Raw genomic sequence first — 113,501 nt, forward strand, 5'->3', positions numbered from 1 at the left:
GCACCGACATCCACCGGGATCGACACCGGCGAAGGCGCCATCCACGGCACCGACATCCACCGGGATCGACACCGGCGAAGACGCCATCCACGGCATCGACATCCACCAGGGTCGACACCGGCGAAGACGCCATCGACGGCACCAACATCCATCGGGATCGACACCGGCGAAGACACCGTCCACGGCACCGACATCGATCAGCCAGCAACACCGACGCCGAACCGCTCGCGCAGGTCCAGCGCTCTCAACTTCACATTCCCGGGCCCATGCCACAGCTCCAACCCTTCGCGAAGTTCAGCGCCAACCAGCTCCTGCATGTACGTGTTAATCAAGGCTGGGCGCGTATGGTTCAACAGCCGCTCAGCCGCATCTTCTCCAATGCCCAGCTTCTGCCAACAACCCCGCGCCAGTTTGCGCAGGTCATGGCTTGACCACGCACCGCCCGACAACTCAACAAACCACGCATTGGCGGCAGCGGCACTGACTTCACGCCCGGGTTCGCCAGGGAACAGGAACACACTTGGCTTGCCCTTTTGCGTCTCCCGGTGGCGTTGCAACAACTCCAGGAACGGACCCGTTAGCGGCAACACATGCTGCTGTTTGGTCTTGGTCTTGGCTGCAGGAATAATCAACACGGCCTCAGCCTCATGGAAATCCGTCCAGCGCAGGCGCCGTGTTTCACCTACCCGGGTACCGTGCATCAACATCGTCAAGGCCAGCATGCAGGCAGGCGGGTTGCGCGGGTAATGCTCCACCAGTCGCGACACCACGTCGCTCAGTTGGAAAGCATGCAAGCGGGTTTCCTTGACTTTCATCTTGCCCAGGCCGAAGAAAGTAAACCGTGCGCCCAGCAGTGGATTGACCGGCAACAACTCCAGCTCCACTGCACGGCGCAGCGCGGTATTCAGCACCCAATACACTTGCCGGATGTAAGCCGCCGAACACGTCTCACCCATCGGCGTGACCAGGAGCCGACTCAACAGCGGCAAACTCAACTCAGCCAGGGGAACGTCACGCAGGCACGGCAGCAACCGCGTTTTGATAATCGACTTGATTCCGGCCTTGCGTTCGGGCGACAGCTCACCCTTGCGTAACTGGTGATCCCGGTACCACTGCAACAGCTCGCCCGTCGTGACCAGGACGCCCGCCGACATCACCGGATGACTGCCCGCGTTCAGTTGCTCACGCAGTCGCGGATAGCGCTTCAACATGGCCGCACAATTCAGCACCGGGTAATTGCCGAACTTCTGCCACTTCCCGTTATCCTGGAACACGTCCCAGGCGCCGCGTGTGCGGTCGTGCAAATACCTCAAGCGCAAACCCTTGTGTTGATCGTCACGCAGGCAGCCAACCCCTTTATCCGCGGCCCACTTCTTGACGTTTTCGTCTGTAAACCGTGTGTACTCACGACGCCCCATAGTCCAGCCCTCGCAACAGATGGAAGACACGCGCACTAATCAACGCGCAAGCGAAGCGCGCAGGGCGAAGTCAATGGCGTGAAGCGACTGGAGCGCCATCGAACACAGCATGAGTTACCCACCCCTACGGCGCTGCGCACCTTCAGGCGTGGATAACTGCACCGAGCCAAGCAGGCTCAACCCCGCAAGCGGGGACCCCTTTCGCCCAAAGCCAAAGCAGGTCATTTCTGCCCTTAACAAAAGCAATAGCTAAAGCAATTGCGGGGGCTACGCCTTGGTATATCTAAGAAGGAGTACAGTTTCTGTACCAAGTGAACCCTTCCCATGCGTACAGTTTCTGTACCGATGGAGCCTGAAAAGAAGGCCGCCTAGACCGTCATCGGTACAGTTTCTGTACGCTGTGAGTACTGTTTCTGTACCGGGTTTTCTGCTCTTTTGAGGCTGAATTTTCGTGGTGGAGTGATGGTGGTCGAAACCTCCAGCTTGTCGCCGCATTCGTCTATTGCAAGCCAAGTGACTGCATACAGCGCACAGCAGCCACCGGGCTTGAGAAAACGCCCCTCACGAGTGCAGATGATCATGTCGCGTTCTTGCAGCTCTTTTAGGGCTTTCGATAGGGTCGATTTGCTACCGATTCCCCAAGTGTTGGCGTGGTTGAACGAGGCTGACAGGTCACCGTTGTTTCTGCCGTTGAACTGCCTAAGCAAGCACAACAAGAGTTTCATGGCGCTGCCTGAGAGTGACTTGTAGTCGTCACTATCCATCACTGCATGAGGGAGCGCGACGAATCTGCCAGTCTCCTTTCTTCCCTTCGCCTTGAGGCGACTTTGCGCCATGCCTATTCCTTGTCCGAATCGGATCGAGGTGAGGTAGCTAGGCTGGGGACATGCCAAACACCAGAACCGTTAGGGTATAGCGAACCCCAACAGCCATGGCCGTCTGGAAAGAGCAAATACCACCCGCTGTCTTGGATTGGCCGGTCGCCGTAGGCGTGGAATGGGTAAAGATTGCCATCAGGCACAGGCTCCCAATCAAGCTTCCCATGTTGAGCCTGTATAGCTTCTTTGAAGTCCATAAGGATTTGCCCTCGATCATTGTCGAAGGCCGGGAAAGGCGCGACACTCAGCGTGCTTACCACCACTTTGCGGGGGTGATTGGCACAGCCGGACGCGTCCACGTCCGGCTTTTTTATGCGTTGGCGGTTTTGCCCCGGCTCTTGTCGATTTGCTCTTGCACCCAGGCATTAACCTCATGCTCTAACCATCCAACTGCGCCACCACGGCCAAGCTGCACTTGTTGCGGGAATGTTTGGTTCAGTGCGTATTTGTAGATCGAGGCGCGGGCCAGTCCTGTCCGGTTCATAACGTCATCGATACGCATAACCCGCAGATTGTCAGTCATTGACCTGGCCTCCTGCATGGCTTCCCTTCAGACGGCGCTTGCGTGGGGTAGGATTGGGTTGGCGGGACATGAGCCGTGCCCTGAGCCATGCGTCAACCTCTTGGTCAAGCCAGGCCACAGAAACACTGTCACCGAGCCTAATGGGTTTCGGGAAAGTGCCCCTTTGCACGGATTGATAAATTGCGCTTGAGCGCAGTCCGACACGATCCATAACGTCGCGAAGTCGCAGTAAACAAATAGGGTGGCTGTCGGGGGATGTGGAATCCATGTTCGCTCCTCGCGAATTAAGAGCGCCTGATTCAGTGGGCGCCATGGATTCCAATACTATTGCTCGTTTTGAGGTTCGTGTTGCGCGTAATTATCGACCAAGTATTTACGCGCAAATGCGCCGGGCTCATCAGTAATCTCGCCCGATGTAATCATTAGGTCCCGGTGGTCACGGAACATTCGAAGCATGCTTCGTTCGAATTCGTCCAGGCGAGTGGATTCATCCCTCAAGCGCCGGGCGCCATTCGAGTGAGTAACCTTTGACTTCCATGGTTCCATGGAGGCCAAACGCTCGCACGCCCGCGTAATCGAAAACCCCTGCACTTGGAGTTCTTCGATACTCAGCGCCAACAAAGTACGAGTGCCCTGATCCCAGAGTTTATCCCTGCCACGGCACTCGGAACCGGCCAACTGGAAGCCCGGCAGGTCTAGTGCGAGTCTCCAAGACAGCGGGCAGATGTCATGAGGCTTAACACCGTGCTCATCCATTAGCAGACCCACTCGTCGCACTAGCTCGGCTATAGGCGCCTTACTCCATGTCTCATATTGCGCGGATGTATACAGCAGCGGCAGCGGCTCCAACCTGATTGGTTTGGCCAAGTCACCACTGTATTTGCGGATCATGCTTCTGCCCGCCCAAATACGCCGTGAACAACATTCACCGCTGGCGGCGTGGTAGCGAACTTTGCCCAGGCTTGCATCAGCTCGCGGCGTTTCTCCAAAAGGTTGCTGCGACTATAAGCGGCTTCGATTTTGTCGCGCTCATCATGGGCAAGCGCCAGTTCACAGACTTCACGCGGATAGTGCGTGCACTCGCTCGCCCAGGTGCGAAAGGTGGCCCGGAACCCGTGTGTTGTTATGTCTGGCAGCTCCATCGCCCGCAGTAGTGACAAGAACGCAACACGGCCCATCACGCCTGACTTTCCAGTGCCGGGAAACAGATAGGGGCTGCCAACAGTGCGCGGGATTACTCGTAGCAGTTCAACGGCTTGCTGTGGCAATGGGATGGCGAACGCCTGCCGGGTTTTCATGCGCTCGGCTGGAAGATTCCAGGTGGCAGACTCTAAATCGAATTCGTCCCACGTCGCCAAGCGAACCATGCCAGCCCGTGCGGCGGTCAGGATCACCAGTTGTAGCGCTTGAGAATCACGGTCATTGGCTGCGGCCAGCCTGCTCATGAATGCTGGAAGGTCACGCCAGAGCATTGCTGGATGATTGGTCGATTGCGTAGCCCGTTTCTTGTCTGCCCGACTTAGCAGGTTGTCCAGATGGCCGCGCCAGCGTGCAGGGTTCTCGCCAGATCGAAGGCTCAGCGCTTTGGCGGAGTCCAACACGCTTTCTATCTGGCTCCTAACCTCGCTCGCTGTCCGGGGCTTCTCGCTCCAGATCGGCTGCAAAACACGCAACACATGCTCGGTTTGAACCTGTCCGGGCGGCAATTCACCCATGACTGGATAGACGTAACGCTCCAGCTTGGAAAGCCAGCCTTTGCGCCAGCCATCGGTCACATGCAGGCAGTGGGACCGGTGGTAATCCAACGCCAGCGATTTGAACGTGACGGACTTTATTTTATCCGCCAGCCGTTGGTCTTTCTGCCGCTGCTGTTCTGCCTTGCGCTCGTCCAGTGGGTCACGGCCTTGCATGATCAGCGACCGCGCCTCCGTGGCGGCCAGTCTTGCTGCTTTAAGCTTTACGGTGGGAAATGGTCCCAAGCCCATGTCACGTCGTTTGCCGCTGAGCTGATAACGCAGCAGCCAGGACTTGCTACCGGTAGTGCTGATTACAAGGTAAAGCCCGTCGTTGTCCAGATACCGGCCTGGCTCGCTCAAATGCTCGACTTGCTTGGGGTTCAATCGGCTCATGCTATTTCCTCGTCGACTGATCCAACCCCACACGCAGCCCCACACATTTTCGTGGGATCAGGTAGATGTGGGTGGGATGCTGTAGACAAGATAATACCCGGTAAGCCCAGGAATCACTAGGTGCTGTGGAATGCTGTGGACAGTTGCGGAATATAAAAAGCCCGCCGTCGCTGCGGGCTTTTTCATGGGCGGTGCAAAACGCTTGAGCTCGACACGATCCCCTGTAGAAGTGAGCCTGCTCGCGATTGCGGTGTGTCAGGCAACATAAATGCTGAATGTCACACCGCAATCGCGAGCAGGCTCACTTCTACAAGGGAAAATCGGTGGTCTCAGGATGGGTGTCGGGAATTCCACAGGGCCAGCAACGCTGGCAGTTCGGTCAAACTGCGAATCTCGGCATCCGGAGCCTTCGGCGCTTCCCACGCTTTACCTTGCGGGTTAAACCAGATCGCCCGCAGCCCTGCCTGCTGCGCACCGGCAATGTCATCGCCTGGATGATCGCCAATGTGCACAGCCGTTTCAGGCGTTGCCTCACCACGTTGCAACGCCTCATGAAACAAGCGCGCATCCGGTTTGGCGATGCCGATGTCTTCGGCGCACAAGGCAAACTTGAAGTAGTCCGCCAGCCCTAACCGACGCACATCGGCGTTGCCATTGGTGACCACGCCGAGGGCGTAGTGTTTGGCCAGGGTTTCCAGGGTCGGCTCGACTTCCGGGAACACCTCGATCTGATGCCGCGCATGCAAAAACACTTCAAAGCTTTGGTCGGCGAGATCGTTTGCCTGGTGATCGTCGTAACCGGCTTCTTCCAGGGCGTGGAACAACACTCGACGACGCAACGCGCTGATGCGGTGCTTGAGCCCCGGTTCACTACTGAGGATCCGCTCACGAATCGCCCACAAATGCTCTACCGGTACGCCCCCAAGGTTCGGCGCATGCTCGGTCAGCCATTCACGCAGTACGGCCTCGGCGCTGATGATCACCGGGGCGGTGTCCCAGAGGGTGTCGTCGAGGTCGAAGGTGATCAATTGGATGGTCATGAGTCATCGCCTTTAATGCGTTTGGCCCGTGGATGGGCGCTGTCGTAAACCGTGGCCAGGTGCTGGAAATCCAGGTGGGTGTAGATCTGGGTGGTCTTGATGTCCGAGTGGCCGAGCAGTTCCTGCACCGCGCGCAAGTCCTGCGAGGACTCAAGCAAGTGGCTGGCAAAGGAGTGCCGCAGCATGTGCGGGTGCAGGTTTTGCCCCAGCTCCCGCTCGCCGGCCGCCTTGACTCGCACCTGAATCGCTCGTGGCCCGAGGCGTCGGCCTTGCTGGCTGACGAATACGGCGTCGTCGGCCGGGTTGGTCATCGCGCGCAGGGGCAACCACAGCTCCAGCGCTTCGCGCGCTTTCTTGCCGACCGGCAACAGACGGGTTTTGCTACCCTTGCCCAGCACTTGAACCATGCCGTCGGCCAGATCCAGCTGATCCAGATTGAGCCCGGTCAGCTCTGAAAGACGTAATCCCGAGGAATAGAACAACTCCAGAATCGCCTGATCCCGCCGCGCCAGGAAATCATCCTCCACCGCGCCCTCCAGCAGTTGCAGCGCGCGGTCGGTGTCGAGGGTTTTCGGCAGGCGGCGTTCGCCTTTGGGCGGCGCCAGGCCATTGGCCGGGTCGTGGTCGCACAGGCCTTCGCGATTCAGATAGTGATAGAGCCCGCGAACCGCTGATAACAGTCTCGCGAGGCTGCGGGACGATTGGCCCTGTGAATGCAGGCGCGCGATCAGGCTGCGCAGACGCTGAATGTCCAGCGCGGCCCAGCTGCCGATGTTCTGTTTGACGCAGAAGCCCAGCACCTTATCGAGGTCGCGACGGTAGGCGTACAGCGTATGAGGCGACACCTGCCGCTCACTGCGCAGGTGTTCGCAGTAAGCGTCCAGTTGCCGTTCCATGCTCAGCGGACCGAGCGCAGGGAGCTGTTGACCCGTGGCAGCACGCGGCCCATGACTTCGGCGATGTAGCTCAGGAACAGGGTGCCGACCGAGCTTTTGTAGTGTTGCGGATCACGGCTGGCGATGGCCAGAATACCGTGAATGCCTTGATGGCTGATCGCGACGACGGCGGTGGAGCCGATTTGCTTGCGCTGTTCTTCGCCGAACAGGAAGTCCAGTTCGTGTTCGCGCAGGCTGCCGCTGACGCTTTTATCTTCCGAGAGCAAGCCGCCGATGGTCGTTTGCGCCTCGGCGTGAGTCACCCAGCGGCCCACCGGCATCGGGTTGTCGCCCAGCAGGATCAGGCTGACAAAAGGCACCTGGAAATCCTGGCGCAAGCTGTCTTCGACGCTGATCACCACGTCTTCCAGGCTGGTGGCGTCCATCAGCGCGAGAATCAGGCGGCGGGTCTTGTCAAAGAGACGGTCGTTGTCGCGGGCCACGTCCATCAAGTGCGACAGGCGATGCCGCAGCTCGATGTTGCGGTCGCGCAGGATGGTCATCTGGCGTTCGACCAGCGAAATGGTGTCGCCGCGACGGTGCGGAATGCGCATGGCCGGGAGCAGTTCTTCGTGCTCGATGAAGAAATCCGGATGAGCCTCCAGGTACGCGGCAATCGCCGCCGCCTCAAGGCTTTCGGAAGGGGATTCGTCGGGCTGCAGGGCGGGAACCTGGGGCTTGTCGGTCATGGATTTCGCTCACTCAAAGACGCACTTGTCCTTCGTATACGCGGACTGCCGGGCCGGTCATCATGACCGGTTGGCCAGGGCCTGCCCACTCAATGGACAAGCGCCCGCCAGGCAGGTCGATCAATAGCGGCGAATCCATCCACCCCTGGCTGATCGCGGCCACTGCAGCTGCGCAGGCACCGGTGCCGCAGGCCTGGGTTTCCCCGGCGCCACGTTCCCAGACGCGCAACTGCGCACGGTTCCGGTCGATGACCTGGAGAAAACCGACGTTGACCCGCGCCGGGAAGCGCGGGTGGTGTTCGATTTTCGGCCCCAGTTCATGCACCGGTGCGTTATTGATGTCGCTGACCCGCAGCACGGCATGGGGGTTGCCCATGGACACGGCGGCCAGTTCGACGGTCGTACCCTCGACATCGAGCTTATAACTCAAGGCCTGTTCTGGCGCGTCGAATGGAATCTCGGTCGGTACCAGGCGCGGTGCGCCCATGTTGACACCAATCTGGCCGTCGCTGCGGATATCCAGTTCGATGATGCCGCTTTTGGTCTCGACGCGAATCTGCCGTTTTGCGGTCAGGCGCTTGTCGAGCACGAAGCGGGCGAAACAACGCGCACCGTTGCCGCACTGTTCCACTTCGGAGCCGTCGGAGTTGAAGATCCGATAACGGAAATCCACGTCCGGATTGCTCGGCGCCTCGACGATCAGCAACTGGTCGAAACCGATGCCGGTGTGCCGATCGCCCCATTGTTTGGCGTGCTTGGGCAGAATGTGCGCGTGCTGGCTGACCAGGTCGAGGACCATGAAGTCATTGCCCAGGCCGTGCATCTTGGTAAAACGCAGCAGCATGGGGTTACTCCGGCAGCAGGCTTTCGCCAGCAAACAACTCGGCTACCGTCTCACGGCGACGCACTTCAATTGCCTGATCACCGTCCACCAACACTTCAGCGGCGCGGCCGCGGGTGTTGTAGTTGGAACTCATGACAAACCCGTAGGCGCCAGCCGAATGTACGGCCAGCAGGTCGCCTTCTTCCAGGGCCAGCTGACGATCCTTGGCCAGGAAGTCGCCGGTTTCGCAGATCGGGCCGACGATGTCGTAGGCACGCGCCGCGGTGTCACGCGGGCGCACGGCGGTGACGTCCATCCAGGCCTGATACAGCGCCGGGCGGATCAAGTCGTTCATGGCCGCATCGACGATGGCGAAGTCTTTATGTTCGGTGTGCTTGAGGTACTCGACCTGGGTCAGCAGCACGCCGGCGTTGGCCACGATGAAGCGGCCCGGTTCGAATACCAGTGCCAGGTCACGCCCGTCGAGACGCTCGCGCACAGCCTTGATGTAGTCGCCAGCCAACGGTGGCTCTTCGTCGCGGTAACGCACGCCCAAACCACCACCGAGATCGATGTGGCGCAGGTAGATGCCGCAATCGCCGAGGCGATCGACCAGGCCCAGCAGGCGGTCGAGGGCATCGATGAAGGGTGGCAGGGTGGTCAGCTGCGAACCGATGTGGCAATCGACGCCGACAATTTCCAGGTTTTGCAGTTGCGCGGCGCGGATGTACACGTCTTCGGCGTCGGCAATGGCGATGCCGAACTTGTTCTCTTTGAGACCGGTGGAAATGTACGGGTGCGTGCCCGCATCAACGTCCGGGTTCACACGCAGCGAGATCGGTGCGCGAACGCCCAGCTCGGCGGCGACCACTTGCAGGCGTTCCAGCTCATCGGTGGATTCGACGTTGAAGCAATGCACGCCGACTTCGAGGGCGCGACGCATGTCGTCACGGGTCTTGCCGACACCGGAGAACACGATCTTGTCAGCGCTGCCGCCAGCGGCCAGCACACGTTCCAGCTCGCCACGGGAGACGATGTCAAAACCGGCGCCCAGACGCGCCAAGACATTCAGTACACCCAGGTTGGAGTTGGCCTTGACGGCAAAGCAGACCAGGTGCGGCATACCGGCCAGTGCATCGGCGTATGCCAGGTATTGGGCCTCGATGTGCGCGCGGGAGTAGACGTAGGTCGGTGTGCCGAAACGTTCGGCGATGGCCGACAGGGCCACACCTTCGGCAAACAGCTCCCCGCCACGGTAGTTAAAAGCGTCCATGGCGTTCCCTTATTGGTAGACGTCGTGCTTGTGTGCTTTGGAGACAGGCTGTTTTTGCGAGGACTTGGCCTGTTCGACAGGGTCCTGGTCTTCGTCTGGCAGATACAGCGGGCCTTTTTGACCACAGGCCGACACAAGGCAGGCAACCGCGACGAGCGCAGCAAGGGAAGAGATCAGGCGCTTCATGGCGAAATCCTTGAAAATGCGTTAATTGCGCCGGAGTATACCGGCCACCCGTCAGCTTGCCTATGCGACGGGGCTCCCGTCCGGCGGGGCTTGGCACGATGCCGGTCAGCCGGGCGCAATCCCTGTGGGAGCGAGCCGGCTCGCGAAGGCGTAGTGTCAGTCAACATTGATGTTGAATATGATGGGCCCTTCTCGAGCAGGCTCGGTCCAACAGGTTTAGTGATCACCTTGGGTCGTTATCCTTTGCAATCACCGGGGCTCGCCCGTATCTTGCGGCGCTTGAGCGTGAACAGACACTTTTTGAGGTTGCCGCAATGAGTTTGACCGAAGCCCGTTTCCACGATCTGGTCGATGCCACCCAGCAGACGCTGGAGGATATTTTTGACGAGTGTGACCTGGATATCGATCTGGAGAGTTCGGCCGGTGTGCTCACCGTCAAGTTCGAAAACGGCAGCCAGTTGATCTTCAGTCGTCAGGAACCGCTGCGTCAGCTGTGGCTGGCGGCGGTCTCCGGTGGTTTCCACTTTGACTACGACGAAGAGAGCGAGCGCTGGATGTGCGACAAGAGCGAAGAGCAGCTGGGCGAAATGCTCGAGCGCATCGTCAAGCTGCAAGCGGACGTCGAACTCGATTTCGAAGGTCTGTGAGATTGTGACCGAGCCAGCCGTCGTTCGCCCACCGAAGCCGCTCTACAGCAATGTCAGCCCGGCGGTCCCTTCGCCGTGCAGTGGTGTGTGCCGGCTGGATGAACAAAAGGTGTGCCTGGGGTGTTTTCGCCATGTCGAAGACATCCGCGAATGGCGTTCGGCCGACGATGATCGCCGCCGGGTTATCTGCGCCCAGGCGCACCAGCGCAAAACTTCCGCCTGACCCAAAACCTGTAGATACTCTGTTCACGGTCTAGCATTCAGCTTTGATGTTGTCTGACACGCCGCTATCGCGAGCAGGGTCTCCTTTGGCTCAGCTCGAAATACCCATATCGGGGCTTGGTCGCCCCTCACTTGTATATTTATTGAGCTGTGATAGTGTCCAGAAACGCCTCAACCCATCGAGGCTCGTGAAAACCCCGCCTTTTTCTGGCGGGGTTTTGCTTTTTCTGTGCAGAAGAAAGGAGTCTGCCTTAATCATGACCGCACCTTCCATCACCCTTACTCGTCTGGACGTGCAACGTCTGGAGCGCCTGATCGACAGCCTGGATGACACGCTGCCGGGCGTTATTGCGCTGCAAACCGAGCTGGACCGCGCCGATACGCTGGTCGGTCACGAAGACGTGCCTGCCGATGTCGTAACGATGAATTCCCGTGTGCATTGCCGTGAAGAAGGCAGCGGCAAGGACTATCACCTGACGCTGGTTTACCCAAAAGACGCCAATGCCGACGAAGGCAAGATTTCCATACTGGCGCCCGTCGGCAGCGCACTGCTCGGTCTCAAGGTTGGTCAACACATCGACTGGCCGGCACCCGGCGGCAAGACCCTCAAGCTGACGTTGCTGGAAGTCGAATCACAGCCGGCCAATGGCGGCGACTTCCCGGAGTAACGCTCCTCAGACCTGTTCGAGCGCCTCGTTCAACGAGCGCTCCAGGTCAGCCTTGTAACGCAGATACAGATTGCTTGAACTCTGACCGTCACCGAGCAGGCCCGAGAGGTCGAGGTCGGTGATGTAACAGCGATAGCGCTCGGTCTCGCGGCGTTGCTCGACGATCTCTTGCGCGACCACGCTGAACAGTTGGTCGCCATGTTCCAGCTCTGAAAACTCTCGCTGATTGCAATACAGCGTCACCTGTACCTCGCCCGGCGCGGCTTTGCCGATGATGGCCTGCACGTCGTAGAACGGTTTGTTGACTGGCGTTTGCGGCGCTGGCCGCGTTTCTACCCGGCGCGCGCGCCCGGAGCCGGACGGCAGCAGTTGGTAGTACAACGTGTCCAGGGTCAACGGCTGCGCGGTATCCATCGGCAACAAGGCATCGCGCCGGTACTGGATCGATTGCAGGAAGCGTTGCAACGGCACCAACAGGCTTTGTTCGTCGTGATAGGGCAGGCGTTGTTGCCACAGCGCATTGAGCTCATCCAGCACGTAGAGATCAGCCTGATCCTCATTGATTCTGTAGAACACCTGAATGCACTCGGGCTGGCCCATCGGCAGGATCAGCGCGAGGTCGTGGTCTTCCAGCGCCATCGGGTCCAGGTGCAGCGGGCTGTAGCCTGTCAGTTCCTCACCCAGGTAATCAATCAGCGCCGGCAAGGTGGCGATGGCGACGTGGTTGACCTGGCCCGGCACCAGTTCCAGCACGTGATAGTGCTGCTGGACCTGGATCAGGTAACGGTGATTGAGGTTGCTTAACAGCAGGTTCTGCGCGGAGTCGATCACCTCTTCTACCCGGCGGGCAATGAATTGCGCACGGTTATGGCAGAAGCACCGAACCCGCAGCTTGGGCTGCTGTGGCCCGCTCGGCAGGTTGTTGAGGTAGGCGCGCAGGCAGTCGAGCAGGGCATGGGGGCCGTCGTAGCGGCTGACCAGCACTTCGTTCCAGCTGTTGAGCGTGACCTGGTCCAGCGTCAGCACCAGGTTCTCGCGAACCCCGGCATAGCTCAGCGAGTCGGTGCGCTCGGTGGTCATCAGGATGTTTAAATCGCGATGGTGCTTGAGCGGGTCGACGCCAACGTTCACGAGGATCAGCACCTCGCTCGGTACGCTGGCGCGCAGCAAGGGTTCTTCCGCGACGGTGGTCAGGGGCAGGGCAATGCTCTGTTGCAGGCTGCCGAGCAGGTTGAACAGTTCGAACTCGCTCAAATCGCTGGTGCCTGGGTGCAAGGCCAGCCGCGTGCTGCTGTCGATCACGCCATTACGGTGGCACCAGGTCAGGAGTTCCAGCAATTGGCGGCTGCGCTTGATCGGCGCGAAATGTTCCCACTCGTGGGCTGCCAGGCTGCCGTTGTACAAGCCCCACTGGGTTTGCCCGGGTTCTTTCTTGTTGGGCGCCTGCACCAGCGTCAGCGTGTCTTCGGCCAGGTCCGGGGCGATGCCCGGGTTGATGAATTCGACCTTGTCAGCCTTGCGCTCGAAGGCCGCGTACAACCGGCGACCCAGCACGTTGAGGTCGCGCTTGTTGATCAGGCTGACGGTGTCTTCGGTGCGGGCGAACTGGGTCAGGAAGCGGTAGCTGTAGTTCAACTCGTTGACCAAGGCGCGACGTTCGGCGCTGACCTGGCGGACTTTCCACTGGCTGCGGCTATCGAGCAGCGCCAGTTGCCGCTGATCCCAGCCCCATTCCTGGGCCAGTCGCTCAAGCAATGAACGCTGCCAGCTCTGGGTGCGGGTGTTGCCGGTCAGTTTGCGATTGACCTTCAGGTACAGCGCGCGGCGCACCAATTCCAGCCGTTCCGGCTCGCCCCGGGCCTTGAGGTATTCCTCGATGCGCCGGTAGACCACGATGTACGGGTCCAACTCGTCGAGGTCCAGTTGATTGGCGAAAACGGCTTGCTTGAAGCGCAGGCTCAGGCAATGAACCTTGGGGTGCTCGCTGGCGTAGACCTCGGTCAGCAGCAGCTTGAGTACGGACTTGTAGGGCGACTCGATGCCCTTGAACAATTGCCAGAGCCCGGCGCCGATGAACTCCCCCGGCGGTATGAATGCCAGATGCCCCAGGTCCAGGCTTTCGTCGGCACGGATGAAGCGTTTGGACAGCAGCGTGTGGGTGTAGCGGTCGTAGGCGGACTCTTCATAGACTGGCACCAGCCACCAGATCGGCGTGCGGCCGGCCAGCCAGATGGCGGTGCGGTAGAACTCGTCCAGCAGCAGGTAGTGCTGGGTGGTGCCGCAGTCTTCGGAGCTCAACTGGGTGTCGCGCTCACCGAGCACGAAGCGCGTCGGGTCGATCAGGAAGAAATGCGCCTCGGCGCCTTGGCTTGCGGCCCAGACCTCCAGCAGCTGGCACTTTTTACGCAGCTCCGCGAGCTCGCTTTCGCCGAGGTCCGGCGCGTGGCAGACCCAAACGTCCATGTCGCTTTGATCGGCTTGAGCCAGCGTACCCAGGCTGCCCATTAGGAACAGGCCGTGGATCGGTCGCGGCGGATTGCTGCCATGGCGCGGCTTGTAAGAGAACGAGCGGGTCAGGCGCTGGGCTTCAGCGAGGGCATTGGCGTCCGGCTCGAAGTTCGACAGCCCGGCCGGCGTAGCGCCGGAAACATACCCGGGCAATAACGGATGATTGACGTGGAAAAACAGCGGTAGCAGCGTCAGCACCGTTTGCTGGCGGGTCGACAACCCTTCCATGGCCCGGGCCATGCGGCCTTCATTGAGTTTTAGAAAGCGTGCGCGCAGTTGGCTGAGAACCTTGCGGTCGATTCCCTCGTCCAGATCGGGGCGGATTTCATGGGTGCGGGTCATGTCAGCTCAAACCGGCTCGCGAGGCTCGGACGTGGGGGCGGCGGATGAGGGGCAGTTTAGCGCCTCGGGCCCGCCACCTTTAAGCTGAATTTGTATTTTTGACGTCAGATTTTTATCGCGAGGCGACAGCAGGCCGCCGGGTTTGCCCGCGGAAATCCCGTGGCAGGGGTTTCCGTGGGCGAAGCGGTGATCTCAGGCAGTTTCTCGGACGTTCAGAATGGTCAGCAGCGTTTGCACGTTTTGCGCGGCGTCACGCCCCAGGCTGGTCAGGTAACCGCCATCGGGCTGGTCGATCAGTTCCTTTTCAAACAGGCGTTGGGCGGCGGCAATGGCTTTCGGGGCAGCGGTCTGATGAATTTTCAAACCTTCCTGGGAACTGTCCAGGTTGAAGAGTGCGAGGATTTCCAGTTCGGCAACCAACTCAGGGGTAAGCGACATAAGGACTCCAGACTTTCTAGGAATTGGACGACAGCGCCCCTAAGGTGAGCCCACTCGTGCGGCATGTCCAGTGCCTGCATCAGGGTTTTTTCACCTCGGGAAGCATTCCCCGGCGGCTGGTGCGGCAGCGGGGTGCGTACCAGTGTAGTCAGGGCATGGGGGAAGGCAGGATGGATGGGTGACAATTTGTGTAGGAGCGGATTGCCCGCTCCCGCATGGTGTTCGCTTACTTCTTTTCCGGCGGCAATTCCGGCAGCGCACGCAGCGCTGTTTCGTACCATTCGGTGTTGAACGCGCGGTCTTCTTCCAGGATCGCGTCGATTTCTACCGCTAACACGTGAGCCATCATGTTGAGGATTTCTTCACGTTCGTAACCCACCAGGGTCAGCTTGTTGAAGGTGGCCTTGGCCGCTGGCGGGTTGTCGCTTTCGATCTGGTTTTCGATGGCTTCGATCAGGGTGGTTTCGGTAAATTCTTCTTCGTCGCTATCGATGTCGATTGGCTCGCTCATGGCAGGCTCCTCAAGTTAAGGCGGCCAGTTTACCTGCATTCAGCGCTGTGATGCTGCTGGCAAGAATCGCTTCGGCGTTCTATAAAACAGGACTGCCAACCCCGCACGGCCTGGAGGCTTTGTGATGCTCAAGCTTTATGGATTTTCCGTCAGCAACTACTACAACATGGTGAAACTGGCGCTGCTGGAGAAGGGACTGCCGTTCGAAGAAGTGCTGTTTTACCCTGGCCCGAGCCCGGAAGCGCTGACCATCAGTCCGCGCGGCAAGGTGCCAGTGCTGGGCGTCGAACAGGGTTTCGTTAATGAAACCGCCATCATTCTCGAATACATCGAACAAAGCCAGAAAGGCACTCCTCTGTTGCCAAGCGATCCTTTCGAGCGCGCCCAGGTGCTGGCGCTGGCCAAGGAAATCGAGCTGTACATCGAGTTGCCGGGGCGCATGTGCTACGGCGAGGCGTTTTTTGGCTCGCCAGTGCCAGAGGCAATCAAGGACAGGACCAGGTCCGAGTTGCTGCTGGGGTTCGCCTCGCTGGCGCGACACGGCAAGTTCGCCCCTTATGTGGCGGGTGACAGCCTGAGCGTTGCCGATCTGTATTTCCTGTATAGCGTGCCATTGGCCGCTGCGGTGGGGCAGAAGTTGTTTGGCCTGGATTTGTTGGCCGAGATGCCAGAAGCCAAGGCGCTGCTGGAGCGTCTGGAGGCGAATCCGAATGTGCAGAGGATTGCTGCGGACAAGGAAGCGGCGATGCCAGCGTTTATGGCGATGATCGCGTCCAAGAAATGAAATTTGTAGCGTTCTGAAGTCAGTCATCGTCGGAGCGCCGCCCGGAGCAAGCTCGCTCCCACAGTGGAAAGTGCTGAACACACCGGGCCACTGTGGATGCGAGCCGGCTCCGGGCGGCGTTCCGACGAAGCTTTTAGCGGCTGGCGAGCAACGCCTGGCCGCGAACCACTGCCTGCTTGACCTGTGCTGGCGCAGTGCCGCCGATATGGTCACGGGCATTCACCGAGCCTTCCAGGGTCAGCACGGCAAACACGTCCTGATCGATCTGGTCGCTGAATTTACGCAGCTCTTCCAGGCTCATTTCCGCCAGGTCCTTGCCGTTTTCCACACCGTACTTCACCGCATGGCCAACAATTTCGTGGCAGTCACGGAACGGCAGGCCACGGCGCACCAGGTAGTCGGCCAGGTCGGTGGCAGTGGAGAAACCGCGCAGCGCCGCTTCGCGCATCATCGCGTGCTTGGGTTTGATCGCCGGGATCATGTCGGCAAAGGCTCGCAACGAGTCGCGCAGGGTATCGGCGGCGTCGAACAGCGGCTCTTTGTCTTCCTGATTGTCCTTGTTGTAGGCCAACGGCTGGCCCTTCATCAAGGTCAGCAGGCCCATCAGTGCGCCGAAGACGCGGCCGGATTTGCCGCGAACCAGTTCCGGCACGTCCGGATTTTTCTTTTGCGGCATGATCGAGCTGCCGGTGCAGAAGCGGTCTGGCAGATCGATGAACTGGAATTGCGCGCTGGTCCACAGCACCAGCTCTTCGGAGAAGCGCGACAGGTGCATCATCGCGATGCTGGCCGCCGAGCAGAACTCGATGGCGAAGTCGCGATCGGACACGTTGTCCAGCGAGTTGCCGCCGACGGCGTCGAAGCCCAGTAGCTGCGCGGTGTATTCGCGGTCGATCGGGTAGGTGGTGCCCGCCAGCGCAGCGCTGCCCAATGGCATGCGGTTGGTACGCTTGCGGCAGTCGACCAGACGCTCGTAGTCGCGGCTGAGCATTTCGAACCAGGCCAGCATGTGGTGCCCGAAAGTCACGGGCTGTGCGGTTTGCAGGTGAGTGAAGCCGGGCATGATGCTGCCAGCTTCGCGCTCTGCCTGCTCCAGCAAACCTTTTTGCAGGCGGGTGATTTCGCCGAGGATCAGGTCGATCTCGTCACGCAGCCACAGGCGGATATCGGTGGCAACCTGGTCGTTACGGCTACGGCCGGTGTGCAGCTTCTTGCCAGTGACGCCGATGCGATCGGTCAGGCGCGCCTCGATGTTCATGTGCACGTCTTCGAGGTCGATGCGCCAGTCGAACTGGCCGGCCTCGATTTCACCCTGGATGGTGTTCAGGCCATCAATGATGCTGTCGCGCTCGGCATCGGTCAGCACGCCGACCTTGGCCAGCATGGTGGCGTGGGCGATCGAGCCCATGATGTCGTGGCGATACAGGCGCTGGTCGAAAGTGACGGAGGCGGTGAAGCGGGCGACGAAGGCGTCGACGGGTTCACTGAAGCGGCCGCCCCAGGACTGATTGGTCTTGTCAGTGCTCATGAATTCGCTCGTATCGGCTGGAGAAAAGTGACGTTGAAAGCTGTCGCGGATAATAACAGGGTTGCCAATCCTGTCGCTGACACTGGTCGATACGTTTTTTTCTTATTGCGCGGTCCATACTCAAGGTGAGCCTTCGGGAAATTGCGCAACGATATTTTTCATTTGAGCAATAACGTCCCGGCAACCGTCTACAGTTGGACAGTAGGATCACCGCACTTTCTGGTGCGATTACTGACTATAAGAAGAGGGGGTGTTCATATTGTGTATCGGCAAACCCTACGGCGATCCCTCGCCAACGCGGGCCAGAGCCTCCAATCACGCGGCAGTTGAAAATTTAGCCGCCGATTTCGCGGCACTTTTTGGCCCTCGCGCTAGTCTTAGCGTGGATCGCGGTGACGGACGTCACTTCACCTGTCTACGTTATCCTTGTGCGAGACTCACGCAGGAATCCAGCGCAATATGAATGTCCTGATCGTTGATGACGAACCCTTGGCCCGCGAGCGCCTGAGCCGAATGGTCGGCGAACTCGAGGGATACAGTGTCCTGGAGCCGAGCGCCACGAACGGCGAAGAGGCGTTGGCACTGATCGACAGCCACAAGCCGGATATCGTGTTGCTCGATATCCGCATGCCAGGCCTTGACGGCCTGCAAGTGGCTGCGCGGTTGTGCGAACGCGAAACTCCGCCCGCTGTGGTGTTTTGTACAGGACCCGATGAATTTGCCGTGGAAGCCTTACAGGCCAGCGCCGTAGGCTATGTGGTGAAACCTGTGCGTACTGAACATCTTCACGAAGCATTGAAAAAAGCCGAGCGCCCCAATCGTCTCCAGCTCGCCGCCCTGACGCGTCCCGCCGCCGAAAGTGGTAGCGGACCGCGTAGCCACATCAGTGCACGAACCCGAAAGGGTATCGAGCTGATCCCACTGGATCAGGTGGTCTACTTCATTGCCGACCACAAATACGTGACCTTGCGCCATGAAAGCGGCGAAGTGTTGCTGGATGAACCGCTCAAGGCCCTTGAGGACGAATTTGGTGACCGATTCGTGCGTATCCACCGCAACGCCCTGGTCGCCCGCGAGCGTATCGAACGCTTGCAGCGCACACCTCTGGGGCATTTTCAGCTGTTCCTCAAAGGTCTGAACGGCGACGCATTGATCGTCAGCCGACGCCATGTGGCCGGCGTGCGCAAGATGATGCAGCAGCTTTAATTCGCCGTTCACAGGGCGAACTTCACACCCGCTTGCCGCACATACAGGCCAGGGAGGCCACGCAGTATCTGATTCAAGTCAAAGTGGATTTGGCTGAGCTGTTATTATCCGCCGTATCTATTCAGTACGGATTGATCCATGTCCTCTCGCGAAATCCGCATCGCCACCCGCAAAAGCGCCCTGGCCTTATGGCAGGCCGAATACGTCAAAGCCCGTCTGGAAGAGGCCCATCCCGGTCTGCTCGTGACGCTGGTGCCCATGGTCAGTCGTGGCGACAAGCTGCTGGACTCGCCGCTGTCGAAAATCGGCGGCAAGGGCCTGTTCGTCAAAGAGCTGGAAACCGCGTTGCTGGAAAATGAAGCCGACATCGCTGTGCACTCGATGAAAGACGTACCGATGGACTTTCCCGAAGGCCTTGGCCTGTTTTGCATCTGCGAGCGTGAAGACCCGCGCGATGCATTCGTCTCCAACACCTACTCCAGCCTGGATGAGTTGCCGAAAGGCAGCGTCGTCGGTACCTCCAGTCTGCGCCGTCAGGCTCAACTGCTGACCCGTCGTCCGGACCTGCAGATCCGCTTCTTGCGTGGCAACGTCAATACGCGCCTGGCCAAGCTCGATGCGGGTGAGTACGACGCCATCATCCTCGCTGCCGCTGGCCTGATTCGCCTGGGCTTCGAAGACCGCATCACCTCGGCCATCAGTGTCGACGACAGCCTGCCGGCCGGTGGCCAGGGCGCAGTCGGTATCGAATGCCGCTCCGCCGACAGCGAAATCCATGCCTTGTTGGCACCGCTGCACCATCTGGACACTGCCACTCGCGTGACCGCCGAACGTGCACTCAACAAACATTTGAACGGTGGCTGCCAAGTGCCGATTGCCTGCTACGCCGTGTTGGAAGGCGAGCAGATCTGGTTGCGTGGCCTGGTCGGAGACCCAAGTGGCGGCCTGTTGCTCAGCGCAGAGGCCCGTGCGCCACGCGCTGACGCTGAAACCTTGGGCGTGCAAGTCGCCGAGGACCTTTTGAGCCAGGGCGCCGACGATATCCTGAAAGCGGTGTATGGCGAGGCAGGTCACGAGTGACTGGCTGGCGCTTGCTGCTGACGCGCCCTGCGGATGAATCCGCAGCGCTGAGCGATGTTCTGGCGCAAGCGGGGATTTTCAGCAGCAGCTTGCCGCTTTTGGAAATCGAGCCAATCCCGGCCTCTGACACAATGCGCGCGCTGATTCAGACACTGGATCGCTTCTGTGCGGTGATCGTGGTCAGCAAACCCGCGGCCAGAATCGGTGTTGATCTGGTTGACCGGTATTGGCCGCAGTCACCTGCGTTGAAGTGGTTCAGTGTCGGCGCCGCCACTGCGCAGATCCTCGAGGGCCGCGGGCTGGACGTAAGCTTTCCGGCCGAGGGTGATGACAGCGAAGCCTTGCTGGAACTTCCCGGGTTGCGCGAGGCTATCAACCGGCCCGATCCGCGCGTGTTGATCATGCGCGGGGAAGGTGGGCGTGAACTCCTGGCAGAGCGTTTGCGCGAGCTTGGTGCTAGTGTCGAGTATCTGGAGTTGTACCGTCGCGGCTTGCCGCATTACCCGCCGGCGGCACTGCCTGACCGGATTGAAGCGGAACGCTTGAACGGGCTGGTGGTCAGCAGTGGACAAGGTTTTGAGCACCTGCATCAACTGGCTGGCGTTGCCTGGCCACAATTGGCGCGGTTGCCGTTGTTTGTTCCAAGTCCCAGGGTCGCCGGGCTGGCACGTGCCGCCGGGGCCCAAACAGTTGTGGATTGTCGCGGCGCCAGTGCCGCGGCTTTGCTGACGGCGTTACGGGAGCATCCCGAACCCGTTCTCTAATGCAAAGGATGGATACGTGAGCGAAACTGCCTTGCCTAAAGATGACGTCCAGCCAGTGCTTGATGCGCCGGTTGAAACTCCGGTTGAAACCGCGACACCCGCTGACGTGCAGCGCCGAGGCAATGGCCTGGCAATCGTCGCGCTGCTGCTCGGCGCTGCCGGTGTTGCCGTGGGCGGTTGGGGTGTCTGGCAGGTGCGACACCTGCAAGCCAATAACCAGCAGCAACTGGCTCAGGTGCAAGCGCTGAACGACCAGGCGCAAAGCCTCAGGCTCAATGAACAGCGCATCAGCGCACGTTTGGAGCAGTTGCCCGCCGTTGATGAACTGGATGCTCGCGCCCGTCTGGTCACGCAGTTGCAGGGCGATCAACAGCGTCTGAACCAGCGCCTGGAAACCGTCCTCGGTGCCAGCCGCAAGGATTGGCGCCTGGCCGAGGCCGAGCACTTGCTGCGTCTGGCCAGCCTGCGCCTCTCTGCCTTGCAGGACATCAGCAGCGCCCAGGCGCTGGTGCAGGGTGCCGACGACATACTCCGTGAACAGAACGATCCGGGTTCCTTCGCCGCTCGCGAGCAAGTGGCCAAAACCCTCGTGGCGTTGCGCAGTACAGAACAGCCGGATCGCACCGGCTTGTTCCTGCGCCTGGGAGCATTGCGTGATCAAGTGATCGACCTCACCGAGCTGGCGCCCGAGTACAAGGACCGGGGTGAATCACTGCTGGGCCTGACCGCTGATGGCGACGGTGCCAGTCGCTGGGCGCAGTGGTGGGATCAGATCTCCCGTTACATCCGTATCGACTTCAATGCTGACAAAAATGTCCGTCCACTGTTGGCCGGGCAGAGCCTGAGCCAGGTGCGCCTTGCCCTGAGCCTGGCGCTGGAGCAGGCGCAATGGGCCGCGCTCAATGGCCAGGCCGCGGTTTACACCCAGGCGCTGGCGGAGGCGCGGGACGTGTTGACCGGCAACTTCAACCCGGACAACCCCCAGAGCAAAGTGATGCTGGAGCAGGTTGGCGAGTTGAGCAAACAACGGGTCACGGTCGTGACACCGGATCTGACGGGTACCCTGAGCGCGGTCCAGGGGTATCTGGAGCGGCGTAATGTCAACGCTGAAGACTCGATCAAGCCAATGGCCAAGCCTGCTGCGGGTACCGCCCAGGAGGCAACGCCATGAAACGCCTCTATGTGATCGTGTTCCTGGTGATCGCCGCTGCTGCCGCGCTGGGACTGGCGATTGCCGAGCATGCCGGATACGTGCTGATTGCCTACAAGAGCTTTCGTTACGAATCGAGCCTGTGGGCGACCCTCGCATTGATCGCGGTGTTGTGGCTACTGTTCTGGGGCATCAAGGTGCTGGTTGAGCTGGTGATGACCTCCAGTGGCGTGGTCAATCCCTGGTCGCGGCGCAATCGCAGCCGCCGGGTGCAAGTGGCGATCGAGCATGGTCAGCTGGATCTGGCGGAAGGTCGCTGGGCCAGTGCGCAGCGTCATTTGCATCGGGCGGCCGAAGCCGAGCGCCAGCCACTGCTCTATTACCTCGGCGCGGCACGTGCCGCCAACGAGCAGGGTCATTACGAAGAAAGCGACAACTTGCTGGAGCGCGCCCTCGAACGTCAACCGCAGGCTGAACTGGCGATTGCCTTGAGTCATGCGCAATTGCAGACCGACCGTGGCGATACCGACGGAGCCTTGGCCACCCTTGAGGCCATGCATGAGCGTCATCCCCATAACGCCCAGACATTGCGCCAGTTACAGCGCCTGCTTCAGCAGCGTGGCGACTGGTCAGCGGTGATTCGCCTGTTGCCCGAGTTGCGCAAGGATAAAGTCCTGCCGCCCGCCGAACTGGCCGAGCTGGAGCGTCGTGCGTGGGGTGAAAACCTGTCGCTGGCGGCGCATCAGGAAGAGGACGGCAAGGTCGGTTTGCAATCGCTCACTCGCGCCTGGCAACAGCTTACGTCGGCTCAGCGTCAGGAGCCGCAATTGGTGCTGGCCTATGCCGAGCAGCTACGACAACTGGGGGCGCAGGTCGAGGCGGAGGAGGTTCTGCGCACAGCCCTCAAGCGCAATTACGACAGCCATCTGGCGCGCCTGTACGGATTGGTTCGCGGCAGCGATCCGGCTCGGCAACTGCAGACTGCCGAGGGGTGGCTCAAGGATCATCCGGCTGACCCAAGCCTGTTGCTGACACTGGGCCGCTTGTGCCTGCAAAACAGCTTGTGGGGCAAGGCGCGAGACTATCTTGAAAGCAGTCTGCGGGTTCAGCGCAATCCGGAAGCCTGTGCGGAGTTGGCGCGGTTGCTGGCGCAACTGGGCGATACGGAACGCAGCAATCAGTTGTTCCAGGAAGGCCTGGGCATGCTCGATGAGCGCCTGCTGGCGGCACCGTTGCCCACTCCCGTTTACGCCTGAGGCTGGTCTGTAGCAGCTGCCGAAGGCTGCGTCCGGCTGCGAAGCAGTCGTCATAAAGATAACGCGGTCGACCTGATAAACCAGAGCGCCTGATTTTACGACTGCTGCGCCGCCGGACGCAGCCTTCGGCCGCTGCTACATGGGCGGGGCGGCGTTCTCAGGGGGCTCGAAACGCGTCGTGTGTTTGGCTTTGTAGTCCCTGGTCGGCAACGTCCTACAGAGGGCTACACCGATTCCTCTCGACACTGTCGGGAATTCCCTACACTTCTGGTGAAGTGTCCGTGCCGGCCTGCCTTGAAAGGCTGGCGCGCTTTCCTCTACCGTAACCACCTGTCTCTACTGGTACGGAAAAGCCATGTCTTTGGCCTGCTCACGCTCCTTGTTTTTCATGGTTTTCATTACAGGTTCCCTGGCCTTGGGCGTTTCCTATTACCTGGAATATGCGGTCGGACTCAAACCTTGCGGCCTGTGCGTTTTGCAGCGGGTTTGTCTGGCGTTGCTGACGGGTGTTTGTCTGACAGCCTCCGTGCAGGGCCCCGGACGCTTTGGATCGTTCCTGTATTGGTTACTTGGATTCTTCTGCAGCCTCGCGGGCATGATTACGGCGTGGCGGCAGATTTTGCTGCAAAGTGACCCATCACATGTGCTGTCGACGTGCCCGCCTGACCTGGAAGGCTCGTACGAGAACATGCCCTGGTTGTGCCGGGTCACGGAGATGTTCAAAGGGAACGCTGATTGTGCCGAGATTTCCTGGACATTGTTCGACCTGAGCATTCCGGAATGGAGCCTGCTGTTCTTTGTCGGGGTGACGATTCTGGGGGTTTATCAGTTGCTGCGCGTCGTCTGGCTCGCGTGTGAGCGACCGCTCAGCGGCGTGTCGTCGCACCGGGTGCAGATGGGTGATTAAACACTTGTATGAACTTTATCTCCTGCGTACCTTGAAGCCACAGTCGCGCGGGCATAATCTGGCCCGCACGTGTCATTGGAATTATGTTGCTCGATGACGCTCTGCCCGACCGCCCACTGACGTAACAAGAGGCGAGCAGGCATAGAGCAGCTGACCCACAAGGGAAGAGAGATCACCATGCTCGAAAGTTGTCAGAATGCTCAGGAACGCTGGGGCGGAGTGCACCTGCTGATCGATCGCTGGTTGCAGGAGCGCAAAGATCTGATTGATGCCTACGACAAGCTCGGTGCAAAGCCTGAAGCACTGAGCGAGGACCGAAAGCCCTTGCAGGAGTTCTGCGGAGTGCTGGTCGATTACGTGTCTGCCGGGCACTTCGAGATCTACGAGCAGTTGACGGGGGAGGCCAAGGCTTTCAACGACAAGCGTGGTCTGGAACTGGCCGAGACCCTCTACCCGCGCATCGATGTCATCACCGAGAAGCTGCTGGCGTTCAACGACCTGTGTGATGCAGGCAAGTGCGTCGCGGAGAAATTCAAGGAGTTGGGCGGCTTGTTGCATGAACGCTTCGAACTGGAAGATTGCCTGATCGAAGTGCTGCATACCGCTCACAAGGAAGAGGACTCGGTTCAGGCCTGAATCCCTCCCGGCAAGTTAAAAACGGTGCGCACTGCGCGCCGTTTTTTTATGCCTGTTTTTCAGCTGGTAGCGCCGCGCAATTCGACTTCAAAAACCAGCGGGGTGAAGGGGGCGATCAGGTCGCCGGCACCGTCCGCGCCATAGGCTTGAGACGATGGAATCACCAGGCGCCATTTCGCACCCACCGGCATGTTTTGCAGTGCGCTGCGCCAGCCGCTGATCACGCTGTCGAGACTGAACCACTGCGGCTGATTGTTCTGATCGAACACCGTGCCGTCCGGCAGGCGCCCGACATACAAAACCTGGACCTTGCCATTTGGGCCGGCCTTGGCACCGGTGCCGGGAGTCAGCTCTGTCAGCAACACGCCATCGGCCAATTCGCGAACACCCGGTTTGGCTTTTTCCTCAGTGAGAAATCGCTGCTCTTTTTCCAGTGCGGCTTCGCTTTGCGGGAGCGCCGGTTGCTCGGCGAGCTGGGCTTCATGCTCGGCCAGGATTCGCTCGATCTGCTCGTCCTTCAGCGCCAGTGGCTTGCCTTGATACGCTTGTTGCAGACCCTCCAGCAGTGCCTGAAGTTGTAGATCGGGAACCTCCTGACGCAGGCGTTCACCGAGGCTCGCGCCCAGGCTGTAAGCAAGATCGTGAGGGTTATTTGCGGAGGTTTTTTCGTCGGCTTGAGCCACTGAAAAAAACACGCACAGCGATAAAAAAAGGTAGCGCGACATGGGCACTCTCCGACCTGGAATGCGGTGGATTATGCCAGTGAGAATGCGCACAAAGGTGAACTGGTTTTGCACAAGCGCAGAAGTTTTTCGATCCGTTGCAACGCAACGCTTTCGATACTGTCAACATGCCCTAGCGGCGGTAGCAGCAGAGGTCTAGTATGAGCCGCACCCACGTCAGCCAGGAGGTAAACCATGTCGGCCACCAAGAAGCCTGTAAATACCCCGTTGCACTTACTCCAACAACTGTCGGGCAGCCTGCTCGAGCATTTGGAAAACGCTTGTTCCCAAGCCTTGGCTGATGCTGAAAAACTGCTCGCCAAACTGGAAAAACAGCGCGGAAAAGCACAGGAAAAATTACACAAGTCCCGTACCAAATTGCAGGACGCTGCGTCGGCCGGCAAGGCCAAGGCACAAGCCAAGGCGAAGGACAGCGTGCAGCAACTCGAAGACGTGCTCGATGCCCTCAAGGATCGTCAGTCCGACACCCGTGCCTACATTCTGCAACTCAAACGCGATGCTCAAGAAAGCCTGAAACTGGCCCAAGGCGTCGGTCGTGTACAAGAGGCTGTCGGCAAGGCGTTGTCCCTGCGTGCAGCCAAACCTGCTGCAGTACCGGTCAAGAAAGCCGCTGCCAAGCCAGCTGCTGCAAAAGCGCCGGCCAAGCCTGCTGCCAAGCCAGCGGTGAAAACTGCTGCAAAACCTGCCGCTGCGAAAAAACCAGCCGCTGCCAGCGCTGCCAAACCGGCGGCTAAAACAGCCGCTGCGAGACCTGCCGCCAAGCCAGCCGCCGCGCGAACCGCTGCTGCCAAGCCTGCTGCAAAATCGCCTGCTGCCAAACCTGCTGCTGCAAGAGCCGTAGCCGCTAAACCGGCTGCTAAACCAGCCGCCAAAACGGCTGCTGCAAAACCTGCTGCCAAGCCAGTTGCTGCGCGAACCGCTGCTGCCAAGCCTGCCGCTAAACCGGCTGTAAAAGCTGCTGCCAAACCAGCTGCTAAACCCGCTGTAAAAGCTGCTGCCAAACCGGCTGCTAAACCTGCCGCCAAAACGGCTGCCGCGAAACCCGCTACTGCCGCCAAGCCAGCCGCTGCTAAACCAGCCGCTAAACCTGCCGCTGCTAAACCGGCTGCAAAACCAGCCGCCAAACCTGCCGCTGCCAAACCGGCTGCAAAACCAGCGGCCAAACCAGCTGCTGCAAAACCTGCCGTTGCCAAGCCGACTCCAGCGCCTGCTGCCAAGCCAGTGACTCCGGCGCCAGCAGCATCGGCTGCACCCGCAGCAACCACCTCGACAGCCACGGCTGCGCCAACGCCAGCCGCACCGTCGAGCGCCAGCACCACCCCAACCAGCGCTTCCTAAGTGCCGGTTACCGCGACGCGCAGCTGATGCAGCGCGTCGCGGTCCAGGTTGGCGGCGCCTGCCGCCACACCTTCCAGCCAGGCCGTCAGATCGGTCGCCTCACCCTGCGGCCAGCTCTGCGCCGTTCGCTCCAGCCGCAACAACAGATGCCGTTCGGCTTCCAGCTCCAGCGCCTTCACTTGTTCACGCAGCTTTTTCAGCTCGGCATCGTCAGTCGCGACGACTTTCCAGCGCATGCGCAAGGCGCGCAACGGTTGCACGACGTCTCCATCCCAAGGCTCCGCCACGGTGCGCAGTAGCTTGATTCGCTGTTCATTGCAGACGACGCCACGCTGTCCAAGCCACGCTCCACAGAACAGCAAACACACATTGGCGCCGGCTGACTGCAACTGCAGGCATGCGCGTTCGACGCCGGGACGGGCGTAAGTGGTCAGGGAAAAGCTCCACAGGTCAGAGGACATAGTGCTACTCGCGCCAGTTGCGAGCGAAGCTGGTAGACTCCGCCGCCATTATGATTCGACTTCAGAACCTGACTTTACAGCGTGGCCCTCAACGTCTGCTAGAAGACGCTGAGCTGACCCTGCACGCCGGCCACAAAGCCGGCCTCATCGGTGCCAACGGCGCCGGCAAATCGAGCCTGTTCGCCTTGATCCGGGGCGAACTGCACCCGGACTCGGGTGACTGCTTCCTGCCGGCCGACTGGCGCATCGCCCACATGCGTCAGGAAATCGAGACGCTCGAACGCCTGGCGGTCGACTACGTGCTCGATGGCGACCTGCGCCTGCGTGAGGTGCAACGCGACCTCGCCGCAGCCGAAGCAGCCCATGACGGTGCCGCTCAGGCCCGCCTGCACTCGGAACTCGACAGCGCCGACGGTTACACCGCCGACGCCCGGGCCAGAAAGTTGTTGGCCGGCCTTGGGTTCACCAACGAGCAGATGGATCGCCCGGTAGGAGATTTCTCCGGTGGCTGGCGGATGCGTCTGAATCTGGCGCAGGCTTTGATGTGCCCTTCGGACCTGCTGCTGCTCGACGAACCAACCAACCACTTGGACCTCGACGCCATCATCTGGCTCGAAGAGTGGCTGAAAAGTTACCCCGGCACATTGTTGTTGATTTCCCACGACCGGGACTTTCTCGATGCCGTGGTCGATCACGTGGCTCACGTCGATCAACGCAAGATCACGCTGTATCGCGGTGGCTATAGCGCCTTCGAGCGCGCCCGCGCCGAACGTCTGGCCCAGCAGCAGCAGGCTTACGAGAAGCAGCAGGCGCAACGTGCGCACATGGAAAGCTACATCGCCCGCTTCAAGGCCCAGGCCACCAAGGCCCGCCAGGCCCAGAGCCGGATCAAGGCGCTGGAGCGGATGGAAGAACTCTCCGCCGCCCACGTCGATTCGCCGTTCGATTTCGTTTTCCGTGAATCGCAGAAAATCTCCAGCCCGCTGATCGACCTGTCCGATGCCCGTTTGGGTTACGGCGACAAAGCTGTGCTGGAGAAGGTCAAGCTGCAACTGACCCCTGGCGCGCGCATCGGTTTGCTCGGCCCGAACGGTGCCGGTAAATCGACCCTGATCAAAAACCTCGCCGGTGAACTCGAACCGTTGTCCGGCCGACTGACCCGTGGCGAGAACACCGTCGTGGGTTACTTCGCCCAGCATCAACTGGATTCTCTCGACGCCAAGGCAAGCCCTTTACTGCACTTGCAGCGTCTGGCCCCGACCGAGCGTGAACAGACCCTGCGCGACTTCCTCGGTGGTTTTGACTTCCGTGGTGCGCGCATCGATGAGCCGGTGCTGAATTTCTCCGGCGGCGAAAAGGCCCGTCTGGCCCTGGCGTTGATCGCTTGGGATCGGCCGAACCTGCTGCTGCTCGACGAACCGACCAACCACCTGGACCTGGAAATGCGCCTGGCGTTGACCATGGCGCTGCAGGAGTTTAGTGGCGCGGTTCTGGTGGTTTCCCACGATCGTCATTTGCTCAAAAGCACGACCGATAATTTCTATCTGGTGGCGGACGGCAAGGTCGAGGAGTTCGACGGCGACCTGGAAGACTACGCCCGTTGGCTGGTCGACTATCGCCAGCGCAATGCACCGGTCAACAACACGCCGGTCAATCCGGACAAGACCGACAAGAAGGCCCAGCGCCAGGCTGCGGCTGCGTTGCGTCAGCAACTGGCGCCGCACAAGCGTGAAGCTGACAAGCTGGAAGCCGAGCTGGGCAAGCTGCACGAGAAGCTGGCGAAGATCGATGCCAGCCTTGGCGACAGCGATATTTACGAGCCGGCGCGCAAGAATGATCTGCGCGATCTGCTGGCTGAACAGGCCAAGCTGAAGGTGCGTGAAGCCGAGCTGGAAGAATCCTGGATGGAAGCGCTGGAGCTGCTGGAAAGCATGCAGGCGGAACTGGAGGCACTGTCTTGATGGAGGCGTTCAAGCTGCCATTGCCGGCGGTGTGGATCGAGCCCCTCTGGCTGGTCGTGCAGATCCTGCTGATTCTGCTGGCCGGCTACTTCACCCAGCGTTTCGTTGCCAAGGGCCTGACCCGGCTGGGCGAGCGCTATCCGTTTCCGCCGCAATTGCTGATGCCGCTGCGAGGCGGTCTGCGCTGGCTGATCATGGGCAGTGCGCTGATTTTCGTGCTGGAGCGCCTCGGGGTGTCGGCCACCGTACTCTGGACCGCATTGTCCGGTTTCGTCGCGGTGGCGGCGGTGGCGTTCTTCGCCATGTGGAGTGTGCTTTCCAACCTGCTGTGCGCGATCCTGATTTTCACCGTCGGCCCATTCCGCCTCGGCGATGTGGTCGAGTTGGTGGACACCACTGACAAGCCCGGCGTCAAAGGCCGGGTGGTGGCGATCAATCTGCTGTACACCACGTTGATCGAAGCGGAAGAACTCGGGACTGGCAGTGCGATGGTTCAGGTGCCTAACAGCCTCTTCTTCCAACGATCGGTTCGACGCTGGCGGGGGAGTGATGTGTTCCCCTCGAGCGGGTTCGAGAAGTAAGGCTGCTGTAGTCTGATAGATCGCCATCGTCGGAACGCCGCCCGGAGCGAGCTCCTACAGGGTTTTCGGCTGTTCACTAAATAGGTGTCCACCGAGGATTCAATGTAGGAGCGAGTCGGCTCGCGAAGGGGTCCTAAAGCTGTAAACGCTGGTCGGCAGCCGTAACATCCTGCAAAAAATCGATAGTCATCCGCCCAAAGCCGCATTAGCTTAGACGTCTGTCACGAGTCTGAGTCGAGGTGTGCAATGGAGCTTCAAACATGGCTGGCGTTTTTTGCTGCCTGCTGGGTGATCAGTCTGTCGCCTGGTGCCGGCGCCATTGCGTCGATGTCCAGCGGTCTGCAATACGGTTTCTGGCGCGGTTACTGGAATGCCCTGGGCCTGCAATTGGGCCTGGCGGTGCAGATCGCGATTGTCGGCGCCGGTGTGGGCGCGATCCTCACGGCTTCAGCGTCCGCCTTCTATGCGATCAAATGGTTCGGCGTGGCGTATCTGGTGTACCTCGCCATCAAGCAATGGCGCGCGTTGCCCAGCGACATGAGCGATGACGCGGCTGTGCGTCAGATCGGCAAGCCGATGGCGCTGGTGTTCCGTGGTTTCCTGGTCAACATCAGCAACCCCAAGGCGCTGGTGTTCATGCTCGCGGTGTTGCCGCAGTTCATTGACCCGCACGCTCCGTTGCTGGCTCAGTACCTGATCATTGGCGTGACCATGATCTGCGTCGACCTGATTGTCATGGCCGGTTACACCGGGTTGGCGTCCAAGGTGCTGCGTCTGTTGCGCACGCCCCAGCAGCAAAAACGCATGAACCGTACGTTTGCCGGGCTGTTTATTGGCGCGGCGGCATTTATGGCGACTCTGCGTAAAGCCGCGGTATAAAAGCTGTCAGGCACAAAAAAGGCGACCTTTAGAGGTCGCCTTTTTCATTTCGGGTGTCAGCGCAGAATGACCGGCGCGGTATCCGGCGGCAGGTCATTGCGTAGCTCGGGTGGCCCCGGCGGTTGATAACTGCCATCACCGAGCTGCTCGCTCAATTGCCGCGCCACATCCTCACCCAGCGACCTGGATACTTCGCGCACCACCCGCGGCCGGTTCAGCGAGACGTGGATATCCCGGTCATTCACCAGTTTGGTGTCCTGAGCCTCACCCATTGCGGTGAAGGCCGAGGTGATCTCGTAGGTTTTGGTGTTGATCAGGCTGAAGTCAGCCACCAGGGTCAGCGCCAGCACCGCTGAATAGCTGTCGGTATTGGCCAGTTCGTTCATGTCCTGGGTGAAGTCGATGTCTGACAGCGTGCCGAACAGCACGTAGTCGGCTCCCTCGAAATCACCGGCCTTGATGCGTTGGATCACGTCATACACATCGCGTTTGGCGTTGGCGGTATAGGGCGTCCCCTGAACCAGCTGGAACATCCCGGTCTTGAGCATCTGACCCTTGATGTCACCGCTGAATCGACGGATTTCGGTCTGTTCCAGATAGCTGTTCTGCGTCGTGTACTCGTCATAACTGGACGAGCCGCTGGCGCCGTAATAATCCTGCTGATGATCATCCCTAGACGAAATCACGTGGACGTATTGATCCACGCTGGCCTCATAGGCGATGTCGGTGACAGCGATTTTCGGGGCCGCCTGAACGCCCAGGGCGCAGGTCAGGGCCATGATGCCAATCCATGCACGCATTGTTCAGCGCTCCGTGGTCTTGCGGATTTCTTTCTCGTCCATCCACTCGGCCAGCCCGCTTTCGACATCGATCAACTGCAGGCTGAATTTGTAGAAGACGTCCTTGTAATCATTGCTGCGCTTGACGATCGAGCTGATCGAGCCTTCCAGTCGATAGCGGGCGGCGATCATGTTGCCGGTCTTGGCCACCGTGCTTTTCTTGTACAGGCCGCTCTGGTTTTGCAGTTTGAGTTGATCGACCTGGCTCTGCATGTCGGTGTTGTCGCTGGCAAAGCGGGCGGTACCGGAGCGCATCAGCTGGGTCTTGATCGACGTGGTGATGTCGCGCGTGTCGATGTACTCGCTGGTCTTGTTTCGTACGTCGTACACCTGAACCACCGGACGACCTTTCAGGACCCCGGACTGGGCGAGCGAGCGGGTCATGCTTTCAGCGATCATCTGCAGGTCGGTGGAACCGAATTCGTTGGTCACCAGCTCCACGGCTTTCGGGTCGCCGTAACTGATGTTGCCGCTGCCCAGTACCGGCGAGTGATTGACCGCGCAGCCGCCAATCAGCAGGGCGCTCAGGGCGAGGGACGACAAGCGTACAAACATGGGCAGGTTCTCGTGTGGACGGTTCACGGCGTATTGATCTCCAGACGGAAATCCACGGCTTGTGGCACGGGAGCGATCGCCGGCAGGAAGCTCGTCTGCTCGGCATACAGGGTCAGGCTTTTCCAGGACTCGGCTTCGGCCACTGGAAAACCTTCGGGGCCGAGCCAGAGATAGCGGTAGTAGAGCGTTTTGTTACGGGTGTCGGCGTTACTCAGCTGCGTGCTGACGGTGAGGAAACCGTTTTCCCGGGCCATGCGCATGGGGCCGATAGCCAGGTCCTCGATCGGTCCCGTGGCCAGGACTTTGCTGGCGGCACTGCCCGGTTCCGGCGGCGGTGGGGTGGTGCAACCGGCCAACAGGGCCAGCGCGACAACGGCGATGCATTTCAATCCCATGAAGATCTCCGTTCAGGGTTGAGCGCGGCGGGTGACAGCCTGCGGTGCGGAAGGGGGGTTGAGCTCCAGAGCAACATCAGCGGCGAAAATCCGGTTGCTCACTGCGCGCAGGCTGAAGGCTTGATGTGTCTGGTCGATCCTGAACCTGACCGGTAGTTGTTCCGGGGCATTGGGCAGGGTCAGTTGATGCTCGCCTTTCTTGAGTCGCAGGCGAGCGATCAGCGTCTTGTCCGGTAGCGTGCGCCAGCCTCGTGTGTCGGCATCTTCACGTTGAGTTTGCTGCACGAGGGTTTCCTCAAGCTTTTCGGGTTTGTTTTTTTTCAAATAGGCCAGGTACTCGACATTGGACCGGGCGCGATGGAGCGTGCGCTGGATGATGCCAGGCATGTCGTCGCGCAACGTTCGCCGTGACATGTCGCCATAGCTGTTGAGCAAGGTCAGCTTATGTTTTTTGCCGTCCACCATGACGAAGTCCACCGGTGGCGTAGACGCATCGGGGACAAGGATCGGGAACGACATGTTGGTGATGTAGGTTTCGCCTTCGACATCCACCGAAATCGGCACACGCACCGAGTTGCGCGCGGGTGCAAGGCCGGTTTGCACGATCAGCAAGACATCGCTTTCGCCGGCCTTGAGCGGCGACTTGTCGAGATTGCGCAGCGCCTGCTCAAGCAGCGGTGTGTTGGGGCGCAACTCAAGGGCTTTGCGATACCCCGGCGCGGCGAGGTCTTTTTCGTCAAGCGTTTCATAGACGAAACCTGCCAGGTAATGACTGAACGCACTTTGGTAGCTGTTTTTCAGGGCAATCACTTCAGGCGCATCGAGGGTCGCCACCGGGTAGCCCTGAAGGTTCTGGTATTTCAGGGGTACGCCTTGCTCCTGGGCCTGGTTCTCCAGTGCCAGGTATTGCACGTCGCGCTTTTCGGCAATGGTTGCCTCGCGCTCGTGGGTTTTCTTGATCATCACCCGAGCGAGGTCGACTTCGGCACTGGACAGGCACGTCAAGGCCATTTGCGTGGTCAGGGCGACCTTCTCGAAATCGTAGCCATCGTACAAACGCACTTTGTCATTGGCGCCGTAACTGTTGAACTCGGTGAAGGCTTTGAAGGCGCCGAATCGCGGCGAGTTTTCCCACCCCTCAATCAGCCGGTCGGCGTAATCCCAGCTGGCGTAGCTACCGGTCATATCGCCAGTGAGCCGCAGCAGTTCGCCCTTCTCGAAGTTATAGAGCAAGTCGCCCGGGGCAATGGGATTGTTTCGGTCCAGGACAGCAACGGCGGAGTCGACCTGGCCGGCTTTGAAATAGTCGAGGGTCTCGCTCAACTCCGCGTTGTAGTCCCGCAGGGTGGGGCAACCGCTCAGTAGCAAGCATGCACCGAGCAAAAACAAGAAGCGCAGGCGGGTAGCCATTTGCTGTGTGTCTTCCTTGAAGATAAGCCGCCAAGAGGCGGCAAACTATAGAGGCGAATGATGGCACTTTGTTCCGCGCCCTCTGATCTCTTCTTGCAGACAAAGCTTGAGTGAAACTCATTGAGAGTGAACAATGTGTTACTTCGTATTTCCATTTGAGATTTATTCATGATTGCCTCCTCTCGTTTTCCGGCGTGGCTCGTGCTGTCGGTGATCGCGTTTTGCAGCTTCAATGCGCAGGCCGAAACCACGGAAGGTGCGCCGAAGGCCCTGCATTTGCTCGATTACATTGGCGCTGATTACCCGGCGACGGTCGAGGCGGGCAAAGTCATCGATGAGTCTGAATACCGCGAACAGCAGGAATTCCTAAAGGTGTTGCAAGGTTTGATCGCCGATTTGCCGGCCAAACCTGAACGCGCAGAACTGGAGCAGGGCGTCAGCAGTCTTGGCGCTGCGATCTCCGCTCGCAAAGATGGCGCGGACGTCGCCCATCAGGCGCGGCAGTTGGGGGCAAAACTGGCGGTGACTTATGAGGTCAGCCAGGCCCCGGTCATCACGCCGGATCCGACCCGCGGCGCGCCGCTGTATGCCCAGCAATGCTCGGTGTGCCATGGCGATGCGGGCGCTGGTGACGGCCCGGCAGGTGTCGGTATGACGCCACCGCCGGCCAATCTGCGCGATGCCGCGCGACTGGACCGTCTGAGCCTCTATGCGATCTACAACACGCTGGGCATGGGCGTTGAAGGCACCGACATGCCGTCCTTCGCTGACCAGCTCGATGATCGTCAGCGCTGGGACCTGGCGACCTACATCGCCAGCTTCAGCGCCGATCCGGCCGCGGCAAAATCCGAGAAAACCTACAACATCGCCGACCTGGCACGTCAGACGCCAGCCGAAGTGCAGGCCGCTGAAGGTCCGCAAGCGGCCGCGACCTTCCGCGCGCAACGGGCGCAACCGCCGCAGGTCAAGCGCGGCCCGGGGCAGTTGCTGGATTACACGGCGGCCACCTTGGACAAAAGCATCGCCGCCTACCGTGCCGGCGATCACGATCAGGCCTATGACCTGTCGGTGGCGGCGTATCTGGAAGGGTTCGAGCTGGTCGAAAGCTCCCTCGACAACGTCGACGCCAACGTGCGCAAAGACACTGAAAAATCGCTGATGGCGTACCGTCAGTCGTTGCAGGATGGTTTGCCGGTGGCTCAGGCCCAGCAGCGTCTGGACACGGCCAAGGCCAAGCTGAAGCAGTCCGCCGACTTGCTGGGCAGCGATGGCCTGAGCTGGACCTTGAGTTACATCTCCGGGTTGCTGATTTTGCTGCGTGAAGGCCTGGAAGCGATTCTGGTGCTGGCGGCGATTCTGGCCTTCCTGCGCAACACCGGCCAGCAATCGGCCGTGCGCAGCGTTAACGTCGGCTGGGGCCTGGCGTTGTTGGCCGGCCTGGGAACCTGGGCGCTGGCGGCGTACGTGATCGATGTCAGCGGCTCGCAACGCGAATTGCTGGAAGGCGCGACGGCGCTGTTTGCCTCGGTCATGGTGCTCTGGCTCGGCGTGTGGATGCATGACCGTCGCCATGCGGCGGCGTGGCAGGATTACATCAAGAGCAGCCTGGTGGGCGGTGGCGGGCGTTTCGGCTTCGCGATCCTGGCGTTCTTCTCGGTGTATCGCGAGTTGTTCGAAGTGATTCTGTTCTACGAAACCCTATGGCTGCAGGCCGGGCCTGCGGGGCACAACGCGGTGTTGGCCGGCGGCGCGACGGCGCTGGTGCTGTTGGTGGGGCTGGCGTGGGTGATTCTGCGCGGTTCGGCGAAGTTGCCGCTGGCGTTGTTCTTCAGCATCAACGCCGGCCTGCTCTGCGCGTTGTCAGTGGTGTTCGCCGGGCACGGCGTGAAGGCGCTGCAGGAAGCGGGGATCTTCGGCACGCGGCCGGTGCCGTTCTTTGATTTTGACTGGCTGGGCATTCATGCGGATGCGTATTCGCTGAGTGCTCAGGCGGTGGCGATCATTGCGATTGTTGTGTTGTATAGCCGTAGTCGGATGGCGGAGAAGCAGCGGGTGGCCGCCTCTTAACAGCATTCGCTGCGCTCATCATCGCGGGCAAACCACGCTCCCACAGGATTGCGTATAACCTGTGGGAGCGAGGCTTGCCCGCGATTTTTTTTGAAGAGGAAAACATGATGCGAGTCTGGATCGATGCTGACGCCTGCCCTCGGGCGGCCAAGGATCTGGTGGTGAAATTCGCCCTCAAGCGCCAGTACGAAGTGGTGCTGGTGGCGGGGCAGCCGCAGATCAAGCCGGGGCTGGCGCTGGTGAAATTGATCGTGGTGCCAAGTGGCCCGGACGCCGCCGATGATTACCTGGTGGAGCATGCGGTGCCGGGTGAGCTGGTGATTTGCAGCGACGTGCCATTGGCGGATCGCCTGGTGAAGAAGGGCGTGGCCGCACTCGACCCGCGAGGCAAGGAGTTCGATGCGCAGAACATGGGCGATCGGCTGGCGGTGCGCAACCTGTTCACCGATCTGCGTGAACAAGGGCAGATGGGCGGTGGCCCGGCACCGTTTGGCGAGCGCGAGAAGCAGGCGTTCGCCAATGCACTGGACCGGATACTCACCCGGCTGACCCGTAAGCCCTGAGCCTTGCGTCGACCCCTGTGGGAGCGAGCCTGCTCGCTCCCACAGTGGATTGAGGTCAGGCGTCGTTTTCGTGGGTCAGTTCGAGGACGCGGTCGACCATTTTGTTGATACCGGACGCCGCTTCGCTGATGGTTTGCGCCAGCATGTACGCTGGGGTACTCACCAGTTTTCGCGCCCTGTCCTCGACGATTTCAGTTACGGCGCAGTCAGTATGCGTCGCGCCCATTTTGTTCATGGCTGCCGCGGTCTCGGCGTCGTTGCCGATGGTGCAGTTCACCCCCGGGCCGTAGATCTTCGCCGCCAGCGCGGGCGATATGCACATCAACCCGACCGGTTTGCCCGCCTCAGCGAAGGCTTCGGTCAGCGCCAGGACATCCGGCTGCACCGTGCAACCGGCGCCTTCAATCGCAAAGTTCGACAGGTTCTTGGCCGAGCCAAATCCGCCGGGCACGATCAACGCATCAAAATCGTCGACGTCGGCGTCGCGAATGTCCTTGATATTGCCCCGGGCGATCCGCGCCGATTCCACCAATACGTTGCGCGACTCGGGCATTTCCTCACCGGTCAGGTGATTGATCACATGCAATTGCGCGATGTTCGGCGCAAAGCACTGCACCTGTGCGCCACGCTGGTCCAGTCTCAGCAGGGTAATCACGCTTTCGTGGATCTCGGCGCCGTCGTACACGCCACAGCCGGAAAGGATCACTGCAATTTTTTTGCTCATGGGTTGTTCTCCAGATTCATGGCGTTAAATGTCCACTAATTTGTCGCTCGTTGCCATAGGGTAAATGGGCGGCTACACCTAGCATCTGTCCTCAAGATTCCGATCAGGGCGCGTCATGGACTTCATTCTGTATGCGGTGCCGTTTTTCATTGTGCTGATCGCTGTCGAACTGCTGGCCGATCGTTGGCGCGGGGTCAGCCATTATCGTGTGGCCGATGCGATCAACAGCATGAGCACCGGTGTGCTGTCGACCACCACGGGCTTGTTGACCAAGGGGGTCGGGCTGCTGACCTACGGGTTTGCCCTTGAGCATGTGGCGCTGTTCGAACTCTCGGCCGACAGCGTCTGGGTCTGGGTGCTGGCCTTTTTTCTCTACGACTTCTGCTACTACTGGCTGCACCGCATGGGCCACGAACGCAATATCCTCTGGGCCGCGCACTCGGTGCATCACCAGAGCGAGGAGTACAACCTGTCCACGGCCTTGCGCCAGACCAGTACCGGCTTCCTGCTGGGCTGGATTTTCTACCTGCCGATGGCCGTGCTCGGCGTGCCGCTGCTGGTCTTCGTCAGCGTCGCAGCGCTGAATCTGCTGTATCAGTTCTGGGTCCATACCAGGCACATTCCCAAGCTCGGCTGGTTCGAATGGTTCTTCGTGTCGCCGTCCAATCATCGGGCTCACCATGCGCAGAACGCTCTCTACATGGATCGCAACTACGGCGGGGTGTTCATTATTTGGGACCGTCTGTTTGGCTCGTTCCAGGAAGAGGACGACAACGAACCGGTGATTTTCGGGGTGACTACGCCGTTGGCAAGCTGGAATCCGCTGTGGGCCAACGTGCAGTTCTATGTGCAGTTGTGGAATGACGCGCGGCGAGCCGAGCGCACATGGGACAAGCTGCGGATCTGGTTCATGCGCACCGGTTGGCGTCCGGCGGATGTGGCGGCCAGGTACCCGATGAACAAGCCCGACTTGAACCTGTTCCGCAAATTCGAGGTGCCGCTGGACGGGCGTCAGCAACTGTATGTGGCGTTACAGTTCTGCACTTACATCGCGCTGGGCAGCTACTTGATGAATCTGGAGCGCAGCCTGCCAACCGCCGCGTTGGTGCTCGGCTGGAGCGCGGTGGCGCTGGGATTGTTTACGTTGGGCGTGGCCCTGGAAAATCGCCCGTGGGCGTTGAAGCTGGAGCTGCTGAGGTTGGTATCGAACGTGCCGTTGGTGTGGCTGGCGCCGTTGGCAGGGCTGTGGCCGGCCAGCGCAGTGGGCTGGATCGGCCTGCTCAGCTACAGTCTGCTGAGCGTTATCGGTCTCTACTGCTGCAGAAACCGCTTCACTCGTTTGGCGTCTTAGGCACTTCGGCGTGAGCCCGTGCGGCTTTCAGGGCTTGCTCGTCGGCGTAGATCTTTTTCGCCAGACGGGCATTCTTGAAGCGCCGACGCAGCCACAGGCCCAGGCCCAGTACCAGCAAGGCGCCGAGCACCCACAGTTCGTACTTCTTGACGCTGCCGAGCATGCCTTCCAGTACGGCGCCAAAGTGGTAAGCCGCTGCCGCCAGGGCTGCCGCCCAGACCGCCGCGCCAATGCCGTTGAGCAGCAGATAACGTCCCGGTGGATAGCCTGACAGGCCGATGGCCACCGGCATCACCGTGCGTAAACCGTAGACAAAGCGGAAGCTCAGCACCCAGATGTCCGGGTGTTTGCGGATATGTTCCAGCGCCCGATCGCCCATCATCTGCCAGCGCGGCTTGCGGGCCAGCAGTTTGCGCCCGTGCTTGCGCCCCAGGAAGTACCACAGCTGATCACCGGCATAACTGCCGAAGAACGCCACGACTACCACCAGGTTAATGTCCATGTATCCGCGGAACGCGAGGAAGCCGGCGAGCACAAGAATGGTTTCGCCTTCGAAGAACGTGCCGAGAAACAGGGCAAAGTAGCCGAAGTCATGCAGAAATTGTTGGAGCATTGTCTGGGTGCTGGCGAAATGAACGCGCAGCCTAACCCTTCGTGCACATTCATGAAAGTGTCCAAATGTGTCTCGACGTGAACATTTCCTACAACGACAATGGAATGCGACTATAGGGGGCGTTCTCAATCAGTTTCCCCACCGCGCCGGGTCTGCTGCTGTGCAGGTCAAGGCGCGAGAAGCGCGGTTGGGTCATTCCAAATAAGCTTCGAGCAACGCAGCCCTGCACAACAGCAGCCCCGGCCCTTCGGGTTGTGCCTTAAAGCGGGCCAGGCTGCGTTGCAGGCCTTGGAAAGGGAACAACCATTCCCAGCGGCCTGCGTCTTGCCTGGCCCGCTTTAAGGCGACAACGCGGGGGGGGAACTAATTGAGAACGCCCCCTAGTCACAGGGGTGCACATAACTGTAATACGTTCGTCATAATGGCCGCTTATAACTGTCACGCTCGCCCGTAAGCGCGGGCTCAGGAGTCTGTCGTGAGCTTTACCCCCGCCAACCGTCTGTTCCCCGCAACCCGCCTGCGCCGCAACCGCCGTGATGATTTTTCGCGTCGACTGGTCCGTGAAAATGTTCTGACCGTCGACGACCTGATCCTTCCGGTGTTCGTCCTGGACGGTGAAAACCGTCGCGAAGCGGTGGCCTCGATGCCGGGCGTCGAACGCCTGACCATCGACCTGTTGCTGGAAGAAGCGGCCAAATGGGTCGAGCTGGGGATTCCGGCGCTGGCGCTGTTCCCGGTCACGCCACCGGAGCTCAAGACACTGGATGCCGCCGAAGCCTGGAACCCGAACGGTATCGCCCAACGCGCCACGCGCGCCTTACGCGCACAGTTCCCGGAACTGGGGGTGATCACCGACGTTGCCCTGGACCCGTTTACCACCCACGGTCAGGACGGCATCATCGACGAAGAAGGCTACGTGCAGAACGACATTACCGTCGATGCACTGGTCCGGCAGGCCCTGTCCCACGCCGAAGCCGGCGCCCAAGTGGTGGCCCCCTCGGACATGATGGACGGCCGCATCCAGGCGATCCGCGAAGCCCTGGAGCTGGCGGATCACGTCAACGTGCGGATCATGGCCTATTCGGCAAAATACGCCAGCGCCTACTATGGCCCGTTCCGCGATGCGGTCGGTTCGGCGCTGAACCTGGGCAAGGCCAACAAGGCCAGCTATCAGATGGACCCGGCCAACAGCAACGAAGCCCTGCACGAAGTGGCGGCGGACTTGTCAGAAGGCGCGGACATGGTCATGGTCAAGCCAGGCATGCCGTACCTGGACATCCTTTACCGGGTCAAAGAAGAATTCAAAGTGCCGACGTTTGTTTATCAAGTCAGCGGCGAATACGCCATGCACATGGCGGCGATCCAGAATGGCTGGTTGAGCGAAGGAGTGATTCTCGAATCCCTGACCGCTTTTAAACGTGCAGGCGCCGATGGCATCCTGACTTACTTCGCCGTCCGTGCCGCTCAACTGTTACGAGAGCAGAAATAGCCCTCCCAGGAACATTCCATGAATACCGAAGGACTCACTGAAGTTGCCGTAAAAGAGGCTCAACCCCTGGTCGAGCAAATCGCCGAAACCCCGCCGGAGCTGGTGCCTGCTCCGCCTGCGGTGGTGGCCGAAACCGCTGTCGCAGCCGCGGCGCCGGCGATTGCCATTCCCGGTCTGGATGACAGCAGCCTGTACATCCACCGCGAGCTCTCGCAACTGCAATTCAACATCCGCGTGCTGGAACAGGCGCTGGATGAGTCCTATCCTTTGCTGGAACGGCTGAAATTTCTGCTGATCTTCTCCAGCAACCTGGACGAGTTCTTCGAAATTCGTGTGGCCGGCCTGAAGAAGCAGATCACCTTCGCCCGTGAACAAGCCGGCGCCGATGGCCTGCAACCGCATCAGGCCCTGGCCCGCATCAGCGAGCTGGTGCACGGTCACGTTGACCGCCAGTACGCGATCCTCAACGACATTCTGTTGCCGGAACTGGAGAAACATCAGGTCCGCTTCATCCGTCGTCGTTATTGGACTACCAAGCTCAAGACCTGGGTCCGCCGTTATTTTCGCGACGAGATCGCGCCGATCATCACCCCGATCGGCCTCGACCCGACGCACCCGTTCCCGTTGCTGGTGAACAAGAGCCTGAACTTCATCGTCGAACTCGAAGGCATCGACGCCTTCGGTCGCGATTCCGGTCTGGCGATCATCCCGGCACCGCGCCTGCTGCCGCGAGTGATCAAGGTGCCGGAAGAGGTCGGCGGCGCCGGCGACAACTATGTGTTCCTGTCGTCGATGATCCACGCTCACGCTGATGACTTGTTCCAGGGCATGAAGGTCAAGGGCTGCTATCAGTTCCGTCTGACCCGAAACGCCGACCTGGCGCTGGATTCCGAGGATGTGGAAGACCTGGCCCGCGCACTGCGCGGTGAGTTGTTCTCGCGTCGCTACGGTGACGCGGTGCGTCTGGAAGTGGCGGATACCTGCCCGAAACACCTGTCGGACTACCTGCTCAAGCAATTCAACCTGAGCGAGTCCGAGCTGTATCAGGTCAACGGTCCGGTGAACCTGACGCGTCTGTTCAGCATCACCGGCCTGGACAGCCAGCGCGAGCTGCAATACCTGCCATTCACGCCACAGATCCCGAAACTGCTGCAAAACAGCGAGAACATCTTCAGCGTGATCAGCAAGCAGGACATCCTGCTGTTGCACCCGTTCGAATCGTTTACCCCGGTGGTCGACCTGCTGCGTCAGGCCGCCAAGGACCCGCACGTTCTGGCCGTGCGCCAGACCCTGTACCGTTCGGGCGCCAACTCGGAAATCGTCGATGCGCTGGTGGATGCCGCGCGTAACGGCAAAGAGGTCACGGCGGTGATCGAATTGCGCGCACGCTTTGACGAAGAGTCGAACCTGCAACTGGCCAGCCGTCTGCAAGCGGCCGGTGCGGTGGTGATCTACGGGGTGGTCGGTTTCAAGACCCACGCCAAGATGATGCTGATCCTGCGTCGCGAGGCGGGGGAAATCGTCCGTTACGCGCACTTGGGCACAGGCAACTATCACGCCGGCAACGCGCGCCTCTACACCGACTACAGCCTGCTGACCTCCGACGACGCCTTGTGCGAAGACGTCGGCAAACTGTTCAGCCAGCTGATCGGCATGGGCAAGACCCTGCGCATGAAGAAGCTGCTGCATGCGCCGTTCACGCTGAAGAAGGGCATGCTCGACATGATTGCCCGGGAGACTCAGTTTGCCCTCGACGGCAAACCGGCGCACATCATCGCCAAGTTCAACTCGCTGACCGATCCGAAGATCATCCGCGCGCTGTACAAGGCCAGCCAGTCGGGCGTGCGCATCGACCTCGTCGTACGCGGCATGTGCTGCTTGCGTCCGGGCATCGCCGGGGTTTCGCACAACATCCACGTGCGCTCGATCATCGGCCGTTTTCTGGAGCACACCCGGGTCTTCTACTTCCTCAATGGCGGCGACGAGCAGATGTTCCTCTCCAGTGCCGACTGGATGGAGCGCAACCTCGACAAGCGCGTCGAGACCTGCTTCCCGGTGGAAGGTCGCAAGCTGATTGTGCGGGTCAAGAAAGAGCTGGAGCTGTACCTCACCGACAACACGCACAGCTGGAGCCTGCAGTCTGACGGTCGTTACATCCGTAACACGCCAACCGGCAACCAGAACCCGCGCAGTGCGCAGGCAACCTTGTTGGAGCGTTTGGGCAGCCCGATCCTGACGGTGCGCTAACCCACAGGGGAGGTGTGTCGCTCGCTGAATCGCGGGCACAAAAAAGGGCGATCCATTGGATCGCCCTTTTTACGTTTAGCGGGTTTTCAGCGGGCGTTCAGGACAATGTCGACGCGGGTGAGCCATTCCGCTTCGATGGCGAAGTCGGCCTGGGTCAGTTGGTTTTCGTCCAGCCATTGGTCCGGGAACACCACCTCCAGGCTGTTGCCATTGGCGTGCAGTTCCACTTGAGGCATTTGCTGGGTGCCGCGGATGTGATGGAACAGGATCGCAAAGCGCAGCAGCACGCACAGGCGAATCAGCTTGATGCCGTCATCACCGAACTCGGCGAATTTGTCCTTGGGAATGTTGCGTCGGTGGCCGCGCACCAGCAGTGCGAGCATTTGCTGGTCCTCGCGGGAGAACCCGGCGAGGTCAGAGTGCTCGATCAGGTAGGCGCCATGCTTGTGGTACTGATAGTGAGCAATGTCCAGGCCCACTTCGTGGACCTTGGCGGCCCAGCCCAGCAGTTCGCGCCAGACACCGTCATCCAGGTCCCAATCCTTGGCCACTTGATCGAAGGCGTGTAGGGCCTTGCGCTCGACCCGCGCCGCTTGTTCCAGGTCGACGTGATAACGCTCCATCAGCGAGCTGAGCGTGCGCTCACGGACGTCTTCGTGGTGATGACGGCCCAGTAGATCATAGAGCACGCCTTCACGCAGGGCGCCTTCGCAGTGGTCCATGCGCTGAAGTTCGAGGGCGTCGAAAATTGCCTCGAGGATTGCCAAACCCGCCGGGAAAATCGCCCGGCGGTCGGGCTTGATACCGTCAAAGTCGATTTTCTCGACGTCGCCGAGCTTGATCAGTTTGCGTTTGAGCCAGGCCAGGCCCTCAGCATTCACCTCGCCCGTGCCGTGGCCGCCGGCCTTCAGCGCCAGGCCGATGGCGCGGATGGTGCCCGAGGAGCCGATGGCTTCATCCCAGGTCAGGCGGTGCAGGGCGTGCTCGATGCTCATGATCTCCAGCCGTGCCGCGGTGTACGCCTGGGCGTAACGGGCCGGGGTGATCTTGCCGTCCTTGAAATAGCGCTGGGTGTAGCTGACGCAGCCCATTTGCAGGCTTTCGCGCAACAGCGGCTCGAAGCGCTGGCCAATGATGAACTCGGTACTGCCGCCGCCGATGTCGGCCACCAGGCGTTTGCCCGGGGTGTCGGCGAGGGTGTGGGACACGCCGAGGTAAATCAGGCGCGCTTCTTCACGGCCGGAGATGACTTCCACCGGATGGCCGAGGATGTCTTCGGCGCGGCGGATAAATTCGGCGCGGTTACGGGCCTCGCGCAGGGCGTTGGTGCCGACGATCCGCACGGCGCCCGTGGGCATGCCGTTGATCAGTTGGGCAAAGCGCTTGAGGCAGTCGAGCCCGCGTTGCATGGATTCTTCGTTGAGATGGCGCTCTTCGTCGATGCCGGCGGCCAGCTGAACCTTCTCCCCGAGACGCTCGAGAATACGGATTTCGCCGTTCTGGGCCTTGGCCACGACCATGTGAAAGCTGTTGGAGCCCAGGTCGATTGCGGCGATCAGGGACAGATTCTTGGCTTGGGATTGCGGCATGGTCAGGGGGTCTCGGTCGATAACCTCGACATCGTGCCACGATCAAAGGCTGGCGCCAACGCGTAGGAGCTGCCGAAGGCTGCGATCTTTTATCGCGGGGGCATTCGTGGCGTTGCAGATGGCCTCTTCGCGGGCGAGCCCGCTCCCACAGGTTTTTGCGTCGAGCACATGATCGCGTTCCAACAGAGAACCCTGTGGGAGCGGGCTTGCCCGCGAAGGCGGCCTCGAAGGCCCTGAATATTCTTCAGCCTGCCGCTTCCACCGTCCCTATGAAATTCGCCAGCTCCGCCGTCTGCGGATTGGCAAACAGCACTTTCGGATCCCCCACCTCATGCACCTTGCCCTGATGCATGAACACCAACTTGTCCCCTACCTCCCGGGCAAAGCGCATTTCGTGGGTGACCATGATCAGCGTCATCCCATCCCTGGCCAGTTGCCGAACCACGCTCAGCACTTCATTGACCAGTTCAGGGTCCAGTGCCGAGGTAATTTCATCGCACAGCAACACCTTGGGCGACATCGCCAGCGCCCGTGCAATGGCCACCCGCTGTTGCTGCCCGCCGGACAGCCGGTCAGGGAAGGCGTCAAACTTTTCGCCCAGCCCGACACGTTCCAGCATCTGCCGCGCCAGCTCGGTTGCTTTGGCTTTCGGTACTTTCTGCACCACCTGTGGCGCGAGCATGACGTTCTCGCCCACGGTCAGGTGCGGGAACAGGTTGAATTGCTGGAACACCATGCCGACTTTCTGCCGCAAGCTGCGCAAGTCCGCGCGGGCGGCGTCGAGGTATTCGCCGTCGACTTCGATCACGCCATCGTTGATCGACTCCAGGCCGTTCAATGTGCGCAACAATGTGGATTTGCCCGAGCCGCTACGGCCGATGATCGCCACCACCTGGCCTTCCTCGACGCTCAGGTCGATGCCTTTGAGCACATGGTGATCGCCATAATATTTATGCAGGGCGGAAATTCTAAGCAGAGGCATGCAGTCTCCTTTCCAGGTAGCGCGCGCTGAGGGACAAGGGGTAGCAGAGCAGGAAGTAGCCGAGGGCAACCAGGCCATACACCATGAAGGGTTCGAAGGTGGCGTTGGCGAGCATGCCGCCGGTCTTGGTCAGTTCGGTGAAACCGATGATGGAGGTCACGGCGGTGCCCTTGACCACTTGCACCGAAAACCCCACGGTCGGCGCCACGGCGATCCGCAGCGCTTGCGGCAGGATCACGTAACGCAGTTGCTCCAACGGATTGAGCGCCAGGCTTGATGATGCTTCCCACTGGCCGTTGGGGATCGAGTCGACGCAACCGCGCCAGATTTCCGCCAGATAGGCGCTGGTGAACAGCGTCAGGGCCAGCGCCGCCGCCATCCATGGCGAAATGTCCACACCGGCCAAGGCGACGCCGAAGAACACCAGGAACAGCTGCATCAACAGCGGCGTGCCCTGGAACAACTCGATGTACGTGCGGGCGATGTTACGCGGCAGGGCTTTTTTCGAAATGCGCATGACCATGATCAGCAAACCGATCAAGCCGCCGCCGATAAATGCCACCAGCGACAGCGCCAGGGTCCATTGCAGGCCCGTGAGCAAGTTGCGCACGACGTCCCAAAAGGTGAAATCACTCATTGGCTGCTCCTGGCGATGTAGCGGCGCCCGATCCAGTTCAGTAACTGGCGGATCACGAGCGCCATGCACAGGTAGAGCAGGGTGGTCAGGGCATAGGTTTCAAAGGCGCGGAAGTTGCGCGATTGAATGAAGTTGGCGGCGAAACTCAACTCTTCTGTCGCGATCTGCGAGCAGACGGCCGAACCCAGCATGACGATGATGATCTGGCTGCTCAGCGCCGGCCAGACTTTGCCCAGGGCTGGCAGCAAGACGACGTGGCGGAACGCTTCGAAGCGGTTCATCGCCAAGGCGGCTGCGGCTTCAAGCTGCCCACGGGGAATCGCCTGGATGCCGGCACGGATGATCTCGGTGGAATAGGCGCCCAGGTTGATCACCATCGCCAGCACGGCGGCCTGCCATTCAGAAATCTGCACACCCAGGGAGGGCAATCCGAAAAAGATGAAAAACAACTGCACCAGAAACGGGGTGTTGCGGATCAGCTCGACGTAAACCCCGAAAATCGTCGAGAACGGGCGAATATTCCACGCCCGTACCAGCGCGCCGACGATGCCCAGACTGACGCCGAGCACAGCGCCAATGGCCGTCAACTCAAGGGTGAACAGCGCACCGCGCAGCAACAGGTCGGTGTTTTGCACCACCGGCAGAAAGTCGAACTGATAAGCCATGCTCAGTCTCCTTGGCGAAAATCAGAGATCGGCCGGCAACGGTTCTTTCAGCCAGGTCCGGGAGTTTTTCTCCAGTGCGCCATCCGTCCTGGCGGTGGCGAGGATCTGGTTGACCTTGCCCAACAGCGCCGGCTCGTTCTTGTTCACACCCACGTAGACCGGCGAATCCTTGAGCTTCACTTTCAATGCGGGCACACGTTTCGGGCTTTTCTCGCTGATCGCCACCATCACCACGTTGCCGCTGGCGATCAGGTCAACCTGGCCGGCGAGGTAGGCGGCGATGGTCGAGTTGTTGTCTTCGAAGCGCTTGATGGTCACGCCTTCGGGGGCCACCTTGGTCAGTTCGATGTCTTCGATGGCGCCACGGGTGACGCTGACGGTTTTACCCTTGAGGTCGTCCAGGCTTTTGATATCAGCGTCTGGCGGACCGAACACGGCGAGGTAGAACGGCGCGTAGGCGCTGGAGAAGTCGATGACTTTCTCGCGCTCGGGGTTCTTGCCGAGGCTGGAGATCACCAGGTCCACCTTGCCGGTGGTCAGGAACGGGATACGGTTAGTGCTGTTGACCGGGGTCAGTTCGAGTTTGACCTTGAGCTCATCGGCCAGCAGTTTTGCGGTATCGATGTCCAGGCCGCGCGGTTTCATGTCCGGGCCGACCGAGCCGAATGGCGGGAAGTCCTGTGGCACGGCGACTTTGAGAATGCCGCGTTTGACCACATCCTCCAGACCGTCGGCGTGGGCGGGCGCCTGGCTCAGCATCAGGCTGGCAAACAGGGCGGCAAGGAGGGCGCTGTAACGCTGGGTCATGGCAAATCTCCGGATCGGCGAAAAGTGAATGCTGCGGATCGACAGAGCACGGGCCATGCCAAGAGTCGGTTTCAGGGGGCGCAGGCCGCGGGTTTACTGGCGTCGATCGGTCTTACTGGTCTGAACAGTCAACTTGTGTTTCGCACCCCGATAGCGCACCGCCGGAAACGGCCGAACCCCCATGGGGCACGACTTGCCGGGCGTCGCGATTAGCTTTACAACTGAGCACTCATTGGCCTGGCTTGTTTGAAAAACCATGAATTCGATCTCCCGCGCCGTTCCTGAAGTGGCCCTGCAGGCCATCCGCAAACTGATCACCGAGCAAGGCTTCGGGCCAGGCGATGCCTTGCCCTCGCAACGGGACCTGGCGGTGCAGTTGGGGGTCAGTCGCGCGTCATTGCGTGAGGCGTTGTCGTCGCTGAGTGCGCTGGGCGTGATCAGTATCCAGCCAGGCAAAGGTGTGTTCGTGCAGGCGCCGGTGGACCTGTCGGGTGACGAGGCGGCGGTGAGCTGGCCGTTCGCTGCCCAGGCCTCACCACTGGATATCTTCCAGTTGCGTTATGCCCTTGAGGGGTTTGCCGCCGGTTTGGCGGCCATTACCTTGAGCACACAAGAGCTCGATGCGCTGGAAGACAATGTCGCAGCCATGCGCCGGGAATTGAAGGCCGGCGACTTCGAGGCGGCGGCGCGGCTGGATTTCGAGTTTCACCGGCGCATCCTGCTGGCCAGCGGCAATCAGGCGATGCTGAGCATCCTGACCGCCAGCGCCGAGATCTTTCTGGAGAGTCAGAAGCTACCGTTCATCCGGGCTGAGCGGGCCATGGAAACCTGGCAAGAGCATCGCAAAATTCTCCGCGCGCTGACTCGACGGGCCTCTGGCGCTGCGCAGAAGGCGATGCACGAACATGTACGAAACGCGGCGCTGCGTACAGGTATTGCCTTCGTCGCTCCCGCCACCTCATGACTTGAGCTATACCCAAACTCATGGACCACCATAGCGAGACTCAATCATCTGCACCTTCCTGAACGAGGGAAGGGCGGCTATGATGGGCCACGTTTTTTTGCTTACAACCTGGAGACTTCCATGAGCAGCGATCTTATCAAACACGTTAGCGACGCTAGCTTCGAGGCCGACGTACTCAAGGCCGAAGGCGCTGTACTGGTCGACTACTGGGCTGAATGGTGCGGCCCATGCAAAATGATCGCTCCTGTTCTGGACGAGATTGCTGAAACCTACAAAGGCAAGCTGACCGTTGCCAAGCTGAACATCGACGAAAACCAGGAAACCCCGGCCAAGCATGGCGTGCGTGGTATCCCGACGCTGATGCTGTTCAAGAACGGCAACGTTGAAGCGACCAAGGTCGGCGCACTGTCCAAGTCGCAACTGGCTGCCTTCCTCGACGCCAACATCTAAGCGTTGATCAAAGCGTCATCAAAAAGGCCCCGCACATTGCGGGGCCTTTTCGTTATTCAGGGCTAGACGCTCCGAAACTCAGGTGGTACATTCGGCCCCGCACTGGTTTCTCCATTGCCCCCTGCTAGCCGTCGCCGACGCACTCCTTTTCGAATAAGTACGCGATCCTGTCGCCTTCTCTGCGGCGCGGCCTCATTAAGCCAAAAGCTTAATTTCCCCCCTCCATAAATGATTACGTCATTCCTATATGAATCTGACTGAACTCAAGCAAAAGCCGATTACCGAACTGCTCGAATTGGCCGAACAGATGGGCATAGAAAATATGGCCCGTTCGCGCAAGCAGGACGTGATTTTCTCCCTGCTCAAAAAGCACGCTAAAAGCGGCGAGGAAATCTCCGGTGATGGCGTGCTGGAGATTCTCCAGGACGGCTTCGGCTTCCTGCGCTCCGCTGACGCTTCCTATCTCGCCGGCCCGGACGATATCTACGTCTCGCCGAGCCAGATCCGCCGTTTCAACTTGCGCACCGGTGACACCATCGTTGGCAAGATCCGCCCTCCAAAGGAAGGCGAGCGTTATTTCGCGCTGCTCAAGGTCGACACGATCAACTACGATCGTCCCGAGAACGCGAAAAACAAGATTCTCTTCGAGAACCTGACCCCGCTGTTCCCGACTGTGCGCATGAAGATGGAAGCCGGCAACGGTTCCACCGAAGACCTGACCGGTCGTGTCATCGACCTGTGCGCCCCGATCGGCAAAGGCCAGCGCGGTCTGATCGTTGCACCGCCGAAAGCCGGTAAAACCATCATGCTGCAGAACATCGCAGCGAACATCGCCCGTAACAATCCTGAAGTTCACCTGATCGTGCTGCTGATCGACGAACGTCCGGAAGAAGTAACCGAAATGCAGCGCACCGTGCGCGGCGAAGTGGTTGCCTCGACGTTCGATGAGCCGCCAACCCGCCACGTGCAGGTTGCCGAAATGGTGATCGAGAAGGCCAAGCGCCTGGTCGAACACAAGAAAGACGTGGTGATCCTGCTCGACTCCATCACCCGTCTGGCTCGCGCCTACAACACCGTGATCCCGAGCTCCGGCAAAGTGCTCACCGGTGGTGTCGATGCCCACGCCCTGGAGAAACCGAAACGTTTCTTCGGCGCCGCGCGGAACATCGAAGAAGGCGGTTCGCTGACCATCATCGCCACCGCGCTGGTTGAAACCGGCTCGAAGATGGACGAAGTGATCTACGAAGAATTCAAAGGCACCGGCAACATGGAACTGCCTCTGGACCGTCGTATCGCTGAAAAACGCGTCTTCCCGGCTATCAACATCAACCGTTCCGGCACCCGCCGCGAAGAGTTGCTGACGGCCGACGACGAGTTGCAGCGCATGTGGATCCTGCGCAAGCTGCTGCACCCGATGGACGAAATCGCTGCCATCGAGTTCCTGGTCGACAAGCTGAAAACGACCAAGACCAACGACGAGTTCTTCTTGTCGATGAAGCGTAAGTAAAACGGTTTTTTTAACCGCTAAAAAATGGCGTCCTTCGGGGCGCCATTTTTTTTGCAAAAAAAAGGGAGGTTTGCGACTGCGATTTGTCAGTACAGAAGCGAATTGGGCCTGCGACCCAAACAACTTCAACTGACTGGCATTCCTGTTTATGAGCACACTTGCTTACCGAAGGGACATCGACGGCTTGCGCGCAATCGCGGTGATTGCGGTGGTGCTGTTCCATTTTGGTGTTCCTGGCTTCACCGGCGGCTTCGTCGGCGTCGACATATTCTTTGTGATTTCCGGCTATCTCATCACCTCGATCATCTGGAATCAGCGCCAGGCCGGGCGCTTCAGCTTTGTGGATTTCTGGGCACGTCGTGCGCGGCGGATCCTGCCGGCGCTGTTCGTGATGATTCTCGCGGTGCTGGCGGTGGGCTGGTTTCTGATGGCGCCCAAGGATTACGAAGAGCTTGGCCGCTCGGTGCGTTACCAGGTGATGTTCGTTTCCAACCTCCTGTTTATGCGTCAGGACGGTTATTTTGATGTCGCTTCCGACCTCAAGCCGTTGTTGCACACGTGGTCGCTGGCGGTTGAAGAGCAGTTCTATATTGTCTTCCCGCTGCTGCTGACGGTGCTGTCGAGTCGCCTCAAGCATTGGCGACTGGCGCTGTTCGGCGTGTTGCTGGTGTCGTTCGGGCTCAGCGTCTGGGCCGTGGCACATCATCCCGAGAAAGCCTTTTTCCTGCTGCCGATGCGCGCCTGGGAGTTGTTGGCCGGCGCCATGTTGGCGGTTGCGCCAAGAACCGGTTGGCGTCTGACCTCTACGGGCGCGCAAGTGGTGAGCCTGGCCGGCTCCGCTCTGATTCTGCTGGCCGTGTTCTGCTATGACAAAAGCACACCGTTCCCAGGCGCAGCCGCGTTGCTGCCGACGCTGGGTGTGGTGGCGTTGATCTGGGCCAACGGTCATCGGCAAACCCTGGTCGGTGCCTTGCTCGCCAGCCGTGTGTTGGTCGGGCTCGGGCTGATTTCCTATTCCTGGTACCTGTGGCACTGGCCGGTATTTGTCTTTGCCAGCTATGCCAGTGTCGATGAGCCAGGCCCGTTCGATATTTCGGGGTTGATTCTGCTCAGTCTGGTGTTGGGTTATCTGTCGTGGCGGTTCGTCGAAACGCCGTTGCGCGAGCGGCGATTGTTGGCGGGGCGTCGGCAGATTCTGCTCGCGGCGGCGTGTGGTGTGCTGGTGCTGGGGCTGGCCGGACAGACGTTGCGCTGGACCGATGGTTTGCCCGTGCGCCTGCCCGACCAGGCCCTGCAATACGCCAAAGGGAAAGAATGGCGCCCGGAACTGATGCGCTGCCTGGCCAACGACAAAACCCCTGATGAAAAGCTGTTTTGTCATTACGGGACGTCCACGCCGACCGCATCAAAAGCGCTGGTCTGGGGCGACAGTCATGCCACGGCGTTGATTCCGGTATTCGACGACGGCGCGCAAAAACACGGGGTCAGCGTGATACTCGCCAGTTCCCCTGGCTGCATTCCGGTTGAAGGGCTGGAACACGAGCCACAGTGTGCCCGCTTCAACCGTCGGGTCGAGCGGGCCTTGAAGCCACAATCGGTGGGCGATGTCGTGCTGGTCGCACGCTGGAGCCTGTACCTCTATGGCGATGTGAAAGGCGACCTCGGGTTTGTGCTGCGCGATTCCAGCGGCCGTTATGACCGGGCGATCGCCGAGCAACGCCTGGCCGAAGGGTTGCAGGCAACCGTCCGGCAACTGCGCAATGGCGGGCATCGCGTCTGGCTGGTCAAGGAGGCGCCGCTGCAACAGTTCAGTCCGCCTTACCGCCTCAGCCGCCTGGCGATGTTGCATCGTCCAACCGATGACGTTGGGTTGCCGGTGACCGAGCACTTCAAGCGTCAGGCTTTCATCAGCCAGTTGTTCGCGCAAATAGCGGCCACCAATCCGGGCGTGACCGTGGTCGATCCGGCACCGCTGCTGTGTAATGACGAAGGTCTTTGCCGCGCCGAACTCGACGGTCATTCGCTGTACACCGACGACAATCACCTGTCCGAGGTCGGGGCTCGCTTCATCGCGCCGGCACTTGAGCCGTTGTTCAGGCGCTTGCAAGCCCGGGCAACACTCGGCAATGGCAACTCAAATGCGGTCAGGTAATCAGCGATAAGCTGCCAGCGGACGGCAGAGCAGGTAGGATGTACGCCTATTTTAGGGGTGCCATCGTCAATGAAATTCAAGGACCTTCGGGATTTCGTGCAGCAGCTTGAGCAGCGCGGAGAGTTGAAACGCATCCAGATCCCCGTCTCTCCAGTGCTGGAGATGACCGAAGTCTGTGATCGCACACTGCGGGCCAAAGGCCCGGCGCTGCTGTTCGAGAACCCGACCGGCTACGACATTCCGGTGCTCGGCAACCTGTTCGGCACCCCCGAGCGGGTCGCCATGGGCATGGGCGCCGAGGCGGTCAGCGAGCTGCGCGAAATCGGCAAGCTGCTGGCGTTCCTCAAGGAGCCCGAGCCGCCGAAGGGCCTGAAAGACGCCTGGTCGAAGTTGCCGATCTTCCGCAAGATCATCGCCATGGCGCCGAAAGTCGTCAAAGACGCGGTGTGCCAGGAAGTGGTCATCGAAGGCGACGACGTCGATCTGGCGATGCTCCCCGTGCAAACCTGCTGGCCGGGCGACGTCGGTCCGCTGATCACCTGGGGCCTGACCGTCACCAAAGGTCCGAACAAGGACCGCCAGAACCTCGGCATCTACCGTCAGCAAGTGATTGGCCGCAACAAGGTCATCATGCGCTGGTTGAGCCACCGTGGCGGCGCGCTGGATTACCGCGAATGGTGTGAAAAGCATCCCGGCCAGCCGTTCCCGGTGTCTGTGGCGTTGGGCGCTGACCCGGCGACCATCCTCGGTGCCGTGACGCCGGTGCCGGACAGCCTCTCCGAATACGCCTTCGCCGGTCTGCTGCGCGGCAACCGAACCGAGCTGGTGAAGTGCCGTGGCAACGACCTGCAAGTTCCGGCGACTGCCGAGATCATCCTCGAAGGCGTGATCCATCCGGGCGAAATGGCCGATGAAGGCCCGTACGGCGACCACACCGGTTATTACAACGAAGTCGACAGCTTCCCGGTGTTCACCGTCGAGCGCATCACCCACCGGATCAAGCCGATCTATCACAGCACCTACACCGGTCGTCCGCCGGATGAGCCGGCGATTCTCGGCGTGGCGCTGAACGAAGTGTTCGTGCCGATCCTGCAGAAACAGTTCCCGGAAATCACCGATTTCTACCTGCCGCCCGAAGGCTGCTCGTACCGCATGGCCATCGTGACCATGAAGAAGTCGTATCCGGGGCACGCCAAGCGGGTAATGCTCGGTGTCTGGTCGTTTTTGCGACAGTTCATGTACACCAAGTTCGTTATCGTCACCGATGACGACATCAACGCGCGGGACTGGAACGACGTGATCTGGGCCATCACCACGCGCATGGACCCCAAGCGCGACACGGTGATGATCGACAACACGCCGATCGACTACCTCGACTTCGCCTCGCCGGTCTCAGGCCTGGGCTCGAAAATGGGCCTGGATGCCACGCATAAATGGCCGGGCGAAACCACTCGCGAGTGGGGCCGGGTGATCGTCAAGGACGACGCCGTGACCCAACGGATCGATGCCATCTGGAATCAGTTAGGAATAGATTGATGCGTGTAACCTTGCAGCCCTCCGGAGCGGTGCTGGATATTCTGCCCGGCGAGCGGATTCTCGATGGTGCGCGGCGCCTGGGCTATGAATGCCCGCAAAGCTGCCGCAACGGCAATTGCCACGTGTGCGCGGCGTTGCTGGTGGAAGGGCGGGTCGAACAAAGCGGCAATGTGCACGACCATGGCGAGTTCTACACTTGCATAGCAGAGCCGCTGGAAGACTGCATTTTGCTGTGGGATGGCGTGCTTGCGCTGGGAGAACTGCCGGTGCGCAGCGTGTCGTGTCAGGTCATTGAATGCAGGGACGTCGGCGGCGATACCTGGCGTGTGCGTCTGCGCGCGCCGGCCGGCAAGCCACCGCGCTATCACGCAGGTCAGTATTTGATGATCGAGCGTGAGAGTGGCGAAAAGTCCGCGTTCTCGCTGGCCTCGGCTCCCCATGGCGGGCGCGATCTGGAAATTCATGTGCTGGCACGCGAAAGCAGTGCGCTGAGCCTGATCGAGCAGCTGCAACGCAATCGGATGGTGCGAGTCGAACTGCCCTTCGGCGATACCCATCTCGCGGAATTGCCGGATGGCCCGTTGGTACTGATCGCCGCTGGCACGGGCATGGGCCAGATCCACAGCCTGATCGAACACTGCCGCGCCAGCGGCTTCAAGCACCCGGTGCACCTGTACTGGGGCGTGCGTCGTCCTGAAGACTTTTACGAGATCGAGCATTGGGATGAATGGTTGAAGCTGCCCAATCTGTTCCTGCACAGGGTCGTCAGTGATCAGTGCGGTTGGCAGGGACGCTGCGGGATGCTGCATGAGGCGGTGTGTGAGGATTTCCCGGACCTCAAAGCCTTGCATGTCTACGCCAGCGGCTCACCGGCCATGGTCTACGGCACGCTGGATGCGTTGGTGGAAGCCGGGATGGATGCTCATCAAATGCGTGCGGATGTGTTTGCGTATGCGCCAAGATCCTAGGCCATTGTGGCGTGTCAGAAGCGCACGCCAGTCGTCACCATGGCGGCGTTGAAGCCGAGCAATACCAGTTCGGCCGCCAGCGGTCCGTAATGCGCGCCGAGTGAGGGGATGATCACCGGCGCCACCCCGAAGTGATTCAATGGGATCTTGTCCTGATACTTGCCGCTGTAACCCTCCAGGAGACCACCGGTAAGTTTTATATACACCGGATAGTTGGCGCTCTCGTATCGTTTGCCCGCATAGGCGTAATAAGACCGCTGGCTGAACGAGTTGCGAAAAGTGGCGCCGCCCAACACCCAGCCTGACGGGGCCTCACGTTCAAGGCCAATCAGGTCCTGATTGTTATTGTGCTCGGGGTCGGGCGAATAGTGTTTGGTGTAAACACTGGTCTGCAGATACCAGGAGCCGGTGTCCTTGGGGGGTGTCTCGGCAGCCAGTGAAAGCGGCGCCAAGAGCATTGCCAGTAGTCCGTAAATCCACGGTTTTTTCATCATTCAGTCTCTTGTGATAGCCGTCAGCGTACGAGCAGGCGGAAAATCAGAAGAGGATGTAGGAGGAGTCTGGCAGTAGCGTTCTATCTGATCGAGCCTATGGCTTATGTATATTTCATTCTGGTATTTAGAATATTGCCAAGATTACCTTAGGGTATATGAACAGTTCCTGAACCCTTCTGTTGTTTATTGGGCATACGTCCTTTAGCACTTTTCGTTTCACCATTACTGCTATATGTTCTATAACGTTAATGTTGCTTACATTTTGCAATACTCGCAGGGCCGAAACTCCATTGCCATGAATGCCGTTGAATCTGCTTTTTTGAATCTGGCTTACCCACCGCGGCTCGATCTGGGGCCGCAACTCACGCACGAACAATTACTCTGCTCCATGCAGTCAACCATGGCGCGCCACAAGGGCGGGCCGGTCTGGTTGTTCGCTTACGGTTCGCTGATCTGGCGTCCTGAATGCGCCGCGGTAGAACGCAAGCGCGGCCGGGTGCATGGTTACCATCGCGGTTTGTACCTGTGGTCCCACGAACATCGCGGCACACCCGAAGTGCCAGGCCTGGTGTTTGGTCTGGATCGTGGCGGTTCTTGCAGCGGCTTCGCTTATCGCTTGCCCGAAGAACAACTTGAAGCCTCACTTTATGCGCTGTGGCAACGTGAAATGCCATTCCCGTCCTATCGCCCACACTGGCTCAACTGCCGTCTTGAAGACGGAAGCCAGGTTCAGGCATTGGGGTTTGTATTGGAGCGCCACCTGCCCAGCTATGCCGGCAACTTGCCGGATCACGTGCTGAGCCAGGTGTTTGAAAACGCTTGCGGGCGCTACGGCACCACTCGCGATTATGTCGAGCAGACCGCCCACGCCCTGCGTAGCCACGCCATGCCGGACCGAAATCTGGAGGCGCGACTCAAGCGCTGCAAATCAAAATCCGATCAGGCGATCGCTTCGCGGGTCTGACTGGCGACGTTCTTGTGGCCCAGCGTGGGCGCCAGGAACGCCATCGCCAGCAGGCAGGCCACCACCAGCAGAATGAAGCCGCCATCCCAGCCAAAATAGTCCACGGTGTAGCCCATCAGGGCACTGGCCGCGACTGAACCACCCAGGTAACCGAACAGGCCGGTAAAGCCCGCGGCAGTACCGGCAGCTTTCTTCGGCACCAGTTCCAGCGCTTGCAAGCCGACCAGCATCACCGGGCCGTAGATCAGGAAGCCGATGGCGAACAGCGAGATCATGTCGATCATCGGGTTACCGGGCGGGTTCAGCCAGTACACGATCGTCGCGACGGTCACCAACGCCATGAACACCATGCCGGTCAGGCCACGGTTGCCACGGAAGATCTTGTCCGACATCCAGCCGCACAGCAGCGTGCCCGGAATACCGGCCCACTCGTACAGGAAGTAAGCCCACGAGGTCTTGTCGAAGTCGAAGTGCTTGACCTCTTTGAGGTAGGTCGGCGCCCAGTCGAGGATGCCGTAGCGCAGCAGGTAGACGAAAACGTTGGCCAGGGCGATGAACCAGAGCATTTTGTTGCGCAGCACGTATTTGACGAAGATGTCCTTGGCGCTGAATTCTTCTTCGTGGCTGGCGTCGTAGCCGTCGGGGTAATCGTTTTTGTATTTCTCGATCGGCGGCAGGCCGGTCGATTGCGGTGTATCGCGCATCACAATGAAGGCAAACACGGCGACCAGCAGCGCCACGGCGGCGGGTACATAGAACTTGCTGTGCCAGTCGTTGAACCAGCCCATGCCGAGGATCGCCAACGGACCGATCAAACCGCCGCCCACGTTATGCGCGGTGTTCCACACCGACACCACTTGACCGCGTTCTTTCTGCGACCACCAGTGCACCATGGTCCGGCCACTTGGCGGCCAACCCATGCCTTGTGCCCAGCCGTTGATGAACAACAGGATGAACATCATGGTCACGCTGGACGTTGCCCAAGGTGCGAAACCGAACACGAACATGACCCCGGCGGAGACCACCAGGCCGAAGGGCAGGAAGTAACGCGGGTTGGAGCGGTCGGACACGATACCCATCAAAAACTTGGACAGGCCGTAGGCGATGGCAATCGCCGACATGGCCACGCCCAGTTGACCCTTTGTGTAGCCTTGGGCAATCAGGTCCGGAAACGCCAGGGTGAAGTTCTTGCGCAGCAGGTAGTAACCCGCGTAGCCAATGAATATCCCGGCAAAGATCTGCCAGCGAAGGCGTTTGTACGTGTCATCGATTTGTTCGTCAGGCAATGGAGCCTGATGTGCGGCAGGGCGAAAGAAAGCAAACATTCAAGAGCTCCAGATTTCTTGTTTTGACTGCGGATGCGAATGTTACAGTTTCGTTACCGAAAATAGCACCGGTTCGCATTAGCAAAACAGCGGAAATGTGGGCAATCGAGTGTTCCTTTATGAACATGTCGCACAGGTATAAGTGAAGGGCGGTGTGGGAAATGTCTTTTGCAGGCGTTAACGACGCATTTCAGTCCGGGTAGGACGAGGCTTTGGGAAATGTCCTGCGGTGGAATGGGACGTCGCGGCGTTCTGCAGGAAAGGCATTTAGAATCGTCAGGGAATGCCGGGCGAGTCCGATGCGCAGGTATGTGAGCTTGCTGCCGGAGGACGTTCGGACGTTGCTTTAGTCCCGGCCAATAAAAATGCGGTCTGGACACTCCAGACCGCATGTTCCGGCTCAGCGAACCTGAACCACGACTTTCCCGACCGCCTTGCGCTGGCCGAGATCATTGATCGCCTGCGCCGCATTGCTCAGCGGATACACCTGCGACACCAACGGTTTCAACTTGCCCTCGGCAAACCAGCCAAACAGTTGCTGGAAGTTCGCCGCGTTGTCTTGCGGCTGGCGCTGGGCAAACGAACCCCAGAACACACCCACCACGGCCGCACCTTTGAGCAGCGCGAGGTTGACCGGGAATTCCGGAATGCGTCCGCTGGCGAAACCGACCACCAACAGGCGGCCGTTCCAGGCGATGGCGCGCACGGCCTGGTCAAACAGGTCGCCGCCAACCGGGTCGTAGATCACGTCGGCGCCCTGGCCATCGGTCAGGCGCTTGATCTCGTCCTTGAGGCTGGTTTCGCTGTAGTTGATCAGTTCGTCAGCACCGGCCGCCTTGGCCACGGCAAGTTTTTCAGCGCTGCTGGCGGCGGCAATCACGCGGGCGCCCATGGCTTTGCCGATTTCCACGGCGGCCAGGCCTACGCCGCCGGAAGCGCCGAGAACCAGCAAAGTTTCGCCCGGTTGCAGGTTTGCCCGTTGCTTGAGCGCGTGCATCGACGTGCCGTAGGTCATGCTGAAGGCGGCCGCGGTGTTGAAATCCATCGAGGATGGAATAGGCAGCACGTTGTAGCCTGGCACGGCGACCTGTTCGGCAAAGCTGCCCCAGCCAGTCAGGGCCATGACGCGATCGCCGACCTTGAGGTGGCTGACCTTTTCGCCCACCGCGCTGACCACGCCGGCCGCTTCACCGCCCGGCGAAAACGGGAAGGGCGGTTTGAACTGGTATTTGCCCTCGATGATCAGCGTGTCCGGGAAATTCACCCCGGCGGCGTGCACGTCCAGCAGGATTTCATTCTTTTTCGCAACAGGACTGGCGACGTCTTCCAGCACCAGCGATTCGGCAGGGCCGAAGGCTTTGCACAGCACGGCTTTCATCAGGGCTATTCCTTTGGGAGTGATGGCCGATAAGTGTAGGTGTGTGAGTCGATGGGTCAACGAGCATGCCCGACCCTGATAGTCAGCCATAAGCTTGTGCTTGAGCGGCGGGTCGTTATGCTAGGCCGCAAACCGGATAAGGAGCGAATTGTGAAAGCGTGGATCATGTTGTTGCTGGCCCTGTCTCTGCCTGTGGCAGCGATGGCCGAAGAAGCCAAAGAAGGTGAAGCTCCGAAGGTCAATTACATCACCCTGAGCCCGCCGTTCGTGGGTAACTACGGGCTGGACGGTACGCCCAAGCTCAAGGTCTACAAAGCCGATGTGGCCTTGCGCGTGACCGGTGATGACGCCACCAAAGCGGTGAAGGCCAACGAACCGTTGATCCGCAATCAGCTGGTGGCGTTGTTTGCACAGCAGACTGCCGAGACGATGAGCAACGTCGAAGCCAAGGAAAAACTGCGCCAGGAAGCCCTGAAGCAGACTCAGCAAGTGATGAACGACGAAACCGGCAAGCCGGTGGTTGAAGATTTGTTGTTCAACAACCTCATCATTCAATAAGTCATTCGTTGTCCGGGCTGGCCTCATCGTCGGAACGCCGCCCGGAGCAGGTTCGTTCTCACATTGGTTTTGTGAACGCCACATCTCCAATGTGTGCGGGCTTGCTCACGAAGGGGGCGACTCGGCCCCTCAGGACGCGAGACTCTTGCGAAACCGCATCAGCGCTATCGCAAAGAACAGCATCCCTATGGCAGTGAGCGCGAGCAAGTCCGGCCAGACCACGCTCAACCCGGCGTCGCGAAACAAAATGGCGGCGCTCAGGCTGACAAAATGCGTTGATGGCGAGCCCTGCATCACCCATTGCAGCCATTGCGGCATGCTGTCCAGCGGTGTGCTGCCGCCGGATAACAGCAACATCGGGATAATCACCGGAATGGCCAGCAGTCCGAATTGCGGCGTCGAGCGAGCCAGGGTGGCGAGAAAGATCCCCAGTGCGGTACTGGCGAACAGATAGACCGCCGTCACCAGCAAAAACAAACTCAGGGAGCCGGCCAGCGGCACACCGAGCGCGCCTTTGACTATCACCTCAAGCGACAGCCAGGTGCACAGCACCACCACCAGCATGTTGCTCCATATTTTCGCCAGCATGATTTCCAGCGCCGTCAGCGGTAGCACCAACAGGTGGTCGAGGGTGCCGTGTTCCCGTTCACGCAGCAGTGCTGTGCCGGTCAGAATGATGGCGAGGATCGTGATGTTGTTGACGATTTGAATCACCGCCAGAAACCAGCCGCCTTCCAGATTGCTGTTGAACAGGGAGCGGGTGGTCAACATTACGGGCGCTTTGCTCGCCACATCGCTTTGACCGCTGTAGGTCAACAACTCGCGCTGGAAAATTCGCCCTATATACCCCGCGCCCATGAATGCCTGGCTCATGGCGGTGGCGTCGACATTGACTTGCACGGCAGGCTGACGACCGGCCAGCAGGTCGGTCTGAAAGTTTGCCGGCACATTGATGACAAATGTGTACTTGCCACTGTCCATGACCTGGTCCAGTTGCCCGTACGGCAACAAGACCGGCCGTTGGAATTCCGGAGGTTGCAGCGCCTGCGCCAGTTGTCGCGACACAAGGCTGTGATCTTCATCCACGATTGCCACGCTGGCGTTATGTACGCCAATTACCGAGCCCGCAGCCGGCATGTAGATCGCCACCGTAAAGGCGTAAAAAAGAAACAGCAGCAGCACGCTGTCGTGTCGCAGGCTTGTCAGTTCCTTGAGACCCAGGCGCAGAATGTGCGCAAACTTGTGCATCAGGCCTCCTGCTTTTTCAGCATGACCAGGCTGAGCCCGGTGAACCCGAGGAAGAATCCGCACAGCGCCAGGCATTGCGGCCAAAGCTGGCGTATATCCAGAGCCTTCGTGAAAGTGCCTACAGCGATATCAAGGAAGTGCCCGGCCGGAAACAGCATCCCCATTGTGGCGGCAGCGCCTTCGAGGGAGGAACGAGGCACGATCAGGCCGGAAAACTGGATGGTGGGCAGGCTGGTAATGATCATGGTGCCGAGGATGGCGGCGATCTGGGTTCGGGTGAAGGCCGAAATCAACAAACCCATGCTGGTTGTCGCCAATACATAGAGCAGCCCGCCGAAGGCCAGGGTCAGGAAACTGCCCTTGAACGGCACACCAAACAGCCATCGGTTCATCGCGACCAGCACTGCAAGGTTGATCAGGCTGACTGCCAGATAGGGCGCCTGTTTGCCCAACAGGAACTCGAGTCGAGTCAGCGGTGTGGCGTAGAAGTTGGTGATCGAACCCAGTTCTTTCTCCCGCACGATGCCCAGCGCCGTGAGCATGGCCGGGATGAACGCCAGAATCAGCGCCATGACGCCGGGCCCGATGGCGTTGACGCTGACCACGTCCTGGTTGTAGCGGAAGCGGGTTTCCAGTCGGGCGGCAGCTGGCCGGCTCAACGCCGGGCTGCTTTGTTCGGCCAGTTGTTCGATATTGGCCTGGTGCACCGCCTCGACGTAGTTGCGGCTCGTCTCGGCGCGAAACGGCATACCGCCATCGAGCCAGGCCGCCACGGCAGGTTGGCGTCCGGCGTACAGATCCCGGCCAAAACCGGGAGGCACCTCAAGTGCCAGTTTGATTTCAGAGCGCTGAAGGCGACGATGCAGTTCTTTGGCGTCCTGGATGGGCGCTTGCTCGTCGAAGTACCGAGAGCCGCGGAAGGCCTCCAGGTACGCGCGACTCTGTGGTGTCTGATCCTGATCGTAGACAGCGAACGCGAGCTTCTCGACGTCCAGGGAAATGCCATAACCGAAGATCACCATCATGAAGATGGCCCCGAGCAGGGCAAACGCCATCCGCACTTTGTCGCGCAGCAGTTCCTTGCCCTCACGACTGGCCACCGCCATCAGGCGGCCGGGACTGAAACCGCGATCCTTCAGGGGCGTGGCCGGCGTGGCCGGCGTGACAGGCGCATTTGCAGGCTCTGCCGGTTTGGGTGGTTCGCAGGTGCCTTGGGCTTGCTCCAGGCAGGTGACGAACGCAGCTTCCAGCGTCTCACCTTTGAATTGTTGTTGAAGGGCTGCCGGTGTATCGCAAGCCAGTACCTTGCCGGCATGCATCAACGAGATGCGATCGCAGCGTTGGGCTTCGTTCATGAAATGGGTAGAGAGGAAGATGGTCACACCTTGCTCTCGGGACAACTCGATCAGTAGTCGCCAAAAATCGTCCCGTGCCGCCGGGTCTACACCGGAGGTCGGTTCGTCGAGAATCAAGACTTCCGGCCGATGCAGCACCGCTACCGCCAGGGACAGGCGTTGGCGCAAGCCCAATGGCAATGCTGCGGACTGCTGTTCGCACACGCTGCCCAGATTGAAACGCTGGATCAGCTCTTCGATGCGTTGTGCGCTGTCGACTTTAGGCAAATCGAACAGCCGTGCATGCAGCTCCAGGTTCTGCCGCACACTGAGTTCGCCATACAGCGAAAAGCTCTGCGACATGAACCCGACGCGTTTGCGGGTGGCCAAATCCTTGGCATCCACCGGATTGCCCAGCAGCGTGGCGCTGCCTTCGCTGGCCGGTATCAGCCCGGTCAGGACTTTCATTGTGGTGGTTTTGCCGCAGCCGTTGGACCCGAGGAAGCCAAAGATTTCGCCACGACCGATGGCGAAGCTGACCTTGTCTACGGCAGTGAAGTCGCCGAAGCGCAGGGTCAGATCGTGGGCCTCGATGGCGATATCGGTGGCGGTGCCGGTTCCCGGTGGAATCACCAGAGGCTGCGGGTCATGGCTGCCGTCGCCCTGATAATGGGTGAAGGCTTCGTCGAGTTTGCCGCTCGTTGTTACAGCCCGTAATTCCTTGGTCAACCCAGTGGCAATCAGCTTGCCGCCATCAAGCATCAGGCAATGTTCGAACTGCTCGGCTTCCTCCATATAGGCGGTGGCGACCAATAACGTCAGTTGTGGACGCTGGCGCCGCACATCGTCAACCAGCTCCCAGAACCGCCGACGGGATAACGGATCGACGCCGGTTGTCGGTTCATCGAGGATCAACAGGTCCGGTTCATGGATCAGCGCACAACACAGGCCCAGCTTCTGTTTCATGCCACCGGACAATTTGCCTGCCGGTCGATCGGCGAAGTGCAACAGGTCGGTGGCCAGTAACAGATTGTGCATACGCTGATTGCATTCGGCTTTTGACAGGCCAAACAAGGTGGCGAAAAACTGAATGTTCTCGCTGATCGACAACTCAGGGTAAAGGTTGCCGCCCAGGCCTTGGGGCATGAAGGCAATACGCGCGTAGAGGGTGTTGCGATGGCGGCGGTTCTGGATCGCCCCGTCGAGTACATTCAGTTGCCCTTGCTGCAGCTTTTTCACGCCGGCGATCAGTCCCAGCAGACTCGATTTGCCGGCCCCATCGGGACCAATCAACCCACACCGGGTTCCGGCGGGCAGGCTGAATGTGATGTCATTCAGCGCCTGATATGTGCCGTAACGATGTTCGATTGCGCAAGCTTGAACCGCCAGGCTGGTCATTGCAGATTAGCCGGCCAGCCAACAGGGGCGGTGCGCACATAACCGGCGCCGGGCATGCCGGGTTTGGCCTGGGGCATGGCCCCGGGATCAGTCAAACGTAACTTGACCCGAAACACGAGTTTTTGCCGCTCATCGCGGGTCTCGACTTCTTTGGGGGTGAACTGCGACTTGGCCGCGACAAAGCTGACCTTCGCCGGCAGCGGGCGGTCGGGCAGGGCATCAAGCAAAATTCGCGCTTCATCGCCCACCGCCAGGCGTCCGGTCACGGAGGTCGGCAGGTAGAGGTTCATGTATTGATCGTTCGGGTCGATCAGCACTAATACGCGTCCGCCCGCACCGAGCACTTCGCCCGGTTCGGCCATGCGCAGCTGGATCACTCCGTCGATAGGGGCTCGCAAACTGCTGTCGTCGATTTCACTGTTCAACTGCGCGACTTGCGCTTGCGCAGCGCCAATGGCAGCACCGACCGCAGACTCTTGTGCGCGGGCCGCTGCAACGGCGGCATTGCCCGTGCCAATACGCGCCTGCTGCTGATCGATGATCTGACCGCTCACGAAACCGTGTTTGAACAGCGTCTCGGAACGACTGAGTTCCTGTTGGGCGAGCAGTTGCTCGCTCAGGCGTAATTGCACGTTGGCTTGTGCGGCGGTGAGGTTCTCCCGGGCGCGCAATACTTCGGCTTCGGCCTGGTTGCGTTGGGCTTCAAGGGTACGGGTGTCCATGCGGGCCAGCAGTTGGCCTTTGCTGACCTTGTCGCCTTCATCGACGAGTACTTCGGCCAGTCGCCCGGGTGTTTTGCTGGCGATCTGTACTTCGGTGGCTTCGAGGCGGCCATTGCCGACATACAAGCCTTCGGGCAAGCGGTCATGCATCGACTTCCAGTAGCCAAAGCCCCCGGCGCCCAGCAGCAGTATCACTAAAGCACTGGCAAACAATATTGAAGAGCGACTGTGCGTAGACATGCGGGCATCCTGCGGCTGTTGCGTCCTAGTCTGGTTGATCGAACGCCGGGGCGAGTTGATACCAGTCAACTGAGGGCCAAGCCTAACGCTATTGAGCGCAGAAAAGAGGATGACCGGGTGGTTCTGCCCGATTTAACGTAAATCGAGTACCGCTGCCCATTGCTCGGCCGTCACCGGCATCACCGACAATCTCGACCCCTTCTGCACCAGTGGCATCTCGGCCAACGCCGCTTGCTGCTTCAAATAATCCAGCTTCAACACCTTGGCAAACGTCTCGACATGCTCGACATCAATCGCGCTCCAGGCGTTTTTCTCGGCGCTGGCCTTTGGATCGTAGTAATGACTCTCCGGCTCCAGCGCCGTCGGGTCCGGATACGCCGCTTCGACAATTTTTCCAATGCCGGCAATTCCCGGCTCCGGGCAGCTGGAGTGATAGAAGAAAAACGCGTCACCGACCGCCATGGCGCGCAAAAAATTACGCGCCTGATAGTTACGAACCCCGTCCCAGCGCGCTCGGCCAAGTTTCTCCAGACCTTTGATCGAGAGTTCGTCGGGCTCGGACTTCATCAGCCAATAGGCCATGGATTTTGCTCCTTGCGAGGTGAGTGGACAGGTTGTCAGGCAATTTTATGACAAACCGACAGTCGGTTGACGCCAGCGTTTGCGTGTCAGTTCACGTTGTCGCAAAATGCCGGCCTTCTAAGCTTGACGCTGCTGCACGGCCTACACCTGAAACGGAACCGCTGCTGTCATCGTGTTGATGTGCCTTTGGGGGGCAATCGATGAAACGCAAACCGGATTTACTATGGATTTTGGTTATTTTGTTCGGCCTTGGCGTCGTAACCACCGGTTATGCCCAAAGCCTGTGGAATAACAAGACCGATGCGCCGATCGAAATCGCGCAGCAGCAACAGCAGCCATCGGCGTTCAAGCGCTAAACCTGTCTTTTGGACGCCGCTGATCGCAGTGGCGTCTACCCTGCGAAATACCACGCCTTGTCTGTCACCGTGCCTTGCAACGGCACATCCCAGCTCGCCTGAGCCAATCGTTCGACTTTCTGACATTCATGGGCCAGCCCCAGCAGCGTCGGCTTGCGCCAGGTTTTGCGGCGGGCCAGGTACGCCAGGCTTCGATCGTAGAAGCCGCCGCCCATGCCCAGACGCCCGCCGACATCGTCAAACCCCACCAGCGGCAACAGCACCAGATCCAGTGCCCAGACTTTACGTTGTCGGGCGAGGTTGTGCCGGGGTTCGAGAATTCGAAAGCGGTTGGGTTTGAGTTTTTCGCCGGGGCGAATGCGCTGGAAGACCATTTTGGTGCGCGGCCAGGCACTGAGCACCGGCAGATACGTGGCCTTGCCCCGGCGTTGAGCGGCACGCAGCAGGATGCGCGGGTCGATTTCACCGTCGGTTGGCAGGTACAGGGAGATGTGCTTGGCGCGGCGAAACAACGGCTGTTGGGCCAATTGCTTGTACAGCCCGCGAGCAGCCTGGCGCTGTTGACTGGGTGTCAGTGCGCGACGGGCCTTGCGCAGCATGCGTCGAAGTTGCGGGCGGGGCAGCAGCGCAGGTTCGGTCATGGATTCAGGCTTCGACAGGACGAATACGTAAAGCGTACCCGTAAAAAAGCCGATGCCGGTATTTAAACCGGCATCGGACTGAAATCAGGCTCCCCGGATGAACCGCTGCTGACTTAGCCCTTGAACCCGAAAGTTCAAGGTGGAAGATGCAGTAGGCTTTAAGGCTTTCCGTCTAGCGGACATGCACACCAGCCCAACGTGCAGCCTCCAGGGTAGTGCGAATCGGCTCAGGGACGTGGTCAACTGGCAAGCACCCCAGGGAGTGAAGCGAGTATACCCCAAGCGGTTTCGTGTTTCAGCCCTTGGTGACGTCCGGATCGGTGGCGAGCACCAGATCGACGCGGTCCAGCAGGTCGCGAACCTGTTCGCGAGTCGAGCCGCTGGCCTGTACATCCGGGCGTTCTTCCTTGTGCAACAAGTCGTGCGTGATATTCAGCGCGGCCATGACGGCAATGCGGTCGGCACCGATGACTTTGCCGCTGCTGCGAATTTCGCGCATTTTGCCATCCAGGTAGCGGGCGGCGCTCACCAGATTGCTGCGTTCTTCCTGGGGGCAGATGATCGAATATTCTTTGTCGAGGATCTGCACGGTAACGCTATTGCTTGAACTCATGAGTCTTGCTCCAGGGCCTTGAGGCGCGAAATCATCGATTCAACCTTACGCCGGGCGATTTCGTTTTTTTCAATGAGGTGCGCGCGTTCCTCGCGCCAGGTCTTTTCCTGAGCTAGTAAGAGTCCGTTTTGGCTCTTTAGTTGCTCGACTCGACTAATTAGCAGTTCGAGTCTGGCCATCAGCGCTTGCAGGTCGGTGTCTTCCATTGTGTCCACTGAATGTGTGCTTGATGGGGGTAGCTGGCGGACAGCCTTTAATAGTCTTGGCGAGTCTGTCGATGTAGGATACAAGGCCTTCATTCTAGACATAGCGCCGTCTGGCGCCTAGCTGCCCATGACCATTCAGAATTCCCCGTACCAAGCCTTCGCCACACTGCTGACCTCCAGCGGTCATAACGTCTCGCCTGCCGAACTGCATGGCCTGTTGCTCGGCCGCAGTTGCGCCGGTGCCGGCTTCAATGCCGAGGAGTGGTTGATCGATGCCGCCGAACTGCTGGAAAGCGAACCGCAGGACAATGTCCGCAATGCCCTGATCGGCTTGCAGGAGATGGTCAAGGGCGAGCTGACCGGCGACGACGTGACCGTTGTTCTGCTGCTGCCGACCGATGACGCCCCCCTGACTGACCGTGCCGTCGCACTGGGTGAGTGGTGCCAGGGCTTCCTCAGCGGTTTCGGCTTGAACTGCCGGGACAGCAGCACACTCAGCACTGAAGCCACCGAAGTATTGCAGGACCTGGCGGCCATTTCTCAGGTGCAAGATGCCCTGGAAGAGTCCGAAGACGGCGAAACCGATTACATGGAAGTCATGGAATACCTGCGCGTCGCGCCGCTGCTGCTGTTCTCCGAAACCAAGAAAGCGGACGTGCCGCCAGCCGCCAAACCGTCGTTGCATTAATCGCGTGCCAGGAAAAGCCATCTGCCCATGATTCATATCCCGAAATCGGAATACAGCCGTCGCCGCAAGGCCCTGATGGCGCAGATGGAACCCAACAGCATCGCGATCCTGCCCGCCGCCGCGGTCGCCATCCGCAACCGCGACGTCGAGCACGTCTATCGCCAGGACAGCGATTTCCAGTACCTGAGCGGCTTTCCCGAGCCTCAAGCGGTCCTCGTGTTGATGCCGGGGCGTGCCCACGGCGAATACATCCTGTTCTGCCGTGAGCGCAACGCCGAACGAGAGCTGTGGGATGGTTTGCGCGCCGGCCAGGAAGGCGCGATCCGCGACTTTGGCGCCGACGACGCTTTCCCCATCACCGACATCGACGACATCCTGCCGGGCCTGATCGAAGGGCGCGACCGGGTGTATTCGGCCATGGGCAGCAACCCCGAATTCGACCGGCACCTGATGGACTGGATCAACGTGATCCGCTCTAAAGCGCACCTCGGTGCCCAGCCGCCGAACGAATTTGTTGCCCTGGATCATCTGCTTCACGACATGCGCCTGTATAAATCGGCGGCAGAAGTGAAGGTGATGCGCGAAGCCGCACGGATTTCCGCCCAGGCGCACATCCGCGCGATGCAGGCCAGCCGCGTGGGGCTGCACGAGTTCAGCCTCGAAGCCGAACTCGATTACGAGTTCCGCAAGGGCGGCGCGAAAATGCCGGCCTACGGTTCAATTGTCGCCGCCGGGCGCAACAGCTGCATCCTGCATTACCAGCAGAATGACGCGGTGCTCAAGGACGGAGACCTGGTGCTGATCGACGCCGGTTGCGAGATCGACTGCTACGCCAGCGACATCACCCGCACCTGGCCGGTCAATGGCAAGTATTCGCCGGAACAGAAAGCGATCTACGAGTTGGTACTGGCCTCGCAAGAAGCCGCCTTCGCCGAAATCGCCCCGAACAAACACTGGAATCAGGCGCACGAAGCCACGGTCCGGGTGATTACCACCGGGCTGGTGAAGCTCGGCCTGTTGCAGGGTGACGTCGACGAACTGATCGCCAGCGAAGCCTACAAAGCGTTTTACATGCACCGCGCCGGCCACTGGCTGGGGATGGATGTGCATGACGTCGGCGAGTACAAGGTCGGCGGTGAATGGCGGGTGCTGGAAGTCGGCATGGCGCTGACGGTGGAGCCGGGGATCTACATTTCCCCGGACAACCAGAACGTGGCGAAGAAATGGCGCGGCATTGGCGTACGCATCGAGGACGACGTGGTGGTGACCAAGACCGGTTGTGAAATATTGACCAAAGGCGTGCCGAAAACGGTCGCCGACATCGAGGCCCTGATGGCGCAAGCGCGGACACAAGCAGCATGAGCCGGGTCAATCTGGCAATCATCGGTGGCGGCCTGGTCGGCGCCAGTCTCGCCTTGGCATTGCAGGCCGGGGCTAAAGCGCGTGGCTGGAAGATCGTCCTGATCGAGCCCTTTGCTCCCGGCGATACTTATCAGCCGAGCTACGACGCCCGCTCCTCGGCGCTGTCCTATGGCGCCAAACAGATTTACCAACGGTTGGGTGTGTGGCAGGAAATCTCCCGCCGCGCCGAGCCGATCAAGCAGATTCATGTCTCTGACCGTGGACGTTTTTCCACCGCACGATTGTCGGCGATGGAAGAAGGCGTTCCTGCGTTGGGTTACGTGGTGGAAAACGCCTGGCTTGGCCAATGCCTCTGGCAAGGTCTGGACAAGGACGTGGTCGCCTGGCGTTGCCCGGCGGAAGTCACGCGCATGGAACCGCTGAGCGATGGCTACCGCCTGACCCTCAATGATGAAACCACCCTGGAATGCGACCTCGCGGTGCTGGCGGATGGTGGCCGTTCGGGCCTGCGCGAGCAACTGGGGATCGGCATCAAGAAGCGTCCGTATAACCAGAGCGCGCTGATCGCCAATATCACGCCGAGCGAAGCACACAACGGCATGGCGTTCGAGCGATTCACCGACGACGGCCCGATGGCGCTGTTGCCGCTGCCGGACAACCGCTGCGCCTTGGTCTGGACCCGTCTGGGTATGGATGCACAGCGGCTGGCCGCACTGGATGAAAAGAGCTTTCTCAGCGAGTTGCAGGGTGTGTTCGGTTATCGCCTCGGCACGTTGAAACAGGTTGGCGCACGTCATCTTTACCCGCTGACGCTGATCGAAGCGGAAGAGCAGGTGCGTCCACATCTGGCGATCCTCGGCAATGCGGCTCACAGCCTGCACCCGATTGCCGGCCAGGGTTTCAACCTGTCGCTGCGTGATGCCCAAGCCTTGGCGGAGGCCTTGTTGGCCAGCGAGAACGGGCCGGGCGACTTTGCCACCTTGCAGGCTTACCGCGAGCGCCAGCGTCTGGATCAAAACCTGACGGTGGGCTTCTCCGATCAGGTCACCCGATTGTTCGGCAGCACCCAGCCGCTGGTGTCGCTGGGCCGCAATCTCGGCCTGCTTGGTCTCGATCTGCTGCCGCCGGCCAAGCGCTGGTTCGCCCGGCAGGCCATGGGCCTGGGTACACGCCCCGATGCTTAAGTGGCTGACGAGCAGGTTCGGCAAGGCGCGGTTGATGCGTTGGTTCATGTCCTTTTACCCGCCGTACATGGGCGCCGGGGTTCGGGTGCGGCACATCAGCGATGACTTTCGCGACATCACGGTGTCCATGGGCCTGAGCTGGTACAACCGCAATTACGTCGGCACCCAGTTCGGTGGCAGCCTGTATTCGATGGTCGACCCGTTCTACATGCTGATGCTGATGGAAAACCTCGGGCACCGTTACATCGTCTGGGACAAAGCCGCTGACATCGATTTCATTTCGCCGGGCAAAGGCCCGGTGTTCGCCAGATTCCGCATCGACGAGACCTTGCTCGACGAGATCCGTCGGCAAACGGCCGACGGCGAAAAGTACCTGCCGCAATTGCAGGTCGATATTCACGACGGCGCCGGCACCTTGGTGGCGCGGGTCGAAAAAACCCTTTACGTGCGGCTCAAGCCGCAAGCGAGACAGGTTTAAAGCATGGACATGCGCGCAGATCTGCTGATTGTCGGGGCCGGAATGGTCGGCAGCGCCTTGGCGCTGGCGTTGCAGGACAGCGGGCTGGAAGTCCTGTTGCTGGACGGCAGCCCCCTGAGCGTCAAACCCTTCGATGACCAGGCACCGTTCGAACCGCGAGTGAGCGCCTTGTCGGCGGCCAGCCAGCGGATTCTCGAACGCCTGGGCGTGTGGGACGGCATTGCCAAACGACGCAGCAGCCCCTACACCGACATGCACGTCTGGGATGGCAGCGGCACCGGGCAGATCCATTTCTCGGCCGCCAGCGTGCATGCCGATGTGCTTGGGCACATCGTCGAGAACCGAGTGGTTCAGGACGCCTTGCTTGACCGTTTGCACGACTGCGATCTCGGGATGCTGGCCAATGCGCGTCTGGAACAGATGCGTCGCTCGGGCGATGACTGGCTGCTGACCCTGGCGGACGGCCGCACCTTGCGCGCACCGTTGGTGATTGCGGCGGACGGCGCCAACTCGGCCGTTCGGCGCCTGACCGGCATGGCGACGCGCGAGTGGGACTATATGCACCACGCGATTGTCACCAGTGTGCGCAGCTCCAAAGCGCATCAAATGACCGCCTGGCAGCGTTTCACCGACAACGGCCCGCTGGCGTTTTTGCCGCTGGAGCGTGATGGGCAGCAGGATTGGTGTTCGATCGTCTGGTCGACCACACCGAGTGAAGCCGAACGCCTGATGGCGCTGGACGACGACGGCTTTTGCCGCGAGCTCGAACGCGCCTTTGAAGGGCGACTCGGCACCGTGCTCAGCGCCGACCCGCGTCTGTGCGTGCCGCTGCGTCAGCGTCACGCCAAGCGTTATGTGGCCGAAGGCCTGGCATTGATCGGCGACGCGGCGCACACCATTCACCCGCTGGCCGGGCAGGGCGTGAACCTTGGTTTCCTCGATGCAGCCGTGTTGGCCGAAGTACTGCTGCAAGCGTTTGAGCGCGGTGAACGCTTGGCGGATGTCAAAGTGCTGAGCCGTTACGAGCGCCGGCGCATGCCGCACAACCTGGCGTTGATGGCGGCGATGGAAGGGTTTGAGCGGTTGTTCCAGGCTGATCCGCTGCCGGTGCGCTGGTTACGCAATGCCGGGTTGAAGATGGTTGAGCAGATGCCCGAGGCCAAGGCGTTGTTTGTGCGTGAGGCGCTTGGGTTGACCGGGGATTTGCCGGCGTTGGCCAAGGCCTAGGTATTGGGTGAGGCTTATGGCCTCATCGCGAGCACATTCGCCGCAGATTTCTGACGATGCAACATCTGGTAACGCCTCCGCGAACTGATTGATTGAGAAGCTAAATGTGAGTCCTTATCATTTGGCCTCACTTTTTCAATCGAGAGATCGCTCCCATGTTGCCGAAGCGTCTACTGACCGCACTCGCCCTGTCCCTGATTGGCAGCACCGCCGCCCAGGCCGCTGACGAGGTGGTGGTTTACTCCTCGCGTATCGACGAGCTGATCAAACCGGTCTTCGACGCCTACACCGCCAAGACCGGGGTGAAGGTGAAGTTCATCACCGACAAGGAAGCGCCGCTGATGCAGCGCATCAAGGCCGAGGGTGAGAACGCCACCGCCGACCTGCTGCTGACGGTCGATGCCGGCAACCTCTGGCAGGCCGAGCAAATGGGCATCCTGCAGCCATTCACCTCCCAAGTGATCGATACCAACATTCCGCTGCAATACCGCGCTGCCTCCCACGCCTGGACCGGCCTGAGCCTGCGGGCGCGGACCATCGCTTACTCCACGGATCGCGTGAAGCCGGGTGAACTGACCACCTACGAAGCACTGGCCGACAAGAACTGGGAAGGGCGCCTGTGTCTGCGCACGGCGAAGAAGGTCTACAACCAGTCCCTGACCGCCACCATGATCGAAGTCCACGGCGCCGAAAAAACCGAGAAAATCCTCAAGGGTTGGGTGAGCAACCTGTCCACCGACGTGTTCTCGGATGACGTCGCAGTGCTGGAAGCGATCAACGCGGGTCAATGCGATGTCGGTATCGTCAACACCTACTACTACGGTCGCCTGCACAAGCAGAAGCCTGATTTGGGCGTGAAACTGTTCTGGCCGAACCAGGCTGACCGCGGTGTGCACGTCAACCTGTCGGGTATCGGCCTGACCAAACACGCGCCGCACCCGGAAGCGGCCAAGGCACTGGTGGAGTGGATGACCACTCCTGAGGCGCAGAAGATTTTCGCCGACGTGAACCAGGAATTCCCGGCCAACCCGGCGGTGGCGCCTTCAGAGGAAGTGGCGGCGTGGGGCAAGTTCGTGGCCGATACCCTGCCGGTGGAAGTGGCCGGCAAGCGTCAGGCCGAAGCAATCCGCATGATGGATCGCGCTGGCTGGAACTGACACTGCTGCTGATCGTTCCCACGCTCTGCGTGGGAATGCCTCTTCCGACGATCCGCGTCGAAGCGTGACGCAGAACGTCAAAAAATATGTGCCCACGCAGAGCGTGGGCACAATCATTTAACATTTTCTAGAGAACCCCTTTGGCCCACCCCGCCCAACGTCGCTGGTATCCCCTGGTCTTCGCCATCGCTGCGCTGGTCCTGTTGCCCCTCAGTGTTTTACTGCTGTCCTGGCAAACCATCGATCAACAGATCTGGTCCCACCTCTGGGCCACCCAGATGCCGCGCCTGTTGGGCAACACCCTGACCCTGATAGTCGGCGTCGGGGTTGGCGTCACGCTGCTGGGCGTCAGCCTCGCGTGGCTGACCAGTCTCTGTGAGTTCCCCGGCCGACGCTGGCTGGACTGGGCGCTGATGCTGCCGTTTGCGATTCCGGCGTACGTACTGGCGTTTGTCTTCGTCGGCCTGCTGGATTTCGCCGGCCCCGTGCAAACCCTGATGCGCGAGTGGTTTGGCACGGGCCTGAGGTTGCCGGGTGTGCGCTCCACCGGCGGGGTCATTGTCGTGCTGGTGCTGGTTTTCTATCCCTACGTCTATCTGCTGGCCCGTACGGCGTTCCTCGCCCAGGGCAAAGGCTTGATGGAAGCCGCCCGGGTGCTCGGCCAGTCGCCGTGGCAAGCGTTCTGGCGAGTGGCCTTGCCGATGGCGCGCCCGGCCATCGGCGCGGGGGTGGCGTTGGCGTTGATGGAAACCCTGGCGGATTTCGGTGCAGTGTCGGTGTTCAACTTCGACACGTTCACCACTGCGATTTACAAAACCTGGTACGGGTTCTTCAGCCTGTCCACCGCCGCCCAACTGGCCAGCCTGTTGCTGCTGGTGGTGATGGTCGTGCTGTACGGCGAACGTCGTGCTCGTGGGGCCAGCCGGGCGAGCAACGAACGGCCGCGGGTCAAGGCGCTGTATCACCTGCGTGGCTTCAAGGCGCTGGCGGCGATGAGCTGGTGCGGCCTGGTGTTTGCCTGTGCGTTCGTCATCCCGATGCTGCAACTGCTGGTGTGGTTTTGGCTGCGCGGGCGTTTCGATCTGGATGAGCGTTACACCGGACTGATTCTTCACACCTTGTACCTGGGCGGCATGGCGGCGCTGATCACGGTCAGCGTTGCCTTGGTGTTGGCGTTTGCCCGGCGCCTCGCACCGACCCGAACGATCCGCTCCGGCATTGGCCTGGCCAACCTGGGCTATGCCTTGCCGGGTTCGGTATTGGCGGTGTCGATCATGCTGGCGTTCAGTTACCTGGATCGCGAGCTGGTCATCCCGCTGTCCGGCTGGCTAGGCGGCGCTGGCAAGCCTTTGCTGCTGGGCAGTCTCTCGGCGTTGTTGCTGGCCTATCTGGTGCGTTTCATTGCGGTGGCATACGGGCCACTGGAAAGCAGCCTGGCGCGTATACGGCCATCTTTGCCCGAAGCAGCACGTAGCCTTGGCGTCAGTGGGCCACGACTGTTTTTCAAGGTGTATCTACCGTTGTTGTTGCCGGGCACGTTGAGCGCCGCGTTGCTGGTGTTCGTCGATGTGCTCAAGGAAATGCCCGCAACCCTGCTGATGCGCCCGTTTGGCTGGGACACGCTGGCCGTGCGGATCTTTGAAATGACCAGCGAAGGGGAGTGGGCGAGGGCGTCTTTGCCGGCACTGACGCTTGTTTTGGTCGGCCTGTTACCGGTCATCGGATTGATTCGACGTTCGGCGCATCGAAACAGCTAGGTGCCAGTCCTACACCTTGCGGCTACAATGCGCGGCATTCGGTGCGGTCCGTCTGACAGACCCGGTAGCTGAAATCGGCTGAAAGCCTTCTAGTTCAAGGTTTTCACCCCGTGCAGCGCCTGTCCGCACCTTCGCCACGCCCGGAAGGAGAAACCCATGGGACAGCGTACGCCTCTGTATGACCTTCATCTCGCCCTCGGCGCGAAGATGGTCGATTTTGGCGGTTGGGATATGCCTCTGCATTACGGCTCGCAGGTCGAGGAACACCACCAGGTGCGCCGCGATTGCGGGGTTTTCGATGTATCCCACATGACCGTGATCGATATCAGCGGCCCCCAGGCCAAGGCCTGGCTCCAGCACTTGCTGGCCAATGATGTCGAGCGCCTGCACAGCCCCGGCCGTGCTCTTTACAGCACCATGCTCAATGAGCGCGGCGGCATCGTCGACGACATGATCGTCTATCGCCTCGACGACGGTTATCGCCTGGTGGTCAACGCCTCCACCCGCAATCAAGACCTCGCCTGGATGCAGGCTCACCTCGACGGCTTCGATGTTCAGCTCAACGAGCGTGCAGAGCTGGCGATGCTGGCGATTCAAGGCCCGCATGCCCGTCAAAAAATCTGCGAACTGGTCTCCCAGGCCCGCAGCAATCTGATTCAGCTGCTCAAGCCATTCGAGGGCCAGCCAGAAGGTGACTGGTTCATCGCCCGTACCGGTTACACCGGCGAAGATGGATTGGAAATCGTTCTACCGGCTGATCAGGCACCGGGTTTTTTCAACGATCTGGTCGGCGCGGGCATTTCCCCCATCGGCCTTGGGGCGCGGGATACCTTGCGGGTTGAAGCCGGCATGAACCTGTACGGTCAGGACATTCATCAAGATGTATCGCCACTGGCGTCCAATATGGCCTGGAGCATTGCCTGGGAACCGGCCTCTCGCCAGTTCATCGGGCGCACCGCCCTAGAGGCCGAGCGGGCCGGTGGCGTACAGCACAAACTGGTGGGACTGGTCCTTGAGGAGCGCGGTGTTTTGCGCGCTCATCAAGTGGTCCGTATCGCCAATGTTGGCGAAGGGGAGATCACCAGTGGTAGTTTCTCTCCTACGCTTAGCAAGTCGATAGCACTGGCGCGCGTGCCGATGGCAACTGCCGACCGCGCAGAAGTGGAAATCCGTGGCAAGTGGTACCCGGTCCGAGTGGTCAAGCCGACCTTCGTACGCCATGGCAAAACCTTGATCTAACCTTTTTTGGCGGACTACAACCGCTGACATTTTTCTTGAGGACACAGAACATGAGCGATATTCCTGCCGACCTGCGTTTTGCCAAAAGTCACGAATGGGCCCGCCTGGAAACCGACGGCACCGTCACCGTGGGCATTAGCGATCACGCGCAGGAAGCGCTGGGTGATGTGGTGTTCGTTGAGCTGACCGAAGTGGGCAACGTGTTTGCTGCCGAAGATCAGGCAGGCGTTGTTGAATCGGTGAAAGCCGCCTCCGACATCTACTCCCCGATTGCCGGTGAAGTGATTGCGGTCAACGAAGAATTGAGCGCTAACCCGGAACTGCTCAACACCGATCCGTACGGCGCGTGGATCTTCAAGCTCAAGCCAAGCAACACTGCTGACCTTGAAAAACTGCTCGACGCTGCTGGCTACAAGGCTGCGATCGGCGAATAGTCCCCGCTCTGCGAAATCGCTGTGGGAGCGAGCAAGCTCGCTCCCACAGGTGTTTAGGGCTTCAGAACAGCTTTGACCGCCGCCACCGAACGCTCGACATCCGCTTTGCTCATCGCCGTGAACATCGGCAACGAGACAATCAAGCGGCCGACCCGCTCGGCGACCGGGAACATGCCCTCCTTGAAACCGCGCTCGCGGTAAAGGCTCAGCAAGTGAATCGGCGGGTAGTGATAGCCGATACCGACGCCCAACGCCTGCATCTGCTCCATGAACGTCGCCCGTGCCGGCAGGCCATCCCCGCGCTCCGGCAACACCAGCTGGAACAAATGCCAGTTGCTGTTCTCGAAATCCGCCGGGGGCAGTTGAGCCCCGTATTGCGCCTCGAAAACCTCACCAAAACACGCGAAATAGTGCCGGGCCAGTTCACGGCGATGGGCCGTGATGGCTTCGATGTGAGCAAATTGCCCAAGGCCGATGGCCGCCGCGACGTCGGTCATGTTGAACTTGCCGCCCAGCACATCGACATCCAAACCATCGAAGCCGCTGCGGGTCACGCCCTGCAAACGGTACTTCTGCGCCAGTCGCACTTCCTCATCATTGTTCAGCACCAGGCAGCCGCCCTCTGACGAGGTGACGTTCTTGTTCGCCTGGAAACTGAAGGACACGAAGTCGCCGGTCGAGCCGATGCGCTGGCCGTTCCAGCTGGAGCCCAGCGCCTGGGCCGCGTCTTCCAGCACCCGCAGGTTGTACTGCTTGGCCAGTGCGTAAAGGCGCGTCATGTCCACCGGCAGTCCGGCGAGAAATACCGGCAGGATCGCTTTGGTACGCGGGGTGATGGCGGCTTCGAGTTGAGCCAGGTCGATGTTGCGGGTGACCGGGTCGATATCGGCAAACACCGGGGTGGCGCCGACTTCGAGAATGACGTTGGCGGTGGCCACCCAGGAGATCGGCGTGGTGATCACTTCATCGCCCGGTCCGATCCCGGCAATGCGCAGGGCGATTTCCATGGTGCAGGTGCCGGAATTGAACGTGAGCACCGGGCGCCCGCCAAAAAATGCCGAGAGTTGTTGTTCAAAGGCCTGGACCTTGGGGCCGCTGGTAATCCAGCCCGAGCGCAACACGTCGCCGACCGCGGCAATCGTCGCTTCATCGATGGTGGGTTTGGAAAACGGCAGGAAAGGCAGTGGGCTCATAAATTCAGGCACCTGATCAGCGGACATTTGGCAGATGCCGAGCATGATGTCTGCAATGGTCGTCGGCGCCAAGCCATCCGCCCGGATATCGACTGCTATGCTGGTTTGACCGTGTTGCATCGACGTTGAGCGCCAGTCAAGAGAGAGCCCGTCATGTCCCAGTTGCCGTCCTTGAGCCAGTTACGCGACCCCAATGCCTTTCTGCGCCGCCACCTCGGGCCCGATGCCGTCGAGCAGCAGGCCATGCTTGACAGCCTCGGCCTCGGCAGCCGGGTCGAATTGATCGAGCAGACGGTGCCGCCGGGTATTCGCCTGAACCGCGCGCTCGACCTGCCGCCCGCCCTCGATGAACAAGCCGCGCTGGCCAAACTGCGCGGTTACGCCGAGCAAAACCAGGTCTGGACCAGCCTGATCGGCATGGGCTACCACGGCACCCTCACCCCGACCGTGATTGTGCGTAACGTCCTGGAAAACCCCGGTTGGTACACCGCGTACACGCCTTATCAGCCAGAGATTGCCCAAGGCCGGCTCGAAGCGCTGCTGAACTTCCAGCAACTGACCATCGACCTCACCGGCCTGGAACTGGCCAACGCGTCCTTGCTGGATGAAGCCACCGCCGCCGCAGAAGCGATGGCGCTGGCCAAGCGAGTCGCCAAGTCCAAAAGCAATCTGTTCTTCGTCGACCAGAACTGCCATCCGCAGACCATTTCGGTGGTGCAGACCCGCGCCGAAGGCTTCGGTTTCGAGCTGATCATCGACACTGTGGATAACTTGAAACAGCACCAGGTGTTCGGTGCCCTGCTGCAATACCCCGACACCCATGGCGAGATCCACGATCTGCGGCCGTTGATCGATCACCTGCACGCGCAGCAAGCCCTGGCGTGTGTTGCCACTGATTTGCTGAGTTTGCTGCTGCTGACTCCGCCGGGAGAGTTGGGCGCCGATGTGGTGTTCGGCTCATCCCAGCGTTTTGGTGTGCCCATGGGCTACGGCGGGCCGCACGCGGCATTTTTTGCCAGTCGCGATGAATACAAACGGGCGATTCCCGGGCGGATCATCGGCGTGTCCAAGGATGCTCGCGGCAATGTTGCCTTGCGCATGGCCCTGCAAACCCGCGAGCAACATATCCGCCGGGAGAAGGCCAATTCGAACATTTGCACTGCTCAGGTGTTGCTGGCCAACATCGCCAGTTTCTACGCGGTGTACCACGGACCTGAAGGGCTCAAGCGCATTGCCCAGCGTGTGCATCGCTTGACCTGCATCCTCGCTGCCGGCCTTGAGCGGCACGGCGTCAGCCGTCTCAACAGGCATTTCTTCGACACCCTGACCCTGGAGGTTGGCGGCACCCAGACCGCGATCATCGAAAGTGCTCGGGCGGCGCAGATCAATGTGCGGATTCTGGGGCGAGGACAGTTAGGGTTGAGCCTCGATGAAACCTCAGACGAGACCACCGTCGCCAAGTTGTTCGATGTGTTCCTTGGCGCCGATCATGGTTTGAATGTCGACGATCTGGACGCCGAAACGCTGGCGTCCGGCATTCCTGACGGGCTGCTGCGCGCCTCGCCTTATCTGCGTCATCCGGTGTTCAATGCGCACCACAGCGAAACCGAGATGCTGCGTTACCTCAAGCAACTGGAGAACAAGGACCTCGCCCTCAACCAGTCGATGATCCCGCTGGGCTCCTGCACCATGAAGCTCAACGCCACCAGCGAGATGATCCCGATCACCTGGCCGCAGTTCGCCAACCTGCACCCGTTCGTGCCGAAGGAGCAGGCCGTGGGGTATTCGCTGATGATCGAAGAGCTGGAACGCTGGCTCTGCGCGATCACCGGTTTCGATGCGATTTGCATGCAACCCAACTCCGGCGCCCAGGGCGAATACGCCGGGTTGCTGGCGATCCGCAAATACCACGAGAGCCGTCACCAAGGGGCGCGGGACGTCTGCCTGATTCCGTCCTCGGCCCACGGCACCAACCCGGCCTCGGCGCAAATGGCCGGGATGCGCGTGGTGATTGTCGAGTGCGACGAAGCCGGCAACGTTGATCTGGATGACCTCAAGCAAAAAGCCTCGGAGGCGGGGGACAAACTCGCGTGCCTGATGGCGACGTATCCATCGACCCATGGTGTCTACGAGGAAGGCATCAGCGAGATGTGTGAAGTTATCCACAGCCACGGCGGTCAGGTGTACATGGATGGCGCCAACCTCAACGCGCAAGTCGGCTTGGCTCGCCCGGCGGACATTGGCGCCGATGTGTCTCACATGAACCTGCACAAGACCTTCTGCATTCCCCATGGCGGCGGTGGGCCGGGCATGGGGCCGATTGGTGTGCGGGCGCACCTGGCGCCGTTCGTGGCCAATCACCCGGTGGTACCCATCGACGGGCCGTTGCCGCAGAACGGCGCAGTGAGCGCGGCGCCCTGGGGCAGTGCGAGCATTTTGCCGATCAGCTGGATGTACATCGCGATGATGGGGCCGCAACTGGCAGACGCCAGCGAAGTGGCAATCCTCGCCGCGAATTACCTGGCGCAGCATTTGTCCGGTGCGTTCCCGGTGCTCTACACCGGGCGCAACGGGCGGGTGGCTCACGAATGTATCCTGGATCTGCGGCCACTGAAGGCGCTGACCGGCATCAGTGAAGAAGACGTTGCCAAGCGTTTGATGGATTACGGTTTCCATGCGCCCACCATGTCGTTTCCCGTGCCGGGGACGTTGATGGTCGAGCCGACCGAAAGTGAATCAAAAGCCGAACTGGACCGGTTTATCGGAGCGATGCTGAGCATCCGTGCGGAAATCAGCGAGGTGGAAAACGGCAACTGGCCAGCCGAGGACAATCCGCTGAAGCGTTCGCCACATACTTTGGCGGACATCACCGGAGTGTGGGAGCGGTCGTACAGCATCGAGCAAGCGGTGACGCCGGATGCGCACACCCGACAGCACAAATACTGGCCGGTGGTGAATCGGGTGGATAACGTTTACGGCGACCGGAATCTGTTCTGCGCCTGTGTGCCTGTCGACGATTACCGCTGAGATCCCGAATTCGCTCCTACAGGGGGGATTTGTGTTTGGGCAAAAAAATGCCGCTCATATGAGCGGCATTTTTGTATCGATGGACTTACTTCGAAGCGACGGCGTTCTTCGCCAGAATCGCATTCGCCAGTTCCATGTCCGTCGCCTGCAGGCCTGGGTTGTCGGCGCGGACTTTCTGCATCGCCGCTTCCAGGTAAGGGCCGCGAATGCCGCCGTCACTGGCAACAAAACTACCGGCATCGTCCTGGGCCGCGACGATCAGCTTGTGATCCTTGAACGTCAGGTAAGTCGAGCCGGTGGTCGCGCCCGACGAAAGGACGTTAGTCCAAAAGCTATCGGCCATCGCGGAACCGACTGGAAGGGACAGCAGCGCGACGGTGGCGACAGCAAGTTTGAAACGCATGATGGGTGACTCCACTGGGTTAACTACACGGCCTTGGATAGCCATCCCCCCATCCAGTTCCATACACCCGTGCCTACTTTTGCTCGCTCTGCGGCGTCACGCGCAGCACCTCTTCGATCGTGGTCAGCCCTGCCGCCACCTTCTGAGCGCCTGATAGTCGCAAGCTGCGCATACCCTCCTTGAACGCCTGACGCCGGATCGCCAGCAGGTCGGTGTCTGGATTGATCAACGCTTTGACGCCGTCCGTCAGCTGCATGATTTCGTAGACCCCGGCGCGGCCGTGATAGCCGGTGTCGCGACACTCCAGGCAGCCGATGGCGCGTTGCGCGTTGGTCGGCAGCGGGGCTTGCCAGGGTTTGGTCAGGGTCTGCCAATCCTCTTCGCCCAGTGTCAGTGGCGTCTTGCAATGGGGGCACAAGGTACGCACCAGGCGCTGGGCCATGACGCCGAGCACCGTGGCTTTGATCAGGTAATGCGGCACGCCGAGTTCCAGCAGGCGACTGATCGCGCTCGGCGCGTCGTTGGTGTGCAGCGTCGAGAGCACCAAGTGACCGGTGAGCGCCGCCTGAATCGCCATCTCGGCGGTTTCGAGGTCGCGAATCTCGCCGATCATGATGATGTCCGGGTCTTGTCGCATCAACGCGCGCACGCCAGCGGCGAAGGTCAGGTCGATGTTGTGCTGGACCTGCATCTGGTTGAACGCGGGTTCGACCATTTCAATCGGGTCTTCGATGGTGCAGAGGTTGACCTCCGGCGTCGCCAGTTTCTTCAGGGTGGTGTACAGCGTGGTGGTCTTGCCCGAACCCGTCGGCCCGGTGACCAGAATGATGCCGTTGGGCTGACGAGTCATGTCCTGCCAGCGGCGCAGGTCTTCAGCGGAAAAGCCCAACTGATCGAAATCCTTGAGCAGCACTTCCGGGTCGAAGATCCGCATGACCATTTTTTCGCCAAACGCCGTTGGCAAGGTCGACAGCCGCAGTTCGACTTCGCCGCCGTCCGGGGTCTTGGTTTTCACCCGGCCGTCCTGGGGTTTGCGCTTTTCCGCGACGTTCATCCGCCCAAGGCTTTTCAGGCGACTGACGATGGCCATGGTCACTTGCGGCGGGAATTGATAGACGTTGTGCAACACGCCGTCGATGCGAAAGCGCACCGTGCCTTGTTCGCGCCGGGGTTCGATGTGGATATCGCTGGCGCGTTGCTGGAAGGCGTACTGAAACAGCCAATCGACGATGTTGACGATGTGCGCGTCATTGGCGTCCGGCTCCTGGTCGCTGGCGCCGAGGTTGAGCAGTTGTTCGAAGTTGCCCAACGTGCTGGTTTGCTGATCGGCAGCGGTCGCACCGCTGACCGATTTGGCCAGACGAAAGAACTCGACGCTCAAGCGCTGGATGTCCACCGGGTTGGCCACGACCCGTTTGATCGGCAACTTCAACACATGGGTCAGGTCGGCTTCCCAGCCGCTGACGTAGGGCTGGGCGCTGGCCACGGTCACCGCGTCGCGGTCGATCGATACCGCGAGAATCTTGTGGCGCTGGGCAAAGGCGTAGGACATCAACGGCGTGATGGCCGCGACGTTGATCTTCAGTGGATCAATGCGCAAATAAGGCTGGCCGGCTTGCTGCGACAGCCACAGGGTCAGGCTTTCCAGGTCCAGGTGTTTGCCGGGACGGCTGAGATCGTCGAGGTGTTGGCTGGCTATGAATTCCAGCGGGTGCATCTGGCCATTGGCGGCGTGGCGGCGGCGGGCATTGAGCGCGTGCTCGGCCGAGTCCTGGCTGATGAAACCTTGGGCGACCAGTTCGCGCAGCAAATCATTGAGATCCAGCCAGCGGTCCTGAATGGCAAGTTGAACGGACATGCGGGCTCCTCATGAACAACAGTCCGCAAAGGATAGTCGCGCAGCCCTCGACCGTTGGGCCACTACCCGACGAAGCCGTGTCGGGATTTTTCAGCCCGCTGCCTGGGCCGGTTGATCCCACATCACATCAGCCGTTTGCAACTCGACCGAACAGACGCTGATCAGGTTGCGTAATTTTTCCGCAATCACTTGGGCGCGGTGCCAACTGAGACCGTCCATGACGATGTCGATCGACAGCAAATCCTCCTGGCGCTGCACGTTCACTTGTTGCGGCGTCAAGAACTGCAAGGCAAACAGATTGAGCGCTCGGCACAGCAGATCCGGCTCGGCCTCCGCCAGCAGTTGGTAATGAACGCGGCAGTGGGCGTTGCTGGCGTTCCAGACATCGGCGCGGGTGGGCGGGGTGTAGACGGCTTCGAGAGGCGGCATGGTCGGGCTCCAAATTCAATGGAGGAATTTTTACATTCGGTGCCGGGCATTTCTTATCTATGATTGGGCTTATTGGCGATTTATCGAATCGTGTAATTCGAATAACGAACGATTTAAGGTTTTTCTATGCAAAGCGAGCTCGATGGCTACGACCGCAAGATTCTCGCGTTGCTGCAAGAGGACGCTTCGCTCTCCAGCGCTCAGATCGCCGAACAGGTGGGGCTGTCGCAGTCGCCCTGCTGGCGGCGGATTCAGCGGATGAAGGAGGAGGGAATCATTCGTGGGCAGGTGACGCTGCTGGACCGCAAGAAGATCGGCCTGAACACGCAGATCTTTGCCGAGATCAAACTCAATGCGCACGGGCGTTCGAACTTCACTGAGTTCACTGAGGCGATCCGCGGTTTTCCCGAAGTGCTGGAGTGTTATGTGCTGATGGGGTCGGTGGATTTTTTGCTGCGGATCGTCACGGCGGACATTGAGGCGTATGAGCGGTTTTTCTTCGAAAAGCTGTCGATGGTGCCGGGGATACAGGAAGTGAATTCGATTGTGGCGTTGTCGGAGATCAAGTCGACGACGAGTTTGCCGGTGTAACACCGGCAGAGTGCTTTTGTGGCGAGGGGGCAAGCCTCCTCGCCACAGTTGTGTACTTACATACGCAGCAGCATTTTCCAGGCACGATTCTGGTACACCGCAATCGCCTGCTGCTTACGCGCATCCAGCGATTCATCGGTGATCGGCTCGTTGGCCAGTTGCGCCAGCTGTTTCAGCTCACCGTACAGGCGATCCATTTCCGGGATGTCCAGCACGCCACGGGCATGGTGCAGCCACGCCTGAATGCGCTCGATGCGCGGCAGTTGCTCGGCCAGGTCTTCCGGCTGTTGCTGATAACGCTGCAATTGCAGGGACGTTGCTTCTTCACCCAGCAACCGCGGCAACCAGCTACCCAGTTGCGCGGCACCCTGGCGATTGCCACGAACGTTGCGATCAGCCGCCCAGGTGCGGGCCAGCAACCAGCGTGAGGTGTTCAGCGAGAACAGGCCCCAGCGCGGGTCTTCCAGTTCTTCGAGGAATTGCTCCGGCGCGGCTTTGCGCACGTCTTCGTCCTCGATGCCGGCTTGCACCAGCGGACGCCAGTCTTCCAGCAACGCATCCAGCGCAAGGCGCAGGTCGTGGGTGGACTGACGCGGCGCGGCTTGACCCAGGCTGCTAAGCAAAGCACGCAATTCAGCGAGGTTTTCGACCCAGTCCTGCAACAGGCGCCAGTGGCCGTTGAAGCGATATTGCTCAGCCAGACGCTGGCTGCTGCCCAGCAAGTGCCAGCTCAGCGCGGCGAACGCGTCGTCCAGCGGGGTTTCGGCGGTGATTTGCGGCGCCGGCAGGCTCAACGAATAGCTGTTGGCGTCGTACAGGCGATAGCCGCGCTCAGCCTTGCTGATGTCACACGGCATCAGGGCCAGGGTTGCGGCCAGTTCTGCGGCCAGTTCCAGCAGGGCGGCCGGCTCGCCTTCGCGCAATTCCAGTTCCAGTTCGCAGATTTCTTCTTTCTGCTTGCCGACGATCACGTGGCCCAGGTCCAGCGCGGCTTCGATGACCACTTTGGTCTTGCCACGGCCCCAGGCGATTTCAGCGCGTTCGCGAACGAAATCGGTGGTGAAGATCGGCTTGAGGGTTTTCTTGTCCAGCTCGGCCAGCTCTTCAGGCCAGCATTCGCCGTCGAGTTTTTTCACGTCGAGCTTGGCTTTGGGCAGGTTCCAGTCGTATTCGTTACGCTCGGACAGGCCGGCAACACTGTGGCCGCGGGTCTTGAGCGTCTGAATCACTTCTTCGCCATCGCGGCGCAGGCGCAGGGCAACCTTGGCGCGGGCCAGGTCGCGCTCAGGCGTGTCGAAGTATTGATTCATCAACTCACGGCGTTCCCAGCCACTTTTGTTGCGTTTTTTCAGGAGCGGGTGCTCGCGCAGGGCCGCGAGGGTTTCGCGGCTGACGCGGAGCTTGATTTCGGTTTCTTTCTGCATGGCCGGAAAATCCAGGATCGGGAGCGCAGCCGGGGGAATGTGTGGCTGCCAAGGTCGTGCAGTGTACAGGAGTGAACGTTCCTACGCCCCGCGACGGTTTATTCCTGTCGCCAGATGGTTCTATGATGGACTTCAATCCGGGAGTTGGAGTCAGCGATGCCCTTGCCGTCCATGAAAGATCAGTTCGCTGCACTGATCGCTGCGCCGTCGGTCAGCTGCACCCAACCGAACCTGGATCAGACCAACCGCCCGGTAATCGATTTGCTGGCGACGTGGCTGGGTGATCTGGGGTTTGCCTGTGATATCCAGCAAGTCAGCCCCGGCAAGTTCAACCTGCTGGCCAGTTTTGGTACCGGCCCCGGCGGCCTGGTGTTGGCCGGCCACAGTGACACGGTGCCGTTCGATGGCGCGTTGTGGCAGACCGATCCGCTGAAGCTCACCGAAGTCGATGGTCGTTGGGTGGGCTTGGGCAGTTGTGACATGAAGGGCTTTTTCGCCTTGGCCATCGAAGCGGTGATCCCGCTGCTCGATCAGCCGTTCAAGCAACCGTTGTTGATCCTCGCTACATGCGATGAAGAAAGCTCGATGTCCGGTGCTCGCGCCCTGGCCAAGGCCGGGCGTCCATTGGGCCGCGCAGCGGTTATCGGCGAGCCGACCGGGCTGAAGCCGATCCGCATGCACAAAGGCATCATGATGGAACGTATCGACATTCTCGGTCAGAGTGGCCATTCCTCGGACCCACGCCTGGGCCACAGCGCCCTTGAAGCGATGCACGATGCAATCGGCGAATTACGTGGTCTGCGCCTGTTGTGGCAGCGCGAATTCCGCAATCCGCAGTTTGGCGTGCCGACGCCGACCATGAACTTCGGCTGCATCCATGGCGGCGACAACCCTAACCGTATCTGCGGCCAGTGTTCGCTGGAATTCGACCTGCGGCCCTTGCCGGGCATGGATCCCAAGGCCTTGCGCGCGGAGATTTTGCAGCGGCTCAAACCGGTTGCCGAGCGCCATCAGGTGAAGATCGATTACGCGCCGCTGTTCCCTGAGGTGCCGCCCTTTGAGCAGGCCGAAGACGCGGAATTGGTGCGGATCGCTGAAAAGCTTACCGGCCATGGTGCCGAAGCAGTGGCGTTCGGCACCGAAGCGCCTTATCTTCAGCAACTTGGCTGCGAGACACTGGTGCTCGGCCCGGGCGATATCGCCTGCGCCCACCAACCGGGGGAATACCTCGAAATGTCACGTTTGCAGCCTACGGTGCATCTATTACGTCAACTGATTCAACATTACTGCCTGACACCGGCCGCAATGCCCGTCAGTTGAGCGCAAATCCATGTGGGAGCGAGCCTGCCCGCGCCCACAGGGTCTGTGCTTTGCCTGACATGCCGTATAAATTGCCAGTGTCCCAACCCGTATTCATGAGGAGAGCGCGCGTGTCGCCAAGCCTGTTCCGACGATAACCATCAGCCCGCTGTGCGTTTTCAGTTTCGCCCATTTTTTGGCTGCTATTTATTACAGGCCCAGGTTCATGCCCGAATACGTTAATTGGCTTCGTCACGCTTCGCCTTACATCAATGCCCACCGCGATTGCACCTTTGTCGTCATGCTCCCCGGCGATGGGGTGGAGCATCCGAATTTCGGCAATATCGTTCACGACCTGGTGCTGTTGCACAGCCTGGGTGTGCGCCTTGTGCTGGTTCACGGTTCCCGTCCGCAAATTGAAACCCGCCTCGCCACGCGTGGCCTGACCCCGCATTACCATCACGGCATGCGCATCACCGATGCTGCGACGCTGGAGTGTGTGATCGATGCAGTCGGCCAGTTGCGTATTGCTATTGAAGCGCGCCTTTCCATGGACATGGCCTCTTCGCCGATGCAGGGCTCGCGCCTGCGGGTGGCCAGCGGCAACCTGGTCACGGCGCGGCCGATTGGTGTGCTCGAAGGTGTGGATTATCACCACACCGGCGAAGTGCGTCGGGTCGACCGCAAAGGCATCAATCGCCTGCTGGACGAACGCTCCATCGTGTTGCTGTCGCCGTTGGGCTACTCGCCGACCGGTGAAATCTTCAACCTCGCCTGTGAAGACGTCGCCACTCGCGCGGCCATCGACCTGGGCGCGGACAAGCTGCTGCTGTTTGGCGCCGACCCGGGCTTGATCGATGAAAACGGTCGTCTGGTGCGCGAATTGCGTCCGCAACAAGTGCCGGCGCATTTGCAGCGGCTGGGCAGCAACTATCAGGCTGAATTGTTGGATGCAGCCGCTGAGGCCTGTCGGGGCGGCGTGGCGCGCAGCCATATCGTCAGCTACGCCGAAGACGGTGCTCTGCTGACCGAACTGTTCACCCGTGACGGTGGCGGTACGCTGGTGGCGCAGGAACAATTCGAAGTGGTGCGTGAAGCCGCGATCGAAGATGTCGGCGGTTTGCTGGACCTGATCAGCCCGCTGGAAGAGCAGGGGATTCTGGTGCGTCGCTCCCGCGAAGTGCTGGAGCGGGAGATCGAGCAGTTCAGCGTGGTTGAACGCGAAGGCATGATCATCGCCTGTGCGGCGCTTTATCAGATTGCCGACTCGGACGCCGGGGAGCTGGCGTGCCTGGCAGTGAACCCGGAATACCGGCATGGCGGTCGCGGTGATGAGCTGCTGGAGCGCATCGAAACCCGTGCCCGGGCCCAGGGGTTGAAAACCCTGTTCGTGCTGACGACCCGCACCGCTCACTGGTTCCGCGAGCGCGGGTTCGTGCCGAGCAGCGTTGAACGCCTGCCGTCAGCACGGGCTTCGCTGTACAACTATCAGCGTAATTCGAAGATCTTCGAAAAGACCCTGTGATCCTGTGGCAGTGATCGTTCCCACGCAGAGTGTGGGAACGATCATCAGTCAGCCACAAACTTCGCACTGACATACGCCGAATAATCCGGCAGCACCGTCTCTACCTTCCCTTGCTCTTTCAAGAGCTTCGCCGTCTCGCCAATCGCCTTCGCCGTGCCGCCCTCCAGTAGCGCAGTGGTTTGCTGAGTGCGCGCGGTCACCACTTCCGGGCCGCTGTTGAAGCGACGCCAGTCAATTTTCTCGCCGATTGTTTTTTTCGTACGGACCGTCTGCCTGGGGACTTTGCTGGGGGCGATACCGGTTGGGTAGCCCACGGTCAAGTTGGCCGCCTGAGCGGAGAGCGTAAATAATCGCGATACACAAACTGTAACAATTGGACTGGATAGTGCGCGTTTGGTCGTCATGGCGGGGCCTTTCGGTAAGGTTTTGTTTCCGAATTGCTTCAAACGCTAAACGATCTAAAAAACGGCTAGTAAATACTGTTTAGGAATTAGCTTATGAGCTGAGGGCCCTATTCTGGGGGGCTGGGAGCGGCGCAGAGCTTAATTCCTAAAGGGTATGAGAAAAGAGGCAGCTAGTTCTTTTCAGGTTTATGACGAACTCATGACCTGCATGGACCAAAAAACGGGGGATTAGACCATGGTCGTAGACACACATAGTTACGATTGACTTGTGGGTCACGCTCTGGCGCTAATCGCGCATCTTAGGATTCCAAGCATCGACTTGGGGCCAGGAACACAAGAATTAGAAACGAGAGGAGCTAAACAATGAACAAGTCCACCTTGGCCTTGGCCGTGGCCGTAGGGGTTTTGGCGCAGCAGGCAGGCGCCGCCGGTTTCCTGGAAGACAGCAAGGCTTCCGTCAGTTCCCGCACCATGTATTTCAACAACGATAACCGTGACGGCGGTGCCGATCAGAAAGAGACCGCTGAAGGCCTCAAATTTGATTACCTGTCCGGTTTCACCCAAGGTACTGTCGGCTTCGGTATCGACGCTCAAGCACTGGTCGGTATCCATCTGGACGGCGGCAAGGGGCATCACCCGTACCCGAGCTCATTCTTCCCAAGCGACTCCGATGGTTCGGCGGCGAGTGAGTGGAGCCGTGCGGCAGCTAACGTAAAGGCACGCTTCTCCAAGACCGAGGCCCACTTGGGCGGCGCGTTGCAACCGAACATGCCGATTCTGGTCGCGAACGACAGCCGTCTGCTGCCACAGACCTTTGAGGGTGGCACGATCTCCTCGAAGGAAATCGACAACGTTACCTTCAACGTTGGTCAGTTGGAGCACGCGGCGGGTCGCGCCTCTTCCAACAGCACCGGTCTGGCCGTGGCTGGTGGTACCGAGGAGAGCAACCAGTTCCGTTACGCCGGTGCCGACTGGAAGGTCACCAAAGACCTGACTCTGCAGTACTACCACGCGAATCTGAAGGACTACTACAAACAGGACTTCCTGGGTCTGGTACATGTCTGGCCGATTGGTACCAATCAGTCCTTCAAGACGGACCTGCGCTACTTCGATAGCGGTTCCGATGGCAAGAACGGCGATGCGGGCTATCAGTTCAACAACAACGGTGGTTACGCCAAGACCCCGGGCGAGGTCGACAACAAGACCTGGAGCGCCATGTTCACCTACACCCTGGGTGGCAACGCGTTCCTGCTGGGTCATCAACGCGTCAATGATGACGGCGGTTTCGTCTACCTGAACCAGGGTAGCGTTGTGAATGACAACCGTCGCAGTGAAGAAGCGGGCGGCGCGAGCTTCTACCTGTTCACCGATTCCATGATCAACGGCTTTGTCCGGGCCGGTGAAAACACCACGTTCGGTCAGTACTCCTACGACTTCGCTGCGTTGGGTGTGCCAGGTCTGAAAGCCTCGGCCGCCTACCTGTATGGCGATAACATCAAGGCCAAAAACGGTACCAGCCCTGATCAGTCCGAGTGGGAACGCGACCTGCGTGTGGACTACACCATCCAGCAAGGCGTACTCAAAGGCTTCGGCACAACACTGCGTCATGGCACTTACCGTGGCAGCGATACCGGTATCGCCAGCCAGGACCAGACCCGTCTGATCTTCAACTACACCTACAGCTTCATGTAATACGTTTTCAGAAAAAGCCTCGCCAACTGGCGAGGCTTTTTTTTGCCTGTCAATATTTCAATAACTGCAGTTGTGCGTACTTTTTATTCTTTTTGGTTTTTATCACGGGCACCTAAAGTGGGCTCCGACCGGTCCTCATCGTGGAGCCGGCGTTAGTTGAAAAACCTCGTAAGTAGAACAGGTCAAGGAATTGGCTTTCATGCCGATACCTCGGATCTGTGCTGTGCAGGCATATACCTAAACGGTATTAAAAAGAAAAACAAAATTCTTTTTGGCTTTATGAAGCTGTGTATCCTGCACGGCCAAAACGACCGGCCTAGAAGGCTCGGCAACAATTGCGCGTCTTAGGATCCAGGGCATTCGACCCAGGACCAGGATCACAAGCATTAGTAATGAGGAGCGAAACAATGAACAAGTCCACCTTGGCCATCGCTGTGGCCGTTGGGGTTTTGGCGCAGCAAGCAGGCGCCGCTGGTTTCATCGAAGACAGCAAGGCCACCCTGGGGCTGCGTAACTTCTACATCAACACCGATAACCGTGACGGTACCGGTCCGAACAAAAACGAAGAGTGGGGCCAAGGCTTCGATCTGCGTTTCATCTCCGGTTACACCCAAGGCACCGTCGGCTTCGGTATCGATGCGATCGGCCTGTTGGGCGTGAAGCTGGATTCGGGCGGCGGCACCAACGGCGCGACTGCCACCTCGTACGGCGGCACTGTGTTCCCGAGCAAGTCCAACGGCGAAGCGGTTGATGACTTCTCCAGCCTGGGCCTGACGGCCAAGGCCAAGGTTTCCCAGACTGAGCTGAAACTGGGCACCTTGCAGCCGAAAAACCCGGTCATCGTGACCAACGATGGTCGTCTGCTGCCGCAAACGTGGCAGGGTGGCCAGATCACTTCCGCCGAGATCAAGGACCTGTCCCTGGTCGGTGGTCAGATCGAAGCCGTTAAAGGCCGTAACTCCAGCAACAACGAGCAGATGTCCATTTCGGGCGCGAACTCCCGTGGGACCAAATTCCGTGACAGCAACAAGTTCATCTACGCCGGTGGTGACTACAAAATCACCAAGGACCTGACGGCCCAGTACTACTACGGCAACCTGGAAGAGTTCTACAAGCAACACTTCCTGGGTCTGGTTCACAACTGGGCAATCGGCCCGGGCGTGTTGAAGTCGGATTTCCGTTACTTCAACAGCTCTGACGACGGTGCCAACGGTCACGACCCGCTGTACTACACCACTGGCAACTACAACGCGCCAAACGGTAAAGGCAAGGTCGACAACAACCTGTACAGCGGCCTGTTCCTGTATTCGGTTGCCGGTCATACCTTCGGTGGCGGTTACCAGGTCAGCAACGGCAGCAGCGACTTCCCTTGGCTGAACCAGGGTGACGGTTCGTCGAACTACACCATCACCGATTCGCAAATCCAGAAGTTCGGCCGTGCCGGCGAGAAAACCTGGCAAGCACGCTACTCGTTCGACTTCGCCAAGGTTGGCGTACCAGGCCTGACCGCCGGTATGGTTTACCTGCGCGGTGACAACATCGACACCGTCAACGCAAAAGGTGGCGAGTTGGCCAACGGCGCTTCCGAGTGGGAACGCGACTTGAGCGTTGCCTACGTCCTTCAGGACGGCCCGCTGAAGAACCTTGGTGTTGCCTGGAAAAACGCTATGTGGCGCACTGACCTGCCGGGCACTCGCTCCCAGGACGAAAACCGCCTGATCCTCAGCTACTCGATCCCGCTGTTGTAATAGCGCTCTTGTAACCGAGACAAAAAAAGCCCCGCCCGGCATCTCGCCCGGCGGGGCTTTTGCGTTTCAAGGCGGGGTCACCCCCGTAAACCCGCCTCGAAATTCCCCTCTTTTGCAGCACTCAAGGCCTTCTCGAACCTTGTGGGCGATGTTGGGCGCGTTGTCTGTTCGCGTCCAGTGAACAGATCTTTAATATTTCTTTATGATCTAAATAAATCGATATTTATTCTTTTTAATTATTCTCGGATGCGGGCAAAGTCGAGCTCAACACGCATTCACCAGGAGCAGCATCATGAGCCTCAGACTTGGCGATATCGCCCCCGACTTTGAACAGGACTCCAGCGCCGGCACCCTCCGTTTCCACGAATGGCTGGGCGATAGCTGGGGTGTGCTGTTTTCCCATCCGGCGGACTTCACCCCGGTGTGCACCACCGAATTGGGGTTCACCGCCCGGCTCAAGGACGAATTTTCCCAGCGCGGGGTCAAGGCCATCGCCCTGTCGGTTGACCCGGTGGACTCGCATCACCGGTGGATCGAGGACATCAACGAAACCCAGAACACCCTCGTCAACTTCCCGATCCTCGCCGATGCCGACCGCAAGGTGTCGGACCTGTACGACCTGATTCATCCCAACGCCAACGACACCCTGACCGTGCGCTCGCTGTTCGTGATCGACCCGAACAAAAAGATTCGGCTGACCATCACCTACCCGGCGAGTACCGGCCGCAACTTCCACGAAATCCTGCGGGTCATTGATTCGCTGCAACTCACCGATAACTACAAGGTGGCGACCCCGGCCAACTGGCAGGACGGTGATGAAGTGGTAATCGTGCCGTCGCTCAAGGACGAAGATGAAATCAAGCAACGTTTTCCCAAGGGTTATCGGACGGTGAAACCGTATCTGCGCCTGACGCCGCAGCCGAATCGCTAAACATTTTCTGCGTGGCTTGAATCGCCATCGCAATGAGGCCCTGACAGGCACTGCAGAACCCAGATCCAATAGCAGGGGATTTCAGGCCGTTTCGACGGCCTTTTTTTATGCCAGTAAAGCACTGATTTATATATCTCCATAAAGCATAACCAAATGAATAAATATGATTTATGGATATAACAATCAGCTGTTAAGGTCACTCCCATCCCAGCGAGATCGCAAACCGCGAATCGCCAACACCGTTCAAGGAATCCTCTGAATGCTGGTCGTCTCACTCGGTGGCAGTCCCAGCCAACGCTCCCGATCCGGGGTGCTGCTGGAACGCTCCCAGCGCTGGTTGCAGGAGCAAGGGGTAGAAGTGGTGAGTTACCAGATTCGGGATTTCCCGGCGGAAGACTTGCTGCACGCACGCTTCGACAGCCCCAAGGTCATCGACCTGCTGCAACAGATTGAAAACGCCGATGGCCTGCTGATCGCCACACCGGTTTACAAAGCGTCGTTCTCCGGCGCACTGAAAACCGTGCTGGACCTGCTGCCCGAGCGCGCCCTGGCCCACAAGGTCGTATTGCCGATGGCCACCGGCGGCAGCATCGCCCACATGCTGGCGGTGGACTACGCACTCAAGCCCGTGCTGTCGGCACTGAAAGCCCAGGAAATGCTTCACGGAATTTTTGCGGTAGATAGCCAGATCGCTTACGGCGAAGGCAGTGCCCAGGCGCAATTGGCGCCGGAGCTGGAACAACGATTGAACGAGTCGCTGGAACTGTTTTGCAGCGCCATGGCGCGACGGCCCAAGCCGCTCGATCCGAACCTGTTGAATGAACGTTTGTTGAGTGCTCGCTGGAGCATTTGAGCCTCACCCGACATTGATCCACTCACCTTACTCAGCCGCCAACGGCCAAGCAGGTGCAGCCAACACCCAACTGCAAAAAGGAGAGCGCTATGCGCACTGTCATTTTGCGTCGTGGTCTGGTCGCTCTGTTTGTTGCGGCTGTGTCCTTCGGCGCCATTACTCAAGCTCAAGCCGAGACGTTGCGAATCGGTTATCAAAAGTACGGCACGCTGGTGCTGCTCAAAGCCAAGGGCACCCTGGAAAAACGTCTCGCCGCCCAAGGCGTGGACGTGCAATGGACTGAATTCCCCGGCGGCCCGCAGCTGCTCGAAGGCCTGAACGTTGGCTCCATCGACTTCGGTGTGACCGGTGAAACCCCGCCGGTGTTCGCCCAGGCTGCCGGCGCCGATCTGCTCTACGTCGCCTACGAACCACCGGCGCCCCACAGCGAAGCGATCCTGGTGCCGAAGGACTCGCCGATCAAATCGGTGAAGGACCTCAAGGGCAAGAAAGTCGTGCTCAACAAAGGCTCCAACGTCCACTACCTGTTAGTGCGTGCGCTGGAAGACGCCGGCCTCAAATACACCGACATCCAGACCGTGTTCCTGCCGCCAGCCGATGCTCGCGCTGCTTTTGAGCGTGGCAGCGTCGACGCCTGGGTCATCTGGGACCCGTACCAGGCCGCTGCCGAGAAACAACTGCAAGCGCACACCTTGCGCGATGGCCAGGGCATCGTCGACAACCATCAGTTCTACCTCGCGACCAAACCTTACGCACAGAAAAATCCTGAGGTGATCAAGACCCTCGTCGAAGAAGTGCGCGCGGTCGGTGAATGGTCCAAGGCCAATCCCGAAGACGTGACCCAACAGGTGTCGCCACTGCTCGGTCTGCCTGCCGACATCACCCTGACCTCGGTGAAACGCCAGGGCTATGGCGCGCTGTTCCTCACGCCTGAAGTGGTCGCCGCGCAACAGAAAATCGCCGACACCTTCTACCAGCTCAAGCTGATTCCGAAGCCGTTGAGCATCAAAGACGTGATCTGGACGCCACCGGCAGCCGTTGCGAAAGCGCAGTAATTCGATTCTTTGAAGGAGACCACTCCATGAGCCTCAATATTTTCTGGTTCCTGCCTACCCACGGCGACGGCCATTACCTTGGCACCGCCGAAGGCGCTCGCGCCGTCGACCACGGTTACCTGCAACAAGTCGCGCAAGCGGCGGATCGATTGGGTTTCGGCGGGGTGCTGATTCCTACCGGGCGCTCCTGCGAAGACTCGTGGCTGGTGGCCGCGTCGCTGATCCCGGTGACCCAGCGTTTGAAATTCCTTGTCGCTCTGCGCCCCGGGATCATTTCCCCGACGGTGGCCGCGCGTCAGGCGGCGACCCTGGATCGTCTGTCTGGCGGTCGTGCGTTGTTTAATCTGGTCACGGGCGGTGATCCGGACGAATTGGCCGGCGACGGTTTGTTCCTCAGCCACGAAGAGCGCTATCAGGCCTCGGTGGAGTTCACCCGCATTTGGCGTCGCGTGCTCGAAGGCGAAACCGTTGATTACGACGGTCAGCACATCAGCGTGAAAGGGGCGAAATTGCTCTATCCGCCGATCCAGCAACCGCGTCCGCCGCTGTACTTCGGTGGCTCGTCGGAAGCGGCGCAAGACCTCGCGGCAGAGCAAGTGGAAATGGTCCTGACCTGGGGCGAACCGCCGGCCGCCGTGGCCGAAAAAATCGAGCAAGTGCGCGCCAAAGCGGCGAAGCTCGGTCGCACAGTGCGCTTCGGTATTCGTCTGCATGTAATCGTTCGCGAGACCAACGCCGAAGCCTGGCAAGCCGCCGATAAATTGATCTCGCATCTGGACGATGAAACCATCGCTCGTGCCCAGGCTTCGCTGGCGCGTTTCGATTCCGTCGGCCAGCAACGCATGGCCGCCCTGCATGGCGGCAGCCGCGACAACCTCGAAGTCAGCCCCAACCTGTGGGCCGGTGTCGGTCTGGTGCGTGGCGGTGCCGGTACGGCATTGGTCGGCGACGGCCCGACCGTGGCCGCCCGCGTGAAGGAGTACGCGGACCTGGGCATCGACACCTTTATCTTCTCCGGTTATCCACACCTTGAAGAGTCTTACCGCGTGGCCGAATTGCTCTTTCCGCATCTGGACATTCAACGTCCGGAGTTGCCGAAGGGGGCCAACTACGTCAGCCCGTTCGGCGAGATGGTCGCCAACGACATCCTTCCCAAAGCCGCGTCCCGGAGCTGAGGCGCGCCATGAAAAAAATCATCCACAACCTCGCGCCGTGGGCGTTGCCGGTGTTGCTGCTGGCGGTGTGGCAGTTGTCGGTATCGGCGGGCTGGTTGTCGACGCGGATCCTGCCAGCACCGATCGCCGTGATCGAAGCCGGTGTGAGCCTGGTGCGCAGCGGTGAAATCTGGACGCACCTGGCAATCAGCGGCTGGCGCGCCGCGTTGGGCTTCACTATCGGCGGCTGCATCGGCCTGGTGCTGGGCTTCATCACCGGCCTGTCGACATGGGGCGAACGCCTGATCGACAGTTCGGTGCAGATGATCCGCAACGTGCCGCACCTGGCGCTGATTCCACTGGTGATTTTGTGGTTCGGCATCGACGAGTCGGCGAAGATTTTCCTGGTGGCGCTGGGCACGTTGTTCCCGATTTACCTCAACACCTATCACGGCATCCGCAACGTCGATCCGGCACTGGTGGAGATGGCGCGCAGTTATGGCTTGTCTGGTTTCAGCCTGTTTCGCCAGGTGATTCTGCCGGGTGCGCTGCCTTCGATTCTGGTCGGTGTGCGTTTTGCGTTGGGCTTCATGTGGCTGACGCTGATCGTTGCGGAAACCATTTCGGCCAGTTCCGGTATCGGTTATCTGGCGATGAATGCCCGAGAGTTTTTGCAGACCGACGTGGTGGTGCTGGCGATTCTTCTGTACGCGGTGCTTGGCAAACTGGCCGACCTCGCGGCCCGTGGACTTGAACGCGTATGGCTGCGCTGGCACCCGGCTTATCAGGTAGTCAAAGGAGGTGCGGCATGACCGCTCAGCAACCTCCACGCCTGCTGCGCGGGATTGCGCTGGTGGTGCGCAAGCTGCAAAAAACCTTTGGCTCGCGGCAGGTATTGCGCGAGATCGATCTGCACATTCCGGCGGGCCAATTCGTTGCGGTGGTCGGGCGCAGCGGCTGCGGCAAAAGTACGTTGCTACGTTTGCTGGCGGGCCTCGACCAGCCTACGGGCGGTGACTTGCTCGCCGGCGCTGCGCCGTTGAGTGATGCGCGGGAAGACACCCGATTGATGTTCCAGGAAGCGCGTTTGCTGCCGTGGAAAAAGGTCATCGACAACGTCGGCCTCGGCCTTAATGGCGACTGGCGTGCGCAAGCCCTTGAAGCACTGGAGTCGGTCGGCCTGGCGGATCGCGCCAATGAATGGCCGGCGGCCTTGTCCGGTGGACAAAAGCAACGTGTGGCGCTGGCCCGTGCGTTGATCCATCAACCGCGCTTGCTGCTGCTCGACGAACCGCTGGGCGCGCTGGATGCCCTGACCCGAATTGAGATGCAGCAACTGATCGAGCGGCTCTGGCGCAAGCATGGTTTCACCGTGTTGCTGGTGACCCACGACGTCAGTGAAGCGGTGGCGATTGCCGACCGGGTGATCCTGATCGAAGAGGGCGAAGTCGGCCTCGACCTGATGGTGGAACTGCCGCGCCCTCGGGTGCGCGGCTCGCATCGGCTGGCGGCACTGGAAACCGAAGTCCTCAATCGCGTCCTCGCACAGCCCGGCGAACCGCCGGAACCGGAACCCGTTTCACCCTTGCCTACGCAATTGCGTTGGGCGCAATAGACGCAGCGGCGAGTTGCAAGCTTCAAGCGGAAAGAGGAAGCAGAGCGCTTTTACTTGCTGCTTGTAGCTTGCCACTTGCAGCTCATTTCGACCTCAGGAGAAATCGTATGACTATCAAAGCCATCAACGTTCGTAACCAATTCAAAGGCTCGATCAAGGAAATCGTACTGGGCGACGTGCTGTCGGAAATCGACGTTCAGACCGCATCCGGCATCGTTACTTCGGTGATCACCACCCGCTCGGTGAAAGAGCTGGAACTGGTGGTCGGCAGTGAAGTGATTGCGTTTGTGAAATCCACTGAAGTGTCGATCGCCAAGTTGTAACTTATTCAGTGAAATCGGCGGTGCGGCCTTCGCGAGCAGGCTCGCTCCTACAGGGATTTTTGTCGTACACAAATTCTGTGTGCGCTGAAGATCAACTGTAGGAGTGAGCCTGCTCGCGATGGGGCCATTAAAACCCGCGAAAATCAGGCAGGGATAACGCGCTTGTGTAAGTACGGCGGCAAGTACAACCCAAGATAAGCATCAAACACCCGCATCCCTTCCTCGGCCATCCGCGGCGTGATCTGACCATGCTGCTGCACCGAGCGCGCATAAACGCGGTCACCGAGCTCCATCGCCAGCGCAAACACATCCACGTCCGTTGGCAGCTTCGGCAATTCGAAATGGTGATCGAAAAGTTTGTGCATCAGGTCGCCCAGTTCGATGTCGTGCTGGCGGTCGGCCTGGGTGACTTCGGTCAGGCCATGCTGGGCGAGGATCAATTGGCGGGCGGCGGCGTCTTCGCTGTAGATCGCCAGCATACGCTGCTCCACCAGGCGCGACAGGTCACGCCAGCCGCTGAGGGCGCCATGCTCGATGGGCGCTTGCAGGCAGGCGCGGAACGCGGCGTGGACGTCGGCCGTCAGCGCTTCAAGCAGCGCCGGGACGCTGGCGAAGAAGTGGTAGACGGAGGAGGGCGGGATCTCCGCGCGCTCGGCGACGCTGTAGATCGACAGACTGGCCACGCCCTCGGCGGCCAGCAGCGTGCGGGCGGCATCGAGTATCGAATCGATCCGCGCCTGACTGCGGGCGCGGGGTTTGCGTGGAGTGGCGAGTCGGGTCATTGAAGTCTCCTGCGGGGGCAGCGGGCATTGTACGAGCAGGGTTTGATGTTGTCTGCCAGGACGCCATCGCGAGCAAGCTCGCTCCCACAGTTGATCGATGTGAAACACAGATTTTGCGTACGCCATAGATCCCTGTGGGCGTGAGCTTGCTCGCGACCCGCCGAAGGCGGCCATAAAAAAACGCCGTAAGCTGTAAAGCCGACGGCGTTCTTTTTTACTGCAACCGCTTACACGGTATGCAGGTACCAGTTGTACTCAAGGTCGGAGATGGAGTGTTCAAACTCCTCCAGCTCGCTTTCCTTACAGGCCACGAAGATATCGATGTATTTAGGATCGATGTACTTGGCCATGACTTCGCTGTCGTCCAGCTCACGCAATGCGTCGCGCAGGTTGTTCGGCAGGCTTTGCTCGTTCTGCTCGTAGGAGTTGCCTTCCACGGGCGCGCCCGGCTCGATCTTGTTGGTCAGACCGTGATGCACGCCTGCCAGGACCGAAGCCATCAACAGGTATGGGTTGGCGTCGGCGCCGGCCACACGGTGTTCGATGCGTACGGCATCGGAGGAACCGGTTGGAACGCGGATCGCTACAGTACGGTTGTCCAGGCCCCAGCACGGCGAGTTCGGCACGTAGAACTGTGCGCCGAAACGACGGTAGGAGTTGACGTTCGGGCAGAGGAAAGCCATCTGCGCGGGTAGGGTCTCGAGCACACCGCCGATCGCGTGACGCAGTGCGGCGTTCTGCTCGGGATCCTCGCTGGCAAAAATGTTTTTGCCGTCTTTATCAAGAATCGAGATATGTACGTGCAGACCGTTGCCCGCCTGGCCCGGGTAAGGCTTGGCCATGAACGTGGTGTCCATTTCATGGTCGTAGGCGATGTTCTTGATCAGGCGCTTGAGCAGGACCGCGTAGTCACAGGCCTTGATCGGGTCGGCCACGTGGTGCAGGTTCACTTCGAACTGCGCCGGGGCACTTTCCTTGACGATGGCGTCGGCCGGGATGCCTTGCTCTTTCGCACCTTCCAGAATGTCCTGGAGGCAGTCGACGTATTCGTCGAGGTCGTCGATCAGGTAGACCTGAGTCGAGTGCGGGCGTTTGCCGGAGATCGGCGAGCGCGGAGGTTGTGGGCGGCCGTTCACGTTCTCCTGGTCGATCAGGTAGAACTCCAGTTCGAAGGCTGCGCAGATGGTCAGGCCCATCTCGTCGAACTTGGTCACAACTTGACGCAGGACTTCACGGGGATCCGCGAAGAAAGGGTCACCTTCGAGTTCGTGCATGGTCATCAACAGTTGCGCGGTAGGGCGCTTCTGCCAAGGCTCATTGCACAGGGTGTCAGGGATTGGATAGCAGATTCGGTCAGCATCACCGATGTCCAGGCCCAGGCCGGTGCTTTCCACCGTCGAACCATTGATATCCAGAGCAAATAGAGAGGCCGGCAGGTTGATGCCTTTCTCGTAAACCTTGTGGAGGCTGGTGCGTTCAATGCGCTTGCCGCGCACCACACCATTCATATCCGCAATCAGAAGGTCAACGTACAGAACCTCAGGATGTTCCTTAAGGAACGCGTTCGCTTCGTTAAGCTGAACGGCACGCGGGGGTACCGACATGATGCAACACCTTTGTTGTTAAAAATATCAATCATTGATCTCTTCGGATTCCAGTCAACCCGAACGGCATGCCGAAGTCAAGCGAGGCCTTTTTTGCCCTAAAAAAGCGCTCGTAAGGCTTTTTTGGGGCACTTTGGAGCGTTTTTATGCCTTTGAACGCTTTGGCTGCCGCGGGCTTGAGCGGGGCGTGTTGTATTTTTTACGGGGGTGTTGTGTAAAAAAATGAACAAGGCTAAGCTCGATTCAAACCCATAACACCAATAATACCGGGGTGCTTCATGTCTCGCCTGCCGTTAATCGGCGTCACCAACTGCTCTAGGCAGATTGGTCTGCATGCTTATCACATCAGTGGCGACACCTTCGTCCGCGCCGTGGCCTCGAAGGCTCCGGGACGGCTGGTCTTTCTGCCGTCCCTGACGGATTGCCTGTCTCCGTCCGATATTCTGGACGGCCGAGATGGCACCCCCATTACGGTTACTTCATTCAATATAGAACCGATTCACAATAGCGGCCCGGCTTTCGCTCAGGGCATTGCTCGTGATTCTGCACGCCCGGCGTTTGCCGCACCGTCCGGGGAAACACGATAGCCTGACGTAGACACCCGTTTCAACGCGACGCCGATGCGTCAACTATTGCCTGATGCGAGCAAGCGTCAGGAAACTCAAAGCCTAGAGGCATTTATGAGTAACAACCTCGACCAGCTCACCGATTGGTTGAAAGACCACAAGATCACAGAAGTCGAATGCATGATCGCCGACTTGACCGGGATCACCCGGGGCAAGATCTCGCCGACCAACAAGTTCATTGCAGAAAAAGGCATGCGCCTGCCCGAAAGCGTTCTGTTGCAGACCGTGACTGGCGACTATGTCGAAGACGACATCTATTACGAACTGCTCGACCCGGCCGACATCGACATGATCTGCCGCCCCGACCAGAACGCCGTATTCCTCGTGCCGTGGGCCATCGAGCCCACCGCCCAGGTGATCCACGACACCTACGACAAGCAAGGCAACCCGATCGAGCTGTCGCCGCGCAACGTGCTCAAAAAGGTCCTCAAACTCTATTCCGACCGCGGCTGGCAGCCCATCGTGGCGCCGGAAATGGAGTTCTACCTGACCAAGCGCAGCGACGACCCCGACTACCCGCTGCAACCGCCAATCGGCCGTTCCGGGCGTCCGGAAATCGGGCGTCAGTCGTTCTCGATCGAAGCGGCGAACGAATTCGACCCGCTGTTCGAAGACGTCTACGACTGGTGCGAATTGCAGGAACTGGACCTCGACACGCTGATCCACGAAGACGGCACGGCGCAGATGGAAATCAACTTCCGTCACGGCGATGCCCTGTCCCTGGCCGACCAGATCCTGGTGTTCAAGCGCACCATGCGTGAAGCCGCGCTCAAGCATGACGTGGCGGCGACGTTCATGGCCAAGCCCATGACCGGCGAGCCGGGCAGCGCGATGCACTTGCACCAGAGCATCATCGACATCGAAACCGGCAAGAACATCTTCTCCAATGAAGACGGGACCATGAGCCAACTGTTCCTGCACCACATCGGTGGCTTGCAGAAGCTGATCCCTGAGTTGTTACCGCTGTTCGCACCGAACGTGAACTCGTTCCGCCGCTTCCTGCCGGACACCTCGGCACCGGTGAACGTGGAGTGGGGCGAAGAGAACCGCACCGTGGGCCTGCGGGTTCCGGATGCCGGGCCGCAAAACCGTCGGGTGGAAAACCGCCTGCCGGGCGCTGACGCCAACCCGTACCTGGCGATTGCCGCGAGCTTGCTCTGCGGCTACATCGGCATGGTCGAAGGGCTCAACCCGAGCGCACCGGTGGTGGGTCGTGGCTATGAGCGCCGCAACCTGCGCCTGCCACTGACCATCGAGGACGCGCTGGAACGCATGGAAAACAGCACGACCATCGAGAAATACCTGGGCAAAAACTTCATCACTGGCTACGTCGCGGTCAAGCGGGCCGAGCATGAAAACTTCAAGCGCGTCATCAGTTCGTGGGAGCGTGAATTCCTGCTCTTCGCCGTCTGATACGCCGGGCGCCGTCGTTGTCGGGCGGCGCTTTCACCTGATTTTTTTTGGAGATTGGTATGACCAGCAATAATCCGCAAACCCGTGAATGGCAAACCCTGAGCAACGATCACCACCTGGCCCCGTTCAGCGACTTCAAACAGCTGAAAGAGAAAGGCCCGCGCATCATCACAAACGCCAAGGGCGTTTATCTGTGGGACAGCGAAGGCAACAAGATCCTCGACGGCATGGCCGGCCTGTGGTGCGTCGCGATCGGTTACGGGCGTGATGAACTGGCCGACGCGGCCAGCAAGCAAATGCGCGAACTGCCTTACTACAACCTGTTCTTCCAGACCGCTCACCCGCCGGTACTGGAACTGGCCAAGGCCATCGCCGACATCGCGCCGCAAGGCATGAACCACGTGTTCTTCACCGGTTCCGGCTCCGAAGGCAACGACACCATGCTGCGTATGGTTCGTCACTACTGGGCGATCAAGGGCCAGCCGAAAAAGAAAGTCATCATCAGCCGCAAGAACGGTTATCACGGTTCCACCGTGGCCGGCGCGAGCCTGGGTGGCATGACGTACATGCACGAACAAGGCGACTTGCCGATCCCGGGCATCGTCCACATCGCGCAGCCGTACTGGTTCGGCGAAGGCGGCGACATGACGCCTGAAGAGTTCGGCGTCTGGGCGGCGAATCAGCTGGAAGAGAAGATTCTGGAAATCGGCGTGGACAACGTCGGCGCCTTTATTGCCGAGCCGATCCAGGGTGCCGGCGGCGTGATCATTCCGCCTGAGACCTACTGGCCGCGCATCAAGGAAATCCTCGCCAAGTACGACATCCTGTTCGTGGCAGACGAAGTGATCTGTGGTTTCGGCCGCACCGGTGAGTGGTTCGGTACCGATTACTACGACCTCAAGCCCGACATGATGACCATCGCCAAGGGCCTGACCTCCGGCTACATCCCTATGGGTGGCCTGATCGTGCGTGACGAAGTGGTTGCCGTACTGAACGAAGGCGGCGACTTCAACCACGGTTTCACCTACTCCGGTCACCCGGTGGCGGCTGCGGTGGCACTGGAAAACATCCGCATCCTGCGCGAAGAAAAAATTATCGAGCGCGTTCATGCAGAAACGGCACCCTATTTGCAAAAGCGTCTTCGGGAACTGAACGATCACCCGCTGGTGGGGGAAGTGCGTGGGGTCGGTCTGCTGGGGGCCATTGAACTGGTTCAGGACAAAGCCACGCGTAAACGTTACGAAGGCAAGGGCGTCGGCATGATCTGCCGCCAGTTCTGCTTTGACAACGGCCTGATCATGCGTGCCGTGGGCGACACCATGATCATTGCTCCGCCACTGGTGATTACACCGGCTGAAATCGACGAGTTGGTGACCAAGGCACGCAAGTGTCTGGACCTGACCCTGAGTGCGTTGCAGGGCTAAGTGCTAGGCTCTGAGCGGGGTGCGAAGCTGGCACTTCGCTCAGGGCAAATTAAGGATGGGTCTTTCCTTGAAAGCCTGCCTCGGAACTTGCCAGACTACCGGTTGTTCGGATGCCCAGTAAAAGGCCGCTGAGCACGTGGTTAAAAAGAAAAAATTGGAGCATTACTGATGAAGGCATTAGGTATGAAGATAGCTGGCAAGACCCTTCTCGCCATGTCCCTGTTGGGCGCGATGGCGGGTGCAGTTCAGGCGGACGACAAGGTGTTGCACGTCTATAACTGGTCCGATTACATCGCTCCGGACACGATCGCGAACTTTGAAAAAGAGTCCGGGATCAAGGTGGTGTACGACGTTTTCGACAGCAACGAAACCCTCGAAGCGAAGTTGCTGGCAGGCAAGTCCGGTTACGACATCGTCGTGCCGTCGAACAACTTCCTGGCCAAGCAAATCAAGGCCGGCGTTTACCAGAAGCTGGACAAGTCCAAGCTGCCTAACTGGAAAAACCTGAACCCTGAACTGCTCAAAGCAGTATCGGTGAGTGACCCGGGTAACGAGCACGCCTTCCCGTACATGTGGGGTTCGATCGGTATCGGCTTCAACGCCGAGAAGGTCAAGGCGGCACTGGGCGCCGACGCACCGACCAATTCCTGGGACCTGATCTTCAAGCCTGAAAATGCTGCCAAGTTGAAGTCGTGCGGTATCAGCCTGCTGGATTCGCCAACCGAGATGATTCCGGCGGCGTTGCACTACCTGGGCCTGCCGACCGACAGCCAGAAGAAGGAAGACATCGACAAGGCTGAAGCCCTGCTGTTGAAAGTTCGTCCTTCGATCGCCTACTTCCACTCGTCCAAGTACATCTCCGACCTGGCCAACGGCAACATCTGTGTAGCCGTGGGTTATTCGGGTGACGTGTACCAGGCCAAGTCCCGCGCGGCTGAAGCCGGTGACAAGGTGAAAGTCAGCTACAACATTCCGAAAGAAGGTGCCGGCAGCTTCTACGACATGGTCGCCATCCCTAAAGATGCCGAAAACGTCGAAGGCGCCTACAAGTTCATGACCTACCTGCAGAAGCCGGAAGTCATGGCTGCAATCACCAACGCCGTACGTTTCCCGAACGGTAACGCAGCTGCCACACCGTTGGTTGATAAAGACATCACCAGCGACCCGGGCATCTACCCGCCAGCGGACGTGATGGCCAAGCTGTACGCGATTGCCGACTTGCCGGCCGCGACCCAGCGTCTGCTGACTCGCAGCTGGACCAAGATCAAATCGGGTAAATAAGACGTAAAACCCTGTAGCAGCTGCCGCAGGCTGCGTCCGACTGCGGAGCAGTTGTGCTGTTGAAAACGCGGGAAGGTCCTTCGGACCTTAACGCCGCCTTCGGCAGCTGCTACAGGTATCTGCATAAAAGTTTTGCTGGAACGGTTTTTCGAGGGTAAGTTGCGCGCCGGTTTTGTTGCTGGGCAGCCATGGCTGTCATGTAACGCGGGGCAACTTGGGCCCAACTAATTTTAGAGGACCTCCACTTGCCTATTTTTTCTTTGTTTCGCAATGCCATGCTGGTCGCAGCCGGGTTGACGCTGGCCGTCAATGTCCAGGCCGCCGGCACTGTGCATGTTTATAACTGGTCGGACTACATCGGCTCTACCACCCTGGCAGACTTCCAGAAAGAGACCGGCATCAAGCCGGTTTACGACGTCTTCGATTCCAACGAAACCCTGGAAGGCAAGTTGCTGGCCGGGCGTACCGGTTACGACGTCGTCGTGCCGTCCAACCACTTCCTCGGCAAGCAGATCAAGGCAGGCGCTTTCCAGAAGCTCGACCGCTCCAAACTGACGAACTACGGCAACCTCGACCCGGTGCTGCTCAAGCGCCTGGAGCAGAACGATCCGGGTAACCAGTACGCTGTGCCGTATCTGTGGGGCACCAACGGCATCGGTTACAACGTCGACAAGATCAAGGCTGTGCTGGGCGTCGACAAGATTGATTCCTGGAGCGTGCTGTTCGAGCCGGAGAACATCAAGAAACTGCACAGCTGCGGTGTAGCGTTCCTCGACTCGGCTGACGAAATGATGCCCACGGTCCTCAACTACATGGGCCTGAACGCCAACAGCACCAACCCGGAAGATTACAAAAAGGCCGAAGCCAAGTTGCTGGCCGTGCGGCCTTACGTGACGTACTTCCACTCTTCCAAATACATCACCGACCTGGCCAATGGCGATATCTGCATCGCGATCGGTTTCTCCGGCGACATGTTCCAGGCTCGCAACCGTGCGAACGAAGCCAAGAAAGGCGTGAAGATCGCCTACACGATTCCGAAAGAGGGCGGCGCGCTGTGGTTCGACATGCTGGCGATTCCAAAGGACTCGGCCAACGTCAAGGAAGCCCACGCCTTCATCAACTATTTGCTGAAACCTGAGGTGATTGCCCAGGTCAGTGATTACGTCGGCTACGCCAACCCTAACCCCGGGTCGGACAAACTGATGGAACAGTCCATTCGCACCGACGAAGCGGTTTATCCACCGCAAGCAGTCCTCGACAAGACCTACGTGTCGGTCGAGTTACCACCGAACATTCAACGTTTGATGACCCGTAGCTGGACCAAGGTCAAGACGGGTAAATAGCTTCAAGGCTCAAACTATCCAAGGTTGGCTCACCTTGAGCGAACTGCACTCTTTTTTTCTGGGAGTTTCGTAAATGGCAGTTGCCTCCGGCGCCTATAAGAAAGCCCTCGAGGGCGACCAGTCACCTAAACAGGTGTTGGTCAAAATCGACCGGGTCACGAAGAAGTTCGACGAGACGATTGCCGTGGACGATGTGTCCCTGGAAATCAAGAAAGGCGAGATTTTCGCCCTGCTCGGCGGTTCGGGATCGGGCAAATCCACCTTGCTGCGCATGCTCGCAGGCTTCGAACGGCCCACGGAGGGGCGCATTTACCTCGACGGCGTCGACATCACCGAGATGCCGCCGTACGAGCGACCGATCAACATGATGTTCCAGTCGTACGCTTTGTTCCCGCACATGACCGTGGCGCAGAACATCGCCTTCGGACTCAAGCAGGACAAACTGCCGGCCGCTGAAGTCGATGCCCGCGTGGCCGACATGCTCAAGCTGGTGCAGATGAGCCAGTACGCCAAGCGCAAGCCGCATCAGTTGTCCGGTGGCCAGCGTCAGCGTGTGGCCCTGGCGCGCTCCCTGGCCAAGCGACCGAAGCTGTTGCTGCTCGATGAGCCGATGGGTGCACTGGATAAAAAGCTGCGTTCGCAAATGCAACTGGAGCTGGTCGAGATCATCGAGCGCGTCGGCGTAACCTGCGTCATGGTGACCCACGACCAGGAAGAAGCCATGACCATGGCTGAGCGCATCGCGATCATGCACCTGGGCTGGATCGCCCAGATCGGCAGCCCGATCGACATCTACGAAACCCCGACCAGTCGCCTGGTCTGCGAGTTCATCGGCAACGTCAACATCTTCGACGGTGAAGTGATCGACGACGCCGAAGGTCACGCCACCATCACCTGCAAGGACCTGGACCGCCAGATCTATGTGGGCCACGGCATCAGCACCTCGGTGCAGGACAAATCCGTGACCTACGCGATCCGCCCGGAAAAACTGCTGGTGACGCCGACCATGCCGACCTGTGAATACAACTGGTCCAGCGGCAAGGTGCACGACATCGCCTACCTCGGCGGCCACTCGGTGTTCTACGTCGAACTGCCGAGCGGCAAGATCGTCCAGTCGTTCGTCGCCAACGCCGAGCGCCGTGGCCAGCGCCCGACCTGGGGTGACCAGGTTTACGTGTACTGGGAAGACGACAGCGGCGTGGTGCTTCGTTCATGAACATGCGCAAATTCAAACGCCGCCTCAATCGAATAATTCCCGGTGGCCGTCAGCTGGTCATCGGGGTTCCGTTCATCTGGCTGTTCATGTTCTTCATGTTGCCGTTCTTCATCGTCTTGAAGATCAGCTTCGCCGAAGCCGACGTGGCCATTCCGCCGTACACCGAGATCTACAACTTCGTCGACCAGAAGCTGCAGGTGCTGCTCAACCTCGGCAACTACGCGATGCTCGGCGACGACGAGTTGTACATCGCCGCTTACCTCGGCTCGTTGAAGATGGCGTTGTTCAGCACCATCCTCTGCCTGCTGATCGGTTACCCGATGGCCTACGCCATCGCCAGCGCCCGTAAAGAGCTGCAAACGGTGCTGGTGCTGCTGATCATGATGCCGACCTGGACCGCGATCCTGATTCGCGTGTATGCGTGGATGGGCATCCTCAGCAACAACGGCCTGCTCAACGGTTTCCTGATGAGCATGGGCTGGATCAACGAACCGCTGCAGATCCTCAACACCAACCTCGCGGTGTACATCGGTGTTGTTTATTCCTACCTGCCGTTCATGATCCTGCCGCTCTACGCCAACCTGGTGAAGCACGATCAGAGCCTGCTGGAAGCCGCCTCGGACCTCGGTTCGAGCACGTTCAACAGCTTCTGGAAGATCACGATTCCGCTGTCGAAAAACGGCATCATCGCCGGTTGCATGCTGGTATTTATCCCGGTGGTCGGTGAGTTTGTGATCCCGGAACTGCTCGGCGGTCCGGAAACCCTGATGATCGGTAAAGTGCTGTGGCAAGAGTTCTTCAACAACCGTGACTGGCCGGTGGCGTCTGCCCTGGCGGTGGTGATGCTGGCGATCCTGATTGTGCCGATCATCCTGTTCAACCGCAGTCAGGCCAAAGAAATGGAGGGCAAAGAATGAAGCGCTTCAGTTTCTCCAGCCTGATGCTGGTATTCGGTTTGCTGTTTATCTACGCCCCGATGCTGATCCTGGTGATCTACTCGTTCAACGCCTCGAAACTGGTGACGGTGTGGGGCGGCTGGTCGATCAAGTGGTACGTCGGCCTGCTCGACAACAGCCAACTGATGGGCTCGGTGGTGCGCTCGCTGGAAATCGCCTGCTACACGGCGATTGCAGCGGTTGCGCTCGGTACATTGGCGGCGTTCGTCCTGACCCGTATCACCCACTTCAAGGGGCGTACGCTGTTCGGCGGTCTGGTGACCGCACCGTTGGTGATGCCCGAAGTGATCACCGGTCTGTCGCTGTTGCTGCTGTTCGTGGCGATGGCGCAGATGATCGGTTGGCCACAGGAGCGCGGGATCATCACCATCTGGATTGCGCACACGACGTTCTGTGCCGCGTATGTGGCGGTGGTGGTGTCGGCGCGCTTGCGTGAGCTGGACCTGTCCATCGAAGAAGCGGCCATGGACCTCGGTGCACGGCCGTGGAAGGTGTTCTTCCTGATCACCATCCCGATGATCGCGCCGTCGCTGGCGGCGGGCGGCATGATGTCGTTTGCCCTGTCGCTGGATGACCTGGTGCTGGCGAGTTTCGTGTCGGGCCCGGGTTCCACGACCTTGCCGATGGAAGTGTTCTCGGCGGTGCGCCTGGGCGTGAAGCCGGAGATCAACGCGGTGGCCAGCCTGATTCTGCTGGCGGTGTCGATCGTGACCTTCCTGGTCTGGTTTTTCAGCCGCCGCGCCGAAGAAAGCCGCAAGCGTGCGATTCAGCAAGCCATCGAAGAAGGCGCTGCCGACTCCTGGAAACAACCGGACGTACGCCGCGCCCCGGCGCCGGAAGCGGCTTAAGCGCAATGCCGGGTTGACCACAAATACGTGGCCAACCCAACTCCCCTGTGGGAGCGAGCTTGCTCGCGATGAGGCCATTACATTCAGCGAAGATGTTGAATGTTAGTCCGCCATCGCGAGCAAGCTCGCTCCCACAGTTGTTTCAGGCAACCCAAGGGGATTTGCGGATGATCTCGACAAAGTTCATCGGCTTGAACCCCACCTCGCTGTCCACCAGCACATCCGCATTCACCGTGCCGAACGTCGTGTCCGGCTTGTGCTTGAAGCCGTTGGCGAACGCACACAGGATGCACTCCTTGAACCCATCACCGCGTGGATGCGCATGCACCACCGCCTCGCGCTGCACGGTGGAAAACGCCGCGTAGTCGATTCCCAGCACATCCATTTCAACCCCGGCGGTCACCAGCGCCACGTTCGGCCGCAGGTGCTGCGGCACGCCCGGTGTGGTGTGCAGCGCAATCGACAGCCAGACTTGCTCGATATCGTCATCGCTCAGCCCATAAGGCTTGAGGAACGCCTTGGCGGCATTGGCACTGTCGACTTCAAAACGCTCGTCAGCGCTGCGATGACCTTCCACCAGACCGAGGTCATGGAACATTGCGCCGACGTACAACAGCTCCGGGTTGTAGGCCAGTTGCTTGCGTTCGCCGCTCAAGGCACCGAACAGGAACACCCGGCGGGAGTGGTGATACAGCAGGTCGGATTCGACGTCGCGGATGTATTCGGTGGTGGCCTTGGCCAGTGCGCTGTCGGGGATTTTGATACCGGCAATGATGCTGCTCATGGTGATTTCCTCGTGGGGAACGCCGTGGCGGCGCTGATGGGTAAAGTCTGTGCCGCCCCCTGAAACCGGACAATCGATCCATGGCTGCGATCCTTGCCAATGAACCTGCATATCGCGCCAACCTCGCTTGTTGCGCCTGGATTGGCTAAGTTGGACGGACCTGTAGCAGCTGCCGAGCCTGCGTTCGGCTGCGAAGCAGTCGTAAACCCGGAGTACGCGGTTTACCTGAAAAACCGCGGTGCCTGATTTCACGACTGCTGCGCAGCCGAACGCAGCCTCGCACGCTCGACAGCTGCTACCGGTCGCGTAATGGCTAACAATTGAGGGCGTTTGTTTCCATGAGTAAAACCGTCGCCATCGTGGTCTTCGCCGGCGTTCAGTCCCTGGACGTCACCGGTCCCATGGATGTGTTTTCTGAAGCCAATCGTTTCCTCGAACCAGCGGATCACTATCGATTGGAAGTGATCGGCGTCGAGCGCGGGGTGATGCCGTGTTCCAACGGTCTGTCGCTCAATGCGCACCGGCATTTCAGCGAAGCGCTTGAGGCGTATGACTTGCTGCTGGTGGCCGGTGGGCCGCAGTTGCCGTTCATGGATTTCGGCGCGGCGTTCGATACCTGGTTGCGATCTGCCTGCGCGCGGGCGCAACGCTTTGGCTCGATCTGCAACGGCGCCTTCATCCTCGCCCGGGCCGGATTGCTGGAGGGGCGAACCGTGACGACTCACTGGGGTGACGCTGCCGCGCTGGCTCAGTTATGTCCGTCGACTCAGGTCGAAGCGGATCGCTTGTACGTGCAGGACGGTGAGCTCTACACCTCGGCCGGGGTCACGGCGGGGATCGATTTGTCGTTGTATCTGCTGGCCATGGACCACGGACCGGAAGTCGCATTGAACGTGGCCAAGCGCCTGGTGGTGTTCACCCAACGCTCGGGCGGGCAATCGCAGTTCAGCCCGTTTCTCACGCCCCACGCTGAACCCACCTCTGCCGTGGCGCTGGTTCAGCTCTACGTGCTGGCCAACCTTACCGGCGACCTGACCATCGCGGACCTGGCGAACGCGGCCAACATGAGCACCCGCAATTTTTCCCGGGTGTTCGCCAAGGAAGCCAAAATCACCCCGGCGGAATTCGTCGAGCGGGCGAGGGTGGATGCGGCTCGGGTGCTGCTGGAGAGCACGCATTCGCCGCTCAAGACCGTGGCCTACCAATGTGGATTCCGCGATGCCCAGCACATGCGCAGCGTGTTCAACCGCCGATTGGGGGTAACGCCACAGCAGTTCAGGCTGAACTTTGCGGCGATGGTTTGAAGGCCCCATCGCGAGCAGGTTCACTCCTACAATTGAAACGCATTCCAATGTAGGAGCGAGCTTGCTCGCGATAGCGTCAGTCCAGACACTGAAGATTTAAGGCGCAGCCCTGGCCGGCAAAAACTTCAACGTACTGCGCGTATTGGCCGTGACTTCTTCGTCGTTGAAATGCGCTTCGTAGTACACCCCTTCGACATACGCCTCGGCCTGGTCATCGTAATGACTGTCGAACGGCACGCCGCTCTGGCCGACCGGGTTGATGGTCAGGCTGTGAGCCGGGTCGGCGAAGTCGACCAGGCGCCGTGTCGACGGGCCATAAGTCACCGGCCAGGGTGCCGGGCCGATTTTGGCCGAGAGGTTGTTCGGCACTTCGTGGGTACCGGGTGCGTCGAACGGCCCGACGTTGAAGACCCGATCCAGCGGCTTCTGCACGCCCAGTGGATGACCATGGGTCAGGGTATGCGCCTTGCCCCACTGCCACTGTGCCGAATCCGCGCCGAGGGTGGTCTTGAGGTGGGCGATGCTCGCTTGCCAGGCCACCTTGACGGTGTCGGCGCGGGTTTCCTTGCCGAGGGTGTTGCGGTTGTCCCACCACGGTGAATCAGGCGTGGCAGCCAGGCGCGGCAGTGCGGCATCGATCACGCGGGTCGAGAGCAAGGTCTCGAAAAAATCATTGCCCAGTTCATCGTGCATCGTCGCGTCAGCGAGGTTGAACAGGAACTGGTTGAACAGCGTGGCGCTGGTCGAATCAAGCGGATAGTCGCCTTTCCACTGCGCCAGTTGCTCCACCAGTTTCAGTCCGGCGGGATCACTCACCACCTCACGCAGCACCGGCAATAGCGGTGCCAACAGGCGCGGACCGTAGGCGGTGGTGGTGCCCAGTTGCAGCTTCTGACTGGCGTCGATGTCCCACTTCACATTTTTGTCGCTGAGCTGGCGATTGAGCTGCTGGCCGCGATCGGCCAGGTTGTAATAACCGGGAATCTCCATGCCGGTCGGCGACAGCGGCTGGAAGTTGGCCGAGACGATATAGCCGCGCGCCGGGTTCTCCTCTTGCGGGTTGGCGCTGAACGGGTAGAAACCGTCCTTGTCCGGCTGATTGGTGCTGCCGTCGAGGATGAAACCGGGTTTCACCCCGGCCGCGCGCTTGGGCAGCAGGGCCGAAGCCCACCAGCCGATGTCGCCCTTGGCGTTGGCGTAGACGATGTTCAAACCCGGTGCCTGAACCTTGGCCGCAGCGGCACGCGCCTTGGCCAGGGTGTCGGCGCGGTTGAGCTGATAGAAGCCTTCGAGAATCGGGTTCGGTGTTTCAAGGAACGCCCACCACATCGCCACCGGCGTCTTGCCGGCCGCCGTGCCAAGCGCATCGTTGATGATCGGGCCGTGGGGTGATTGACGCAGCGTCAGCTTGACCGCCTCCTGCCCCTTCACGGCGATCTGTTGCTCAGTGGTGACCATGTCCACCCACTTGCCGCGGTACCAGACCTGGTTCGGATTGTCCGGGTTGGTCTTCTCGGCGATCAGGTCCAGATCGTCGTTCTGGAACATCGTCAGACTCCAGCCGAAGTCCAGGTTGTGGCCCAGAAACGCAAACGGCACCAACGCCTGATGGTGACCGTACAACTCAAAGCCTGGCGCCGAGAGTTGTGCCTCGTACCAGACTGCCGGCACGGAAAAGCGAATATGCGGGTCGCCGGCCAGCAGCGGCTTGCCGCTTTTGGTGCGGTTGCCGGAAATCACCCAGGCATTACTGCCCTCGAATTGCGGCAGGCCATTGTCGGCCAGTGCCTGTTCACT

The 113,501-nt window shown here is 59.9% G+C and carries 106 protein-coding genes, 1 other RNA gene and 3 pseudogenes (1 of these 110 running past the window's edge); 61 read left to right on the forward strand and 49 right to left on the reverse strand.

Annotation, left to right across the window (positions count from 1 at the left end):
* Positions 1-197: 197 nt before the first annotated feature.
* From D882_RS01000000131555 to D882_RS1000000132455, 11 genes are all read right to left on the reverse strand, one after another.
* Positions 198-1,418: a tyrosine-type recombinase/integrase gene (locus D882_RS01000000131555; RefSeq protein ID WP_050590260.1), complete on the reverse strand. Its 1,221-nt coding sequence runs from the start codon at positions 1,416-1,418 to the stop codon at positions 198-200.
* Positions 1,419-1,786: 368 nt separating this feature from the next.
* A complete protein-coding gene (locus D882_RS0128670; protein WP_027926399.1) occupies positions 1,787-2,254 on the reverse strand; it encodes a hypothetical protein in 468 nt (155 codons plus the stop codon).
* A 352-nt stretch (positions 2,255-2,606) separates the two neighbouring features.
* Positions 2,607-2,819 (reverse strand): AlpA family transcriptional regulator, encoded by a 213-nt coding sequence (locus tag D882_RS0128675; RefSeq protein WP_027926400.1) that lies wholly within the window; start codon positions 2,817-2,819, stop codon positions 2,607-2,609.
* On the reverse strand, positions 2,812-3,132 hold the full coding sequence (locus tag D882_RS1000000132450; protein ID WP_371258967.1) for a helix-turn-helix transcriptional regulator: 321 nt from the start codon (positions 3,130-3,132) through the stop codon (positions 2,812-2,814). The genes D882_RS0128675 and D882_RS1000000132450 overlap by 8 nt, the downstream gene beginning before the upstream one ends.
* Before the next feature lie 574 nt (positions 3,133-3,706).
* The gene (locus D882_RS0128690) at positions 3,707-4,948 is read right to left on the reverse strand and encodes a site-specific integrase (protein WP_027926402.1); all 1,242 of its coding nucleotides are present in this window, start codon (positions 4,946-4,948) and stop codon (positions 3,707-3,709) included.
* A 329-nt stretch (positions 4,949-5,277) separates the two neighbouring features.
* A complete protein-coding gene (locus D882_RS0128695) occupies positions 5,278-5,988 on the reverse strand; it encodes an HAD family hydrolase (protein ID WP_027926403.1) in 711 nt (236 codons plus the stop codon).
* Positions 5,985-6,884, reverse strand: coding sequence for a tyrosine recombinase XerC (xerC, locus tag D882_RS0128700; RefSeq protein WP_008040629.1), 900 nt, complete (start codon positions 6,882-6,884; stop codon positions 5,985-5,987). Before xerC ends, D882_RS0128695 begins: the two co-directional genes overlap by 4 nt.
* Positions 6,885-6,886: 2 nt before the next feature.
* On the reverse strand, positions 6,887-7,612 hold the full coding sequence (locus tag D882_RS0128705) for a DUF484 family protein (RefSeq protein WP_027926404.1): 726 nt from the start codon (positions 7,610-7,612) through the stop codon (positions 6,887-6,889).
* A 13-nt stretch (positions 7,613-7,625) separates the two neighbouring features.
* On the reverse strand, positions 7,626-8,456 hold the full coding sequence (gene dapF, locus D882_RS0128710; RefSeq protein WP_027926405.1) for a diaminopimelate epimerase: 831 nt from the start codon (positions 8,454-8,456) through the stop codon (positions 7,626-7,628).
* A gap of 4 nt (positions 8,457-8,460) precedes the next feature.
* Positions 8,461-9,708, reverse strand: a complete 1,248-nt coding sequence (lysA, locus tag D882_RS0128715) for a diaminopimelate decarboxylase (RefSeq protein ID WP_027926406.1) — start codon at positions 9,706-9,708, stop codon at positions 8,461-8,463.
* Between the two features lie 9 nt (positions 9,709-9,717).
* Positions 9,718-9,894, reverse strand: coding sequence for a lipoprotein (locus D882_RS1000000132455; RefSeq protein WP_032833701.1), 177 nt, complete (start codon positions 9,892-9,894; stop codon positions 9,718-9,720).
* 314 nt (positions 9,895-10,208) lie between these two features.
* Between D882_RS1000000132455 and cyaY the strand changes: the two genes are divergently transcribed.
* The 3 genes from cyaY to rnk all read left to right on the forward strand — a co-directional run bounded on the left by cyaY (position 10,209) and on the right by rnk (position 11,431).
* Complete coding sequence (gene cyaY / locus D882_RS0128725; RefSeq protein WP_027926407.1) at positions 10,209-10,541, forward strand: iron donor protein CyaY; 333 nt, start codon at positions 10,209-10,211, stop codon at positions 10,539-10,541.
* 4 nt (positions 10,542-10,545) lie between these two features.
* Positions 10,546-10,764 (forward strand): DUF1289 domain-containing protein, encoded by a 219-nt coding sequence (locus tag D882_RS0128730; protein WP_027926408.1) that lies wholly within the window; start codon positions 10,546-10,548, stop codon positions 10,762-10,764.
* Between the two features lie 256 nt (positions 10,765-11,020).
* Positions 11,021-11,431, forward strand: coding sequence for a nucleoside diphosphate kinase regulator (rnk, locus tag D882_RS0128735; protein WP_027926409.1), 411 nt, complete (start codon positions 11,021-11,023; stop codon positions 11,429-11,431).
* A gap of 6 nt (positions 11,432-11,437) precedes the next feature.
* Here rnk and D882_RS0128740 read toward each other — a convergent pair whose 3' ends face one another.
* The 3 genes from D882_RS0128740 to D882_RS0128750 form a co-directional block, all read right to left on the reverse strand.
* The gene (locus D882_RS0128740; RefSeq protein WP_027926410.1) at positions 11,438-14,281 is read right to left on the reverse strand and encodes a class I adenylate cyclase; all 2,844 of its coding nucleotides are present in this window, start codon (positions 14,279-14,281) and stop codon (positions 11,438-11,440) included.
* 192 nt (positions 14,282-14,473) lie between these two features.
* Positions 14,474-14,719: a TIGR02647 family protein gene (locus D882_RS0128745; RefSeq protein ID WP_027926411.1), complete on the reverse strand. Its 246-nt coding sequence runs from the start codon at positions 14,717-14,719 to the stop codon at positions 14,474-14,476.
* A 226-nt stretch (positions 14,720-14,945) separates the two neighbouring features.
* On the reverse strand, positions 14,946-15,230 hold the full coding sequence (locus tag D882_RS0128750; protein ID WP_027926412.1) for a hypothetical protein: 285 nt from the start codon (positions 15,228-15,230) through the stop codon (positions 14,946-14,948).
* A gap of 124 nt (positions 15,231-15,354) precedes the next feature.
* On the opposite strand from D882_RS0128750, the gene D882_RS0128755 reads away from it, so the two are divergent.
* A complete protein-coding gene (locus tag D882_RS0128755; protein ID WP_027926413.1) occupies positions 15,355-16,014 on the forward strand; it encodes a glutathione S-transferase family protein in 660 nt (219 codons plus the stop codon).
* Between the two features lie 133 nt (positions 16,015-16,147).
* Here the strand turns inward: D882_RS0128755 and argH are convergent, their stop codons facing one another.
* On the reverse strand, positions 16,148-17,542 hold the full coding sequence (gene argH, locus D882_RS0128760; protein ID WP_027926414.1) for an argininosuccinate lyase: 1,395 nt from the start codon (positions 17,540-17,542) through the stop codon (positions 16,148-16,150).
* Between the two features lie 346 nt (positions 17,543-17,888).
* Between argH and D882_RS1000000133660 the strand changes: the two are divergent.
* From D882_RS1000000133660 to D882_RS0128795, 8 genes and pseudogenes are all read left to right on the forward strand, one after another.
* Positions 17,889-18,005 (forward strand): annotated as a pseudogene (locus D882_RS1000000133660) (sensor histidine kinase); the annotation flags it as partial.
* On the forward strand, positions 18,002-18,748 hold the full coding sequence (locus tag D882_RS0128765; protein WP_027926415.1) for a LytTR family DNA-binding domain-containing protein: 747 nt from the start codon (positions 18,002-18,004) through the stop codon (positions 18,746-18,748). The pseudogene D882_RS1000000133660 and the gene D882_RS0128765, both read left to right, overlap by 4 nt.
* A gap of 138 nt (positions 18,749-18,886) precedes the next feature.
* Entirely contained in the window at positions 18,887-19,828 is a 942-nt protein-coding gene (gene hemC / locus D882_RS0128770; RefSeq protein ID WP_027926416.1) for a hydroxymethylbilane synthase, read from the forward strand.
* A complete protein-coding gene (locus tag D882_RS0128775; RefSeq protein WP_027926417.1) occupies positions 19,825-20,592 on the forward strand; it encodes a uroporphyrinogen-III synthase in 768 nt (255 codons plus the stop codon). Before hemC ends, D882_RS0128775 begins: the two co-directional genes overlap by 4 nt.
* A 16-nt stretch (positions 20,593-20,608) precedes the next feature.
* Entirely contained in the window at positions 20,609-21,763 is a 1,155-nt protein-coding gene (locus D882_RS0128780; RefSeq protein WP_027926418.1) for a uroporphyrinogen-III C-methyltransferase, read from the forward strand.
* Positions 21,760-22,998 carry a heme biosynthesis protein HemY gene (locus D882_RS0128785; protein WP_027926419.1) on the forward strand — a complete coding sequence of 413 codons (1,239 nt, stop codon included), beginning with the start codon at positions 21,760-21,762 and terminating at the stop codon, positions 22,996-22,998. The genes D882_RS0128780 and D882_RS0128785 overlap by 4 nt, the downstream gene beginning before the upstream one ends.
* Positions 22,999-23,353: 355 nt before the next feature.
* Positions 23,354-23,905, forward strand: coding sequence for a disulfide bond formation protein B (locus D882_RS0128790; RefSeq protein ID WP_027926420.1), 552 nt, complete (start codon positions 23,354-23,356; stop codon positions 23,903-23,905).
* 177 nt (positions 23,906-24,082) lie between these two features.
* Positions 24,083-24,541 carry an Rsd/AlgQ family anti-sigma factor gene (locus D882_RS0128795; RefSeq protein WP_027926421.1) on the forward strand — a complete coding sequence of 153 codons (459 nt, stop codon included), beginning with the start codon at positions 24,083-24,085 and terminating at the stop codon, positions 24,539-24,541.
* Between the two features lie 59 nt (positions 24,542-24,600).
* On the opposite strand, the gene D882_RS0128800 is transcribed toward D882_RS0128795, so the two are convergent.
* Positions 24,601-25,266 (reverse strand): FKBP-type peptidyl-prolyl cis-trans isomerase, encoded by a 666-nt coding sequence (locus tag D882_RS0128800; RefSeq protein WP_027926422.1) that lies wholly within the window; start codon positions 25,264-25,266, stop codon positions 24,601-24,603.
* A 192-nt stretch (positions 25,267-25,458) separates the two neighbouring features.
* Here D882_RS0128800 and D882_RS0128805 point away from each other — a divergent pair, with 192 nt between their 5' ends.
* Positions 25,459-26,622, forward strand: a complete 1,164-nt coding sequence (locus D882_RS0128805) for an AlgP family protein (protein WP_027926423.1) — start codon at positions 25,459-25,461, stop codon at positions 26,620-26,622.
* On the opposite strand, the gene D882_RS0128810 is transcribed toward D882_RS0128805, so the two are convergent.
* Positions 26,619-27,083: a TIGR02444 family protein gene (locus tag D882_RS0128810; RefSeq protein ID WP_027926424.1), complete on the reverse strand. Its 465-nt coding sequence runs from the start codon at positions 27,081-27,083 to the stop codon at positions 26,619-26,621. The genes D882_RS0128805 and D882_RS0128810 overlap by 4 nt on opposite strands.
* Positions 27,084-27,133: 50 nt before the next feature.
* On the opposite strand from D882_RS0128810, the gene D882_RS0128815 reads away from it, so the two are divergent.
* The 3 genes from D882_RS0128815 (at position 27,134) to rhtB (ending at position 30,504) form a co-directional block, all read left to right on the forward strand.
* Complete coding sequence (locus tag D882_RS0128815; RefSeq protein ID WP_027926425.1) at positions 27,134-29,044, forward strand: ATP-binding cassette domain-containing protein; 1,911 nt, start codon at positions 27,134-27,136, stop codon at positions 29,042-29,044.
* Positions 29,044-29,625 (forward strand): mechanosensitive ion channel family protein, encoded by a 582-nt coding sequence (locus D882_RS0128820; RefSeq protein WP_027926426.1) that lies wholly within the window; start codon positions 29,044-29,046, stop codon positions 29,623-29,625. Before D882_RS0128815 ends, D882_RS0128820 begins: the two co-directional genes overlap by 1 nt.
* 246 nt (positions 29,626-29,871) lie before the next feature.
* Positions 29,872-30,504 carry a homoserine/homoserine lactone efflux protein gene (rhtB, locus tag D882_RS0128825; protein WP_027926427.1) on the forward strand — a complete coding sequence of 211 codons (633 nt, stop codon included), beginning with the start codon at positions 29,872-29,874 and terminating at the stop codon, positions 30,502-30,504.
* 56 nt (positions 30,505-30,560) lie between these two features.
* On the opposite strand, the gene D882_RS0128830 is transcribed toward rhtB, so the two are convergent.
* Genes D882_RS0128830 through D882_RS0128845 form a run of 4 tightly spaced genes read right to left on the reverse strand, consistent with a single transcriptional unit; the run spans position 30,561 to position 33,703 of the window.
* The gene (locus D882_RS0128830) at positions 30,561-31,304 is read right to left on the reverse strand and encodes a hypothetical protein (RefSeq protein ID WP_027926428.1); all 744 of its coding nucleotides are present in this window, start codon (positions 31,302-31,304) and stop codon (positions 30,561-30,563) included.
* Between the two features lie 3 nt (positions 31,305-31,307).
* A complete protein-coding gene (gene lpoB / locus D882_RS0128835; protein ID WP_027926429.1) occupies positions 31,308-31,898 on the reverse strand; it encodes a penicillin-binding protein activator LpoB in 591 nt (196 codons plus the stop codon).
* Between the two features lie 23 nt (positions 31,899-31,921).
* Positions 31,922-32,293: a YcfL family protein gene (locus D882_RS0128840; protein ID WP_027926430.1), complete on the reverse strand. Its 372-nt coding sequence runs from the start codon at positions 32,291-32,293 to the stop codon at positions 31,922-31,924.
* Between the two features lie 12 nt (positions 32,294-32,305).
* Positions 32,306-33,703 carry a hypothetical protein gene (locus D882_RS0128845; RefSeq protein WP_027926431.1) on the reverse strand — a complete coding sequence of 466 codons (1,398 nt, stop codon included), beginning with the start codon at positions 33,701-33,703 and terminating at the stop codon, positions 32,306-32,308.
* A gap of 168 nt (positions 33,704-33,871) precedes the next feature.
* Here D882_RS0128845 and D882_RS0128850 point away from each other — a divergent pair, with 168 nt between their 5' ends.
* Together D882_RS0128850 and D882_RS0128855 are read left to right on the forward strand one after the other, a co-directional pair.
* Entirely contained in the window at positions 33,872-35,770 is a 1,899-nt protein-coding gene (locus D882_RS0128850) for an FTR1 family protein (protein ID WP_027926432.1), read from the forward strand.
* Between the two features lie 107 nt (positions 35,771-35,877).
* Positions 35,878-36,333: a YaiI/YqxD family protein gene (locus D882_RS0128855; protein ID WP_027926433.1), complete on the forward strand. Its 456-nt coding sequence runs from the start codon at positions 35,878-35,880 to the stop codon at positions 36,331-36,333.
* 55 nt (positions 36,334-36,388) lie between these two features.
* Here D882_RS0128855 and elbB read toward each other — a convergent pair whose 3' ends face one another.
* Positions 36,389-37,057: an isoprenoid biosynthesis glyoxalase ElbB gene (elbB, locus tag D882_RS0128860; RefSeq protein WP_027926434.1), complete on the reverse strand. Its 669-nt coding sequence runs from the start codon at positions 37,055-37,057 to the stop codon at positions 36,389-36,391.
* A 115-nt stretch (positions 37,058-37,172) separates the two neighbouring features.
* Here elbB and D882_RS0128865 point away from each other — a divergent pair, with 115 nt between their 5' ends.
* On the forward strand, positions 37,173-38,408 hold the full coding sequence (locus D882_RS0128865; RefSeq protein ID WP_027926435.1) for a sterol desaturase family protein: 1,236 nt from the start codon (positions 37,173-37,175) through the stop codon (positions 38,406-38,408).
* On the opposite strand, the gene D882_RS0128870 is transcribed toward D882_RS0128865, so the two are convergent.
* Entirely contained in the window at positions 38,389-39,021 is a 633-nt protein-coding gene (locus D882_RS0128870) for a DedA family protein (RefSeq protein WP_027926436.1), read from the reverse strand. The genes D882_RS0128865 and D882_RS0128870 overlap by 20 nt on opposite strands.
* A 475-nt stretch (positions 39,022-39,496) precedes the next feature.
* Here D882_RS0128870 and hemB point away from each other — a divergent pair, with 475 nt between their 5' ends.
* Both hemB and ppk1 read left to right on the forward strand, forming a co-directional pair.
* Positions 39,497-40,510 carry a porphobilinogen synthase gene (hemB, locus tag D882_RS0128875; RefSeq protein WP_027926437.1) on the forward strand — a complete coding sequence of 338 codons (1,014 nt, stop codon included), beginning with the start codon at positions 39,497-39,499 and terminating at the stop codon, positions 40,508-40,510.
* An 18-nt stretch (positions 40,511-40,528) separates the two neighbouring features.
* Complete coding sequence (gene ppk1, locus D882_RS0128880) at positions 40,529-42,757, forward strand: polyphosphate kinase 1 (protein WP_027926438.1); 2,229 nt, start codon at positions 40,529-40,531, stop codon at positions 42,755-42,757.
* 86 nt (positions 42,758-42,843) lie between these two features.
* On the opposite strand, the gene ppx is transcribed toward ppk1, so the two are convergent.
* From ppx to D882_RS0128905, 5 genes are all read right to left on the reverse strand, one after another.
* Positions 42,844-44,346, reverse strand: a complete 1,503-nt coding sequence (gene ppx, locus D882_RS0128885) for an exopolyphosphatase (RefSeq protein ID WP_027926439.1) — start codon at positions 44,344-44,346, stop codon at positions 42,844-42,846.
* 244 nt (positions 44,347-44,590) lie between these two features.
* Entirely contained in the window at positions 44,591-45,328 is a 738-nt protein-coding gene (locus D882_RS0128890) for an amino acid ABC transporter ATP-binding protein (RefSeq protein WP_027926440.1), read from the reverse strand.
* The gene (locus D882_RS0128895; RefSeq protein WP_027926441.1) at positions 45,315-45,965 is read right to left on the reverse strand and encodes an amino acid ABC transporter permease; all 651 of its coding nucleotides are present in this window, start codon (positions 45,963-45,965) and stop codon (positions 45,315-45,317) included. Before D882_RS0128895 ends, D882_RS0128890 begins: the two co-directional genes overlap by 14 nt.
* Entirely contained in the window at positions 45,962-46,630 is a 669-nt protein-coding gene (locus D882_RS0128900) for an amino acid ABC transporter permease (RefSeq protein ID WP_027926442.1), read from the reverse strand. The genes D882_RS0128895 and D882_RS0128900 overlap by 4 nt, the downstream gene beginning before the upstream one ends.
* Positions 46,631-46,651: 21 nt before the next feature.
* Positions 46,652-47,437 carry a transporter substrate-binding domain-containing protein gene (locus tag D882_RS0128905; protein WP_027926443.1) on the reverse strand — a complete coding sequence of 262 codons (786 nt, stop codon included), beginning with the start codon at positions 47,435-47,437 and terminating at the stop codon, positions 46,652-46,654.
* Positions 47,438-47,693: 256 nt separating this feature from the next.
* Between D882_RS0128905 and D882_RS0128910 the strand changes: the two genes are divergently transcribed.
* The 6 genes from D882_RS0128910 to D882_RS0128935 all read left to right on the forward strand — a co-directional run bounded on the left by D882_RS0128910 (position 47,694) and on the right by D882_RS0128935 (position 55,014).
* Positions 47,694-48,401 (forward strand): FadR/GntR family transcriptional regulator, encoded by a 708-nt coding sequence (locus D882_RS0128910; protein WP_027926444.1) that lies wholly within the window; start codon positions 47,694-47,696, stop codon positions 48,399-48,401.
* A 120-nt stretch (positions 48,402-48,521) separates the two neighbouring features.
* Positions 48,522-48,851: a thioredoxin TrxA gene (gene trxA, locus D882_RS0128915; protein WP_003206727.1), complete on the forward strand. Its 330-nt coding sequence runs from the start codon at positions 48,522-48,524 to the stop codon at positions 48,849-48,851.
* Between the two features lie 247 nt (positions 48,852-49,098).
* Entirely contained in the window at positions 49,099-50,358 is a 1,260-nt protein-coding gene (gene rho / locus D882_RS0128920; protein ID WP_007942421.1) for a transcription termination factor Rho, read from the forward strand.
* A 148-nt stretch (positions 50,359-50,506) separates the two neighbouring features.
* Entirely contained in the window at positions 50,507-52,510 is a 2,004-nt protein-coding gene (locus D882_RS0128925) for an acyltransferase family protein (RefSeq protein ID WP_027926445.1), read from the forward strand.
* A gap of 69 nt (positions 52,511-52,579) precedes the next feature.
* Positions 52,580-54,046: a 4-hydroxy-3-polyprenylbenzoate decarboxylase gene (gene ubiD / locus D882_RS0128930; protein ID WP_007942423.1), complete on the forward strand. Its 1,467-nt coding sequence runs from the start codon at positions 52,580-52,582 to the stop codon at positions 54,044-54,046.
* Entirely contained in the window at positions 54,046-55,014 is a 969-nt protein-coding gene (locus tag D882_RS0128935) for a CDP-6-deoxy-delta-3,4-glucoseen reductase (RefSeq protein ID WP_027926446.1), read from the forward strand. The genes ubiD and D882_RS0128935 overlap by 1 nt, the downstream gene beginning before the upstream one ends.
* A gap of 14 nt (positions 55,015-55,028) precedes the next feature.
* Here D882_RS0128935 and D882_RS0128940 read toward each other — a convergent pair whose 3' ends face one another.
* Complete coding sequence (locus D882_RS0128940) at positions 55,029-55,505, reverse strand: hypothetical protein (protein ID WP_027926447.1); 477 nt, start codon at positions 55,503-55,505, stop codon at positions 55,029-55,031.
* 298 nt (positions 55,506-55,803) lie between these two features.
* Between D882_RS0128940 and D882_RS0128945 the strand changes: the two genes are divergently transcribed.
* Positions 55,804-56,472, forward strand: coding sequence for a gamma-glutamylcyclotransferase (locus D882_RS0128945; RefSeq protein WP_027926448.1), 669 nt, complete (start codon positions 55,804-55,806; stop codon positions 56,470-56,472).
* Here D882_RS0128945 and glpT read toward each other — a convergent pair.
* On the reverse strand, positions 56,448-57,797 hold the full coding sequence (gene glpT, locus D882_RS0128950) for a glycerol-3-phosphate transporter (RefSeq protein ID WP_027926449.1): 1,350 nt from the start codon (positions 57,795-57,797) through the stop codon (positions 56,448-56,450). The genes D882_RS0128945 and glpT overlap by 25 nt on opposite strands.
* A 400-nt stretch (positions 57,798-58,197) precedes the next feature.
* Complete coding sequence (locus D882_RS0128955) at positions 58,198-59,175, reverse strand: NADPH:quinone oxidoreductase family protein (RefSeq protein ID WP_027926450.1); 978 nt, start codon at positions 59,173-59,175, stop codon at positions 58,198-58,200.
* A 150-nt stretch (positions 59,176-59,325) separates the two neighbouring features.
* On the opposite strand from D882_RS0128955, the gene D882_RS0128960 reads away from it, so the two are divergent.
* Positions 59,326-59,733, forward strand: coding sequence for a flagellar basal body-associated protein FliL (locus tag D882_RS0128960; RefSeq protein ID WP_027926451.1), 408 nt, complete (start codon positions 59,326-59,328; stop codon positions 59,731-59,733).
* Positions 59,734-59,862: 129 nt separating this feature from the next.
* Here the strand turns inward: D882_RS0128960 and D882_RS0128965 are convergent, their stop codons facing one another.
* The 4 genes from D882_RS0128965 to D882_RS0128980 form a co-directional block, all read right to left on the reverse strand.
* Positions 59,863-60,981 (reverse strand): ABC transporter permease, encoded by a 1,119-nt coding sequence (locus tag D882_RS0128965; protein ID WP_027926452.1) that lies wholly within the window; start codon positions 60,979-60,981, stop codon positions 59,863-59,865.
* Complete coding sequence (rbbA, locus tag D882_RS0128970) at positions 60,981-63,713, reverse strand: ribosome-associated ATPase/putative transporter RbbA (protein WP_027926453.1); 2,733 nt, start codon at positions 63,711-63,713, stop codon at positions 60,981-60,983. The genes D882_RS0128965 and rbbA overlap by 1 nt, the downstream gene beginning before the upstream one ends.
* Positions 63,710-64,675: an HlyD family secretion protein gene (locus D882_RS0128975; protein ID WP_027926454.1), complete on the reverse strand. Its 966-nt coding sequence runs from the start codon at positions 64,673-64,675 to the stop codon at positions 63,710-63,712. The genes rbbA and D882_RS0128975 overlap by 4 nt, the downstream gene beginning before the upstream one ends.
* 132 nt (positions 64,676-64,807) lie before the next feature.
* Positions 64,808-65,257, reverse strand: a complete 450-nt coding sequence (locus D882_RS0128980; RefSeq protein ID WP_027926455.1) for an EVE domain-containing protein — start codon at positions 65,255-65,257, stop codon at positions 64,808-64,810.
* A 200-nt stretch (positions 65,258-65,457) separates the two neighbouring features.
* Between D882_RS0128980 and D882_RS1000000132960 the strand changes: the two genes are divergently transcribed.
* Positions 65,458-65,613, forward strand: coding sequence for a hypothetical protein (locus D882_RS1000000132960; protein ID WP_172825923.1), 156 nt, complete (start codon positions 65,458-65,460; stop codon positions 65,611-65,613).
* A gap of 35 nt (positions 65,614-65,648) precedes the next feature.
* On the opposite strand, the gene D882_RS0128990 is transcribed toward D882_RS1000000132960, so the two are convergent.
* The 4 genes from D882_RS0128990 to D882_RS0129000 all read right to left on the reverse strand — a co-directional run bounded on the left by D882_RS0128990 (position 65,649) and on the right by D882_RS0129000 (position 67,073).
* Complete coding sequence (locus D882_RS0128990) at positions 65,649-66,254, reverse strand: 5-formyltetrahydrofolate cyclo-ligase (RefSeq protein ID WP_027926456.1); 606 nt, start codon at positions 66,252-66,254, stop codon at positions 65,649-65,651.
* A gap of 86 nt (positions 66,255-66,340) precedes the next feature.
* Positions 66,341-66,519, reverse strand: a non-coding RNA gene (ssrS, locus tag D882_RS1000000132465) — 6S RNA.
* A gap of 30 nt (positions 66,520-66,549) precedes the next feature.
* Positions 66,550-66,867 (reverse strand): cell division protein ZapA, encoded by a 318-nt coding sequence (locus D882_RS0128995; RefSeq protein WP_007942435.1) that lies wholly within the window; start codon positions 66,865-66,867, stop codon positions 66,550-66,552.
* Positions 66,864-67,073, reverse strand: coding sequence for a TIGR02449 family protein (locus tag D882_RS0129000; RefSeq protein WP_007942437.1), 210 nt, complete (start codon positions 67,071-67,073; stop codon positions 66,864-66,866). The genes D882_RS0128995 and D882_RS0129000 overlap by 4 nt, the downstream gene beginning before the upstream one ends.
* Positions 67,074-67,200: 127 nt before the next feature.
* Here D882_RS0129000 and D882_RS0129005 point away from each other — a divergent pair, with 127 nt between their 5' ends.
* From D882_RS0129005 to gcvH, 9 genes are all read left to right on the forward strand, one after another.
* A complete protein-coding gene (locus D882_RS0129005; protein WP_027926457.1) occupies positions 67,201-67,761 on the forward strand; it encodes a YecA family protein in 561 nt (186 codons plus the stop codon).
* Positions 67,762-67,788: 27 nt separating this feature from the next.
* Positions 67,789-69,123, forward strand: a complete 1,335-nt coding sequence (pepP, locus tag D882_RS0129010) for a Xaa-Pro aminopeptidase (RefSeq protein WP_027926458.1) — start codon at positions 67,789-67,791, stop codon at positions 69,121-69,123.
* Positions 69,120-70,307: a 2-octaprenyl-6-methoxyphenyl hydroxylase gene (gene ubiH, locus D882_RS0129015; RefSeq protein WP_027926459.1), complete on the forward strand. Its 1,188-nt coding sequence runs from the start codon at positions 69,120-69,122 to the stop codon at positions 70,305-70,307. The genes pepP and ubiH overlap by 4 nt, the downstream gene beginning before the upstream one ends.
* The gene (locus D882_RS0129020) at positions 70,300-70,785 is read left to right on the forward strand and encodes a DUF4442 domain-containing protein (protein WP_027926460.1); all 486 of its coding nucleotides are present in this window, start codon (positions 70,300-70,302) and stop codon (positions 70,783-70,785) included. Before ubiH ends, D882_RS0129020 begins: the two co-directional genes overlap by 8 nt.
* A gap of 9 nt (positions 70,786-70,794) precedes the next feature.
* Positions 70,795-72,012, forward strand: a complete 1,218-nt coding sequence (locus D882_RS0129025; protein ID WP_177327633.1) for a 2-octaprenyl-3-methyl-6-methoxy-1,4-benzoquinol hydroxylase — start codon at positions 70,795-70,797, stop codon at positions 72,010-72,012.
* Between the two features lie 155 nt (positions 72,013-72,167).
* A complete protein-coding gene (locus D882_RS0129030) occupies positions 72,168-73,169 on the forward strand; it encodes an extracellular solute-binding protein (protein ID WP_027926462.1) in 1,002 nt (333 codons plus the stop codon).
* A gap of 140 nt (positions 73,170-73,309) precedes the next feature.
* On the forward strand, positions 73,310-74,926 hold the full coding sequence (locus tag D882_RS0129035; protein ID WP_027926463.1) for an iron ABC transporter permease: 1,617 nt from the start codon (positions 73,310-73,312) through the stop codon (positions 74,924-74,926).
* Positions 74,927-75,082: 156 nt separating this feature from the next.
* Positions 75,083-76,165 (forward strand): glycine cleavage system aminomethyltransferase GcvT, encoded by a 1,083-nt coding sequence (gcvT, locus tag D882_RS0129040; protein WP_027926464.1) that lies wholly within the window; start codon positions 75,083-75,085, stop codon positions 76,163-76,165.
* A gap of 50 nt (positions 76,166-76,215) precedes the next feature.
* Positions 76,216-76,599 (forward strand): glycine cleavage system protein GcvH, encoded by a 384-nt coding sequence (gene gcvH / locus D882_RS0129045; RefSeq protein WP_027926465.1) that lies wholly within the window; start codon positions 76,216-76,218, stop codon positions 76,597-76,599.
* A 53-nt stretch (positions 76,600-76,652) separates the two neighbouring features.
* Here gcvH and D882_RS0129050 read toward each other — a convergent pair whose 3' ends face one another.
* Entirely contained in the window at positions 76,653-77,792 is a 1,140-nt protein-coding gene (locus D882_RS0129050; RefSeq protein WP_027926466.1) for a DegT/DnrJ/EryC1/StrS aminotransferase family protein, read from the reverse strand.
* A 153-nt stretch (positions 77,793-77,945) separates the two neighbouring features.
* On the opposite strand from D882_RS0129050, the gene gcvP reads away from it, so the two are divergent.
* Positions 77,946-80,819 (forward strand): aminomethyl-transferring glycine dehydrogenase, encoded by a 2,874-nt coding sequence (gcvP, locus tag D882_RS0129055; protein WP_027926467.1) that lies wholly within the window; start codon positions 77,946-77,948, stop codon positions 80,817-80,819.
* Between the two features lie 85 nt (positions 80,820-80,904).
* On the opposite strand, the gene D882_RS0129060 is transcribed toward gcvP, so the two are convergent.
* The 3 genes from D882_RS0129060 to D882_RS0129070 all read right to left on the reverse strand — a co-directional run bounded on the left by D882_RS0129060 (position 80,905) and on the right by D882_RS0129070 (position 83,509).
* Positions 80,905-81,222, reverse strand: a complete 318-nt coding sequence (locus D882_RS0129060; RefSeq protein ID WP_027926468.1) for a DUF2388 domain-containing protein — start codon at positions 81,220-81,222, stop codon at positions 80,905-80,907.
* Positions 81,223-81,295: 73 nt separating this feature from the next.
* Positions 81,296-83,080 carry a GspE/PulE family protein gene (locus D882_RS0129065; RefSeq protein ID WP_027926469.1) on the reverse strand — a complete coding sequence of 595 codons (1,785 nt, stop codon included), beginning with the start codon at positions 83,078-83,080 and terminating at the stop codon, positions 81,296-81,298.
* Positions 83,081-83,170: 90 nt separating this feature from the next.
* Positions 83,171-83,509 carry a hypothetical protein gene (locus D882_RS0129070; RefSeq protein WP_027926470.1) on the reverse strand — a complete coding sequence of 113 codons (339 nt, stop codon included), beginning with the start codon at positions 83,507-83,509 and terminating at the stop codon, positions 83,171-83,173.
* Between the two features lie 126 nt (positions 83,510-83,635).
* Here D882_RS0129070 and D882_RS0129075 point away from each other — a divergent pair, with 126 nt between their 5' ends.
* Positions 83,636-84,100 carry an Lrp/AsnC family transcriptional regulator gene (locus D882_RS0129075; RefSeq protein WP_027926471.1) on the forward strand — a complete coding sequence of 155 codons (465 nt, stop codon included), beginning with the start codon at positions 83,636-83,638 and terminating at the stop codon, positions 84,098-84,100.
* A gap of 56 nt (positions 84,101-84,156) precedes the next feature.
* Here D882_RS0129075 and D882_RS0129080 read toward each other — a convergent pair whose 3' ends face one another.
* The gene (locus tag D882_RS0129080; RefSeq protein ID WP_027926472.1) at positions 84,157-85,524 is read right to left on the reverse strand and encodes an inorganic triphosphatase; all 1,368 of its coding nucleotides are present in this window, start codon (positions 85,522-85,524) and stop codon (positions 84,157-84,159) included.
* 156 nt (positions 85,525-85,680) lie between these two features.
* Between D882_RS0129080 and argE the strand changes: the two genes are divergently transcribed.
* Together argE and argA are read left to right on the forward strand one after the other, a co-directional pair.
* Positions 85,681-86,844 (forward strand): acetylornithine deacetylase, encoded by a 1,164-nt coding sequence (gene argE / locus D882_RS0129085; protein WP_027926473.1) that lies wholly within the window; start codon positions 85,681-85,683, stop codon positions 86,842-86,844.
* Positions 86,845-87,049: 205 nt separating this feature from the next.
* Positions 87,050-88,348 (forward strand): amino-acid N-acetyltransferase, encoded by a 1,299-nt coding sequence (gene argA, locus D882_RS0129090; protein ID WP_027926474.1) that lies wholly within the window; start codon positions 87,050-87,052, stop codon positions 88,346-88,348.
* A gap of 191 nt (positions 88,349-88,539) precedes the next feature.
* Here argA and tauA read toward each other — a convergent pair.
* Positions 88,540-88,752: pseudogene (gene tauA, locus D882_RS1000000133665) on the reverse strand (taurine ABC transporter substrate-binding protein); the annotation flags it as partial.
* A gap of 363 nt (positions 88,753-89,115) precedes the next feature.
* On the opposite strand from tauA, the gene D882_RS0129100 reads away from it, so the two are divergent.
* The 9 genes from D882_RS0129100 (at position 89,116) to D882_RS0129140 (ending at position 98,123) form a co-directional block, all read left to right on the forward strand.
* Positions 89,116-90,444, forward strand: a complete 1,329-nt coding sequence (locus tag D882_RS0129100) for an OprD family porin (protein WP_027926476.1) — start codon at positions 89,116-89,118, stop codon at positions 90,442-90,444.
* Positions 90,445-90,851: 407 nt separating this feature from the next.
* The gene (locus D882_RS0129105; RefSeq protein ID WP_027926477.1) at positions 90,852-92,192 is read left to right on the forward strand and encodes an OprD family porin; all 1,341 of its coding nucleotides are present in this window, start codon (positions 90,852-90,854) and stop codon (positions 92,190-92,192) included.
* Between the two features lie 292 nt (positions 92,193-92,484).
* Complete coding sequence (locus D882_RS0129110) at positions 92,485-93,123, forward strand: peroxiredoxin (RefSeq protein ID WP_027926478.1); 639 nt, start codon at positions 92,485-92,487, stop codon at positions 93,121-93,123.
* A gap of 259 nt (positions 93,124-93,382) precedes the next feature.
* Positions 93,383-93,976: an NADPH-dependent FMN reductase gene (gene ssuE, locus D882_RS0129115; RefSeq protein WP_027926479.1), complete on the forward strand. Its 594-nt coding sequence runs from the start codon at positions 93,383-93,385 to the stop codon at positions 93,974-93,976.
* An 89-nt stretch (positions 93,977-94,065) separates the two neighbouring features.
* The gene (locus D882_RS0129120; protein WP_027926480.1) at positions 94,066-95,031 is read left to right on the forward strand and encodes a sulfonate ABC transporter substrate-binding protein; all 966 of its coding nucleotides are present in this window, start codon (positions 94,066-94,068) and stop codon (positions 95,029-95,031) included.
* 26 nt (positions 95,032-95,057) lie between these two features.
* A complete protein-coding gene (gene ssuD / locus D882_RS0129125) occupies positions 95,058-96,206 on the forward strand; it encodes an FMNH2-dependent alkanesulfonate monooxygenase (RefSeq protein WP_027926481.1) in 1,149 nt (382 codons plus the stop codon).
* Positions 96,207-96,214: 8 nt separating this feature from the next.
* Positions 96,215-96,997: an aliphatic sulfonate ABC transporter permease SsuC gene (gene ssuC, locus D882_RS0129130; protein WP_027926482.1), complete on the forward strand. Its 783-nt coding sequence runs from the start codon at positions 96,215-96,217 to the stop codon at positions 96,995-96,997.
* Positions 96,994-97,800, forward strand: a complete 807-nt coding sequence (gene ssuB / locus D882_RS0129135; protein WP_027926483.1) for an aliphatic sulfonates ABC transporter ATP-binding protein — start codon at positions 96,994-96,996, stop codon at positions 97,798-97,800. The genes ssuC and ssuB overlap by 4 nt, the downstream gene beginning before the upstream one ends.
* Positions 97,801-97,907: 107 nt before the next feature.
* Complete coding sequence (locus D882_RS0129140) at positions 97,908-98,123, forward strand: molybdopterin-binding protein (protein WP_003229256.1); 216 nt, start codon at positions 97,908-97,910, stop codon at positions 98,121-98,123.
* A gap of 143 nt (positions 98,124-98,266) precedes the next feature.
* On the opposite strand, the gene D882_RS0129145 is transcribed toward D882_RS0129140, so the two are convergent.
* Together D882_RS0129145 and D882_RS0129150 are read right to left on the reverse strand one after the other, a co-directional pair.
* The gene (locus D882_RS0129145) at positions 98,267-98,905 is read right to left on the reverse strand and encodes a TetR/AcrR family transcriptional regulator (protein ID WP_027926484.1); all 639 of its coding nucleotides are present in this window, start codon (positions 98,903-98,905) and stop codon (positions 98,267-98,269) included.
* A gap of 227 nt (positions 98,906-99,132) precedes the next feature.
* Positions 99,133-100,509: a glutamine synthetase family protein gene (locus D882_RS0129150; protein ID WP_017341358.1), complete on the reverse strand. Its 1,377-nt coding sequence runs from the start codon at positions 100,507-100,509 to the stop codon at positions 99,133-99,135.
* Between the two features lie 278 nt (positions 100,510-100,787).
* On the opposite strand from D882_RS0129150, the pseudogene D882_RS1000000133335 reads away from it, so the two are divergent.
* From D882_RS1000000133335 to D882_RS0129185, 8 genes and pseudogenes are all read left to right on the forward strand, one after another.
* A pseudogene (locus D882_RS1000000133335) lies at positions 100,788-101,078 on the forward strand (gamma-glutamyl-gamma-aminobutyrate hydrolase family protein); the annotation flags it as partial.
* A 111-nt stretch (positions 101,079-101,189) separates the two neighbouring features.
* Positions 101,190-102,548 (forward strand): glutamine synthetase family protein, encoded by a 1,359-nt coding sequence (locus D882_RS0129155; RefSeq protein WP_027926485.1) that lies wholly within the window; start codon positions 101,190-101,192, stop codon positions 102,546-102,548.
* A gap of 59 nt (positions 102,549-102,607) precedes the next feature.
* Positions 102,608-103,972: an aspartate aminotransferase family protein gene (locus D882_RS0129160; RefSeq protein WP_027926486.1), complete on the forward strand. Its 1,365-nt coding sequence runs from the start codon at positions 102,608-102,610 to the stop codon at positions 103,970-103,972.
* Positions 103,973-104,155: 183 nt separating this feature from the next.
* Positions 104,156-105,253, forward strand: a complete 1,098-nt coding sequence (locus D882_RS0129165; protein WP_027926487.1) for a polyamine ABC transporter substrate-binding protein — start codon at positions 104,156-104,158, stop codon at positions 105,251-105,253.
* A 245-nt stretch (positions 105,254-105,498) separates the two neighbouring features.
* Positions 105,499-106,596, forward strand: a complete 1,098-nt coding sequence (locus D882_RS0129170) for a polyamine ABC transporter substrate-binding protein (protein WP_027926488.1) — start codon at positions 105,499-105,501, stop codon at positions 106,594-106,596.
* A 73-nt stretch (positions 106,597-106,669) separates the two neighbouring features.
* The gene (locus D882_RS0129175) at positions 106,670-107,812 is read left to right on the forward strand and encodes an ABC transporter ATP-binding protein (protein ID WP_027926489.1); all 1,143 of its coding nucleotides are present in this window, start codon (positions 106,670-106,672) and stop codon (positions 107,810-107,812) included.
* Between the two features lie 35 nt (positions 107,813-107,847).
* The gene (locus D882_RS0129180; protein WP_172825964.1) at positions 107,848-108,729 is read left to right on the forward strand and encodes an ABC transporter permease subunit; all 882 of its coding nucleotides are present in this window, start codon (positions 107,848-107,850) and stop codon (positions 108,727-108,729) included.
* On the forward strand, positions 108,726-109,616 hold the full coding sequence (locus D882_RS0129185) for an ABC transporter permease subunit (protein WP_027926491.1): 891 nt from the start codon (positions 108,726-108,728) through the stop codon (positions 109,614-109,616). The genes D882_RS0129180 and D882_RS0129185 overlap by 4 nt, the downstream gene beginning before the upstream one ends.
* Before the next feature lie 142 nt (positions 109,617-109,758).
* On the opposite strand, the gene D882_RS0129190 is transcribed toward D882_RS0129185, so the two are convergent.
* Positions 109,759-110,400, reverse strand: coding sequence for an HD domain-containing protein (locus tag D882_RS0129190; protein WP_027926492.1), 642 nt, complete (start codon positions 110,398-110,400; stop codon positions 109,759-109,761).
* Between the two features lie 338 nt (positions 110,401-110,738).
* On the opposite strand from D882_RS0129190, the gene D882_RS0129195 reads away from it, so the two are divergent.
* Positions 110,739-111,704, forward strand: a complete 966-nt coding sequence (locus tag D882_RS0129195; protein ID WP_027926493.1) for a GlxA family transcriptional regulator — start codon at positions 110,739-110,741, stop codon at positions 111,702-111,704.
* A gap of 96 nt (positions 111,705-111,800) precedes the next feature.
* Here the strand turns inward: D882_RS0129195 and D882_RS0129200 are convergent, their stop codons facing one another.
* A protein-coding gene (locus D882_RS0129200) for a penicillin acylase family protein (RefSeq protein ID WP_027926494.1) crosses the window boundary here: on the reverse strand, positions 111,801-113,501 show its 3' portion. Its footprint extends 711 nt past the window's final position; the window shows 1,701 of its 2,412 coding nt (coding positions 712-2,412); its start codon lies beyond the right edge, outside the window — the gene reads right to left on this strand; it ends in the stop codon at positions 111,801-111,803.

Origin of the sequence: Pseudomonas sp. URMO17WK12:I12 (genome assembly GCF_000514395.1) — a bacterium.
Classification (GTDB): domain Bacteria; phylum Pseudomonadota; class Gammaproteobacteria; order Pseudomonadales; family Pseudomonadaceae; genus Aquipseudomonas; species Aquipseudomonas mucoides.

Bases quoted from the DNA above. Each gene is read 5' to 3' on its own strand.
- D882_RS01000000131555 (WP_050590260.1), bottom strand. From the start codon at position 1,418: ATGGGGCGTCGTGAGTACACACGGTTTACAGACGAAAACGTCAAGAAG.
- D882_RS0128670 (WP_027926399.1), bottom strand. From the start codon at position 2,254: ATGGCGCAAAGTCGCCTCAAGGCGAAGGGAAGAAAGGAGACTGGCAGA.
- D882_RS0128675 (WP_027926400.1), bottom strand. From the start codon at position 2,819: ATGACTGACAATCTGCGGGTTATGCGTATCGATGACGTTATGAACCGG.
- D882_RS1000000132450 (WP_371258967.1), bottom strand. From the start codon at position 3,132: ATGGCGCCCACTGAATCAGGCGCTCTTAATTCGCGAGGAGCGAACATG.
- D882_RS0128690 (WP_027926402.1), bottom strand. From the start codon at position 4,948: ATGAGCCGATTGAACCCCAAGCAAGTCGAGCATTTGAGCGAGCCAGGC.
- D882_RS0128695 (WP_027926403.1), bottom strand. From the start codon at position 5,988: ATGACCATCCAATTGATCACCTTCGACCTCGACGACACCCTCTGGGAC.
- xerC (WP_008040629.1), bottom strand. From the start codon at position 6,884: ATGGAACGGCAACTGGACGCTTACTGCGAACACCTGCGCAGTGAGCGG.
- D882_RS0128705 (WP_027926404.1), bottom strand. From the start codon at position 7,612: ATGACCGACAAGCCCCAGGTTCCCGCCCTGCAGCCCGACGAATCCCCT.
- dapF (WP_027926405.1), bottom strand. From the start codon at position 8,456: ATGCTGCTGCGTTTTACCAAGATGCACGGCCTGGGCAATGACTTCATG.
- lysA (WP_027926406.1), bottom strand. From the start codon at position 9,708: ATGGACGCTTTTAACTACCGTGGCGGGGAGCTGTTTGCCGAAGGTGTG.
- D882_RS1000000132455 (WP_032833701.1), bottom strand. From the start codon at position 9,894: ATGAAGCGCCTGATCTCTTCCCTTGCTGCGCTCGTCGCGGTTGCCTGC.
- cyaY (WP_027926407.1), top strand. From the start codon at position 10,209: ATGAGTTTGACCGAAGCCCGTTTCCACGATCTGGTCGATGCCACCCAG.
- rnk (WP_027926409.1), top strand. From the start codon at position 11,021: ATGACCGCACCTTCCATCACCCTTACTCGTCTGGACGTGCAACGTCTG.
- D882_RS0128740 (WP_027926410.1), bottom strand. From the start codon at position 14,281: ATGACCCGCACCCATGAAATCCGCCCCGATCTGGACGAGGGAATCGAC.
- D882_RS0128745 (WP_027926411.1), bottom strand. From the start codon at position 14,719: ATGTCGCTTACCCCTGAGTTGGTTGCCGAACTGGAAATCCTCGCACTC.
- D882_RS0128750 (WP_027926412.1), bottom strand. From the start codon at position 15,230: ATGAGCGAGCCAATCGACATCGATAGCGACGAAGAAGAATTTACCGAA.
- D882_RS0128755 (WP_027926413.1), top strand. From the start codon at position 15,355: ATGCTCAAGCTTTATGGATTTTCCGTCAGCAACTACTACAACATGGTG.
- argH (WP_027926414.1), bottom strand. From the start codon at position 17,542: ATGAGCACTGACAAGACCAATCAGTCCTGGGGCGGCCGCTTCAGTGAA.
- D882_RS0128765 (WP_027926415.1), top strand. From the start codon at position 18,002: ATGAATGTCCTGATCGTTGATGACGAACCCTTGGCCCGCGAGCGCCTG.
- hemC (WP_027926416.1), top strand. From the start codon at position 18,887: ATGTCCTCTCGCGAAATCCGCATCGCCACCCGCAAAAGCGCCCTGGCC.
- D882_RS0128785 (WP_027926419.1), top strand. From the start codon at position 21,760: ATGAAACGCCTCTATGTGATCGTGTTCCTGGTGATCGCCGCTGCTGCC.
- D882_RS0128790 (WP_027926420.1), top strand. From the start codon at position 23,354: ATGTCTTTGGCCTGCTCACGCTCCTTGTTTTTCATGGTTTTCATTACA.
- D882_RS0128795 (WP_027926421.1), top strand. From the start codon at position 24,083: ATGCTCGAAAGTTGTCAGAATGCTCAGGAACGCTGGGGCGGAGTGCAC.
- D882_RS0128800 (WP_027926422.1), bottom strand. From the start codon at position 25,266: ATGTCGCGCTACCTTTTTTTATCGCTGTGCGTGTTTTTTTCAGTGGCT.
- D882_RS0128805 (WP_027926423.1), top strand. From the start codon at position 25,459: ATGTCGGCCACCAAGAAGCCTGTAAATACCCCGTTGCACTTACTCCAA.
- D882_RS0128810 (WP_027926424.1), bottom strand. From the start codon at position 27,083: ATGTCCTCTGACCTGTGGAGCTTTTCCCTGACCACTTACGCCCGTCCC.
- D882_RS0128815 (WP_027926425.1), top strand. From the start codon at position 27,134: ATGATTCGACTTCAGAACCTGACTTTACAGCGTGGCCCTCAACGTCTG.
- D882_RS0128820 (WP_027926426.1), top strand. From the start codon at position 29,044: ATGGAGGCGTTCAAGCTGCCATTGCCGGCGGTGTGGATCGAGCCCCTC.
- rhtB (WP_027926427.1), top strand. From the start codon at position 29,872: ATGGAGCTTCAAACATGGCTGGCGTTTTTTGCTGCCTGCTGGGTGATC.
- D882_RS0128830 (WP_027926428.1), bottom strand. From the start codon at position 31,304: ATGCGTGCATGGATTGGCATCATGGCCCTGACCTGCGCCCTGGGCGTT.
- lpoB (WP_027926429.1), bottom strand. From the start codon at position 31,898: ATGTTTGTACGCTTGTCGTCCCTCGCCCTGAGCGCCCTGCTGATTGGC.
- D882_RS0128840 (WP_027926430.1), bottom strand. From the start codon at position 32,293: ATGGGATTGAAATGCATCGCCGTTGTCGCGCTGGCCCTGTTGGCCGGT.
- D882_RS0128845 (WP_027926431.1), bottom strand. From the start codon at position 33,703: ATGGCTACCCGCCTGCGCTTCTTGTTTTTGCTCGGTGCATGCTTGCTA.
- D882_RS0128850 (WP_027926432.1), top strand. From the start codon at position 33,872: ATGATTGCCTCCTCTCGTTTTCCGGCGTGGCTCGTGCTGTCGGTGATC.
- D882_RS0128855 (WP_027926433.1), top strand. From the start codon at position 35,878: ATGCGAGTCTGGATCGATGCTGACGCCTGCCCTCGGGCGGCCAAGGAT.
- elbB (WP_027926434.1), bottom strand. From the start codon at position 37,057: ATGAGCAAAAAAATTGCAGTGATCCTTTCCGGCTGTGGCGTGTACGAC.
- D882_RS0128865 (WP_027926435.1), top strand. From the start codon at position 37,173: ATGGACTTCATTCTGTATGCGGTGCCGTTTTTCATTGTGCTGATCGCT.
- D882_RS0128870 (WP_027926436.1), bottom strand. From the start codon at position 39,021: ATGCTCCAACAATTTCTGCATGACTTCGGCTACTTTGCCCTGTTTCTC.
- ppk1 (WP_027926438.1), top strand. From the start codon at position 40,529: ATGAATACCGAAGGACTCACTGAAGTTGCCGTAAAAGAGGCTCAACCC.
- ppx (WP_027926439.1), bottom strand. From the start codon at position 44,346: ATGCCGCAATCCCAAGCCAAGAATCTGTCCCTGATCGCCGCAATCGAC.
- D882_RS0128890 (WP_027926440.1), bottom strand. From the start codon at position 45,328: ATGCCTCTGCTTAGAATTTCCGCCCTGCATAAATATTATGGCGATCAC.
- D882_RS0128895 (WP_027926441.1), bottom strand. From the start codon at position 45,965: ATGAGTGATTTCACCTTTTGGGACGTCGTGCGCAACTTGCTCACGGGC.
- D882_RS0128900 (WP_027926442.1), bottom strand. From the start codon at position 46,630: ATGGCTTATCAGTTCGACTTTCTGCCGGTGGTGCAAAACACCGACCTG.
- D882_RS0128905 (WP_027926443.1), bottom strand. From the start codon at position 47,437: ATGACCCAGCGTTACAGCGCCCTCCTTGCCGCCCTGTTTGCCAGCCTG.
- D882_RS0128910 (WP_027926444.1), top strand. From the start codon at position 47,694: ATGAATTCGATCTCCCGCGCCGTTCCTGAAGTGGCCCTGCAGGCCATC.
- trxA (WP_003206727.1), top strand. From the start codon at position 48,522: ATGAGCAGCGATCTTATCAAACACGTTAGCGACGCTAGCTTCGAGGCC.
- rho (WP_007942421.1), top strand. From the start codon at position 49,099: ATGAATCTGACTGAACTCAAGCAAAAGCCGATTACCGAACTGCTCGAA.
- D882_RS0128925 (WP_027926445.1), top strand. From the start codon at position 50,507: ATGAGCACACTTGCTTACCGAAGGGACATCGACGGCTTGCGCGCAATC.
- ubiD (WP_007942423.1), top strand. From the start codon at position 52,580: ATGAAATTCAAGGACCTTCGGGATTTCGTGCAGCAGCTTGAGCAGCGC.
- D882_RS0128935 (WP_027926446.1), top strand. From the start codon at position 54,046: ATGCGTGTAACCTTGCAGCCCTCCGGAGCGGTGCTGGATATTCTGCCC.
- D882_RS0128940 (WP_027926447.1), bottom strand. From the start codon at position 55,505: ATGAAAAAACCGTGGATTTACGGACTACTGGCAATGCTCTTGGCGCCG.
- D882_RS0128945 (WP_027926448.1), top strand. From the start codon at position 55,804: ATGAATGCCGTTGAATCTGCTTTTTTGAATCTGGCTTACCCACCGCGG.
- glpT (WP_027926449.1), bottom strand. From the start codon at position 57,797: ATGTTTGCTTTCTTTCGCCCTGCCGCACATCAGGCTCCATTGCCTGAC.
- D882_RS0128955 (WP_027926450.1), bottom strand. From the start codon at position 59,175: ATGAAAGCCGTGCTGTGCAAAGCCTTCGGCCCTGCCGAATCGCTGGTG.
- D882_RS0128965 (WP_027926452.1), bottom strand. From the start codon at position 60,981: ATGCACAAGTTTGCGCACATTCTGCGCCTGGGTCTCAAGGAACTGACA.
- rbbA (WP_027926453.1), bottom strand. From the start codon at position 63,713: ATGACCAGCCTGGCGGTTCAAGCTTGCGCAATCGAACATCGTTACGGC.
- D882_RS0128975 (WP_027926454.1), bottom strand. From the start codon at position 64,675: ATGTCTACGCACAGTCGCTCTTCAATATTGTTTGCCAGTGCTTTAGTG.
- D882_RS0128980 (WP_027926455.1), bottom strand. From the start codon at position 65,257: ATGGCCTATTGGCTGATGAAGTCCGAGCCCGACGAACTCTCGATCAAA.
- D882_RS1000000132960 (WP_172825923.1), top strand. From the start codon at position 65,458: ATGAAACGCAAACCGGATTTACTATGGATTTTGGTTATTTTGTTCGGC.
- D882_RS0128990 (WP_027926456.1), bottom strand. From the start codon at position 66,254: ATGACCGAACCTGCGCTGCTGCCCCGCCCGCAACTTCGACGCATGCTG.
- D882_RS0128995 (WP_007942435.1), bottom strand. From the start codon at position 66,867: ATGAGTTCAAGCAATAGCGTTACCGTGCAGATCCTCGACAAAGAATAT.
- D882_RS0129000 (WP_007942437.1), bottom strand. From the start codon at position 67,073: ATGGAAGACACCGACCTGCAAGCGCTGATGGCCAGACTCGAACTGCTA.
- D882_RS0129005 (WP_027926457.1), top strand. From the start codon at position 67,201: ATGACCATTCAGAATTCCCCGTACCAAGCCTTCGCCACACTGCTGACC.
- pepP (WP_027926458.1), top strand. From the start codon at position 67,789: ATGATTCATATCCCGAAATCGGAATACAGCCGTCGCCGCAAGGCCCTG.
- ubiH (WP_027926459.1), top strand. From the start codon at position 69,120: ATGAGCCGGGTCAATCTGGCAATCATCGGTGGCGGCCTGGTCGGCGCC.
- D882_RS0129020 (WP_027926460.1), top strand. From the start codon at position 70,300: ATGCTTAAGTGGCTGACGAGCAGGTTCGGCAAGGCGCGGTTGATGCGT.
- D882_RS0129025 (WP_177327633.1), top strand. From the start codon at position 70,795: ATGCGCGCAGATCTGCTGATTGTCGGGGCCGGAATGGTCGGCAGCGCC.
- D882_RS0129030 (WP_027926462.1), top strand. From the start codon at position 72,168: ATGTTGCCGAAGCGTCTACTGACCGCACTCGCCCTGTCCCTGATTGGC.
- gcvT (WP_027926464.1), top strand. From the start codon at position 75,083: ATGGGACAGCGTACGCCTCTGTATGACCTTCATCTCGCCCTCGGCGCG.
- gcvH (WP_027926465.1), top strand. From the start codon at position 76,216: ATGAGCGATATTCCTGCCGACCTGCGTTTTGCCAAAAGTCACGAATGG.
- D882_RS0129050 (WP_027926466.1), bottom strand. From the start codon at position 77,792: ATGAGCCCACTGCCTTTCCTGCCGTTTTCCAAACCCACCATCGATGAA.
- gcvP (WP_027926467.1), top strand. From the start codon at position 77,946: ATGTCCCAGTTGCCGTCCTTGAGCCAGTTACGCGACCCCAATGCCTTT.
- D882_RS0129060 (WP_027926468.1), bottom strand. From the start codon at position 81,222: ATGCGTTTCAAACTTGCTGTCGCCACCGTCGCGCTGCTGTCCCTTCCA.
- D882_RS0129065 (WP_027926469.1), bottom strand. From the start codon at position 83,080: ATGTCCGTTCAACTTGCCATTCAGGACCGCTGGCTGGATCTCAATGAT.
- D882_RS0129070 (WP_027926470.1), bottom strand. From the start codon at position 83,509: ATGCCGCCTCTCGAAGCCGTCTACACCCCGCCCACCCGCGCCGATGTC.
- D882_RS0129075 (WP_027926471.1), top strand. From the start codon at position 83,636: ATGCAAAGCGAGCTCGATGGCTACGACCGCAAGATTCTCGCGTTGCTG.
- D882_RS0129080 (WP_027926472.1), bottom strand. From the start codon at position 85,524: ATGCAGAAAGAAACCGAAATCAAGCTCCGCGTCAGCCGCGAAACCCTC.
- argE (WP_027926473.1), top strand. From the start codon at position 85,681: ATGCCCTTGCCGTCCATGAAAGATCAGTTCGCTGCACTGATCGCTGCG.
- argA (WP_027926474.1), top strand. From the start codon at position 87,050: ATGCCCGAATACGTTAATTGGCTTCGTCACGCTTCGCCTTACATCAAT.
- D882_RS0129100 (WP_027926476.1), top strand. From the start codon at position 89,116: ATGAACAAGTCCACCTTGGCCTTGGCCGTGGCCGTAGGGGTTTTGGCG.
- D882_RS0129105 (WP_027926477.1), top strand. From the start codon at position 90,852: ATGAACAAGTCCACCTTGGCCATCGCTGTGGCCGTTGGGGTTTTGGCG.
- D882_RS0129110 (WP_027926478.1), top strand. From the start codon at position 92,485: ATGAGCCTCAGACTTGGCGATATCGCCCCCGACTTTGAACAGGACTCC.
- ssuE (WP_027926479.1), top strand. From the start codon at position 93,383: ATGCTGGTCGTCTCACTCGGTGGCAGTCCCAGCCAACGCTCCCGATCC.
- D882_RS0129120 (WP_027926480.1), top strand. From the start codon at position 94,066: ATGCGCACTGTCATTTTGCGTCGTGGTCTGGTCGCTCTGTTTGTTGCG.
- ssuD (WP_027926481.1), top strand. From the start codon at position 95,058: ATGAGCCTCAATATTTTCTGGTTCCTGCCTACCCACGGCGACGGCCAT.
- ssuC (WP_027926482.1), top strand. From the start codon at position 96,215: ATGAAAAAAATCATCCACAACCTCGCGCCGTGGGCGTTGCCGGTGTTG.
- ssuB (WP_027926483.1), top strand. From the start codon at position 96,994: ATGACCGCTCAGCAACCTCCACGCCTGCTGCGCGGGATTGCGCTGGTG.
- D882_RS0129140 (WP_003229256.1), top strand. From the start codon at position 97,908: ATGACTATCAAAGCCATCAACGTTCGTAACCAATTCAAAGGCTCGATC.
- D882_RS0129145 (WP_027926484.1), bottom strand. From the start codon at position 98,905: ATGACCCGACTCGCCACTCCACGCAAACCCCGCGCCCGCAGTCAGGCG.
- D882_RS0129150 (WP_017341358.1), bottom strand. From the start codon at position 100,509: ATGTCGGTACCCCCGCGTGCCGTTCAGCTTAACGAAGCGAACGCGTTC.
- D882_RS0129155 (WP_027926485.1), top strand. From the start codon at position 101,190: ATGAGTAACAACCTCGACCAGCTCACCGATTGGTTGAAAGACCACAAG.
- D882_RS0129160 (WP_027926486.1), top strand. From the start codon at position 102,608: ATGACCAGCAATAATCCGCAAACCCGTGAATGGCAAACCCTGAGCAAC.
- D882_RS0129165 (WP_027926487.1), top strand. From the start codon at position 104,156: ATGAAGATAGCTGGCAAGACCCTTCTCGCCATGTCCCTGTTGGGCGCG.
- D882_RS0129175 (WP_027926489.1), top strand. From the start codon at position 106,670: ATGGCAGTTGCCTCCGGCGCCTATAAGAAAGCCCTCGAGGGCGACCAG.
- D882_RS0129185 (WP_027926491.1), top strand. From the start codon at position 108,726: ATGAAGCGCTTCAGTTTCTCCAGCCTGATGCTGGTATTCGGTTTGCTG.
- D882_RS0129190 (WP_027926492.1), bottom strand. From the start codon at position 110,400: ATGAGCAGCATCATTGCCGGTATCAAAATCCCCGACAGCGCACTGGCC.
- D882_RS0129195 (WP_027926493.1), top strand. From the start codon at position 110,739: ATGAGTAAAACCGTCGCCATCGTGGTCTTCGCCGGCGTTCAGTCCCTG.